The organism is Roseibium sp. JB4-4 (assembly GCF_055693425.1).
Window position 1 is genome coordinate 3,602,989 of record NZ_CM146333.1, and the last position, 111,455, is coordinate 3,714,443.

A 111,455-nucleotide genomic window follows, 5' to 3' on the forward strand; every position below is an offset into this window, starting at 1 on the left:
ACAAGATGGACTTCGATCAGTGGCGGGCAGTGCTCTCCACCAATCTGGACTCCATGTTCACGATGACCAAGCCGGTGATCAACGGCATGCGCGGACGCGGGTCGGGGCGCATCATCAACATTTCGTCCATCAACGGCCAGAAGGGCCAGATGGGCCAGACCAACTATTCCGCAGCAAAGGCGGGGGTGATCGGCTTCACCAAGGCGCTTGCGCAGGAAAATGCCTTCAAAGGCATCACTGTCAACTGTGTCTGCCCGGGTTACATCAACACCGATATGGTCGCCGCAATGCCGGAAAAGGTTCTTGAAAGCATCGTCGCCGGTATCCCGGTCGGGCGTCTTGGCCATCCGGAGGAAATCGCACAGACCGTTGTCTATCTGGCGTCGGATTCCGCGGCATTCATGACAGGTGCCGTCATGACCATCAATGGTGGCCAGTATATCGCCAACGGCTGATCAATCTGCCAATCAGAGTTCTAAGAAGGCGCCCTTGGCGCCTTTTTTATTGTTTCGGGGGTCACCCGGAAGAAGGAGTGGTAAGGATCATCTTGACGCGATGGTCTATGTCCTTGCGCATGGCGTCCGCTGTCCAGCCTGCGCGGCCCCGAAACATGTATCCCTGCCGAATGTCATACAGGAAACGCGCGCGCTCCAGGGACGGGAAATCCGGCGGCAACACGCCTTTTTCCTTTTCCAGGTCAAAGCGGGCTGCCAATCGTTTGTCCGTGTCGTCAATAGCTTTTTCAACTCGTTCTGAAACGCCCTCGACTTCACCAATGCTGGCTGAAACGCTTGATGCCAGAAAACAGCCTTTTGCGCCGCTTTCATGCGCGGTGGCGTAGATGATCACCTGTTCCAGGAACCCCTTGACGGCCTGCTCTATGTCCGGCTCGGCCTCAAAGGCAACAACCGGTGCGCAGCCATCGACATCGCCGTAAAGGTCAATGGTCTTCAGAAAAAGTTCCCGTTTGTCGCCAAAGGCGGCATACATGCTTGGTCCGCTGATCCCCATCGCACCTGTCAGGTCTTTCAGCGAAGCGCCGTCATAGCCCTTTGCCCAGAACACATTCATCGCCGCCATTAGCGCCTCGCGACTGTCAAAGGTGCGCGGGCGACCCATTTTTTTGTATCGTTCAATATATAATCCTTGACTTGCGTATATTTTGTATATTTATGTATCGATCATTATATATCTCAAGGAGCACCCGATGGCAAATCCAAAGCCTCTTGTAGGGGATACTTTCCCGCAAATCACGGTACCCAGACTGGGTGGCGGTGAGTTGACACTCGGCAAGCCCGGAACCGGCCGTGGTTGGCAACTGGTTGTGGTCTACCGCGGCAAGCACTGTCCTATCTGTACCCGCTATTTATCTGAGCTTAACGCCATTCTTCCCGACCTGAACAAGATCGGAGTAGATGTCGTTGCCGTTTCTGCAGACCCTGAAAACCGCGCGCAGGCCCAGATCGCCGAAGCCGGAGCTGATTTTCCTGTTGGCATCGAATTGACCGTCGACCAGATGCGCCAGCTCGGACTTTACGTTTCTGACCCTCGTTCTGCGGAAGAAACCGACCGGCCTTTTGCTGAGCCCGGGCTCTTTGTGATCAATGATGCAGGCAAGCTGCAGGTCACTGATATTTCCAATGCACCATTTGCCAGGCCTGCCCTTTCCTCACTGTTGATGGGGCTGAATTTCATCAAAAACCCGGAAAACAACTACCCGATCCGAGGAACACATCATGTCCAGAACTGACGACCAGGCAACGGCAGTGAGAGCGGTGATTGAGCGGCTGATCGAAAATGTTTCGGCGAACACGGCTTCGATCCTAAATGAAACCTATCATGACGACATGACCGTCATCATGCTGAGCCCGGAAGATAAAGCCATTGTCCTGGACAAGCAGCAAATGACCGAAACCGTCACGACGACGCTTGAACAGAACAACGGTGCAATAGGAACCTGGGCCAAGTTTCATCATGTCTCCGTCAATGGTGACACGGCACATGTTCTGCTTTCCAGACGCAACGAACTGACCGGGCCAGATCAGCAGATCACGCTCGGTATTGATTTGGTCAATCAGGACGACCGCTGGCAAATCACGCGCGAAGTGATTGTTACAAGGCCTGTTTCCTAGGCCAACAGGTTCGAAGGGGGCCCGGCTGCTCAGGGGTCGGGCATCTGCATTTCAAGAAAATCAGGACTAATCAGATGAGTTTCAAATCGAGAACTATAGGCCTTTTGATTGCTTTAGTGCTCTCCGTTGCACCATTAGCCGTGTCGGCGGATCAGGAGGGCGCAATCGCAGCGCTGAAAGACCTCAATGACCGTTTTAACGAGGCTGCCTCCAACCACGATGCAGCCGGTATCCTGTCGCTCTACGCGGACGACACAGTCTGGATTGCGCCCGGAAAACCTGCAGTCAAGGGATTGGAAGAACCCAGGAAGCTGTTCGAGTTCGTTACGTCGAACAAGGGTGACGTCAGTCATTCGATCGATACGCTTTTTGTGTCTGACGATGGAACGCTTGCGGTAATGATCGGATCGGTCGATGCCAAGATTGAAAGCGCGGGCATGGATGCGACGGGCACTTTCCTCTATGTCCTGCGACCCGGCGACGAAGGTTGGGAAGTGGCCGCTGACATGTGGCATCAGCATGAGGAACAGCGTTGAAATTCCGGTCCATGGCTCGTTGACCGGTAGCAGATGAACACCCTAATGACGAAAAAGGTGCTTTTATCGCGCCTTTTTCTTTGCCGCAGTTATTGATGCGGCGTCACTTTGCGTCCGGTGAAAAAATTCAAGAAACGGTTGCCCGACGATCTTTCTGGCCGATCCAGGTCGCGAATTTCGGAAACGTCCATGTCGAACGCGGCAATCATGTCCACCTGGCCATCCAGCAAGGTGATTTCCTGGCGTGTGGTTCGCAACGACAAACGGCCAACCAACTGCACGGGTTGATAGATTTCTTCGGCATTCAAGCCTTCCTCAATCTGATAGCGGATCATCTGATTGGGGTCGGGTGCAGGCATGTGGCTGCACATGCCGGCTTCCGGAACAAGATAGCCTCCGGTGACCGTTTTGGTTCCAGGTGCGAAAACCGGAATGGCATAGCCGGAAATGACAACCTCCTTGCCATCAAGATCAGGATTGCCGGCAAGAGCCGCCTTTGCACGCTTTTTTCCGATCTCGTGGCGTTGCGACAATAACCGGTCCGTGTGTACCCCGGATGCGGCAAGTTTGGCTTCCTCGCGCTGAAGTCTTTCTCTCGTCTGTGCAGCAGAATTTGCGGAAAGGGTCGTTTGTTCAAGCTCGCTGCGCAGCCGCAGTACAGTCCCTAGAGATCGAAGTTCCGCAATGCTCAAGGCCGCGAAGGGGTCTTCAAAAATGGTTGAGCCAGGGTCGGGCAGATCTGTCCAATTGACGGCAACCTTTGCCGCTGCCGCCGGGAAGGACAATAGCAAAAGGCACAAGATCAAAAACAGACGCATGTGCGGTTACCTGTGCGGTTGATCTCAGAATCACTTCCCAAGCGATAGCAGATGAGTGCATCCCAAGCACCTCAATTTGCTGCGAAGCCCACATGTGTCGCCCGGGGTCGGGGTCTGACTTGTCAGGATGGGTCCGGAATCTATCCCACACCTTGTGTCGTGAGTCTTGATGAATGCGAAGCGTTGGGTGCCTTTGTTTCAGGCTCGTTGACCTGAATAAGCTGGTCGTCGCCATGTGTCGATTACCCCACCCCGGCTCTGGTGAAGAGGATGTGCAGCTGGCGTTCTAAGCCATAAGTGAGGTGTTAATAGAGCGTCACGCTTGACCCTCCTGCCTTGCATCACATATGTCCGTGCGGGCAGTGCGACATGATAGGAAATGATTAGACAATGGAACTTGAACACGCTCCGAACGATCCGACGCGGAAGGAATTGTCGCCGCTTTTGAAGCTGGCACTGGAACTCGGCCCGCTCGGCGTGTTTTTCCTGTTCAACGCTCGAGGCGAACAACTGGCAGCTTCATTTCCTGTGCTTCAGGCGATTGGCGAGCCGATTTTTCTGGCGACAGCTGCCTTCATGGTTGCCATCTCGATTTCGCTGACAGTCTCGCTCTGGCTCACCAGGCGTTTGCCGATCATGCCACTGGTGTCGGGCGTTGTCGTGCTTGTGTTTGGAGCTCTGACCCTTTGGCTGCATGACGAGCTTTTCATCAAACTCAAGCCGACCATCGTCAATAGCCTGTTCGGTTCCGTTCTGCTTTTGGGGTTGGTATTCGGAAAAGCGCTGCTTGGATATGTCTTTGACAGTGCTTTCAAACTTACCGATGAAGGCTGGCGCAAGCTGACGCTGCGCTGGGGCATTTTCTTCTTTGTGCTGGCGGCGATCAATGAGATCGTTTGGCGCAATTTTTCAACCGACTTCTGGGTCAACTTCAAGGTGTTCGGCATTATGCCGATCACATTGCTTTTCACGCTCTCGCAGCTGCCCCTCATTCAAAAACATGCGATTGTCGAAGACGACGAGGACGATTGACGGCTTTGCCGGGATCACCCTGGCTGAGGCTGCCGGCCCAGTTCCTGTTCTTACTCGATCAGACTAAATTCGAGAGCGTGCCTTGGCACGCATTCATCAGTGCATGCCGTCATGACCGAACGAAACATCCCGGCGTGCACCGGTGATGGAGATCGAGAACCCTGCGATTACGTCAATCAGGGAGATCGCCATCAATATGAAGAACAGGGATGTTGCTGCTTGTTGCAGCACGAGAAATTCGACCAGATAAGCAACGAATACGAGCACTGAAAACATGTGGTCGAGCAGGGCCGTGGTGCCTATGCGCGTTGCCTTCAGAATTTCGATGAACAGGAAAAAGAGGCCAATCGTAATCAGGAGGTCGCTGGCGAGCAGCTGGAAGGTTGCGCCTGAAACCATGGCGATGGTGATGATCGGTTGCGACCAGAAGCCTGGATCCGCAGCTCCGACGGTGAAGGCAAAGCCGTTGTAAATCAGCAAACTGAACAAGGTGAAAGGAATGGCAGAAAACAGGCGCATTGATGCGACTCCCGGTAAGTCTGGCCCTGTCCGGGCGGAATGGACCCGACCTGACACCAACATCCCGGCGATTTCAAGCCAAAAGAAAAAGGCCGGCCTGTCGAAACAGTGCCAGCCTCAATCCTGGTTTGCCGAGCGGCGATCCGCCCTTAGAAAGACGCTGTTATGCGTCTTCTTTCGGGGTCATGATCTGACGGCCCCGGTACATGCCGGTCTTCAGGTCAACGTGATGCGGGCGGCGCAATTCGCCCGAATCTTTGTCCTCGACGTAAGTCGGCTGCTTGAGGGCGTCCGTGGAACGGCGAAAACCGCGCTTCATGCGCGAGGTTTTTCTCTTTGGAACGGCCATTTTATTTGTTTCTCCGTGGTCCATAACCGCGCGGCCCGGACCGGGTAAGCCCGGGGCGTGGCAGCACGCAGTGCATTGGAATGCGCGGCGTTATACAGGCAACTCCGGCATTTTGCCACCCCATAGACAAAAAATTCTTGGTTCGACCGGGACTTGCCTGTCGTTGGCTTCAACCAGACAGGATTATTTGTCCAGAACGCAGCCGAATATGGGGCCCGCAGACTTCACCCTGGCAAGGTTGGTCGACGCCAGACGGCGGTGCCCGGACGAGGGATTTGCCGGGTTGCGCGCAAGCGGATTTGGCAGAGCCGTTGCCAGTCTTGCCGCTTCTACCCTGGTCAGGCCCTTTGCAGGTTTGCCGAACCAGGCTTGCGCTGCCGCCTCAGCGCCGAAGACGCCTTCGCCCCATTCGGCGATATTGAGATAGATCTCCAGAACCCGCCTTTTGGTGAGGATCGCATCCAGCATCAGCGCCAGTGGCAGTTCAAGTGCTTTGCGTACATAAGACCGGTCCCCCCAGAGAAAGAGATTCTTCGCAGTCTGCATTGTGATCGTACTGGCGCCACGCGGCCGTTCGCCTTCGCTCAGTGCTTCGACCTGATCCTGCAGCGCATCCCATTCAACGCCGTCATTTTCGCAAAAGCCACTGTCCTCGGATGTGATGACCGATTTCACGAGGTTTGGCGAGATGCGCTCCAGAGGCACCCATTGCCGATCCACCCAGAGCAGCTGCGCATAGCGACCGATCATGAGCGTGCTCACCGGCGGCACGACAGAATAAATGACCGTCAGAAGCGGGGGCAGAACAATGGCAAGGAGAACGAGGCGAACCAACCATTTGCGCAGGAGCGCCCAGAAGGAACGCTTCTTCGTCGATGTTTTGCGCGCGCCCGGTCCACCTCCGGTCGCTCTTGTTCTAGCCATTCAAAGCCCGTTCATTGTCCACGATAAAGTCCCGGATAATCGGAACTGCGTCCCGCTCTTTCGACAGGAGAAGCTGAAAAACCATGTTTGACCCGTGAAGGAAACCGAGTTCAACAGCACAAAGGTAAAATTCCCACATACGGCAGAACGCGTCGTCGTAAAGGGCGGTGGCCGCGATACGCTGGGCTTCGAAGCGACGGCGCCAATCGCGAATGGTGTAGTAATAATGCAGACGCAGTATTTCTGCATCGCAGACCCAAAGCCCCAGCCTCTCTGTCGAAGCGAATACCTCCGACAGCGCGGGTACGTATCCGCCCGGGAAAATGTATTTGCGAATGAAGGGGCCCGTGGTGCCAGGTGGCGTCATGCGGCCAATGGAGTGGATCACAGCATAGCCCCGGTCCGTCAGACAGGACCTGATTTTGCCGAAATAGTCGTCAAGGTGGCCGATGCCGACATGTTCCATCATGCCGACTGAAATGACACGGTCGAACTGGCCTTCAAACTCACGATAGTCTTTGAGGACAAAGGTAACCCTGTCTTCCAAGCCGGCGGCACGAACGCGTTCTTCGGCTATCTTGACCTGTTCCGGCGAGACGTTCAGCGATGTAACGCGGGCCCCGGCTTCTGCCATGCGTATGGCAAGTGAACCCCATCCGCCACCGATCTCAAGCACTTCCATGTCCGGTTCAAGATCGAGTTTGGCAACCAGGTGGGTCAGTTTTGCAGCCTGTGCGCTTTCAAGACTTTCATCCGGACTTGTGTAATAGGCGCAGCTGTAGTTCAGCCCTTCATCCAGAAAGAGCCGGTAGAGCTCAGTGGAAAGATCATAGTGATGACGGGCCTGCGTCTTTGCCCGTTCAACGCTGTTTTGCTGATGGCGCCGCCGAAAGGCTTTCCAGCCCTTGCGCAACAGGCCTTGAACCGGGTGCGCACCAAGCGGCGCTCTGTTGATCGAAAACAGAAACATGAAATCGTAACAGGTCGAACCCTCTTCCATGGTGAGGGACCCGTCCATATAGGCCTCTCCAGCTGCCAGTTCGGGATTCAGAAAAAGGGATCTATGGAGCTTCTTGTCGTGCAGACGGATCGTGACCGTTGGTCCGTCATTACCCGATCCGAATTCATGCAGCGTTCCGCCAGCATCGAAGACACGCATACGCCCACGCTTGATAAAGGACCGCAACAGACCCGACAGCAATCTCATAAAACAGTCTCCCAACCCGGAACCAAAACAGACCGGCGATTAATACAGCTGCCAGTTTTTCAAATTCGCGCCTTGACGATACAGAGAATTGGTATCAGGGAAACCCGAACTTTTAAAAAGTTGTTCTGGAGTTGAATGTGACCTTTGACTTGAAGCAGCATCTGGCAGCGCAGGCTGGACGCGTGGAGACTGTTCTGGAGCGCATTCTGGACGGCGCGACGCTGGACGCCGAGACCATGCGGCCGCCACGGTTGCTGGCCGCAATGCGTCATGGTGCCTTGAACGGTGGCAAACGCTTGCGTCCCATCCTCGTCCTGGAAGTGGCCAGTCTGTTCGGCCGCTCGGACCAGGGTGTTGTGGAGGCAGCCTGCGCGCTGGAGCTGGTTCACTGTTATTCGCTCGTCCACGATGACCTTCCGGCGATGGATGATGATGACCTGCGCCGTGGACAGCCAACCGTGCACAAGGCTTTTGACGAAGCCGCTGCTATCCTTGCAGGCGATGCGCTGCTGACCCTGGCGTTTGACGTTATTGCAGGAGAAGGTGTTCACGACGATCCTTCCGTACTCCTGAGACTTTCGCGTGGGCTTGCAAGAGCTTCAGGTGTCGGCGGCATGGCGGGCGGTCAGATGATCGATCTTGAATCTGAGCATCTGGATCGAAGTGAGGCCGACATCCGGCAGCTGCAATCGATGAAAACCGGAGCTTTGCTGCGCTATGCATGTTGGGCGGGAGCGGTTCTCGCCAACGCAGAAGAAAGCGATCTGGACCGCCTTACCCGTTTTGGAGAAATCACAGGTCTCGCCTTTCAACTGGCAGATGATCTCCTGGATGTCGAAGCGAGCGCGGAAACCATGGGAAAGGCAACAGGCAAGGATGCCGAAGCCGGAAAGGCCACACTTGTCGGCCTCTGGGGTGTCGACAAGACCAAAGACGAACTGGACCGCCTCTCCAAAGATGCGGAAACACTGCTTGAACCTTATGGCGGACGGGCTGACGTTCTGACCGCTCTGGCGGACTACATCGTCAAACGTTCAAACTGATGCAGATCGCTCAATCGTCCTGACGCGTGTCCGCGACATGACGGCCGAAGTCCGGCACGTCTGTTTCCTGTCCGGCCTCGATGATGGAGCGCCGGATGCCACGCGTGCGCGTGAACAGGTCAAAGAGCGTGTCGCCGTCACCCCAGCGGATTGCGCGCTGCATGGCCGAAAGGTCTTCCGAAAAACGCGAAAGCATCTCCAGGATCGCTTCCTTGTTGTTCAGGCAGACGTCCCGCCACATCGTCGGATCCGAGGCGGCCAGGCGGGTAAAATCCCGAAAACCGGATGCGGAATATTTGATGACCTGGGACTTGGTCACCGTTTCCAGGTCATCGGCGGTGCCGACAATATTGTAAGCGATCAGATGGGGCAGATGCGAAACGATCGCTAACACCAGATCGTGATGTTTCGGATCCATCAGGTCGACGTTTGAACCACACTCCTGCCAGAATGCGGACAGCTTTTCCAAAGCGGTCTGATCCGTACCTGCAGGTGGCGTCAGGATGCACCAACGTTGATCGAAAAGGGTGGGGAAACCTGCGTCGGGACCGGATTGTTCTGTGCCTGCAATCGGATGGCCTGGGATGAAATGCACACCCTTGGGGACGTGCGGGCTTACCTGATCCACAACGGACTGCTTGGTGGAGCCGACATCGGTTAAAATGGCACCGGTCTTGAGCACAGGCGAAATCCACTTGGCTACCGCTTCGTTGGCACCAACGGGCACACACAAGATCACGAGATCAGCGCCGTCAACGGCCTGAGCGGCATCGACCGAATAGAAGTCGCCGAGCTCAAGCTCTTCCGCCCGTTGCAATGTGGCGGGCGAGCGAGTGGAAATCGCGATTTCCTTGACCAGGCCGCGTTGCCGTGCGGTCTGTGCGATCGACGACCCGATCAGGCCAATGCCGATCAGGGCCATGCGCTCAAAAAGGGGGCGCCAGTCATCGGGAGTTGTCTGCTTTCTGTCTGTCAGCGGTTTGTCAGGAAATCCCTGAGATGGGCCACAACCGTTCGGTTGGCTTCTTCTGAACCGATTGTCATGCGGATCGCGTTGGGCAGGCCGTAATTCCCGACCATGCGCAGGACACAGCCCCGCTCCAGCAAATAGGCGTCCGCGTCCCTGGCACGCTGGCCGTCCCGGTCGGGAAAGTGCACCAGTACGAAGTTGCCGACGCTTGGTGTTACTTTAAGGCCGATTTTTTCCAGTTCTTCAGTGACCCAAGGCAGCCATTTTTCGTTGTGCTCCACCGACTTGGCGACAAAATCCCGATCTCTAACGGCAGCAACACCTGCCGCGATCGCAACTCCGGACATGTTGAACGGGCCGCGGATCCTGTTCAGTGCATCGATGATATGTGCCGGGCCGAATCCCCATCCAACCCGCAGGTTTGCAAGGCCGTAGATCTTGGAAAAGGTTCGGGTCATGAAGACATTTTCTGAAGTGGCAGCCAGTTCAATGCCGCTCTCGTAGTCATTGCGCCGTACGTATTCGCCATAGGCCGCATCGAGTACCAGAAGCACGTGAGCAGGCAGGCTCTCATGCAGCCGTTTGACTTCCTCATATGGAAGATAGGTTCCAGTCGGGTTGTTGGGGTTGGCTATGAAGACCATTTTGGTCCTGTCCGTCACCCGTTCCAGGATCGCATCGACATCGGTCGAAAGCCCGGCCTCCGGCGCAACGACGGGTGTGGCGCCGGCGGCGCGGATGGCAATGTCGTAAACCAGAAATCCATGCTCGGAATAGATGGCCTCGTCACCCGGAGCGAGATAGGCATATGCCAGCATGCTCAGGACTTCGTCGGAGCCCGCGCCACAAATGATCCTGTCAGGATTGAGACCATAGATGTCTCCAATGGCGTCCCGCAGTTCGGTGGCCGCGCCATCCGGATAAAGCTCCAGATTCCGGATCACATGATCGACCGCCGGACTGACCGCTGCGCTGGTGCCAAGAGGGGTTTCGTTGGAAGAAAGCTTATGAACGGTCTTGCCATGACTGCCTTTGGATTTGCCCGGGACGTAGGCTGCAATATCCAAAACACCGGCTTTCGGCTGCGGACGGTTTCCGGCTTCGTTCACTTTGCTCATCTCGTTCATTCCTGAGGCTCCCTGTCCCCGGCTTCCAGTATTTATTCCGGTCCAAACGTTTCGTCTGCGTCGTCATCGCCGTCAATTGGCGCGGCATATCCGCCGACATGTCTCAATATGTCCGGTGCTGCACCCGCTGAGACGCAGGATTCCAGAACGTCTTCCTCCGACAATTCACCTGAAATGGCAATCAGGGCATCGACGCCGCTTGCGGAACGGAAGAAGCTGAGGACTTCAATACCCTGATCCATCAGTTTGCCGGGCAGGAGATCGGACCAGCGAGCGTCATAGACCGCTACATCCGTGTTGTCGACCAGACCGTCAGCGCGGGACAGCACAAGAGCAGGCAAATCGGCTGGCCGGTCTTCCAGAACCACAAAGGGAAGCCTGGATCGAACTTGTGCACCGGTATCGCTCAGGCCGCGCCACCAGGGCAGTTCGGCCCGGTCGTTCAGGGCTATGAGTCCAAGATCAGCCCTGGATGCGGCGACGGCGCCAACCACATCGGCAGCATCGCTTCCTGGGATCAATTCGGCGGCAAACCCGAAATAGAAGCGCGCCAGATCCAGCATGTCGATTAACTCAGCGCTGCCGTCCAGATGAATGGCGGTGTCTTCCCTGAGGTCGGTACAAGCACAGATGATATCTCGCCAGAAGTGCTCGACTGTTGCCAGTGGCAATTCACCCTGGTGGCGCTCCACCAGCTGGCGCATGAGATCCGCGTCCCGCTCCGGTGAGAAAACCGGTCTGCTTTCGCCCGAGACTGGAGTGGCCGAGTTAATTTCAGCTTCCGCCTGAGCGCGCTCCATCAGCGCATCATGGATGCGGGCATCGATATCGTCGATGCGCTTGCGCAAGTCGGCCAGCGACAATCCGCTATCCGGTAATTGAGACATTGAAGGCTCCGCCTTATTCAAGGGTCAGCGGCGCATAGTCATAGGCATGTGATCAGTCAAACGCAAAAGAAAACATTGACTCTGTAAGCTTCACGCGGCTAGGTCGCCAGTCTGACTGATGTCAGGCCACCTATGGCGGTGGCAATCAGGGAGCGGGTTCAGCGGGCCCCAAATCGCTGCAATCAGGTTCTAAATCAATCCGGACCGATATCAACACGCCGAACCGAGCCATGTCTGCCGATACACCCAGTCTAGAAACATCAGAAGACGTCAAGGCAAACGAGGCCATCGCCCCGTCAAGCATGCTCGCGCATTTTCCTGCAGATGAGCCCCTGGAGCTGGATTCTGGCGTCAAACTCGGGCCCTGGCAAATTGCTTATGAGACTTATGGCGAGCTGAACGCCGACAAATCCAACGCGATTGTGATCTGTCATGCGCTGACGGGTGATCAGTATGTCGCGTCTACCAATCCTGTAACCGGCAAACCGGGCTGGTGGGAATTGATGGTCGGTCCCGGCAAGCCGGTCGACACCGATCATTACTTCGTCATTTGCGCCAATGTTCTTGGCGGGTGCCTTGGAACGACCGGCCCTGCAACCGTGAACCCGCAAACCGGCGTGCCTTATGGTCTTGATCTTCCGGTAATCACCATTCGCGATATGGTTCGCGCTCAGGCTCGCTTGGTCGACTATCTGGGCATTGATACGCTCTTTGCCGTCATGGGTGGTTCCATGGGCGGGATGCAGGTTTTGCAATGGGCGGTCAGTTATCCGGAACGGGTGTTTGCGGCAGTCCCGATCGCGGCTGCTGCGCGTCACACATCCCAGAACATCGCGTTTCACGAAGTTGGCAGACAGGCAATCATGGCTGATCCCAACTGGCGGCAGGGCACCTATATCCAGGAAGGTGTCCGTCCGACGAAAGGTCTGGCGGTTGCACGCATGGCGGCACACGTCACCTATATGTCGGATGAATCGCTGCATCAGAAGTTCGGCAGGAACCTACAAGACAGAGATAATCTGACTTTCGGTTTTGACGCGGATTTCCAAATCGAAAGTTACCTGCGTCACCAGGGTATGACGTTTGTCGATCGGTTTGACGCCAATTCCTATCTCTATGTCACCCGCGCCATGGACTATTTTGACCTGGCAGACCAGTTCGACGGGGCATTGCCGCAGGCATTTGCGGGGACGAACACGCGGTTTTGCGTGATGTCATTCACGTCCGACTGGTTGTTTCCAACTTCAGAAAGCCGACAAGTTGTTAAGGCCTTGAATGCCGCGGCAGCCAATGTGTCCTTTGTCGAAATTGAGAGCGATCGCGGTCACGATTCTTTCCTGTTGGATGTGCCGGAGATGTTCGAAACCATTCGGGGCTTCCTGACGGGCGCTGCACGGGCGCGCGGCGTGCCCGCTCCAGGTGGGGAGGCTTGAAACAATGAACCTGGCCCCCAGACAGACCCGCCCCGGAGAAGTGCGCGGCGATCACAAGGTGGTTGCCTCGCTGGTGCCTGAAGGCGCACGCGTTCTAGACATCGGTTCGGAAGACGGAGCTCTGCTTGATCTTCTTGCCCGTGAGCGGCAGATCGACGGACGTGGCATCGAACTGTCTCAGGCTGGCGTGAACCGGTGCGTTGCGCGAGGCCTTTCCGTCATACAGGGTGATGCGGACAAGGATCTCTCCGATTATCCGGACCAGGCGTTTGATGTAGTCATTCTCAGTCAGACCCTGCAGGCGACGCGCGAGCCGAAAGAGGTGATGAGCGAGCTGCTGCGGATCGGCAAGCGGGTGATTGTGTCGATCCCGAATTTTGCCCATTGGCGCAACCGCATGCAGCTTCTCTTCCGTGGCCGCATGCCGGTAACGAAATATCTGCCGTATCAATGGTACGACACGCCAAACATTCACTTCTGTTCCCTGCGTGACTTTGTCGAGTTGTGCCATGAGCTGGACGCCGAAGTCGTCAAGGCTGTTGCCTTGAGCGCCCACGGCAACGAAATCCCGGTGAATGCACCATGGTGGGTCTGGAACATTGTGGCCGAACAGGCTGTCTTTTTGTTGCACCGTTAGCAGACCTTGGACCCGTGAGCGGCTTAGCTGTGCGCTGTGATGTTCAAAAATCGATTCGAAAAACTCAATACAAGCCATTTGCAGGCGATTTTGGACAAAAATGACAGAAAATGAGACCTGGAATATCACTTTTTCCAAAAATTCAACGATAAGTATAGTCACGTAGTTTTCTGAAGCTGACAGAATAAACTGATGTCAAAACAACAAAACAAAAAGCCGATGGGTGATTTTTGATAGTGCGAAATTAACCATAATTTTGGCGTACAAGAATTACTTCTTATTCTACTGAATAAGAATTGCTGCCTATCAAGCAATACGCATCTACTCTAAATATGATCTAATGTAGATTTCCAAAAAAACCAAATAATCGTAAAAGGTGTGAGGGAAATTTATCCATTCAACCATTGGTATGGTTGAAAATTTGAACGCTTTTTTCAAGTTATCGTCGATTATTTTTTTATTAATTGTTGGATTCAAGCATCGTCATGTTGGAAATTTGCTAGGAGATCTCCCGTGACAATTCAAAACAAGATCATATCCGGGGTCGTGCTTATGGCGATCCTTGCTGTTGTTTCAGGTGGAATCGGACTGTGGCAAGTCAAGAAGATCGAAATACAGATCAATGAGATTTCTGATGTTGTCACGCCAACTATCGAGACTGCTGACGACGTAGTCTACTATGCTACAGAGATACAGAAACTCATCCTTGAAATACTGGCTGATGAAGAGCCTGAAGACGTTGTTGAATTGCATAAGGAATTCAAAGCCGCTGTCGTGAGTTTCGACGACGCTATTTTGGAGCTTGATTCCATCATAGTCGATGAGAAACTCCAGCAAACGATCGATTCTTTGAACGACGAAAAGGCAGCTCTTCTTGCAGCAGCAGACGCAATGTATACGTCTCACTCAGATGAGCTCAGGTATGAAACTCTATCCGAAAGCCAGCAGGCGGAGATGGATGTTCTCGGCGACAAGATTGCCGATCGGTTGCTGAAGCTTTCAGAAAGCAATGAACAGGAAATGGCAGCTGCCGAAGAGCAGGGCGACACGTTATTGGCGTCCGGTCAGGCCACTGCTGCGAAGATGAACGATATTCTTGGTGACCTTTTCGAACGTGAATACCCGATGGTCGAGGCCGCTCTCAAACTTCGGTCTCTTGTGAACGCAATCGAAGCCTCTGTCGCTGAAGTGCTGGCAGAAGAGGACCCTGAAAAGGTCCCGGGACGACGTGAAGCCTACGCCGCAATTTCAGGTGAAGCGACGCAATGGCTAGACATTCTTGCGCAATATTCTGAAACCGATGCCGACCGGGCAGACATCAAGGATTTAACGGGTGACTTCACAAGCTGGGTTGCTATGGCCACGGAGAAAGATGCCGTCTTCGACAGCCACCAAAAGATGCTGACGAATGAAGCAATCGCAGACACGAAGGCAGAGGAAGTTGATCAGATTGGTGACGAGCTCGTTAAGCAGATCAACCAGATTATCGACGTTGCGGACGCACTAAGCGATGGTGCAGATGAAAAGGCAGCCGAGCTGGTCGCGACCGCTACGGCAATTCTTCTGGGGCTTGGGGTCATCACGCTGCTCATTGCAGGAGCTTTGGTCCTTGTTGTCATGCGAACAGCAATTCGGCCACTGATGAAACTCACTGACGTAATGGGAAAACTGGCTGAGGGTGAACATGAACTGCGTGTACCTTTCCAAGGCCGGAAAGACGAAGTCGGGATGATTGCCGACACAGTTGAAGTCTTCCGTCAGAGCGGTGTGGAACGCGTGCGCCTGGAAAACGAAGCCACCGAGGCCAATCAGATGCAGGTTAACCGCCAAAACAGGGTCGACCAGCTGATCAAAGAGTTCCGCGAAAGAATGCGGGCGATGCTTGAAATGATTACCCATGACAGCGGTGAGATGAAAGGGGCTGCGCTCACCTTGAATCAAATTGCGGAAACAACCGAGACAACCACTCAAAAGGCTTCTGACTCGTCAAATGTCGCAACGGCAAACGTTGAAACCGTTGCAAGTACAACTGAGGAATTGACAGCGTCCGTTCAAGAAATCAGTGGTCAATTGTCCCGCGGACTTAACCTCGTCAACAGCGCAACGGCCGATGCAGATAGTGTCAATGCAAAGGTCAAGTCATTGGCGGAAGCTGCGCAGCAGATTGGGCAGGTGATCGGGATGATCTCCGATATTGCCGAGCAGACCAATCTTCTGGCTCTTAATGCCACTATCGAAGCTGCCAGAGCCGGTGAAGCTGGAAAGGGCTTTGCGGTTGTCGCCTCGGAAGTCAAATCGCTGGCTGAGCAAACAGGCAAGGCAACAGAGCAAATCTCGCAGCAAATCACGACAATCCAGGCCTCAACAGAAGAAGCTGTCGTTGATATCGGAGGGATTGCTTCGTCAGTCGCTGAAATCGACACCTTTATGTCTTCGATCGCCTCGGCAATCGAGGAACAGTCGACGGCGACGCAGGAAATTGCACAGAATGTTCAGCAGGCGGCAGAAGGGAACAAGTCAGTCAGCAATGGTATGGAGCGTGTGAGTTCTGCTGTTACTGAAACAAAGAGCTCCGCTGACAGCGTTCTGACTTCTTCTGAAAATTTGGCCGAGCGGTCGGCTGAAATCAGCAATGAGGTGGACACATTTTTGCGCAATGTCGAAGCGGCGTAGCGTTTCGTCAGGAAGATTGAACAAAATGGTGCCGGCTTCGAGCCGGCACTGCTTCTTGTGCTTGAGCCCTTTTCACGGCTACTTCGACAGACAAGTCTATCGAGGTAGCCGGAACTGACTTGATCGTGTTGCCCGAACCGGCTTCAAACCCGTTGCGACACCTTCCGGTATGAAGACAGGACGAAAAACGCGCAGGCGGCTGCGTTTGCCGTCGGCGGGCAAACTCTGAAACACCAGTTTTTCCGCTTCCATGACGAGGACGCCACCGAATGCGGGCAGGATGCGGCGTCCGATCCCTTCCCATGTTCGTGCCGCGCGCAGGATCGCTCGTGCCTTTGTCGGCGGCATGAACAAGGCTTCCGTGTCGTCCAGAACGTTGAACTGGCAGCTTTTCATCAAATCCTTCAGCTGGCGGCCGGAATAGGGCCTGCCATATCCGAACGGGGAAAGCTCCGACTGCGCCCACAGACCACGTCGATTGGGCACCACTATGATCAGCCGACCGCCGGGCGCCAGCACCCGCCAGGCTTCCTTCAAGACGGCCGCCGGGTCCGAGCAATGGTCCAGGGCATGGACAAGCATGATCCTGTCGAAGGATAGATCGGGAAAGGGCAAAATCGCGTCTTCGACCAGTGTGCAAGATCCCGCCCGTTCCCGGGGCCAGGGTACGGCGCCTTGCGGGGCAGGCATTGCGGCAATCGCGCGTTCGGCCGACTCCAGATAGGGACGCATGAAAGGACCCGCATAGCCAATGCCAAGCAGACTTTGCCCTGACAGGTCAGGCCACATCTTGCGGATCGGCGCGCCGATCAGGCTTCGGAGCAACCGGCCGAGCGGTAAATCGTAAAAGGCGCGCAAATGAACGACGTCTAGATACATGCAGCCTGGCTCTGTGAGTTCGGGGTCCGTCCCCTTGACGCCGCGATTGAACATGGAACGGCAGTCCAGTGCAAGATCTCTTGCCTTGCTCTTGTTCCGGCACTTTGCCACTCTGCGTTTCAACAGACCTGCCCATCAACGGAGCTCTTCCATGGCATTGAGTGACACGACTGAAATCCGCCAGTTTTCCTGCCTCGACGACAATTTCGGCGTTCTCATTCATGATTCTGAGAGTGGAACGACCATCGCGTTCGACGTGCCGGATGCCGGAGCCTATGAAAGAGTGCTTGAGACCACTGGCTGGAAATTGACCCATATTCTGGTCACCCACCATCACTGGGACCACGTCCAGGGTTTGGGCGAATTGAAGGAGAAGACCGGAGCGAACGTGATCGGCCCGGAAAGATCGCGGCAGAAGATCGCTGAACTGGACCGGACCGTTGAAGATGGAGATGGCGTTCTGTGCGGTCCCTACGAGATCTGGGCCATATCGACGCCCGGGCACACACTTGACCAGATTTCCTGGCATATCGCATCAATCGGGGTTGCCCATACGGGCGATACGCTGTTCTCGCTCGGTTGCGGCCGCGTCTTTGAGGGCGACAAGGAGATGATGTGGTCATCGCTCGCGAAGCTGATGCAAAAGTTGCCCGATGACACCGTGATCTATTGCGGTCACGAGTATACCGAAGCAAACGCCCGTTTTGCCCTCACCATCGAACCGGAGAATGCTGATCTGAAAGCTCGTGCCGAGGAGGTTGCCGGGCTCCGCGCCAGAGGCGAGGCGACATTGCCGACAACAATGAAGCTTGAAAAGGCAACAAATCCGTTTTTACGGGCCGGAGAGGCTTCGGTTGCAGCTGCGCTTGGAATGGAAGGAAAGGCGGCTGTAGAAGTCTTTACCGAGATCCGGACGCGCAAGGACAACGCCTGACTATGTTGCGCGGGTGCTAAGGGCCCGGCAACAATTCCTGATTGTTTTCGCTGGAAGCTTTTCTGTTGTCCGGACTTAAAACAGATGGGAACTGTCCCCATATGCACGAGATCGTGATCTGTGAAGGGGCAGTTCCATGACACCTGCGAGTAGCAAAAACCATTCGAGCCGAACCGCTGAACAGCGGGCCAAGGATGTGGTTCATCGGATCGTCAATCAGGCGGAGGCCATTCCCATGCACCACGGCGGCGGGCACCGGCTGGACATGCAAGTACTTTACGAAGAAGTCGTTGCGGCGCTTCGTGAAACCATTGACGATATCGCCTTCTGTTCGGACACCAGCCAGTCCTGAGGGGCTGGCGGTGCCGCTGAGCTGGCATTCATTTTCGGAATTTTAGATGAGCCTTTCACCGAACTTGACGGCTGACGATGTCGTCAGCCTTTTGAAAATGCAGCCGCATCCTGAAGGCGGGTATTATGTCGAAACCTTTCGGGATGACATCACCGATGCGGCAGGACGGGCCGCCTCAACGCTCATTTACTTCCTGTTGCCGGAAGGGATGCTGTCACGCTGGCACAAGGTCGACGCGGTGGAGACCTGGCATTGGTATGGGGGCGCGCCGCTTGAACTGTCCGTCAGCCCGGATGGAGCGCGCAAAGAGGTGCTGACGCTCGGAATCGATCTCGCCGCAGGTCAGCGTCCGCAAGGAATTGTGCCTCGCGACGGGTGGCAGCAGGCGCGATCGCTAGGCAACTGGACGTTGGTTGGCTGCACTGTGGCGCCCGGCTTTCAGTTCGAAGGCTTTGAAATGGCTCCCGAGGGTTGGCAGCCTGGAGGATGAGTTGATCAAAGCCTCCCGATATTCTGAACGGATTCCTCACCAACCCTTGCTGGCTCTTCCCGCATAAGCTGTCGGGTTTGTGACGTCATGAATAGGTAGCGCGGCTGCTCCCAGTTCCGGCAGGTCATCGCGCGACGCACGAACGATGTTGGGCAAGGACCATTCATAGTCGTCGCCCAGGCCGTTTCCTTTCATCATGTAATCGATGAAGCCATCCAGGATATCGGGATGCATTGTTCCACCCACCACGATGGTTTCCGGATCGAAGGTTCTTGCTATCACAAGGCAGAGCCATTGAATTTGTTGTGCCGCGCGCTCGCGCCAGGCTTGAACGACCGGCAAGCCGAGGTGTTCCTGGCCGATGTCGCTTAGTTTCTCTATCGGGTTCCCGGCTGTGGCAAGGGTATCAAACAAGTCTTGTCCCGAGGGGCGAGGCTTTGTTTTGGGAAACAGTCCTCCCCACTCCGCCGCACCCTTCAGCCTTCCCAAATGTGGATTTCCACGGACGACGGCGCCGCCGCCAATACCGTAAGACAGCCAAATGTAGCAAAAGTCTTCAACGTCCGTGCAAACCCCGTGATAGAGCTCGGCCAAACAGGCGGCCTTCGCATCGTTCATGTGTTTGACGGGCATGTTGAAATACGGCTCCAGATCCCTTTCGATGCTAATGTTCGGCCAATCCTTGAACTGCTGGATTCTCCTTACCCGAGAAGGGTTCTCTGTGTACTGACCAGGATAGCTGACGCCGCAACCGGCGACACGGCTATTGTCCAGTCCACAGTCGCCAATCTGCTCTCTGACACGAGAACCAGCCGCGGTCATGATGGATTCGAAAGTCAGGTCGGCCGGCGCAATTTCGTCGTTCGTAATAATGTCGCCTGCAGCATTGATCACGCATGTCCGGATCTTGTCCGGGTCCAGGTAGACACCAGCTGAATAAAGGCCGGTCGGTTCAATCTTCAGAACCTTGGCAGGAAATCCTTTTTTCCTTCGCGGCCTGGATCAGATTCCTCGTACAGAATGCCACCTTCAACCATAGCCGTTGTAAGTCGGGTAACAGTTGCCGGGTTGACCCCGAGCCTGCGAGCAAGATCTGCACGAGATTGCGGTCCGGATGTTCTGACACACGCAATTATGCGCCGAGAATTGAACCCCAAATCCAGTCCCATCGTCATCGTCACCGCTCTTTCATTTTCGATTTTGACTGCTCAACCAGAGCATCGTTGTCTCAAACCTCCTTGACATTCCGCAAGATCAATTATTAGCTTGCATTATGCAATATAATAATTGCAGGTCCTGCCGATCCGAAAAAGCGGGCCAATCAGGCGCTACCAACACCTAATAGATGGAGGAGAATATGAAGAAATTTCTTTTGGCCACCATGCTGTCTTCAAGCATGGCTGTTGCAGCCTCTACTGCCTTCGCCGACGGCTCTGTAACCGTTTATACGGCGGTACCACAGAACTTCATTGACGCTCTCGTGCCTGTCTTTGAGGAGAAAACGGGAACCGAAGTTGAAATTATCAAGGCGGGCTCGGGAGAGCTTTTGAACCGTCTCACAGCAGAGGCGAGCAACCCCGTTGCTGATGTGCTTTGGAGCGTTGACGGAACGGTCGTCGACTTTAACCCGGCACTGTTTCAGGCCTATGACGCGGAAGGCACGGATGCGCTTGCTGAGGGCATGAAGCCGAGCGAACTCTGGAGCCCTTTCACGGCTGTCGTCATGGCTTTTATCGTGAATGAAGGCAAGCTTGGTGATTTGCCCGTTCCGACAAGCTGGGCCGAACTGGCAGACCCGAAATACGATGATGTCGTGTCGTCGGCCAAGGCGAATGCGTCCGGATCAGCCTATATCCAGCTCGCCACGGTCTTGCAGGCTTATGACACTGAAGAAGCCGGTTGGGAAACCTACAAGGGACTTCTCTCGAACTTCGTACTTTCTGATAGCTCGGGTGCAGTTCCCCGGTTTGTCAACGACGGCGAGCTGGCGGTCGGCGTAACACTGGAAGACGCTGCTCTGCGCTATGTCGAGGGTGGCGGACCTGTACAGATTGTCTACCCGTCGGAAGGCACTGCAATCGTCCCGGACGCAATGACGCTCGTTGCCGGAGCGCCAAATGCTGAGAACGGAAAGGCTTTCCTGGATTTTATGCTCTCGAAAGAAGCTCAGGAAGTGGTCGCCCAACAAGGAAGGCGCCCTGTTCGCGGGGACGTGGCCTCGAACCCCGCTCTGCAGCCCGTGAGCGAGTTGCCTTCCGTTGGTTATGACGGAGCCTGGGCAGCCGAGAACCGCAAGAAACTCGTTGCCCAATGGGAAGACCTTGTTCTGGACGTCCAATAACCAAGGTGCGGTGCTTGGCGGTATGGCATTGCCAAAGTCGCCAAGCACGTGCCGGTAATCCGAAATTCTAGGAAATTATCATGGCGTCAGTTGAGATATCCGGGCTTCGAAAACTGTATGGCAGCGTGGTCGCGCTTTCTGACATAAATGTTTCCATTCCAAGCGGCACTTTCTACACCCTCCTGGGCCCATCCGGCTGCGGCAAGACCACGCTGTTGCGCACAATTGCGGGATTTCACAGTCAGTCGTCGGGAGACATCTCGGTGGAAGGCCGGTCCATAGCGCATCTGCCAGCCCACCAAAGAGACGTGGCCATGGTGTTCCAGGATTATGCGGTTTTCCCTCATCTGAGCGTTCGCGACAACATTGCTTTCGGCCTCAAGCAACGACGCATCGAGGCAAACGAAATTCGGCAGAGAGTTGACCAAGTCATGGAGGTCGTTCAACTCGGAAAATTCGCCAACCGCATGCCTCATGAACTGTCTGGTGGCCAGCAGCAGAGGGTTGGCCTTGCACGCGCAATCGTTGTGCGGCCCAAAGTGCTTTTGATGGACGAACCTCTGTCTAATCTCGATGCAAAATTACGGGTCGATCTGCGTGCGGAGCTCCGGCGCATCCAGCAGGATCTTGGCGTCACAACCATCTATGTCACACATGATCAGGAAGAAGCTCTTGCGCTTTCAGACGTCGTTTGCGTCATGGAAGGCGGTGTCATTCAGCAGGCGGCTTCTCCGCTCGATGTGTATTTGCGGCCAGCCAATCGTTTTGTCGCGTCATTCGTCGGCTCCAACAATTTTCTTGATGTCGACTGCTCCGGCGCCGAGGCAGCTCTGAAATGCGGGGGCGAACAGGTTCTGCTCGATCTTCCAAATCAGCATTCCGGTGATGCCGTGTGCGCGATCCGTCCTGAAGACATAACCGTTGTCCCGGGTAAAGGCAGTTCAGCTTCCGATCGACCGGAAATTTCGATCCCGGTCCGTATCAAAGAAGTGAGCTTCATTGGCCGGGAGATGGAAGTCTTTGGAGTTACGGAGCATGGTGAGACCCTGAAGTCCGTAAGCCGATCAGATCCAAGCGTAATTGATCTGCCTCTCGACAGTGACGCGCAATTTTGCATTGAGCGCCACAACCTTTCTTTTTTGAGAAAGAACCTCTTGGGGGCCGGATCGGATGAACTTGTCACTATCGCGTCAAAGGCTCGACTTTTGGACAGTCGTCACGATCGCGATCATCGTGATGCTGTCGCTCCTCCTTGTTCTGCCGATTCTGCGTGTCCTTTTGCTGGGCTTCATCGACCCGGATACGGGAAATTTCACACTCGGCAATTTCATCGAGGTCTTCACACGGAACTACTACGTTAACGGCCTGAAAAATACGCTGTTTGTAGGGTTTCTTGGAACAGTTGGCGCATGTCTGATTGGCGTTCCCTTGGCGTTCTTTACCACAAGGTTCATTGTCAGAGGCAAGGCGTTGATCTCGACACTCGCTATTCTGGTCCTGGTGTCTCCGCCGTTCATTGGTGCTTACGCCTGGATCATGATCCTTGGATCCAACGGAGTCGTCACCAACTTTTTTGGCAATTTCGGACTGGATATTCCCACAATTTATGGGGCTCATGGCATCATTCTGGTCTTTTCTCTGAAGTTCTTTCCGTTCATTTTCCTGATGACCCAGACGGCGCTCAATGCCGTTAACAAGTCGCTTGAGGATGCTGCGGAAAATCTCGGCTGCAGCCCCTGGCAGCGGTTTTATAAGATCACGCTTCCGCTGGTGTTTCCGGCTGTTAGCACGGGAGCAATTATTTGCTTTGTCTTGGCCATCGCGGACTTTGGTACACCTGCCATTCTTGGGAGAGGTTTTAGAACCCTGTCGACCATTGCATTGTCGGCCTACCGGTCTGAACTCGGTGGCCCGCCGACCATGGCGGTGACCGTTTCAATTTTGATGATGGCGATATCAATGCTGGCCTTGCTGGCTCAACGCCGGATTCTGTCCAAACGGCGCTATGCAAGTTCCCTGACCAACTTGCCCGTTCCGGTGAGGCTCAAGGGCTGGAAGAACATGCTCGTACATGTCTTGAGCCATGGCATCGTCATACTTGCGATGATCCCATCCGCGGTTGTGGTCTATACATCGTTTCTCAAAACCAACGGCCCGGTCTTTGTCGGAGGCTTCGGTCTAGAGAGCTATCAACGCATCTGGCGAGACGCCCCTGAGGCGATAACGAATAGTTTTGTCTTCGCAATTTCAGCCGTGGTCTTCATTACGATCGCTTCCGGCCTGATTAGCTATGTCATCGTGCGACGGGAGACCAGGGCAGCTGCATCAATCGACTTCTTGATGATGGTTCCCTATCTCGTTCCAGGTGTCGTTATGGCAATTGGCTTCGTCACCGTCTTCCGCAACGGTTTTCCAGACGTATTTAGCGCTGCTGCCTTGCTGATCATGATCTATTTCATCCGCAGGCTGCCCTACGGGGTGCGGTCCACGACGTCCAGTTTGAGACAAATAAAGCCGTCTCTGGAAGAGGCGGCTGTCAACTTGGGCGCAACCCCGCTTGGGGCGTTCATGAAAGTGACCGTACCGCTTATCCTTCCAGGTATCATCGTCGGCTCGCTCATGAGTTTCATCACAGCTATCAACGAGCTTTCATCCACCCTGATCATCTACGATTCAGGGACGATTACGATGCCTGTTCAGGTCTATGTGGCTGTTCTTGACGGCGAATTCGGCATTGCAGCTGCTTTGTCCACCATCCTGCTGCTCAGCACCGGCGCCTGTGTCTACGCAGTCTTCCGGTTCACCGAAAACCGTGACTCCGCGTTTCTCTAAGGCTTTCCATGAATATTGAAGTATTTTCACGCTGCAAATACCGTGACAACAACCGCCCTGGAGACGACGTTCCGCTTGTGTTGCCCGGTGTCTGCCTGGGTGTCTTCGATGGTGCAACGGATGTACGCGGCAACGTCATCGCGGGAGTTCCCGCAGCCCGGTTGGCTGCACTTACCGCAGCAGAGGTTGTTTCTGAGCTGCTCTTGAATCGCAAGAACAGAGAGCTGCCTGCAAGACAACTGGTCGACCGCATTTGTGAAATGTATGCGGAAAAACTGAAGCCGTTCGACCTCCCTCAGTTGCCTGCGACGACGCTGTCGCTGGCGATTGATTGTGGTGATCAATGGAGGCTCTTTTGTCTTGGTGACAGTGGAATCCGTCTCAACGCAAATACAATCTTGAGGCACTCAAAACTGATTGACGATGTCGCCACACATGCGCGAGTAGCACTGTTCAAGCACTTGAGAGATGGTGGAGCCGATCCCGAAACAACGGAGTTGACTGCGCGTCGCGGAATTTTCCTGGGTCTGTCAGCAGCCGTAAAAGATGGCGTCCTGTCAGAAGCGGAAGCTGACGGGATTGTCCACGACACAATTCGCTCACTGGATCTTGCTGCGGAAGCCGATGCAGTTCGTGAGTTCTTGAGATCTGGAATCTGCAAACAAGGAGAGTTCGCGAATGTCGAAGGCAGCTCGCTCTGTTACGACGTACTGGCGAACGGGAGTCCGAAGCTTGGCGACTGGATAGACGAACGAATACCCAAATCTGAAATTCACACCATTGAAGTCTTTAGTGACGGCTACGCGACCCTGCCCGCCATTCCGACGATTGCCGCCTGGGAAGAGGAGTTTGAGCGGGCGGAAGAGCTGGACTTTCATCGAATATGTGATCTTGCGACTGTCAAAGGCGGCACGAAATCGGAATTTTTCGATGACAGAACTGTTGTTATTGCCGACTGCAATGTTGGCTGAGGCGCGCCCGATGAACAGTTCAATCTGGACCCGGATACGCGGGAGCCAGAGGGGATCTTCGGGTTATTTGAGACGGATTTTGAAGACTGCCTGACCTGCTTATTGTCGTTCAGCCTTTCTGATTTCATGTGCGGGTGTTCCTCCTGCAGGTATGCAGGGAAAAGCGTCAACAACACCATAGCAGATTGAAGTATTGGGCCGGGAGAAGCCTTGGCTCGTTCGAAAGGCGACGGTGACTAAGATGTTAACCGCCCGTTAAGCATTTTTAGACAAGACAGTGTAATTGCGAATTCCATGTTGACAGTTGAGCGAATTCAGCAAGTTCATCTTGTCATCTGGTCGCATGTATCGGCAAATATTCCTAGTCGTGTAAGCAGCAGATGAATCATACAATATCTGCTGCCACTAAGACTGGAGGAAGCAGCATGATGCGGCGTCCAATGAAGTCGACATGCAACGGGCCGACATTTTCACGCAAACTGCTTTTGGCGACAGCTACTTTCAGTTTGACGCTGGTTGGTGAGCCAAAAACAGTCCTGTCTCAAACCGTAGTGCCGCCAAGTTCCGGACCGTGTACCGTTTCAGGCACCAGCGCAACTTGTACCGGCGACGTTTCCAGCGGCATTGATGCCAATTCTCCTCTGACGTCTTTGACAGTTGAAAATGTCACCCAGGATATTGCGCCTGCTTCGGGTGTGGACGGCATCGAGTTTGAGAGTTCCGTTGCCCAAGACATCACAATCAACAGCGATACCGGATCGTTCTCAATTACGGCAACGGGCGGAGCGAACGGTATTGATGCCCGGCTCGGCACCTTCAGTGCCCGGGTCGATGGAGACATCAGCGTTACGTCCAATGGCAACGTTACCGGAGATCGGGATGGCATAAACACGGACCATTTCGGCGAGGGTACCCTCAGCGTTACGTCCACGGGCAACATCACGGCGGGCAGCGGGAACGGCATTGACGCCAGTCATGAAGGCGAGGGCGACAGCACCGTCACCTCGAAAGGCAACATTGATGCGGACAATGACGGCATCAACGCCTTCAACCGCAACAGTGGCAGTGTTTTTGTCACGTCCACCGGAAACATTAAGGCACGCACAGACATTGGCATTGATGCCTCGGCCGTTTCAGGCGATCAGGCAACGGTCACATCCAACGGAAACATTACGGCGGAAGACGAGGGCATCGAAGCCTCGGCAAGGCTTAATGTGACAGTGACCTCAACGGGGAACATTGTCTCAAACACGGAAGATGGTATCGAGGCTGAAACAAGTCAGCTTACGGGTACCACGGGGACAACCAGCGTGACCTCGGTCGGCAATATCACCGCTGAGGAAGATGGCATCACAGCGGAAGCTGAAAGGGGAACGGTCGTCGTCAATTCCACCGGCGACATTACGGCGTCGACGGGCCATGGGGTTCAGTCCATCATAGGTTCTTCGGGTTCGAGCACTGTCAACTTGAACAGTGGGACAGTTCAAGGGGGAACCGGTTCTGGCAGCGGGGTCTCGCTGGAAAGCGTGTCTGGTGTTTCAAGCACGCTCAACAACGCGGCGACACTTTCTGCGCAATCGGGCCTTGCCGTTTCCGGTCAGGATGGAGATGACACGGTCAACAATACCGGCACAATCACCGGCAATGTGACCCTTGGTGCGGGCACCAACAGCTTCAACAACCAGTCGGGAGGGACATTCAATTCCGGGTCGACAGTTACGCTGGGTTCGGGCAACACCCTGACCAATGCCGGTAACCTGTCGCCTGGTGGGGAATCGACCGTTGGTACGACCACTATCACCGGGAACCTTATTCAGACCAGCGCCGGTACCATGACAATAACAGTCGATACGACTGCAGGTTCTGCGGATCGTCTCAATGTGTCTGGCACGGCGACGCTCGATGGGTCGATTTCGCCGCATATCATAAACCAATCGAGAGACTCTGTTTCCGTGACGATACTGTCTGCGACCGGTGGAACAACCAATTCCGGCGTCAGTCTTGCCGAAGTCAGTCCGGCATATCAGGCAGGCCTTTCATTTCCGAACGCCAACGATGTCGTGCTGACCACTTCAATCGATTTTTCGGCTGGAGCCGGCAACGCAAATCAGCGCAGCATCGGAGACCGACTGAATGCTGCCTTCGATGCGGGACAAGGCGGCCTGCAACCTATCCTGAGTGCCCTTTTGGATAACGTCTCCAGTACCAGTGCTTATGAGGACGCGCTCGACCAGCTTTCGGCGGAAGTTTTTCTCAGCACCCAAACGGCTTCTCTTTTTGCTGCAAACAACTTTTCAAACCTCTTGTTTTCCTGCGACGTGGCAGGAGAGGGTTTGAGCGCCATCAACCAGGGCCAGTGCGTCTGGGTCCAGCCCCGGGGCCGATTGACCCGGCAAGGCAATGATGGCCAGTCAATCGGCTATGACGAATATGCGGGCGGCATTGCCGGTGGTGCCCAGGTGTCCTTTGCCCCAGGCTGGTTCGCAGGAGTTGGGCTTGGATACGAAAGTGCCTCACTGAGCACAGATTCCGATGCGGACAGCACCGGCAATCGCTTCAGCGCCGGTGTTTCGGTTAAGTACCAAAACGGACCGCTTCTGTTGTCGACCGCAATAAGCGGCGGAATTGACGATTATGATACGGATCGTGCGGTCAACTTTGGTGGGTTAAACCTGGTCGCAACGTCCGGGCACAGGGTTGCTCACGTCGCTGGTCGCGTACGAGCTGCCTATCTGTTTGAACGCGGTAACTGGTTCGCCAAGCCGCAGCTCGACATCAACGTTACTCATCTCAATCGTGGCAGTGTGACGGAAAGTGGTGGAGGTGCGGCCAACCTGAGTGTCTCCGGCAGTTCCGACACCTACTATTCCATCACGCCTTCCGTGGAGTTGGGGAATGAGATCAACCTATCTAATGGAGGCGTTCTAAGGCCCTTTGTACGTGCCGGTGTAAGCTTCTATCCAGATGATGACAGCAGCTTGTCTGCCGATTTTCTGAGTGCTCCGACGGGCGTTGGCTCTTTTACGAATTCGTCTGATTTCGGGAATGTCTTTGCCGACGTTTCCATAGGCGCCACAGCCCTGTTTGAAAACGGCGCTGCCTTGAAACTCTCCTATGAAGGCGCACTATCCTCGGACACACAGCAACACGGATTCTTGCTCAAGGGCAGCCTAGCTTTCTAGGTCTTCGTGCTCGAATACGACACCCTCCTGACCAAGGGGTCGTGCATGAACGCATTGGTTCTGGTTAGCCCTCACGTGCGAGGATTATGCCAGGCCTGCAATGGCGCTGGCGAAGTCCTTGGCGGAGAAGGGTTCCAGGTCGGCGACACCTTCGCCAACACCGATGAAATGAACAGGCATGCCGTATTTTGCCGCAATGGCTACTAGTATTCCGCCGCGTGCCGTTCCGTCGAGCTTGGTCATGACAAGGCCTGTCACTCCTGCCACCTTGCTGAAGATTTCCACTTGATTGAGCGCGTTCTGGCCGGTGGTGGCGTCCAGAGTGAGCAAAACCGTGTGTGGCGCGTCCGGATCGTGTTTCTTGATGACGCGGATGACCTTTTCAAGTTCATCCATCAGTTCCGCCTTGTTCTGGAGGCGTCCTGCGGTGTCGATCAAAAGAACGTCGGCCTGCTTGTCTTTCGCTTCCTTCATGGCGTCAAAGGCCAGACCTGCGGCATCAGCGCCAGTGTCGCGGGCCACGACTTCAGCCCCTGTGCGCTGACCCCAGATTCTCAGCTGTTCAACAGCGGCCGCACGGAACGTATCTCCTGCGGCCAGAATGACTTTTTTGCCGCCCGCTCTCAATTGCTGTGACAGTTTGCCGATCGTGGTTGTCTTGCCGGTGCCATTGACACCAACCATCAGCACTACGTGAGGCGACTTTCCGGTTTCAAGGTCAAGCGGTCTGGCGACGGGTTCCAGCACCTTCTCCACTTCTTCAGAGAGGATGGCCCTGACTTCCTCAGGCGAAATTTCCTTGTTGTAACGTCCATCAGACAACCGGTCGGTGATTGCCATTGCGGTATCGACGCCAAGGTCCGCCTGGATCAGAATGTCTTCAAGTTCCTCCAGCATGGAGGCGTCCAACTTGCGCTTGGTGAAGATGGACGCAATGCCTTCCGTCAGCGAAGAGGACGAACGTGAAAGACCGCTTTTGAGACGATGGAACCAGGATTGCTTCGGTTCTTCCAATGGCACAGGTGGCTCGATCTCGGGATCGGAATCGGCATCAAGCGAAACATCCGTTGGAAGGAAGTCATGTATCGGCGGGGTTGATGATGGGATGGAGGACATTGTCCGCCCAAGGTTTTGAGCAGCATCCAGGGGCATGGGTTGCGGCGGCACATTCAGGGCCGCGACCGGCTGCACTTCCATCTCGACGTCAACAGTGGGATCGTCTTCGCTTATTGCATCGGAGACGGGTTCTTCGGCGGGCGTTTCCACCCGGGTTTCAGCCTGATCTTCAGCAGGCTCCTTGCCGCCAAACAGCCGTCCAAGAAATCCGCGCTTTTTCTCGCTCATGAAACCGCCTTACAACTGCTGTCGCTGCTTATGCCGCTTTGGAAAGGGCCTCGCCCAGTAGATGTCGACCGGTATGACCGATTATTCTGGTTTCGACAATCTCTCCCGCCGCGCCACCTGCCAGTTCCACCTGAGTGAATTGCTCAGTACGGCCAAGCCCTTCCTTTTCAACAAGGACCGGCCTGGTCTTGCCGACCTCGGCAGCCAGATGAGCGATCAGGGCATCAGCGCCCTTGGCGCGCAAGCGCGCGCCTCTTTCCTTGACAATATTGCGTGGCAATTGCGGCATGCGGGCCGCAGGTGTTCCAGGGCGTGGCGAAAACGGGAATACGTGAAGATGCGTCAAGCCGCATTCGTCGACGATCTTCAGGGAGTTTTCGAACATTTCGTCGGTTTCCGTCGGAAACCCGGCAATGATGTCAGCGCCAAAAACCACATCCGGCCGCATGCGCCGGACATCCTCACAGAAACGGATGGTGTCGGCGCGAAGGTGGCGCCGTTTCATCCGTTTTAGGATCATGTCGTCGCCCGCCTGCAATGAAAGATGAAAATGCGGCATCAAGCGTTCGTCTTCACCGATCACCCGCATCAGATCTTCGTCGGCTTCAATGCTGTCAATCGATGACAAGCGCAGACGCTTAAGGTCCGGCACCATTTTCAGGATCTTGGCGGTCAGCGTCCCAAGCTTCGGAGCGCCCGGCAGATCTGCGCCATAAGATGTGATATCGACACCGGTGAGGACGATTTCATTGTAACCGTTCGAGACAAGTCGCTTGATCTGATCGATTACCACGCCCATCGGCACGGAGCGCGAATTGCCGCGGCCATAGGGAATTATGCAAAACGTGCAACGGTGGTCGCATCCGTTCTGGACCTGAACAAAGGCGCGGGCACGGCCCGCAAGGCCGTCGATCAGGTGTCCGGCGGTTTCTTCGACACTCATGATGTCGTTGACGCGTACCCGTTCAGAGCTCGAAATACCGAACGCGGCAACATCTTGATAGGATTTGCGTTCCAGCTTTTCCGTATTTCCGAGAACCAGATCCACTTCTTCCATTTCGGAGAAGGTTTCGGTTTCGGTCTGTGCAGCGCACCCGGTTACAATCACACGCGCGTCCGGGTTGTCGCGCTTGGCCTTGCGAACCGCCTGCCGCGCCTGCCGTACAGCTTCGTTGGTGACAGCGCATGTGTTGATCAGAATCGCGTCTTTGAGGCCGGCGGCCTCCGCCTCGCGCTTCATCACTTCCGACTCGTAGGAATTGAGGCGGCAGCCAAATGTAACGACGTCAATGCTCATGAGGCAGCTTCAGCCTCCGTCGAGGTGTCGCCGGCTCCGGTCTTGCGCCAGGAAAGTGTTTCAAAGTCGACTTCGCCTTCGAATTCCACTTCAGTGAGCCCGGTCATGAGAACGTGATCGTCGCTCTCCCGCCATTCAATGCCGATCGGTCCTCCGGGGAGGTGAATGGTGGTTTTGCGGCCGGTTTTGCTATCGCGGGCGGCAGCAACACCGACAGCGCAGGCTGCGGTGCCGCATGCGAGCGTCAAGCCGACACCGCGTTCCCAGACCTTTACCCGGATCTGATCCTCATCAAATATGTGAGCCAGCGAGATATTGGCGCCTTCGGGAAAAATCGGATGGAGTTCGAGCAATGGGCCGAACCGCTCCAACTCGTACCCTTCAACATCGTCGACCCAGAAGATCGCATGCGGGTTGCCCATGCTGACAGCAGCCGGTGTGTGCAGGACCGGATCGTCGATCGGTCCGATCTGCAACTCAATCGCCCGGGTATCGGCAAATTCCTCGGCAAGTGGGATCTGGTCCCACTCAAGGCTTGGTTTCCCCATGTCGACTGTAACGGTGTGCGGGCCCTCGGCATCAAAGGCGTGCAGCAATCCGGCCGCGGTCTCGATTGTTACCAGGTCCTTGCCGGCTTCTTCCATAAGAAGGCGGCCAATGCAGCGTGTGGCGTTACCGCAGGCGGACACCTCGCCGCCGTTCTGGTTATGAATGCGCATGAATGCATCAACGCCAAATGATGACCGCTCAACGGTGATCATCTGATCGAACCCAATGCCGGTTTCCCGGTCGCCAAGACGTGCGACGACTTCCGGGGACAGGCGCAAGGGATCTACCCGTGCGTCCCAGACCACGAAATCGTTGCCAAGGCCATTCATCTTCAAAAAGGGTCTGGTTTCAGACGCCATACCGAGTGCACTTCAATGGTTTGAGTGGGGTTGCGCCTGACCTTTTCGTCAGGCAGTTGCCCTTATATGGCTGAAAACACCGGAAATTACCAGTGGCAGGGCTCTGGAAGCAGCTATGCATTCAGCCAGGTATCCGTACTGTATGTGGTGTCAAAGCTTCCGGGCGCTGAAGGTGTCACAGGCTTCAAGCTGGCCGGACTGAAAGCCCTCGCGGAACCAGCGCGCACGCTGTGCGGAAGTTCCATGGTTGAAGCTTTCAGGAACCACATAGCCCTGGGCCTGCCGTTGCAGGGTGTCGTCGCCAATGCGGCTTGCTGCGTTCAGCGCTTCCTCGATGTCCCCTTCTTCCACAAAGCCGCGCTGTTTGGCGGCAAAATGAGCCCAGATACCCGCGTAGCAGTCGGCCTGAAGTTCTACCCTCACCGACAAGGCATTGCCTTCCGCCTTGCTCAGGGTTTTGCGAACCTTGTGAAACTCAGGCAAAACACCCAGTACGTTCTGGATATGATGGCCGACTTCATGGGCCAGGACGTAGGCCTGTGCAAAGTCTCCAGGCGCATTCAGCTGATTGGCCAAGCGTTCATAGAAGGAAAGGTCGATATAAAGTTTGTCGTCCGCGCTACAATAAAACGGTCCGGTTGCAGCGCTTGCATATCCGCAGGCCGATGACACCGAACCCGAGAAAAGAACCAGGGTCGGTTCAGGATAGTGGCCCCCATGACCTTCAAATATCCGCCCCCAGGTATCCTCTGTGTCGGCAAGCACGACTGAAACGAATTGTGCAGTTTCGCCGTCGGCAGGCCTGCTTGGTGCCTGCCCCTGGTAAGACTGCGTTTCAAAGCTGCCGCCGCCATCCAGCTGCGACAGTAATGTGAGTGGATTGACGCCCATCAACCAGGCAATTCCGACGACCACAAGAATGCCGGTGATCCCCAATCCACCGCCGGCTCGCATCCGGCGTCCGCCGGTCGCTCTCACCCGCCGTCGCCCGCTCCGGCCACGTCTGTCATCTATGTTGCTACTGCCGCGTCGGCCTTTCCATCGCATGGCACGTCACACCTTGTCTGATCATCCGATCCCGATATACCAGATCGATCCGCTTCGTTGTCATGCATTAGTCCGAATGACAGCTTTTTCGATGGCCGGAAAGATGATCCACTCTAAAGTGGCGGTCAGATCGTCAACGCCTGCAACAGATAAATGGAAGTTCAATGACCCGGTCGGAGCCGCTTGATGGAACATATGACTATATCATCATTGGTGCCGGGACAGCCGGGTGTGTGCTTGCCAACCGTCTGAGTGAAGACCCGTCAGTGCGGGTTCTGCTTCTGGAAGCCGGCGGATCGGACAATTACCATTGGGTCCAGATCCCGGTCGGGTATCTATATTGCATCGGTAATCCACGCACCGACTGGATGATGAAGACAGCCGCCGAGCCCGGGCTGAACGGCCGCAGCCTCGTTTATCCGCGCGGCAAGGTTCTTGGTGGCTGCTCCTCGGTTAACGGCATGATCTACATGCGGGGTCAGGCAGCCGACTATGACCACTGGCGGCAGCTCGGGAATGTCGGTTGGTCCTGGGAAGACGTTCTGCCCTATTTTCTGAAATCGGAGGATCATCATGCTGGCTCCACCGGGCTGCATGGGTCGGGCGGTGAATGGAAGGTTTCCAAACAGCGGGTCAGTTGGGACATTCTGCATGCCGTGCAAACAGGTGCTCGGGAATTTGGTATCGAACCACGCAGCGATTTCAACGACGGTAACAACGAGGGAAGTGGCTTCTTTGAAGTGAATCAGAAAAACGGCGTGCGGTGGAACACTGCGCGCGGGTTTTTGAAGCCGGCTTTGAAGCGACCCAACCTGAGGCTGATCACTCATGCCGAAACACAGAACCTTGTGCTTGATGGCAAGCGGGTCCGGGGTGTTCGGTTTCAGCACAAGGGACGTTCACTTACCGCTCTGGCGGAGCGCGAGGTTCTCCTTGCAGCCGGTGCGATCAACTCACCTAAAATCATGGAGCTTTCCGGAATCGGGTCCGGACAGATCTTGAAACACCAGGGGATTGATGTCCTTCACGAGCAGGCTGGCATTGGTGAAAACCTTCAGGATCACCTCCAGATCCGGACGGTCTACAAGGTCAAGAACGTCAAAACCTTGAATGCGCTTGCAAACAGCCTGTTCGGCAAGGCAAAAATCGCGTTGCAATACGCACTCACACAATCGGGGCCGATGTCCATGGCGCCCAGCCAGTTCGGCATGTTCACGAAGTCGGATCCGGCGCTGGAGACACCAGATCTTGAGTATCACGTGCAACCGCTTTCCACGGACAAACTGGGTGATCCCCTCCATCCTTTCCCGGCAATCACGATGTCGGTCTGCAATCTCAGACCTGAAAGCGTCGGCTCCGTGCATATCAGGAGCGGCGAGCTTACCGCCCAGCCTGACATCCGGCTCAACTATCTTTCGAGCGAAAGAGACAAGGACGTTGCCTTGAAATCAGTGCGTCAGGCGCGGCAGATTATGACTGCCAAGGCACTGGCGACCTACCAGCCTCAAGAAATTCTCCCCGGTCCGGAGGTTGCCGATGATGCAACGCTCCTTCAAAAGATAGGCGATATCGGGACGACAATTTTTCACCCGGTGGGAACCTGCCGGATGGGGGGTGACGAGGCGAGCGTGGTCGATCCTCAGCTGCGGGTGCGCGGGCTAGATGGATTGCGAGTCGTCGACGCGTCCATCATGCCGAAAATCGTCTCAGGCAATACTGCCTCGCCTGTGATCATGATCGCGGAAAAAGCGGCTGATATGATCCGTTCTAGAGACAATCGACACGCCTGAGCCTAAAGAGTGCCTAGAAGGTGGCTATCGTGGCTTGTCGTTCCCAGCAGTGTCCGAGGGAGCCATATACTTTTCTCGTTCAGATGCCATTGCTTTCTGCCAGTCTGCTTTCAGCAAATCCATACGCTGCGGGATCTTGTCCTGCAATACATTCGCGGCGCTGATCCTCTCTGTTCTGAAGTACCGGAATGCCGACCTGAGCTCGCACCAGGCGGCAATGATCCGGCCGGCGTCCCGATAACCGAGAAACAACGGCCAGATGGTACGTTCGGATGCTGTGCCCTTGTCATCGCGATAGGAGATCCAGATCTTGTTGCGATTGCGGATCGCCGCACGGATTCTGGACGAGTCCAGACCTTCTTGAGGTGGTTCGACGGGCGCGACATTCGTCGAGGGCATGTCAAAGAAAGTTTCGGAACCTGATGGCGCTATTGCTTCAAGTTTGGATATGAGATTGACCGCAGCATTTGCCAGTTCGGGCTCTCCCCGCGTTGCGACCCATTGAGCTCCCAGAACAGCGGCTTCAATCTCGTCCGGGGTCAGCATAAGAGGCGGCATGTGAAACCCGGGTTCGAGCACATAACCGATCCCGACTTCTCCACGGATCGGAACATTTTGCGCCATCAACGCAGCAATATCGCGGTAGACGGTTCTTTTCGAGACCTCGAGCTGTTCCCCGATGGCCTCTGCAGAGATGGGGTGCCGTGACCGCCTGAGCACTTCGATCAATTCGAACAAACGGTCCCCGCGCCTCATCGCGCCTTCCTCTCAGACAAATGCTTACATGCTGCCATGATGCTGACAATACGTTGGCAGCAGCGGGATGTTAAGCCTTGTCACCTCTTCCCCGTTACAAGGAAATCGCTATGGAAATCAAAGGAAGCTGTTGTTGTGGTGCTGTTCAGTTCGTCATTGATGACCGCCCGAGCATGATGGGCAAATGCCACTGCTCAAGGTGCCGCAAACTGGGGACTTCGACCATGGTGTTCGTAAAACGTGGGCAGTTCAGACTTGTCAGCGGCGAGGACGAAATTCAATCGGTCGAGCCGCAGCCGCCTTATAAGTACGTGCGGTCATATTGTCGTTCCTGCGGGACATCTTTGGGAGAGCCACTTTCCGCGGATGATACGTTTCCAATCAACGCGCATTGCCTTGAGGATGACCCGGGCATTCGCATTTCGTTTCACGAATTCGTTGCCGAAAAACCGGACTGGGCGCCGGGGCCTGAAGAAGAAAAAGCTTAGTGCCTCTTGCGCCGGCCCCTTGAAGGACCGGATTGCTTCCATCAGACAACCAGTTCGCCCCGATCCATGGCCGCGAGAGTGTGCTCAAGCCCATTTTCAATATGCTGTGTCAGCAGGGATTTTGCCTTTTCGGCATCCCGGGCAATCGCGGCTTCAAACATGTCGCGGTGTTCCTGAACTGCCGCTTCGCCGCGATTTGTCAGGACGATCATCTGATAACGCAGGTACTTGTCATAAAGTGTGGAATGCAGGGCAAGAAGGTTTTTGGAATTGCAGGCCTGGATCATGGCGAGGTGGAATTCCCAGTCGTATCTCTTCCAGATCTCTTTTTTCGAGGCGTCACCGCCAAGCATCTTCTGTTCCATGAGATTCAGCTTGTGATGGGCGGAGACCAGGTTGCCTTCCCAATCGGTATCGCCGTTTTCAAGCGATAATTCCAGGGCGTGGCATTCAAGCAATACACGCAGATGAGCGATTTCCTTCAGATCGATCACGGAGATCGGTTTCACCAGAAATCCGCGCTGAGGCGGGGCTTCGACGAAACCTTCGCTGGCAAGCCGGTTGAGCGTTTCGCGCAGAGTTGACAGACTTGTCTTGTAAACCGCCTTCAACGCATCGAGTTTGAGCTTCGCACCCGGCTTCAAAGCGCCGAAAATGATGTCTCGCTTGATACGCTGATACGTGGTTGATCCGACAGTGTTTGCCGTTTCACTCATCACATTTCACCCTGAACCTCCGAATTGTCAGGCATTTACCACTTGTTTCGCCTGTCTTCAATTTCAATTAAAATCATGCAAAAATAAAAATATCAGATATTATTGCCAAGTCGATAGCTTTTGTCATAAGCTTTGCCCCAAGCAAGCAGAGACCTTGCGCCGAATGCGGAATTGGGGAGGTAAAATGAACCGCAACGTCCGGTTGGCGATTGCAGGATTTGGACTGGTTGGTCGACGGCATTGTGACGCCATTGCAGCAACGTCGGGCGTTGACCTTGTCGCTGTGGTCGAACCGGGAGAAGTGGGTCAAAGGGCTGCCGCAGAACAGGGTCTACCCTGTTTCAACGACATAGAAGAGTTTTTTGCGCGCAGTCATGCTGATGGCATGATCCTGGCCACCCCCAACAGCCTGCATGTGCCCCTGGCCATGACCTGTATTGACTACGGTTGTCCCGTCCTTGTCGAAAAGCCGATCGCGACGACTTCAGATGATGCCCGCGTGCTTGTGCAACACGCGACCAAAAAACTGTTCCGCTCCTGGTGGGACATCACAGACGACACAATCCGCTAATCCAAAGAGCTAAAACAACAATAGAAACAGGTGATCTGGGCCAGATTCGCGCCGTTCAGGCGACGTGCTGGTTTTATAAGCCGGATCACTATTTCGAAACAGCGGAGTGGCGAAAGAAAAACGGTGCCGGCCCCATCGCCGTCAACCTCGTGCATGACATTGACCTCATCAGGTATCTGTGCGGCGAAATCCGCACAGTGCGTGCTGTCGCCAGTCCCTCTGCACGAGGTTTTGAAAATGAAGACGTCGCAAGTGCCTTGTTGGAACTTGAGAACGGCGCAATTGGCACTGTCTCGGTATCAGACGGTATCGTCGCGCCCTGGAGTTGGGAACTGACGTCCCGCGAATACCCGATTTACCCGCCGACCTCGGAAAGCAGTTACCTTATCGGCGGGTCCAGAGGGTCGTTGTCCATTCCCGACCTTCGGCTCTGGCATTACCCGGGAAGTGACCCCGATTGGTGGGCGCCGTTATCGGCAACAGCCTTAACCCGCGAAGCCACCGACCCCTTGGTGAACCAGATCAAGAACTTCGTGGACGTCATTGTGCACGATGCCGAGCCATTGGTTGCGGGAGAGGAAGGTTTGAAGTCTCTGCAAGTTATTGAAGCCATTCAATTCTCTGCAGAAAGAGATGAAACCGTGACGCTGAAAACCGATCGCGTGAGCGTCGACCTGGCAAGTTAAAAATATCAGATATTATTCAAAAAATATTGAATAATTTGGAAAACCAAGCAAGATCCTTGGTGCTGAAAGACGAAGCAATCGTCTCAGGGAGGAAGAGATGACTTTGAAATACACCAGACGAGCCGTTGTTGCGGCATCACTTGCCGTCGGACTGATGGCAGGAGCTATGGGAAGCAGTGCCGCGTCCGATCGCATTACGCTGCGCCTTGCGACAGCCGGTTCTGAAACCGACCAGCGGTCAGTGGCGATGGCAGAAGTCTTTGCACCGATGGTCAAGGACTTTGTAGACTACCAGCCGGGGTACAATGCGACCCTGTTCGCGCAAGGTACTGAACTGGAAGCGATCAGCCGCGGCAATCTTGAGATGTCGATTGCCTCCGCGCAGGAGCTGGCACAGTTTTTTCCGGAGTTCTCGATCTTCGCAACGGGGTATGTGCATCAGGATGCCGAACATCAGGTGCGTGTCTTCAACGACCCTCTGATGGATCCGTTCAAAAAGAAGGTCGAGGATGAACTTGGCGTCAAACTGCTCTCCGTGATGTATCTGGGCCGTCGGCACGTGAACCTGCGTCAGACCAAGGACGAGCTCACCGTCAAAACACCTGCCGACTTGGCCGGTGTGAACTTGCGTATGCCCGGTACGGATGCCTGGCAGTTCCTCGGATCGGCGCTTGGCGCGTCACCAACGCCCATGTCGTTCGCCGAAGTCTATACGGCTCTGTCAACAGGAGCTGTCGATGGTCAGGACAATCCGTTGCCGACCGTTGTGGATGCAAAGTTCTACGAAGTCACCAATCAGATAGTCCTGACTTCGCATCTGGTCGATTTGAATTATATCGCCTTCTCAAAGGCTGTCTGGGACAGCCTGACACCGGAACAGCAGGAAATGGTTCAAAAAGCAGCCGATGCAGCCGCGGAAAGCGGCCGCAAGAAGCAGCTTGAACTGGAAGACAGCCTGGCCAGTTTCATCACCGAGCAGGGAGTTGAAATCTATGAGCCGGACCTGGCTGCATTCCGCGACCATGTCCAGGCTCAGTATGTCGGTAGCGAGTTTGCCGCAAGTTGGCCGGAAGGTGTGCTGGAAAAAATCAACGCACTCGGAAACTGAGCGCAGAAGCGTTTGAACCAATTGGGGGACAGCGGTGCGGCAGTTAACCAGATTGTTCACCCATGGCACCGAGTTCATCGCCGCCACAATGCTGGCGGCGATGTTCCTGACTTTTCTTTTGCAGATCTTTTCCCGCTACGTGCTGCATGCACCCTTCGGATGGACCCTTGAACTCTGTCTAATTCTCTGGGTCTGGATTGTTTTTTTCGGGAACGCCTTTCTTGTTCGTGAACGAGATCACGTGACATTCGACATCTTGTACCTCGCGGCTCCGGCCAGGTTCAGGCGAATACTGGCCCTGATCTCCGCAGCCGCCATCGTTATCGGTCTTGCCTGGTCGTTCCTGCCGACCTGGGACTACATCGACTGGATGAAAATCCGAAAGACGACGACAGTCAGAAATCCGTTCACAGGGGACAAGATCCCGATGCGGACGATCTTCTCGATTTATGCGCTGTTCATGATCGTGGTCACGGCCAGATATGCCTGGCGGTTCGTCGATGTTCTTCGCTTTGGACCGCCGGACGACGATCACGAACTGCCGGGCCATGATCATGACCTTCCTGCGATACAGGAAGGGGATGAAGCCGTATGACGCTCGAACTTGCCCTTTGTCTCCTGACGCTGTTTTTTCTGGCGGGCATCGGGACACCGATCGGCTACGCGATCATTCTTGCTTCGACCGTTTATCTGACCGTTGGAGGGCTGGATATCGCTCTGACCGGTGAGAAGATAGTTCAAGGTCTTTACAAGAGTTTTGTGCTTCTCGCCGTGCCGCTGTTCATCGTCGCAGCCAACATCATGAATGCGGGCACGATTTCGGAGCGATTGCTGAATTTTTGCGTGGCCGCGGTCGGTCGCTTTCGCGGCGGGCTGGGGCATGTCAACGTCGTGGCCTCGCTTATTTTTTCCGGAATGTCGGGATCAGCCGTCGCAGACGCTGCGGGTATCGGAAAAATCATCATCGAGATGATGACCAAGGAAGGCCGCTACAGCCGGGGATACGCGGCCGCCATCACGGCAGCTTCCGCAACAATCGGGCCTATCATCCCGCCGTCCATCCCGATGGTGCTTTATGCGCTTGTCTCAAATGCGTCAATAGGCGCCCTGTTTCTGGCGGGCATATTGCCGGGCCTTGTGATGGGTGCCGTCCTGATGGGAATGAATTCCTACCTGTCGGCCAAAAGAGGTTTTGCACTTGAAAAGCCGGTTCCGTTGCGCGAATTGCCTCGCCGCACGGCCAACGCTTTTCCTGCGCTGCTCATGCCGGCCATATTGCTCTACGGTATCTATGGAGGCGTTACCACGCCAACTGAAGCTGCTGCTGTGGCGGCCTTTTATGCGCTTTTGCTGGCTGCTCTTTTTTACCGCGCGCTCACGGTGCACTCGCTCTACCGCATTTTTGTCGAGAGTGCGCGCTCCTCAGCGGCTGTCGGCATCGTCATCGGCGGGGCGCTGATCCTGAACTTCATCGTTGTTTCGGAAAACATTCCCGGCATGATGTCGGATTTTCTGACGGGCGTTGACGTTCATCCGCTTGTATTCCTGCTTTTGGTCAATCTGCTGGTGCTCTTGCTCGGATGCGTGCTGGATGCGACGACCATCATTCTCGTGATCGTTCCGCTGTTCATTCCGACTTGCAAGGCACTGGGCATAGATCTGGTGCATTTTGGCGTGTTGGTCGTTGTGAATTCCATGATCGGCCTGATCACGCCGCCTTACGGCATTCTGCTTTTTGTCATCAACGCAGTGACCGGTATTCCTCTTCGAGAAATCATCAGCGAAATCTGGCCGTTTCTCGGCGTTCTGGTGCTTGCGTTGCTGCTGCTGATCGTCTTCCCGGAGATTGTTTTATTCCTGCCGCGTTTGTTCGGGTACGTGGGATGAGAGCCGGGCTGGTCGGATCCGGTATCGGCCCGTCTTTGACCCCTGACCTGCATGAGAGCGAAGGGAAAGCGCAGAATATCGACTACCGTTATGAGCGGTTCGACACCTCGTCCGGCCGCTGGAACGGTGCGCCTTTGTCCGAGATCTTGGACTATGCCGAGAAACACGAGTTTGTCGGGCTGAACATTACCCATCCCTTTAAGGTTCATGTCTGCCAGTTGATCGACCGGCTTGAAGGGGCCGCCGCGCATATCGAAGCCGTCAACACAGTCGTGTTCCGGGATGGGCGCCGAATTGGCCATTCCACCGACTATTCCGGTTTCAGAGAGGCTGTCAGGCACAGTTCGCTTCCCTTGTCCGGTCAGAAGATTGCGCAATTTGGTGCAGGAGGAGCTGGAGCTGCAACCGCACTGGCCCTGGTCGATGAGAAAGTTTCGGCGCTTCTGCTCGTCGATACGGACAGAGAACGCGCCGACTATCTTGCCGCTCAATTGACAAGAGTGCGACCAGAAGCTGAAATTGGCGCTGCAACTCCGGAAGGTATTGATTTCAAAGATTTCGGCGGCGTCGTGAATGCGACGCCGTTTGGCATGCATACTTATCCCGGGCAGCCTTTCGACTTGCCTGCGTTCAATCCCTCAGCCTGGGTTGCCGACATCGTTTACCGCCCCTTGGAGACCGAACTTGTTTGCGCCGCGCGCGAGGCAGGGCCGTCAGGTCCTCAATGGAGGTGCAATGGCACTCAACCAGGCCATTCACGCCTTCAAGCTCCTGACGGACCGCCAACCGGACACTTCGAGAATGAAATCGGTATTTGCCTCATTGCTGGCCCAACAGGACTTGGAGGCAGACGCATGAGGGAACGCGGCGAAACCTGCAGCAATCTGTGCTCCGAGTGCGTTCTCGTGATTTCTGCGCGGCGGGTCGGGAGGTTCATTCCTTTCGGCGCCTGGCCTTCTTGATCGAAGATATTTTGACGCCGTCGAGGCTCTGTCGTCCGGGGGTTTTGAAATCTTGCCAATACCCGAAAACTATTATGCTGACCTCGCGGCAAGGTTCGATTTTCCAGAAGGCCTGTTGGACAAGCTGCAGGCAGCGAACATCCTCTATGACGAGGAAGACGGCGCATCGTTTTTTCAGTTCTATTCGCGCCAGACTGCCGGTGAACTGTTTATCGAAATCGTGCAACGTGATGCAGCCTATTCGGGTTTCGGCGCACCAAACGCACTGGCCCGCATTGCCGCCCAAAAACGGGCCGGGCTCGCCAAAGGCATACCTGCTGCATAGAATTTGCCGGTTGCAGGGCGCCCTTTAAAATCGCTCCTTGAGAGTCGCGACGGCGTCTGCAAGGAGCGCAAGGTCGACGCCGACGGCCGTGAATGCGGTGCCCTGTGACATGTAGTTTCCGGCAGCATCGGGATCGAGGGTCAAAATACCGTAAGGAACGCTCATTGCCTTAAGGCGCTCGAAAGCGTTTTTGATAGCGGATTGAACGTCGGGATGGTTCATCTGACCGGGAATGCCCATGCTTGCACTCAGATCGGCAGGGCCGATGAAGACAGCATCGACACCATCGGTCTCGGCAATGGCTTCCAGATTGTCCAGCGCAGTTTGCGTTTCGAGTTGCACGATCAGGCAAAGTTCTTCTTCTGCGATAGTATAGTAGTCATCCACTTTGCCGTAGCGTGTGGCGCGGGTCATGCCGGCCATGCCGCGAATGCCGCGCGGCGCATAACGCATTGCACTTACAGCTGCCGCGGCCTCTTCTGCTGTCTGCACATAAGGGACCATAAGTGTCTGCGCTCCGAAATCGAGCAGCCGTTTGAAGAGCACAGGATCGTTGGCGGCAGGTCGGACGACGGCGCTCGTGGTCGGGTCGCCGGCAATTGCCTGTAGGGCGGGCAGAACATCCAGCGTTTCAACGGGAGAATGCTCGCAATCGATCAGGACCCAGTCAAATCCCGCACCTCCGAGAAGTTCGGGAACTGCATTGCCGCCGATTGTATTCCAGATGCCAAGTTGGTGTTTCCTTGCGCGCAATGCGGCCTTGAAAAGGTTTTTCGGATTTTTCATTTCAATTCAACCTGTTGCGCATGAGGAAAAGAGATAAACTGTCTGAAGTTAAGCCCATATTTCACCGTCTGACCAGACATGTGTGGGGCGTTGACCATAGACAATTCTGGAGCAAGGTTTTTAATCCCGGCATGGCGTCTGCAAACATACTTGCTCTTGGCGAGCCCTTGATCGAGATGGTCCGACTGGCGGACCCGATTGATGGGTGCCCGGTCTATCGGCAGAGTGTTGGAGGAGATACGCTGAATGCTCTCGTGGCAGCCGCGCGTCAGGGAGGGTCGACCGGCTATCTTTCCGCGGTCGGCGGCGATCCCTTCGGCAAAGACATCCTGGCGCTCTGTGACCATGAAGGCATAAACAGATCCACCATCCTTGTGCGGCCTGAGGATCCAACCGGCGTCAACTTTATCCATCCCCACCCGGAAGGCCGGCGGTTCTTCTACGCAAGACGCGGTTCGGCTGCGAGCCACTATTCTGTTTCCGACTTGCCCCAGGCCGCTATCGCAGACGCAAAAATTCTCCATGTTTCGGCTGTTAGCCTTGCCATTAGCCAGGAGATGCGTCAGGCCGTCTTTCAGGCTGCCAAGCTGGCAAAGACCGCTGAAACGCTTGTGTCTTTTGATCTGAACCTGAGGCTCAATCTATGGGCTCTCGACACAGCCCGGCAGACAATCGAAGCGTTTCTGCCCCTGGCCGATATTGTCTTGCCGTCAGATGATGAGGCGAACAGTCTTCTGGGCCCTGGCGATCCAAGTTCTCACATTGCCCATTTTCAGCGTTACGGCGCAAGATACGTACTTTTCAAGCGTGGCCGTCGAGGGGCCGTTCTGGCGTCGCCAGCAGGCCGGACTGAGATCAGCGCGCCACAGGTGGACGCCGTCGATTCCACCGGGGCGGGCGACAGTTTTGCCGGAGCCTTTCTGGCTTATCTTCTGGAAACCGGAAACGAAACGGAAGCTGCGAGACGGGCCGCGATCGTCGCAGCCGGAACAGTGAGCGGCTATGGTGCGATTGAAGCTATTCCGGACCGGGAAACAGTTCTGAAGACCGTCAGTTGATTTATCGCGACAATCTTCACTTACCCGCAAGATCGAGAGATACGTTCAGCTTGTTTCCATCCAGATCCCGGACATAAGCCCCGTAATTGTCCGGGTGATAGTGGCGTGGTCCCGGTGCACCCTCATCCGTTCCGCCATTGTTGAGTGCGGCTGCATGGAACGCATTTACGCCTTGGGCATCCGGCGCATAAAACATGATCTGTGTTCCATTGCCGAAGGTCGCGGGCTGTCCGTTAAAGGGGCGAACGACAAATACTGTGGTCCGGCCATCGCTGCCGGCGTAACCCAGTTCATGCGGCTCATCCAGGACACGCCGCATGCCGAGTGTTGCCAGCACCTTGTCGTAAAACGTACCCGCGGCTTCGATGTCATTGGTTCCGATACAGACGCCAGAGAGCATTTTTTTGTATCCGGGATTTGGGTAAGTCGCGTTCTCAAGTCATGCTGCCTGACTGTGGTAAACACAATGAAGAAATGGACTTATGGAAAATTGGTGACCCCGACAGGATTCGAACCTGTGACCCTCAGATTAGGAATCTGATGCTCTATCCTGCTGAGCTACGGGGCCTTTAATAGGGTCGCTTAGCATGATTTTGGATGGTTGGCGAGAGCGTTGGACGTGCGGTATTTCAAGTCTGGTGTTTTGGACGATGTCAGTGCGGGTCTGGTCTCGTGTGGTCGCTTTTTGTCATGCCTGTCTTGGACTTGCCTTATTCGCCCCTTAGCAGGAACCGCAGTCGTGACCGCTTTCTCACTGTCTCCGGTCGTGCAGCCATGAGCAAATGCGAGTAGTGGCAAGGACGGGGGCAATCTGTTCGTTTTAGAGAAAGAGGTTCATTTCAGGTCGGAGGTGAGGGCGGTCTGTGTCCAGCTTTAGGGAAAGTGCCGCGTTTCTGAGGGAATGCCACCTTCGTGCCAGAGTTCGAGCCGGAATTTGGGCCGCTGTTGCAGCCTCTGCAATGTTGCTATCGTCCGCCGCTGCCTCTGCTGAGAACTCTTTGTATGAAAGACAGGCTGCGGCGCAGCCCTGTTTTGCCGGGTCGAGTTCTTCCATTCCTGTCAGATATGACGCTCAGGACGGGCATTTTCACGCCAAATCGGGTGTGCGCTTTTTTGCCAGTGAGCTTCGCTTTGGAAGCGGTATGTCCACTGCTGAAGACCGAGCCCCATTCGCCTCAATCGGGCAGCGCGAAGATTTGGAAGCGGTCCCGCTTGGCCCTGCCAATCGCTGGGGTCTGGTTCCGGCCTGGATCGTACGGTCCGGCGCGCACGGGGTCTCCCTTCTTCAAGCAGAATTGCTTGGTAAGGGTGACGCCTTTTTTGCGCCTCAGCACTCAAACGGCCTTTGTGCGGAAGCGCTGAGAGGATTGGAGCGCGACGCCCGCAGGTCGGAAGTCGGCCTTTGGCAGGCAAATGCTCCGCAGGTCGTGTTTTCAACCAAGGCACCAAAGACGTTCGAGGGCATGAGCGGACATTACGTAATTGCGCGCGGCCGTGTTGTTTCCCTTGGAAAAACCCGCACAACCCGCTATCTGAATTTCGGAAATTACTGGAAAACGGATTTCACAGCCACGTTGAAGGCCTCGGATGAGGAAGCCTTCAACGCAACGCTTGCCCAAACGGGCTGGGACGTGGAGGCGCTCAAAGGCCGTGTCGTTGAACTGCGCGGCACACTGCAGGAAAAGGACGGGCCGCATATTGCACTCCATCTCCCGGAGCAATTGGTGGTATTGGAGCCTGTCCCGCTCAATTGAACGGTGGCGTCGAGATTGGAAGATGAACGATTTGGCTTGTGCTGTTGCGGTTGAGGGCGTCTGTATGAGCCGGACAAAAAAGGTCAGTAAGTGACGGCCAGAATAGTGACAAGTATTGCACGCTCTGCATGGTTTGGAGCGAAGGCAAAGACCGGGCTCCGGTCTGACCGAGGTTGGCTGCGTGCCCTTCGGGCGGGGTGTCTTGCGCTCGTTGTCGCGTCTTGTCAGTTCCTTGGCGATGGTCCGAACGTCAGCACCGTTGCCCCTGGAACACTCAGGCCAAACCTGTCAGCCGATATCGGTGCCAAGGAACATCCGCGTGTCGTCGCGACCTATGGCGGTGTCTATAATGACGCAGGGGCCGAGCGTGCTGTGGCGAGCGTTGTTGGCCGACTTGTCGCCGCTTCGGATGATCCGTCCCAGAGCTACAAGATCACCATCCTGAATTCACCGGCGATCAACGCCTTTGCTCTTCCAGGCGGATACCTCTATGTGACGCGCGGCCTTCTGGCCCTAGCCAATGACACGTCTGAGGTCGCTGCGGTTCTTGCGCATGAAATGGCGCATGTGACAGCGAACCACGCCATCAAACGGCAGCAGAGAGCGGAGGCCAAACAGCTTGCCAACCGGATCCTGAACGACGTGGTGCAAGATTCAGAGGAAGCCCGCAAAGCGATCATTTCCTCTCAACTGTCGTTTGCCCGCTTCAGCCAGGTGCAGGAACTGGAAGCCGACGCAATCGGCGTCAAAACGCTCGCGAAAGCCGGTTTCGATCCCTATGCGGCGGCGCGTTTCCTGCGCTCAATGGCAGCCTTTGCCCGCTATCAATCCGCTGACAGGTCTGCGTCTTCCGCGCCCGATTTTCTGTCGTCTCACCCTTCAACACCTGAGCGGTTGCAGATTGCGGTGCGCGCGGCAAGGCAGATCGGTGCTCCGGGAATTGGCGAGCGTGACCGCGATCGGTATCTCGGCCAAATCAATGGCATGCTTTTCGGTGATGATCCTCTGGAAGGGTTCGTGCGCGGACGCTCATTCCTGCACAAGGCCCTCGGCATCGGTTTCACCGTACCGCAGGGCTATATTCTTGAAAATTCTCCCGAAGCCGTGTTGGCCAGCAACGGGTCGGGAACAGCGATCCGCTTCGACGGCGCGGATGTCAGCGGGTATTCCAGCCTGGTGGACTATATGAAGTCCGGTTGGATCAATGGGCTGCTTCCCGAAAGCGTTCGGGAGACCACGATCAACGGTCTGCCCGGTGTCACCGGCGCTGCAATTACGCAGGGCTGGTCTTTCCGGATAGCTGTTTTGCGTATCGGGCGTACGGGCTACCGGTTCATATTCGCCAGCAGATCGCCCAATCAGGCGTTTGATGAAGATTTCCGTGCCACTATCGACAGCTTCAAGCAACTGACACCAACAGAGCGGGCGCGTCTGCGTTCATTGCGGATCAAGGTTGTGAAGTCTCAACCCGGAGACACACCGCGCAAGCTTGCGATCGGCATGAGCGGGGTCGAGCCGTCCAGGCGGCTTGAGTTCTTCTCCATTTTGAACGATCTCAGCCCCAACAAAGCGATACCAGCCGGCACTGCCGTTAAGTTGGTGGTCGACTAAAGAAAGAGCCGGGCAGTGCAAGGCTCCCGGCTCAAGTTGTTTGAAGTGTCAAAATCTCGAATATCGTCGATTGGATGTCAGGCGCTGTAAACCGCCTGATCGGGCTGCTCTGCCAGAAGCGCTGATCTCAGCTTCTCCATTGCCCGGCTTTCGATCTGCCTGACGCGTTCCTTGGAAATGCCGAGCTTGGTGCCAAGCGATTCAAGGGTTGCTCCTTCTTCGGAGAGACGACGTTCGCGAACGATCTTGAGTTCGCGTTCGCTCAGTACCTTCAGCGCAGAACTCAACCATCTGCTTCGGCGCTCTGAATCGATGCTGCCAGTGACGATTTCATCCGGAAGGGGAGCGTCGGAGACAAGGAAGTCCTGCCTGTCGGCGCTGGACCCTTCAGTGTCCGTCACAGGGGCGTTCAAGGATGTGTCCGGGCCAGACAGGCGCGCATTCATGAGCGCCACGTCGGATTGTTTCACGCCGATTGCGTCTGCGATCTTCTGATGCAACTCGCTGTCGGTGAGCGGGGTCTGTTTGCCGGACAATTTGGCACGGAGCCTGCGCAGATTGAAGAACAGCGCTTTTTGCGTAGACGAGGTTCCGCCCCGGACAATTGACCAATTGCGCAGGATATAGTCCTGAATGGAGGCGCGGATCCACCATGTCGCGTAGGTCGAAAAGCGAACTTCCCGCTCAGGCTCGAAGCGAGCGGCTGCTTCAAGGAGGCCGACATGTCCTTCTTGAATCAGGTCGCCCAGGTTAAGGCCGAAGTTGCGGAACCTGGAGGCAACGGCAATCACGAGGCGCATGTGAGAAAGCGAGAGTTTTTCAAGCGCTTTTTCATCCCGATCGTCTCGCCATCGAAAAGCCAATTCGAGCTCTTCCTCACGTGTCAGGTAAGGTGCTTTCATTGCTGCTTGAACTAGCTGACGTTTTTCGCTCATGGACATCGCTGACGCTCCGACGCTGTTATCGGGGATACTACGTACATAAGTGCAGGTTAGATCACTTACGAATGTCACCGAGGCAGATTTTGTGCACTTCTCCGTGATAAGCCCGCGAGCAGGTGCTTCAAAAAGAAAAGGCCCGGACGAATCCGGGCCTTGCCAATTTCATTTTTTGAGGAGGATTGCTGCGGTTAGGCAGCTTCTTCCTTGTCTTCGTCATCATCCGAGCCGGCTTCAGCAGCAGCGGCGGCTTTAATCCGGCTCGGTGACTTTGCCAGGTTTTGCTCGATCTGCTTGATCGCCTCGGTTTCAGAGCATTTGTTCACGGCTGCGATCTCACGCGCCATACGGTCCAGCGCAGCTTCGTACAGCTGGCGCTCGGAGTAAGACTGTTCCGGCTGGTTTTCAGAGCGGAAAAGGTCGCGGACAACCTCGGAAATCGAGATCAGATCGCCGGAATTGATCTTTGCTTCATACTCCTGCGCACGACGGCTCCACATGGTGCGCTTTACGCGCGGGCGGCCCTGAACAGTCTCCAGAGCTTTCTTGACCGCTGCCGGATCACCCAGCTTGCGCATACCCACAGACGTGATCTTTGCGACCGGCACGCGCAGTGTCATCTTGTCCTGTTCAAAAAGGATAACGAGCAACTCCAAAGAGTGACCTGCCACGTTTTGCTCTTCAATTGCGGTAATCTGGCCGACGCCATGCGCCGGATAAACGATGTACTCGCCGGTCTTGAATCCTTGACGCTGCGCGGTCTTTTTGGTGTTCGTTGCCATACTTATATTTTCTCCTGCGCAGTTGATCGGCCCCATGGGCCGGTGATGGATCGCTGTGCGATCCTCTTTTTTATGCGACACGTACCCCGCCGAGCGATCCTTTGCGGAACGCCTGTTGATATGCGGCGTGTCAGGGCTGGTCAGTCGTCTATTTCCACTCTAGAACCTTATTCACACACATGAGCTGCCGGGATCTTGCTCTGTCCGGTGACTGTGAGCCGGAACAGATTGGGAAGACTCCGTTTTTGGGGTTGGTCTCGTGGTTGGCGACTATCCACTAAAGGTAACATACTTTTGTGGAAAATTAAAGCGTTGTGCTTTTTTGATGTGCAAATGACACATAGCACCTCACTGAAGCCATCAGTCAGGTGTTTGAATTTCTTATAAGAATCACAAATTAAGTAAGTATAGCTGACGCATGCGGCAGTGCGCCGCACGCATAAGTTTATCGAATCAAGACGGCGGGTTTGGCGAGAAAAACTTCTCGAATTTATTTTCTTTGCCGTCGTATTCAGCTGCGTCGGGCAGCGGTTCTTTCTTTTCGGTTATGTTTGGCCACTTCTCCGAATACTCGGCATTGACCTCAATCCACTTTTCCAATCCCGGTTCCGTATCAGGAAGAATGGCTTCCGCTGGGCACTCGGGCTCGCACACGCCGCAATCGATGCACTCGTCCGGATTAATGACGAGGAAGTTCTCACCCTCATAGAAGCAGTCCACCGGGCACACTTCAACACAGTCGGTGTATTTGCACTTGATGCAATTGTCTGTGACGACGTAGGTCATCGGTATCCTCATATAAGCCGGCAACCAAATCAGGACGTTCGGACAGCATCCCTCTTATGTCGCGGCGGTCATATGTGAAGCTCATCTATCAGGAGCCGCACATTAAATCTACTTCAGGGCGTTGGGTATCGTTTTTGGATGATGGGCGCAAGCGCCCACGATGACGCATTTTGGTGAAGAAGGAGAAAGATTTTTCGTTTTTTGGCGGTTGGGCGCATTCGGTGTCAGCTATCGCTGCGAAATGCATCCATCTTGCGGCGATCTCGTTTGGTCGGTCGGCCTGACCCGGCTTCCCTTTGGCCAGGTGGCTGTGCAGGAGGGTCAGTCTTTGGAGGTGGCGGAGGCGACAAGTCTTCGTAGAGCTTCCGCGCTTCCTCATAAGGGCCGCGCCGTTTGCCAAGTGCGACGATCTTGAGAACAAGTACTCTTCGTTCCTGCGCGATGGTCAGGACGTCCCCGGGCTTAACGGTCTTGCTTGCAGAAGCAATTTTGTCCTTATTGACCCGGATATGGCCGGAGGTCGCCAGTTTTTGTGCAAGAGACCGGGACTTCGTGACCCTGGCATACCAGAGCCACTTGTCGATGCGCAGGCTGCCCGAAGCAGAAAATTCACCGGTGTCCGGAATTACTTCTTGTCCTTGCTGTCCAGGTTTTCCTTCAAGGCCATCAGAGCTGCGAAGGGCGAATTTGGATCGATAGGCTTGTCTTTTGGCGTCTTGTCGCGCCGGTGGCCACCGTCATGGCCCTTGCCGCCATGTCCACCCTTGTTCCGGTTCGGTCCGCCTTTTCCGGCACCCTTGGCGTGGCGTTTGTCGCCGTGTCCGCCTTTCGGTCCGGGGGATTTGCGGTCTCCACCACGCCGTTGGTCGTTGCGGCCGCGAGGACGGCGATCATGCCGGCCTGGACGCCAGATTTCGATGGTGACGGTTTCCGTTTCCGGGTCACTTTCGGTCGCTTCACCGTCCGCTGCCGCCTCTGTCGACGCATCCGGTGTCTGGACAGTGTCAGACTGGGCGTTGCCTTCAGCTGCTTCCGCCTCCGCCGATTGCACTGCCGGTTCCGCAGTCAGACCTTCTGATTGCTCTTCACCGGCAGGTTCCGCCTCCGCAGCGGGGACATCAACAGCCTGTGTGTCTGCACTGCCGTCGGCAGCAGCAACCGGCGTTTCAGCCGCGACCGAAGCGTTGGCTTCATCTTGGTCTGCGGCGGGCTGCGCGGGCTCTTCCGGCGTTTCTGCGGAGGACGCGTCCTCGACGGTGCTCGGTACTGCCGTCGCTTCGGACCCGTCGACTGCTGCCTTTGCAGTGACCGGACGCTGCACTTCCTTTGTTTCAACACGGTAGCCGAGCGATTTCAGAACCGAGGAAAAGTCCTCACCAGCGCATCCGAGCAGAGACGTCATTGCAACAGTTACGGTGAAGCCTCTACCGGTTTCGATTGCCCCTTCCGGCGGCGCAACCTCCGCATCAAGCGGCTTCCAGGCGATCAATGGCCGGATCAGGTCTGCCAGGCGTTCCAGAATGTCGACACGCACGGCCCGAGGACCGCAGACCCTGAACCCGACAACCTTGTAGAGCGCCTTGTCGATGCTTTCATCAACCGGAATGGAAGTGCGGCCCGACGCGGACAACTGTGGCAACTCGGCCATGCCATTCATGTCAAGCGAGCCGTGCTTCAGCGCCCATAGCTGTGCCAGCAATTGGCTGGGGGCTGGTTTCAATAGTGCGGGTACGAAAACGGTGTACGCACCAAAACGAATGCCATGCTTGCGCAATGAGGCGCGCATGTCCTGATCGAGTTGCCTGATCTCGTCTGCCGCTTCCTGGCGTTCAAGAATGCCGAGACCCTCAACGATGCGGAAGGCAATGCCGCGCGCAAGACCTTCCAGATCTTCACCGTTTTTCAAGTCCACGAGCGGTTTCAGCAACGTGTCAATCTGCGCCTTGACCCAAAGGTCGATGCGGCTCTGGACAGCTTCCCTTGTCGGACCTGACAAATGGTCGTCCGCCAGCAGCAGTGCCGTCGGCGCAAGCAGGTCTTCATCGGCAACCAATTTGGCGACCGGTTCGCCCCGCCAGCGGATGGTGCCATCCGATGTCAGCACAAAATCGGTATTTTCCGACTTGCCGAGCTTTTCGGCGCGAGACTCGATCTCGGTCGTCAGTGCCTTCTGGGCGGCTGCGCGCACGGTCTTCCCATCCGGGCCCTCGGCCGCCGCGTCGGGAGCAAAGCGGAAGCCAAGCAGATTTCCGATGTGCTGACCTTCAACGAGCACATCGCCACTCGATGTAATTTCTGCTTCCAGCATTGCGTTCTCTCTCAAACGTCGCATCAATACACTTGTCCGCCGATCCACGAAACGCTGTGTCAGCCGCTCGTGAAGGGCGTCAGATAACTTGTCTTCTATGCCGCTTGCCACACCTTGCCAGTGAGCCGGATCGGCCAGCCAGTCAGGACGATTCGCGACATAAGTCCAGGTCCGGATGTGAGCAATCCGGTTTGCGAGTGTGTCGATATCACCATCTGCGCGGTCTGCGAAGGCCAATTGACGCGTGAACCAATCGTCAGCAATGACATCGTGCCGCATCAAATGGCTGTAAATGGTGTTCAAAAGGTCGGCGTGGTTCGCGGGTGCAATCTTGCGATAATCTGGGACCTGACACACATCCCATAACAATTCGACCGCTTTTTCACCCTTTGCCATGTCAGATATTGCGTTGTCGCGCAATAAATGTTCAAGCGCCGTGATGTCATCGCCGGTGGGTGCCCTGGCGAGACCCTCTTCTTTCGGCACTGCATCCAGGGTTTTCCGAAGCGAGCCGATGGAAGAAAAATCCAGAGAACTGTTGCGCCATTGCAGCACTTTCAGGCTTCCGAACTGATGACTTTCAATCTGTTCGACGAGTTCGTCAGGCAACGGGTCGACCCGACCGGTGACACCGAAGGTGCCGTCTTTGGTGTGCCTTCCGGCGCGCCCGGCGATCTGACCCATCTCAGAAGCCGTCAATTGCCGATACTGGTATCCGTCATATTTCCTGTTGCCCGCAAAGGCGATGTGGTGGACATCGAGGTTGAGGCCCATGCCGATGGCATCTGTGGCAACGAGGTGATCGACATCGCCATTCTGGAAAAGGTCAACTTGGGCATTCCGGGTTCTTGGGCTCAGTGAGCCAAGGACGACGGCAGCACCGCCACGTTGCCGGCGGATGAGTTCAGCGATCGAATAAACTTCGTCGGACGAAAATGCGACGATCGCGGACCGGGCCGGCAGACGGGACACCTTTTTGGAACCCGCATATTCCAGAATGGACATACGCGGCCGGGTCACGACATTGAGACCCGGCAGAAGCCTTTCCAGCAAAGGTCGCGCCGTCGCCGAACCCAGCAACAGGGTTTCCGACATGCCGCGCAAATTCAGGATGCGGTCGGTGAAAACGTGCCCCCGATCCAGATTTCCGGCGAGCTGCACCTCATCTATAGCGACAAACTCGGTTTTAAGATCCAGCGGCATCGCCTCGACCGTCGAGACCCAGAACCGCGGATTATCCGGAATGATCTTTTCTTCACCCGTGACCAGGGCAACGGCGTCTTTGCCCGCCCGGTCCGCCACGCGCCCATAGACCTCGCGCGCCAGAAGGCGCAATGGCAGGCCGATCAGACCTGAGGACTGCGCCAGCATGCGTTCTATTGCGAGGTGAGTCTTGCCGGTGTTCGTCGGTCCGAGCACGGCCGTGACAGTACGGGACCGGGCTTGCGGCGGCAGCGGCAGTGGTTGGGGGCGTGGCATGGAAGTGGTTTTGGTTGGCTTTCTTTGGCAAGGCGCTCTAAAGGACGCCATTGGAATGGGCCCTAAATATGGTGGAGCGTATCTAGCACGGCGCCGCGCGTTGTGTCCCTATCCAAATGGTCAAAAACGTCTCTTTTTTCAATTGAAAAATTCTTGTGGAGAACGACTCTGGAACAAACCGAAACCGAATCGCGGACTCTTGTTGATTCAGGATTTGTTCCCTACGAGATGTAGACTCTTTAGTGCTATTGGGTACAAAATCCTGAATCTGGTCAATAGTTTGAGTCAAAATCTATCAATGAGAGTGATTTGGAGCGAATCGCTGTCAAGAATTAAAATTCCGAAAATTGCCGGAATAACCTTGGAGGCTCGTCCGTTTACCTTTGGACACAGGGTGAACGAAGCCTGGACGAATCGCTGATTCAGAAAAGTTGCGGGTTTGTTCGTACCAGATTTGGTAGGTTAGCATGCGGCAGAACGGATTTTTGAACCGATATCCCGGGCGCCGACAAAAGGCAGTCAACCTGGTGTTCAGAACAGTGTCTCAATTTGGTTCAGAGTTGAAAAATGCGCTCAAAAATTTTGCAAGTGCAGGAAAATGGCTGACGTTTTGCTGCACTGCAAATAAATCGAAAACGGTAATCCGTCGGAGACTTAGGCCGGATTAGTGTTCATTTTCTATGAGTTAGCGGTGCAGGCGCAAAAATTTTCTCCGGCTTAAAAAAAGGACATACCTTCTGCCCCTTTTCAAGCGCCTCCTACCAAAGTAGAAATCTTGCCGAAAGTGGCTGAAATTTGGCTCAAAGTTAGGGGAGAGGGCGTTTGGCAATTGCAAAAATTCTCGTTGCGAACAGATCCGAGATTGCGATCCGGGTGTTTCGGGCGGCCAATGAGCTTGGTCTGAAAACCGTTGCGATCTATGCGGAACAGGACAAGTTGGCGCTGCACCGCTTCAAGGCCGACGAGGCCTACCAGGTCGGAAAAGGGCTTGGCCCCATCGAGGCCTACCTGTCCATCGACGAGATCATACGTGTTGCCAAGCTTTCCGGGGCGGATGCAATCCATCCAGGATATGGTCTCCTTTCCGAAAGCCCGGAATTCGTTGACGCCTGTGAAGCTGCGGGAATTACCTTTGTCGGACCCAGATCCGACACCATGCGCCGTCTGGGCAACAAGGTCGCTGCCCGTAATCTTGCGATTGAAGCTGGTGTTCCGGTCATGCCGGCGACTGATCCACTGCCAGATGAAATGGATGAAATCCGGCGCCAGGCAGAGAGCATCGGCTATCCCGTCATGTTGAAAGCCTCCTGGGGTGGCGGCGGACGCGGGATGCGGGTGATCCCCGACGAAGCGACGCTGGAAAAGGAAGTTCTGGCCGCAAAGCGCGAAGCAATGGCCGCCTTCGGCAAGGACGAGATCTATCTTGAAAAGCTGGTTCAGCGCGCCCGGCATGTGGAAGTGCAGATCCTCGGCGATGGCGAATCCGTTGTGCATCTGTTCGAGCGTGATTGTTCCATTCAGCGCCGGCATCAGAAAGTCGTCGAGCGGGCTCCGGCTCCATATCTCGACGAGGCCAAAAGGCAGGAACTTTGCGAATACGGTCTGAAGATAGGTCGCGCAGTCAACTATCGCGGTGCAGGTACGGTCGAATTCCTGATGGACGCCGATACGGGCGCCATCTATTTCATCGAAGTCAATCCGCGTGTCCAGGTTGAGCATACGGTGACGGAAGAAGTCACCGGCATCGACATCGTGCAGGCGCAGATCCACATTGCGGACGGTTACAAGATCGGTTCGCCGGAGAGCGGTGTCCCGCCGCAGGAAATGATCCGTCTCAACGGTCACGCATTGCAGTGCCGGATTACGACCGAAGATCCGGAACAGAATTTCATTCCGGACTACGGGCGCATCACGGCTTATCGAGGCGCCACCGGATTTGGCATTCGCCTGGATGGCGGGACAGCTTATTCCGGTGCGGTGATCACACGTTTCTATGATCCGCTGCTGGAAAAGGTTACGGCCTGGGCACCCACGGCCGAAGATGCGCGCAAACGCATGGACCGCGCGCTGCGCGAGTTCCGGATCCGCGGCGTTGCCACGAACCTGGTCTTCCTTGAAAACATCATCGGACACGATGATTTCAAGGCCAATGCCTATACAACGAGATTCATCGACGACACGCCTGCTCTCTTTGAGCAGACGAAACGGCAGGATCGGGCAACCAAACTCCTGACCTATATTGCCGACGTTTCCGTCAACGGGCATCCGGAAACCAAGAACCGCGAGAGGCCGCCCAAGGATGCGTCTGCGCCAATCGTTCCTGATTTTGGCGACGGCAAACCGGCTGGAACCCGGCAATTGCTCGATGAACTGGGTGCGAAGGGTTTCGCCGACTGGATGAAGGCGGAAAAGCGCGCGCTGATAACCGACACGACGATGCGCGACGGGCACCAGTCACTGCTGGCCACTCGCATGCGCAGCCACGATATCGTCAATGTGGCCGATGCCTACGCAACCGGTTTGCCAAACTTGTTCTCTCTGGAGTGCTGGGGTGGTGCGACTTTCGATGTTGCCATGCGCTTTCTCACCGAAAGCCCCTGGGAGCGTTTGCATCAGATCCGCGAAAGAGCGCCGAATATCCTGCTCCAGATGCTGCTGCGCGGTTCCAACGGGGTCGGCTACACAAATTATCCGGACAATGTGGTTCGCTACTTCGTCAAGCAGGCAGCCGAAAACGGCATCGATCTTTTCCGCGTCTTCGATTGCCTGAACTGGGTCGAAAACATGCGTGTCTCGATGGACGCGGTGCAGGAATCGGGAAAACTGTGTGAAGGCGTTCTTTGCTACACCGGCGACATGCTGGACAGCGCCCGTCCGAAATATGATCTCAAGTATTATGTCGGTCTTGCCAAGGAGCTGGAAGCAGCAGGAGCGCATATTCTTGGTATCAAGGACATGGCGGGCTTGTGCAAACCGGAAGCCGCAAAACTTCTGATCAGGACCTTAAAACAGGAAGTCGATCTGCCGATCCATTTCCACACGCATGATACATCGGGCATCGCCGCTGCGACGATACTGGCGGCGGTCGAAGCAGGCGCCGATGCGGTCGATGCAGCGATGGATGCCCTTTCAGGCCTGACGTCGCAGCCTTGTCTCGGTTCCATTGTCGAAGCACTGCGCGGTAGCGAGCGCGACACAGGGCTCGATGCCAAGACCATCCGCCAGATTTCATTCTACTGGGAAGCCGTCCGGACTCAGTACCGGGCCTTTGAAAGTGACCTGCGTTTCGGAGCCTCAGAAGTCTATCTTCACGAAATGCCGGGGGGCAGTTCACCAACCTGAAAGAGCAGGCACGGTCGCTCGGTCTTGAAACCCGCTGGCATGAAGTTGCACAGGCCTACGCCGATGCCAACCAGATGTTCGGTGATATTGTCAAGGTCACACCGTCCTCCAAGGTCGTCGGCGATATGGCATTGATGATGGTTAGCCAGAACCTTAGCGTGAAGGATGTCGAAGACTCTGGGAAGGATGTCGCCTTCCCGGACAGCGTTGTGAAGATGCTGCATGGGGATCTCGGACAGTCGCCAGGCGGCTGGCCGGAAGCCCTTCAGCAAAAGGTGCTGAAGGGTGAAACTCCGATCAAGGTGCGGCCCGGGTCTTTGCTGGCAGAAGCGGATCTGGATGCAGAGCGCCAGGCCGCCGCTGACAAGACAGGCCGCGACTTGGATGACACTGAGCTCGCGTCTTATCTGATGTATCCGAAGGTGTTCACTGACTTCGACAATGCCTTCCAGCAATATGGCCCGACTTCGGTATTGCCGACACCGGTCTATTTCTACGGGCTTGAAGCCGGTGACGAAGTTCTTGTCGACCTCGAGCCGGGCAAAACTCTGGTAGTGCGCTGTCAGGCGATCGGCGAGACGGACGAAAAGGGTGAGAAGAAAGTCTTCTTCGAACTCAATGGGCAACCGAGAAATGTCAAGGTTCCGGACCGGGCGCATGGTGCATCAGGTGCCGCTGCAATGCGCAAAGCTGAAGACGGCAATGCAGCGCACGTCGGAGCGCCGATGCCAGGCGTCATTTCAACCGTCGCCATTGCCGCGGGTCAGGACGTGAAGGCGGGCGACGTTCTGGTGTCTATCGAAGCCATGAAAATGGAAACGGCACTGCATGCCGAGCGTGATGGCAAAGTTGCCGAAATCCTGGTGTCGCCCGGCGCTCAAATCGACGCCAAGGACCTCCTGGTGGTGTTCGAAGGCTGATCGAGCAGACTTGAGCGGATCGCAAGTTCCTGCGATCCGCTTCATAACCAACTGTCATGTAAGCCGAAAAACTTCAGGCTCACGGCTTTTCACGTGCCGACACCGGTCATGTGAATTGTGCGTGCGCCTTTCTGGACCGGAAGCTTCTTTCCTTCAGCTCCACGCGGGGCTGGCGACAATGGGAGAGAGAAATGAAGAAGCTACCGATTTATCTGGGAGGAGTTTTTGCAACACTTTTGATTTCCGCGACAGCGCATGCTGCCTGCGATGTCGACAAACCTGGCTATGAACTCAGCGGCGACGAAGCAGAGAGCGTCTATGATTGTTTGAAAGCCGATCTGCAGGCGGGATATCAAGAAGGCCCGAAACGCTGGATCTCCGAAGACTTTGTCAAAGACTATCCGGGCTGGACAAAAGCAAGTGCCTTTCCCGCAGCACCCGGATTTCATGGGGGGCGGTTTCTTGTCACCTACGTGAATGCGATCGGTGCGGATGAATATCTGAAATACAAGCCGGAGGATGTTCAGGTTCCGGCTGGCACAAAGATCGCCAAGGAATCCTTTGCGATCGACGATGACGGCAAAGTCAGCAAGGGCCCTCTGTTTCTGATGGAAAAGGTAAGCGCGGGTACGTCACAGGAGACCGGTGACTGGTACTACATGATGGTTGCGCCGAATGGTGCCCCTCAAGCGGTCAATGTCATGACCGCATGCAGTGAATGTCACCTGGAAAACTTTGGCGAGCAAGGCGGTCTTGGTTATCCGGTCGAAGACGCGCGTATCAGGTAGCCTTTATGAGTTGACCCATCGGTGGAGCGATGACGCTCCACCGGCAAAATCACCAGCTTGATTCATTTTCTGTTTCGTCTTCCAGTTGTTCAAAGGCTGCCGAGTGCGATGCCTGTGTGACTTCCGGGAGGGAATGATGAAACGAACTGGTCTTTTGTTTGCCGCTTGTCTTTGTCTCGGTCAGCCGGGTTTGGCATCGGACAAAACCGTCAATCCACCGGGATACAATACGCCGATCCCTGAAGACATCTTGACGCCGGACGAAGTCGAGACCCGTTTCGGCACCCTCAAGTTCATCGACGGCAGGCCGACACCCGAGACCAGTACCCTTATGTTCGATGTTCTCGATTTCATGCGCGGTGCTGAAGTGTTTTTGAACTTCATTCCGGCAACCTCGATTGAGGGGATCCGCCGTGGTCTGCTTGAGATCGGGCTGGACGCATCCAACAAGATTGCCGTTTTTGAACAACTGATGGATTCAAATCCGTTGTTCCTGACTGGCAATACAGACACAGTTTATGGCACGGCGATCCTGGACCTTCAGCGCGACGGCCCTGTGGTTATCGAAGTGCCCAAGGGACAGGGTCCGACAACTGTAAACGATGCCTATTTTCGTTTTGTGACCGATATGGGTGTCCCCGGCCCCGACAAGGGGGAAGGTGGAAGGTATCTGATACTTCCGCCCGACTACGAAGGGGAACTCGATCCTCCGGTCGGTGGCTATGAAGCCGAGGTCGATGGTGAAACCTACTTCGTGTCAAAGTCGACCAGCTATATCAACTGGTTTATCGCCCGCGGATTTCTGGTCGACGGAAAAACGGATGTCGCGGTACAGTCCTATAGGGACGGGTTGAAGATCTACCCGTTGAAAGACAAGGCAACGCCGCCGGAAATGGTGTTTATCAATGCCTCCAAAAAGGTCTTCAACACAATCCACGCCAACACATTCGAATTTTACAATGAACTGCATGCAGTGATCGACCGGGAACCCATCTCCACCTTCGATCCGGAACTTCGGGGGCTTGCCGCCGCAATCGGTATCGAAAAAGGAAAGCCGTTCGATCCGGACCCACGGATGAAGCAACTGTTGATCGAGGCGGTTGCGGTCGGCAACGCAATGGCCAGGTCCATCTGGCTGAAGCCGCGCGACAAGAGCGCTTATCTTTATGACGATAGCGGATGGTACACCGCGTTTATTGGCGGCGACTGGCAGTGGCTTCGGGACAAGGGCAACGGGGGGCGGTATCTGGATGCCAGAACCATGTTCTTTTACATGGCAACAGTGAACACGCCCGCTATGGTGCTGAAACTGCCCGGCAAGGGCTCACAATATGCGCTCAACGTTACCGACGTATCGGGGGACTTTCTGGACGGCTCCAAGACCTACAAGCTTGATATTCCGTCTAATGTGCCGGCCAAGGATTTCTGGTCGGTGGTCGCCTACGACCCGCAAACGCGTTCAGAACTGCAAACAGGCCAGCCCTTTCCGAGCAAAAACAACAAGCGCGACAAGCTGCTTGCAAATGAGGATGGATCGGTAACGCTCTATTTTGGTCCACAAGCACCTTCTGGAAATGAACAGAACTGGATCGAGACGATCCCCGGAAAGGGCTGGTTCACGATCCTGCGGCTTTATGGGCCAGAGAAGGCCTGGTTTGAAAAAACGTGGCGGCCCGGCGAGATCGAGCCGCTTGAGTAAGCGATGCATTCCGTGTCTTGATGTACCGATCTGACTATCGGTTATGAAACGACTTCGTGGTCATTCGGCTGCTTTCAGTGCCGAGTGAACCTTCGGCATTGCAGCGGACCCGATCCATTGATCCAGGAAGCTGTCGAGCCATCTTTTTACTGCAGGGTCATAGACCAGTCGGCCTGCGAAGTGATCGCGGCGTTGTTGGGCTCCGGGGAGTTCCATGCGGGGAGCGCCTTTGGTGGTCCAGCGAACCATCATCTGATGCGTAAGCTCAGGATGAAACTGAATGCCATAGGCTGCCGGTCCGACACGGATTGCCTGGTTGGTATAGGTCGGGCTGGTTGCGAGCAATTCCGCTCCGCGCGGCAGGCTGAACCCCTCACGATGCCACTGATAGACCTTTCCTGGCCAGCTCATGAGTGCCTGGCCGGGCTCGGTCGCCCGTAGTGGGTAATATCCAATTTCGACCAGATCGTCGCGATGCCCGGACACGCTGCCGCCAAGATTTTTCACCATCATTTGCGCACCGAGACAAATGCCGAGGAATGGCTTTTGTTCAGCAAGCGGAACGCTGATCCAGTCAATCTCCTTATGGACAAACGCATCCGGGTCGTTGGCACTCATTGGCCCGCCAAATATGACCGCGCCCGCGTGCCCATCCATTGTGTCGGGCAAGCTGTCGCCAAACCTTGGCTTGCGGATGTCCAGCGCAAATCCCCGTTTCACCAATTCCTGACCGACCCGGCCTGGTGAAGAATGCTCCTGGTGCAGAATGATCAGAATTTTGGGGCGGCTGCCCTGACTTGACTGAAATTTCATGCCTTTAATATGAGGCAGGTGATCTCGGAAATCGAGTCCCGTAGGACGTCGCCTGTCAGTAATGAACAGCTGGCGTTGCTTCCAGCAAGGCGTCAGCTGGTTTCATCGGCTTCCGGCGCGGTTTGCGCAACCTTGTGGCGAAGCGTCATGCGATCACGGGTTGAGACGCCCAGAAGTTCCGCAACGCGCCAGATCGTGTTGTCTTCAAATTCATGGACGTGACCGTCCGCATAGACGATCTCCCACATCATCTCGACGATCGCGAGGCGCTCGTCTTCATCCGCAGTGCGTTTGAGAACCGATGTGAAGCCATAAAGGTCGACGGCTTCCTCATCCCGTTGCTTGGCTGCTGAAATGAGTTCAGTCGTTTCCTTGTCCGACAGTTCGTAGTGGTTCTGGAGTATCTGCCGAAGTTTCTGGCTTTCGCTCTCTTCAATAACGCCATCAATGTCGATCAGATGAAACAGGAGTGCGGCAGCTGCAAGTCGCTTGTCGTCTTCGGCGAAAGTCTTTTCACCGCTATCACCAAAGGTAAGTTCCCGTACAAAGCTTTTCAGTGCATTGAGCATCTTGTTTTCTTCCCGTTTTCCGGCGTCCGATCCGGTCTATTTTTATAGCTATACCATTCCCTCACTAGCATCAAAGGATTGATGTCTGATTTATGGCTTATATATGCGTAGTTAAACTTACACTTCCCAGTCAACTTTTTGGAATTGTTCTAAAGTATTGATTTTTTAGTATTTTTATCTTGACTTTTTGCCTCATAAAATGGTTTCCGTACGATCTGCACAGCACTCGCTGGCCGCCAAAATTTTCGGAATAGGCCTGCCACAAACTCTCTTTTCTGCAGGCCTGCAGACACCGGGATGGAACAATGAAATCTTTTAAGTTTGGCCTTTTGGCCGCAACAGCACTTATTGCCACGCCGGCATTGTCCGCAGCGCCGGGGGATGTTTTGTCGACCTATGGCGACATTGCCCAGCAGAAATACGCTGACTCACTTGAAACCGCCAAGACGTTGAAAAGCGCAATCGATCAATTGATTGCAGAGCCGACCGAAGCAAATCTGGAAGCTGCCCGTACTGCGTGGATCGAGGCCCGCAATCCGTATCAGCAGACCGAAGCCTATCGGTTTGGCAACGCCATCGTCGACGATTGGGAAGGCAAGGTAAACGCCTGGCCATTGGATGAAGGCCTGATCGACTACGTCGATGCGTCCTATGGTGATGAGTCTGAAGAGAATGATTTTTACGCCGCGAATGTCATCGCAAATCCGACCCTGAAAGTCGGTGGTGAAACTGTCGATGCGACTGAGATCACTGCCGATCTTTTGGCCAACACACTCCAGGAAGCTGGTGAAGTGGAGGCCAATGTTGCCACCGGATATCACGCGATCGAATTCCTGCTTTGGGGCCAGGACCTGAACGGAACCGACGCTGGAGCGGGCAGCCGGCCGGCAACCGATTTCGATACAGCAAACTGCACCGGCGACAATTGCGAGCGCCGTGTTCAGTATCTCAAGGCTGTCACCGATCTGTTGATCTCCGATTTGGAAGAAATGACAGCTGCTTGGGCTCCAGGTGGTGCCGCGCGCGAGGAGCTTGGCGGCAAGGGCGAAACTGGCGGACTGGCAACGATTTTGACCGGTATGGGGTCGCTTTCCTATGGCGAACTGGCCGGTGAACGGATGAAGCTTGGCTTGATGCTTCATGACCCGGAAGAAGAGCATGATTGTTTTTCCGACAACACGCACATGTCGCACTACAATGATGTGGTCGGGATCCGAAATGTCTATTTTGGTGAATACGCAAGCCCACTCGGCAACAATGTCTCCGGTGCTTCTCTGGCCGAACTTGTTGCGGAAAAAGACCCTGCGCTTGCGGAAGAAATGAAAACCAAGCTTGATGCAACGCTGGCCGCATTTGAGGCCATGAAGACCCGTGCTGAAGGCGGTGAAGCCTACGATCAGATGATCGGTGAGGGCAACGAGGAAGGCAACGCTGTCGTGCAGGCAGCTGTTGATGCGCTTGTTGACCAGACAACGTCCATCGAACGCGTGGTGAAGGTGCTTGAGCTTGATGAGATCGCCTTTGAAGGCTCAGACAGCCTGGACAATCCAGGCGCTGTCTTCGAATAAGTCTTAAGGTGTGCCAGGCGGTCGTTGAGCCGCCTGGTGCCGGCACCCGCGAATTGGGGCTCGCGGGCACAATCAGGATGCGAATAATGGGACTGGTCCCCAAACTGAGCGCCGCATTGGGCGCTGCTTCTGTTTTCTTGGTCATTGCATACCCGGCCTATGGCACCGGCGTCCTCACTTATCGAGACGACCTTACCGAAGCCGACCGGCAAAAGGCAGCACGCGTGCTTGGTCTGGCTACGGACTTCGAAAAAGCCGAATCCTTCGAACAGATGCAGGGAGGCGCGGGTACGTCGAAACGGCGACCGAGCAGAGATGCCTTCTCTCACTCCAACTCAAATCTCACATTTGACGAGCAGCATCTGTTCAAGGTCGGAAACGGGCTTTTCAAGAAACTTTGGGCTTCTTCGCCAGCCTCTACTCAGGCTTCCGACGGTTTGGGACCTCTCTATAATGCCAGATCGTGCCAGGGCTGCCACCTGAAGGACGGGCGCGGCCGTCCGCCTCGTCCGGGAGATGAGGCCGTATCGCTGTTTTTGAGATTGTCGATACCTCCGCAAGATGATGAACAGCGTCAGGCACTCACTGAGAAATTGCTTCTCTCCATTCCGGAGCCAACATATGGCGGACAGTTTCAGGCTTTCGCCGTGCCCGGTTTGTCCGGTGAAGGTAAGTTCGATATTGAATTTGAAGACATAGAGATATCACTGAATGGTGGTGAAACGGCCGTGCTGCAAAGGCCGATCTACAGGATCCGCGACCTCGGCTATGGCGACATGCATCCCGATACATTGATTTCGCCCAGGGTTGCTCCGCCGATGATTGGGCTCGGATTGTTGCAGGCGATCCACCCCGGAGCTATTGAAGCGCTTGCCGACCCGACTGATGAGGACGGAGACGGAATATCAGGAAAACTCAGTCAGGTGAGGGATCCGCAATCTGGTGAGTTGACCCTCGGCCGGTTCGGCTGGAAAGCCTCCAATCCGACAATTCGTGCCCAGACTGCCGGGGCGTTTGCCGGTGATATTGGCATCAGTACACCCGACAAGCCCGACAATTTCGGGGATTGTACCAAGGCTCAGACTTCGTGCAGGTCCATGCCGCATGGTGAACAGGCTCAGCTTGGTCCATCGGAAGCGCCGGACCCGGTTATGGAGCTCGTGACCTTCTATTCCGAAAACCTCGCAGTACCGGTAAGGCGGGATGTCGAGGATCCGGAAGTCCTCAAGGGCAAGGAAGTTTTTTATGCATCCGGGTGCACTGCTTGCCACCAGCCTAAATATGTCACCAGTCGACTTGCGGAAAATCCTGCTCACCGCTTTCAGCTGATCTGGCCATACACCGACCTGTTGCTTCATGACATGGGCCCAGACCTTGCCGATCACCGGCCCGTTGGAGACGCGACCGGCCGGGAGTGGCGCACGCCGCCGCTTTGGGGTATCGGTTTGACTGAAACGGTGAACAAACACACCCGGTTTTTGCATGACGGTCGCGCGCGCAATCTGCTTGAGGCGGTGTTGTGGCATGGTGGTGAGGCTGAGCAAGCGCGAAACAACGTTATCAACCTGTCGCCGGATGATCGCCGATATCTGATCAGGTTTTTGGAGTCCCTGTAATGCGCCTGATTGTAGCGATGGCCATCGTCCTGACTGCTTCGGCTTCGGCACTGGCGCAGGTCTATAAGCCAAATCTTGAAAATATGATCACCGGCTACATTCAGCCGGCTTTTCAAGAATTTGTCTCCTCTACCGAGAAACTGCCTGAGGCGGTCGAAACTGTCTGTCTCGATCCAAACGAAGTTGCTGGCCGCGAGTTCCAACAGGTGTTTTCCGAAACTGTTCATGACTTCGGGCGCATTCAATTCCTGCGCTTCGGGCCACTTCTTGATCAGGACAGGCTAAGCCGCCTGGCGTTTATTCCTGATCCTCGCGGCATCGGATCACGACAGCTTCGCAAGCTTTATGCGCAAAAGGACGAGGACGCTCTTGATGCCATTGGCCTTGCGAAGAAGAGTGTCGCGGTTCAGGGCCTGACAGCGCTGGAGCTGATCGCTTTTGACAAGTCTGGCAAGGTGCGACTGGGTAAACCGGACGATGACGCGGAATTTACGTGCGGCTATGCTCTCGCAATAGCAAAGAACACACACGCCATCGCAGTTGCCCTTGACGCGAGTTGGGCAAATCCGGACGGCTACACTGAAGCTTTGCTGACACCAGGTGGCAGCGATGCGCGGTTCAAGACTTCCAAAGAGGCTATGGAGTCCGTTTTCAATGCGTTGGTCACCGGTCTGATTGTTGTGCGCGATCAGGATCTTTTGCCTGCGCTCGGAACTTCTGAAGAGAAGGCCAAACCCCGGCGCTTTCCTTTTTCGCGTTCGGGCAATGGCGTCACGTTCTTGTCCAGTGAGTTGCAGGGGATTGAGCAGTCGATATCAAGCCTGAACTTGAAAAAACTGACGCCGCAGGATTTCACGTGGATTTTCGACACGCTGAACTTTGAGTTCGGAAATGCTCAGAAGATCCTGACGCAGCTGGACCCCCTTTGCGCTATTCGTTCAAAAAGGGGGACAGCTACAGGCTGGTCAGCGTCCTCGCCATAACTGTCAAGTCAATCAGGGACACCGTCGCTCTTGAGCTTGCCGGAGCGTTGGATCTTGCTGGAGGCTTCAATGCGCTTGACGGCGACTAGGCCGACGGCATTTTCCCGACGCCAGTTTTTGGCCGGACTTGGAAGCCTCGCCGCAACGCCGGTTTTTGCAAAATCAACGCTGGCAGAAAGCCTGATCAGTCGTCAGGCCAATGAGGGCGTCCCGCTCTTTGCCAGTGCCTTCCGAAAGTCTAACGGAACCTACGGAATTGGTATTCTGGATGACCTTGGTCAGGTACTGGCTGAAGTCTCCCTGCCGGGCAGAGGGCACGGGGTAGCAATTTCCCCGGACAAGTCCTGCTGGGTTGCATTTGCAAGACGACCCGGTGCATTTGCGGTCGTCATTCATCCTTTCGATCGTGTGGAACCTTATGTCCTGACCGCCTCCAAAGGCCGGCACTTTTATGGGCACGGGTGTTTTTCGGCCGACGGACGGTTGCTTTATTCGGTTGAGAACGACTTTGATGCGGCTCGGGGTGTTGTCGGTGTTTACGATATGAGTGCTGCCGAGCCAAAACGTATCGGAGAGCTCGATACGTTCGGGGTTGGCCCTCACGATATTCTGATGAGCGCCGATGGACGCGTGCTTATCGTCGCAAATGGTGGCATCGAAACCCATCCGGACAGGGCGCGCGAGAAGCTGAATCTCGATAGCATGGCGCCGTCGATCGTTTTTCTTGATGCTGAGACCGGCGATCTTCTGTCCTCGCAGACGCTTCCGCGCTCCCTGCACCAGGTTTCATTGCGTCATATGGCGATGGACGCTGCCGGAAGAGTGTGGGTTGGCGGCCAGTTCGAAGGGCCGGAAAGTGAAACGCCGCCGCTGGTCGTTGTTGTTGAACGGGACCAGCCGCCTCGCCCAACGGCAATCCCGACACCCGTTGCTGCCGGGCTTGAAAACTACATCGGTTCGGTGACCGCCAACAACGATGGCAGTGTGATCGCAACGTCTGCCCCGCGTGGTGATCAAACGCTTTTCTGGGACACGTCAACTTCAGCTTTCCTGGGGGCAAAACCCATTCCCGACGGGTGCGGTGTCGCACCGATCGATCAGGCCGGATTCCTGATTTCAGACGGCAATGGTGCGCTTTCTTATGTTGGTGAGCTTGACGCTCCAGCCGAAATAATCGCGCGGCCGCCAGGTTACTCCTGGGACAATCACATGTCTTCTATTTCCTAAATTCGCACCGAAATCAGGCCAATCGGCCTTGAAACCGCGACAATTCCTGCTTTTGTCAAATTCATCAGGCATGTTTGTTGCCGTATTGGTCTACATTGAGGCCGATTCGAGGAGATGAAAGGCACTTTAATGCGACGGCTTTTGATCGGACTGGGCAGCCTGGTATTCATGCTGGTGACCATCATATTGGTCGTACCACTGTTCCTGCCCAAGGATGAGATCAAGCGCCAGGTGGTTGAACAGGTGGACCAACGCCTTGGCTGGCGGGTTAGGCTGGATGGTCCTGTTTCCCTGTCGCTGTTCCCTGGGTTTTCGCTGGTTGCGGAGCAAATCGGCCTCTCCGGAGAAGCCGGTGCAGACGGCATTGAATTTGCCAAAGCCGAGCGTATGGAATTTGGCTTGGCCTGGGGCGGACTGCTGTCCGGCAACATACAGGTGACAGGCATTTCGCTGAATCAACCGGATATTTATCTCGAAATCGGACCAAACGGCACGACCAGCTGGGAACCGCGTCGCGCGTTGGCAGTTGAAGCTGATTCCGACAATCAGCAAGCCGCACCAAGAGTGGTTGAAGCGCCTGCGCAGACGGACGCAACCGCAGAGGCTGACGGCGGTGGTTCAGCACCTTCGGAGGGATATCTGAAAAGTATTGGTGTCGACAGCCTTGAGATCACCGGCGGGACGGTAACCTATAAAGATCTGTCCACGCCTGAGCCCATCAAGGTTACCGACCTGAACCTTTCTCTCAATGCTCCGGACCTGTCCGGTGTCGTTGACCTGAATTCCAGTTTTGTCTTCAACGAGATTCCGCTTGGGGTCGAAGGTTCCCTGACAAATCCGCTCGGACTGGTTTCAGGTGATCAGGTCCCGGTCAACCTCATTGTATCTTCCGCTGATAACAAGATCACGGTCGGAGGCGAGGCGGGTATCGAACCTGCACGCGCCGAGTTGGCGATTGAAGGGTCCGGACCTTCGCTCAAGGCCCTTGCCGCGCTCGTTGGTCAGGATCTGGCGACGGATCCCGGTGCCTTCAATATGGACGCCAAGGTTTCAGGCACAGAAGCTGCGGTTTCGTTGGCTGATCTGCACATTACGCTCGGTCAATTGTCGCTTGGAGGTGCCGCAGACGCGGACTTTTCCGGCCTTGTGCCGGAACTTTCCGGTCGGCTTGTGCTCAAGGATGGTTCGATTGCGGATCTTCTGTTGCTTTCCGGACAGGATTTGCCGGCAAGTGGAAAATTGAGTGCTGATCTTGCGTTTGACACGGTCGGTCTTACCGGCGAGGAGTTGGTGGCAGGGCTCGACATAAACGGATCGGTTTCGATTTCGGAGGGTGAAATCGGCGGTCTCGGCCTCGCGTCTGCCGTCGGCGGTGACCCGGAAGCAGATCGACTGACCAACCTTGCCATGGATGTTGAGATGCAGGGCCTGGAAAAGCCGATATCCCTCAGCGGTGCAATGACCTGGCGTGGTGAAGGCTTTACGCTTACCGGCAATGCTAATACGGCCAAACTTCTGGCCGGAGGCGAAGCGCCGGTCTCGGTGACGATAAAAGGCAATCGCGTTGGCGCGGGCTTTGACGGATGGGTTGCGCGTACGGGCGCAGTTGACGGCGCTGTTCGTCTGGACACTGCGGATCTGCGCGGCCTTATGGCCTGGATGGGACAGCCGATTGGTGCGGGAGGGGGCTCAAAACCTTCAAGGCATCCGGCATTTTCGGTGTTCAGGGCGAAACAATCACATTTGAGGAAACCCGTTTTACACTGGACAGCACTTCTGGCGAGGCAAATGGACGTATTGAACTTGCCGGCAAGCCGAAGGTGACTGCCCGCCTCGCATTAGGGGCGCTGGTTCTTGACCCATATCTCGGCGGCAGCGCGCAATCGGGCGGAAAGGCTTCTTCTTCCGGATCCTCAGGCGGCAACGGTGGCGGCAATAGCGGTGGTAACACTGGCAAAAATGGTGGGTGGAGCAACGAGCCGATCGATTTTTCCGGGTTGAGGGCTGTCGATGCGGACTTCAAGGTAACAACGCAGGAAATCCGATGGGACAAGATCAAGATCGATCAGTCTGCACTTTCCGCGACCATAGAGAACGGTCTCCTGACGGCAAACCTGGAAAATCTGTCGCTTTACAATGGCAAGGGAACCGGAACGGTCAAGCTCAACGGGTCTTCTGACACGCCTGATATCGCGGCGAAATTCGCACTGACCAGCCTCGATTCCTACCCCTTGTTGCGTGATGCGGCTGATTTCAGCTGGATTGAAGGCAAGGCGACCATCAATATGGATGTCACTTCCAAAGGGGCGAGTGAGCAGGCGCTTGTTCGAGGCCTGAACGGAACCGCGAGCTATCAATTCATGGATGGTGCGATCCGGGGGATCAACATTCCCAAAATGGTGCGTGGTCTTTCGATTGAAACCTTGCTGGGCTGGCAGGACAACGCGTCGGAAAAGACCGACTTCAGCTCACTCGGTGCAACCTTCCAGATCAACAATGGTGTTGCCAAGACCGAAGATCTGGCGATGGTGGGCCCGCTTTTGCGTATGACGGGCAAAGGCACAACCGATATGCCGAAACAAAGCCTTTCCTGGCGCGTTGAGCCGAAGATTGTCCCGACGCTGGAAGGACAAGCTCCTCAACCGCGCCGAAAGGGCGAAGACAAGAAAATGGCCGGCCTTGGCGTGCCCATCGTAATCGAAGGATCCTGGAACGATCCGCGGATCTATCCGGACATCAAAGGCATTCTGGAAAATCCGGAAGCTGCCTATAAGCAACTGCAGAAAACCGGTGGCGAGTTGATTTCCATCTTGCAAGGCAACAAGGAACCCTCGCAGGAACTGGTCGATGCAGCGAACAAGGTTATAGAACGGGCAACCGGCGGAAACACGCAAATCAATGTTCAAAAAGTCATTGAGGGTGATGTTGACGACGAAGAGGTTCTGAAAGCGGTAGAAGAAGGTTTCGGACTGCCTGCGGGCCTTCTTGGCAATGTTTTCGGCAAGCAGAAGAAAAACAACTAGTTTCCTGCTTGCCGGACTATTTGTCTCTTTTGGACGTGTCGTATTGCTCTGACACTTCGTAGTAAGTGTTGAAGCCGATGCGTTCTCTCAGATCTGCGAAACTCATGAGATCCGGTGAGCGATCCTGATCAAGTTTCAGGCGTTCCAATGTGCCGACCATTGCCTTCATCGCGCTGGCCATCAGCGTCAGCGGATAGGCGGCGATGGCATACCCGATTTCCTTCAAATCCTTGTGTGACAGGTCCGGCGTTTCGCCGCCTTCCACGATGTTGGCCATTTTGGGTCCCGGCAGCTCCCGGCAAATGGTTTCCATCTCCGAAACGGTTTTGGGTGCCTCGACGAAGAGAATGTCAGCTCCAAGTTCCTTGAACATGCGGGCTCTTTCAATGGCCTCACCAAGTTCATGTTCGTGGCGCGCGTCGGTGCGGGCCAGGATGAGAATGTCGGCTCCGTCCGCGCGGGCGTCGACGGCGGCCCGAATGCGATCATAAGCTTCCTGCCGCGATACAACGGCCTTTCCCGGCGTGTGGCCGCATCGCTTTGGCGCAAACTGATCCTCGATCATGACGGCTGCCGCGCCAGCCTTTGCAAAGCCGGTGACTGTCCGGCGAACATTCATGGCGTTTCCGTATCCTTCATCTCCGTCGGCTATCACCGGAATGGAAACGGCATCGGTAATATTTCGGGCCTGATCAAGTACTTCCGAATAAGACATCAAGCCGAGATCGGGTTGGCCGATCCGACTTGCAGAGGCGGCAAATCCCGACATGAATGTCAGATCGAAATCAGCCTGTTCGATCAGTTTCGCCGATAGTGCATCATAGCAGCAGGGCATCACGTGCAGCTTGTCCTGCGCCAGAAGCGTACGGAGGGTGTCGGCCGGAGATGGCATGGTTCGAACCTCAGAAATTAAAGGGTATATAAAGGGCCAGAGCCGGCCAGAAATAAAGGATGGCAACGCTGAACAGCATCAATCCCAGGAACGGCAGCACGCCGCGGGCGACCTCTGACAATTTGGATTTGGCGACCGACTGGATCACATAAAGATTGAGGCCGACAGGCGGCGTGATCAATGCGCACTCAACCATCACCACCATGTAGACGCCGAACCATATCGGGTCAAAACCAAGGATCAGTGCTGCCGGCAAGAGGACCGGTGTCATGATCAGAACCATGGACAGGGCTTCAAACACCAGACCCATGATCAGCAGGACAACCGAGACGACCAGGATAAAGGTCAGAGGGGTGTCGAAATTCTGGCTGATGAACATCGAAATGTCCTGGGGTATCCGATAGAGCGTGATCGCCTTGCCGAAGACTTTTGCGCCAGCCACGATCATCAGGATAGCCACGGTCGTTATCATGCTGTCGAAAATGGCTTCACGGAACGACAACCATGTTAAGCGCCGCATCGCGAGTGTAATCACAAGCGCACCGGCAAGGCCGATCGCCGCCGCTTCGGTCGGGGTTGCAGCGCCGATATAGATCACTCTGATCACATAAGCAGCCAACAGGACCGAGGGGAGTGCGCGCAGTGACGCCCAGAATCTCGTTTCCCAACCTGCCGCTGGGACCGCTTCAAATCCGCCGAACCAGCGCGCATAAATCATGGAGAAAACGATGAACAGCGTGAGCAGAAGAAGGCCCGGGCCTATCCCGGCGAGAAACAGCGAAATGACGGATTGCTCCGTGACGAAGCCATAAACGATCATCGGAATGGAAGGCGGGATGAGAATGCCAAGCGTGCCGCCGGCGGCCAACAATCCATAGACAAATCGTTTCTGATATCCGCGTTCGATCATTTCAGGGATGGCAACCGTGCCAATCGTCGCCGCGGTCGCCACGGACGAACCGGATATCGCGGCGAAGATGCCACAAGATATGATGGTCGCCACTGCCAGACCGCCCGGCCAATGTCCAACCCAGGCATGAACCGCTGCAAAGAGGTCCTTGCCGACCCCACCTTTCAACAGAATGTTGGACATCAACAGGAAAAGCGGTACGGCCAAAAGAATGAAGCCATCCAGCGTGGAGAGAATGGCTTGCGGAGCCATAAGCGGTGAAAAGTCGCCAAACAGAAGCAGAGCCAGTCCCAGCCCGCCGAGGGCAAAGGCAACCGGAACGCGGATCAGAAGAAGGCTGAAGAGAGCCGCAAGAATCAAAATCGTGGTCATGAAGGCGCATCCGCCCCAGGCATTGTGCCGCGCATCGCTTTCAAGACTTCCAACAAGGCTTGAACAAAAAGGAGGGCGAAGCCAACCGGGATTGCCAGTTCGGCAACCCATGTCGGCAAATCGAGCATGGACCCCGTGGTTCTGCCACGTTCAAAGGAATCCCAGAAAATGTCGCTACCGAACCAAGTGACAATTCCACTGAAAAGACCGACGGCCAACATCGACAAGCCGTAGCAAAGCCGTTTCCCGAAGGGTCCAAGGCGCTCCGTAATCGCATCAACAGCGATGTGACGACCGGATTGAAGCAGCCAGGGCATTGCCAGCATTGTTCCCCAGATCAGGCAAAGCTGCGAAAGCTCAGCAGCCCAGATCGTTGGCGCGATGAAGAGATATCGGGCGGCCACTTCATAGGTCAGCATCCCTCCGGCACAAAAGAACAAAAGTGCGGCGATCCACGCCAGGGCGCGCAGCAATGAAGAAAAGGCGGTCATGAAACCCTCAGGATGGGCGGCGGTCAGGCGCTGATCCGCGAAATCGGTTCTGGCGGATGGCAGTCACATGGAAGAACGAGCATGTGCGATGACCGGCGTAAAGCCGATCATCGCTTGAAACAGTCTCGTTTTGGCAAGGTCAGAGTTTTTTCGCAGCATCCATGACCTTTTGACCCAGATCACCGGTTTTCTCGATATAGGCCTCATAGACGGGTTCACTGACGGTTTTCCAGGCGGCAATTTCGTCCGCAGTGGGACGATAAACCGTCATGCCGTTTTCTTCGGCTGCCTTATAGGCGTCCGCCTCGATCTGAGACATGCGATCACGAACATCGTTTTCTGCCGTTAGCGCCGCAGCTTCCACAATCGCCTTGTGCTCATCCGACAGCCCGTTCCAGAAATCCGTGTTGACGACGACAATGAACTCAATGTCCGCATTGTTGGTGACGGTTATCGTGTCCATCACATCCCAGAGCTTTCTGGATTTCACACCGGAAACACCGGTCATGCCGATATCAACGGTGCCCCGCTGGTACGCAAGATATTGCTCTGAACCTGAGATCAGTGTCGGTGCTCCACCTGCAGCCTTGACGAAGTCGCCGAGGGTCTTGCCGAAAACGCGAACCTTTTTGCCCTTCATGTCTTCAGGTGTTTTGATCGGTGTTTCCTTGGACAGCATGATCGCGCCGCCATAGGCCTGCCACCACAGAACGGTCGACCCGGTGTCTTGAATAGCCTCATCCAATGGTCCACGAACAGCCGATCCGGGGGCGACAGCCGCGCGAACCTTGTCTTCAGTGTCGAACAGGAACGGCTGATAGAAGATGTCGACCGCCGGAACGTCTCCGACATACCGGGTGAGTGAGGCGACGCCCATCTCGATTGCACCGGATCCAACTGCCGCCGGGACTTCCTTGTCCTTGTAAAGCTGGGCGGAATCATAAATCTCGACCGCGATGTCGCCGTTTGAATTCTTTTCCACTTCCTCCTTGAAGAGGAGCAGGTTCTGGCCGAGATGGCTGGTGAGCGGCAACTGCAGTGAAATCCGCAATGTCGTGTCGGCTGCCAAAGCGGAGCCAGCAGAAAGACCAAGCGCAATTGCGGCGCCGAGCGCCCAATTCAATGTTTTCATGATTTCCTCCCAAATACGCCGGCCAGTCTGGCAAAGCTGCAATTTGGGGTCAATGAAATCTGTTCCGAACAATCGTTACGATAACTCAACAAACACTTGAGCCATTCAGTCAGTTCGGAAAACGGCGATGGTTTGGCCAAACACAAAAAACCACCGCCGGCGTGACCTCCGGCGATGGTCTTGATCGGGCGGCTGCGCCGCGCTGGCGGAGTTATGGGGGTAACCGCCCGAAACCGTTGTTACGGCTGAACTGTTGCGAACTCGTCAGGATCCAGCATGCTGTCCTGGTTGGCGTCCGCAGCTTTGAAAAGATCTTCCGACATAGCCGGATTTGCAGCCGTAATTTCTTCAAAAGTCACGAAACCGTCCTGGTTGCTATCGACTGCCTCAAAGGACATGCCCTGTGCAAGAGCCGCAGAAGAAACGGTGAAAGCACCTACGAGGATCGCGGCAGTAAGACGTTTGGACATGATATGACCTCCAACTGTTTGGTTTTGGTCTTGGTGTTCCGTCCATCCGTCAGGTCCCTGCGACCCGTCGAACCGGAACAGGGAGGACTTTGCTGTGGGATCGCGACGGGCAAAGGGCCGCTTGAGGAAAAAGTCGCGGCATTGTTGTGGCCGACATAACGATTCAGTCACTGGTTGGTCAAATTCCTGTCAATTTTGACAGTTTCAGGCAGCTTCGCGACTGAGAAAGGCTTTCTTGCCGTGTTTGTCGTCACCTGACGCCACTTAACGGTAATCACGCGCTCCGAAAATCGCCGAACCGACCCGAACATGAGTCGCGCCGAAGCCAACCGCGGTCTTGTAGTCCGAAGACATGCCCATGGAGAGACCTTTGATCGCGTTGCGGGCAGCGATCTTCTCCAGAAGGGCAAAATGCTCACCGGGAGCTTCATCAATGGGTGGAATGCACATGAGACCGACGATGTTCAATCCGACACCGTCGCGGCAAGCGCGTACGAATGTGTCAACGTCCTGAGGCGCAATTCCCGCCTTCTGCGGTTCCTCGCCAGTGTTGACCTGAATGAAGCACGGCAGCTGGCGATCTTGCCTGTCCATCTCCGATTTCAGCGCTTTCGCAATCTTCAGACGGTCCACAGTGTGGATCACGTCGAATGTTGCAACCGCTTCTTTAGCCTTGTTGGACTGCAAGGGGCCGATCAGATGCAATTCGATCCCATCAAAATCTTCGCGCAGTCCGGGCCATTTCTGCATCGCTTCCTGAACCCGGTTCTCGCCAAAGACACGTTGGCCGGCGTCCAGGACCGGACGAATTGATGCGCTGTCGAATGTTTTGGAAACAGCAATCAATGTGACCGATCCTGAGGCCCGGCTGAATTCGGACTCAGCCTTGCTGATGTCGGTCAGGGTCGCGGCGAGGCGCTCAGCGGCATCGGTCATCAATTTCTCCATGAGAAAACGGTCTGACGAAAGAGACACTCCGGTCTCTGACATTGGCTCCATGCGGTCTGTCATAACCATGTTTGAAATCAGCTTCAAATGGCATCTTAAATCCTCAGTGCCGAAGGCCCGGTCTGCGAGCGGTATCACTTCCTGCAAAACAACTTCATGTGCGCTTTTGGCCGGAAAAGGTCCCTGATCCACTCCTCCAAACGCTTTACGGATGCGGCTTTGCGCAATAAACAGGCTTCAGCAGGCACAAACGCCTGACACATGTTGACCGCGGGCAGGATTTCTGGTGACAGTCCGGCAGTCAATCATTCACAAATTCCGCCAGATCCGGCGGCAAGAACAAACGGCATAATTGATGGCAACGGAACGGTACAACGCGCGCGAAGTCGAAGCGCGCTGGCAAAAGGTCTGGAACGACAAGGATGTGTTCGTCACGCATAACGACGACCCGCGCGACAAATATTATGTCCTAGAAATGTTCCCCTATCCGTCCGGCCGCATTCACATGGGCCATGTGCGCAATTACGCAATGGGAGACGTCGTCGCCCGCTACAAGCGTGCGAAAGGCTTTAATGTTCTGCACCCGATGGGATGGGACGCCTTTGGCATGCCTGCAGAAAACGCAGCCATGCAGAACAAGGTTCATCCAAAAGACTGGACCTACGAAAATATTGCCACGATGCGCGACCAGCTCAAGATTATGGGTCTTTCGCTCGACTGGAGCCGAGAATTTGCGACCTGTGATGTGGCGTATTACACGCAGCAGCAGCGCTTGTTCCTGAGGTTCCTGGAAGCAGGTCTCGTTTACCGCAAGAACGCCAAGGTCAACTGGGATCCCGTCGATATGACGGTTCTGGCGAACGAGCAGGTGATCGATGGCCGCGGCTGGAGATCGGGTGCGCTGGTTGAGCAGCGGGAGCTGACCCAATGGTTCTTCAAGATCTCTGATTTTTCGGAAGATCTGTTGGAGGCGATCGACACGCTTGACCGCTGGCCGGACAAGGTTCGCCTGATGCAGAAGAACTGGATCGGCCGTTCGGAAGGCCTTCGTGTGCGCTTTGAATTCACCGAAGCAGCGCCAACAGGCGACAAGACGCTGGAGATTTTCACCACACGGCCTGACACCTTGTATGGGGCGTCGTTCATGGGGCTTTCGCCCGATCATCCGATCTCGTTGAAGGTGGCCGAAGGCAATCCGGAGCTGCAGGCATTCATCGAGGAATGCCGCAGGGTCGGAACTTCGGAAGAAGCCATTGAAAAAGCGGAGAAGAAGGGGATTGATACCGGCCTTCGGGTCAAGCATCCCCTGGACGCGTCTTTGGAGTTGCCGGTCTATGTCGCCAACTTCATTTTGATGGACTACGGAACCGGCGCCATTTTTGCCTGCCCGGCACACGATCAACGCGATCTGGATTTTGCGCGCAAATATGAGCTGCCGGTCAAACCGGTCGTCTTGCCGAAGGATGCAGACCCGGCAAGTTTTGATGTCGGCAACGAGGCCTTCACCGATGAGGGTACGATCTTCAATTCGGACTTTCTGAACGGTCTTTCAATTGCGGACGCCAAGGAAGCGGTTGCGAAACGACTGGAGACGGACATCGTTGACGGATCGCCTCAGGCAGAGCGTCAGGTCAACTTCCGCCTGCGCGACTGGGGCATTTCACGCCAGCGGTATTGGGGGTGTCCGATCCCGGTCATCCACTGTGACGACTGCGGTGTCGTACCGGAAAAGAATGAAAACCTGCCTGTCCAGTTGCCGGACGACATCAATTTCGACAAGCCGGGCAATCCACTGGATCGACATGCGACCTGGCGCGATACCTCCTGTCCGAAATGCGGGAAACCGGCAAAGCGTGAAACCGACACGATGGACACTTTCGTCGACAGCTCCTGGTACTTCGCGCGGTTCATGGCGCCAGATTGCAGTGAGCCAACCGACCCTGCTGCGGCGACTGGATGGTTGCCGGTCGATCAGTATATCGGCGGCATCGAACACGCGATTCTGCATTTGCTTTATTCGCGTTTCTTTACCCGTGCGATGCAAAAAGTTGGTGCGCTCGATCTGAAAGAGCCATTCAAGGGTCTCTTTACGCAAGGCATGGTCACGCACGAAACCTATCGTCTCGGTGAAGGTGCCAACGGACGCTGGATCGCTCCTGCGGAAATCAAGATCGAGGAAGTCGACGGTTCACGCCGGGCGACCCTGCTTGATACAGGAGACGAGGTTGTCATCGGCTCGATTGAAAAAATGTCGAAGTCCAAACGGAACACCGTCGATCCGACAGACATCATTGACACATACGGCGCGGATACGGCCCGTTGGTTCATGCTGTCTGACAGTCCTCCGGAGCGTGATGTCATCTGGACAGAAGACGGAGTTCAGGGTGCATGGCGCTTTGTCCAGCGTGTCTGGCGTCTTATCGGCGAAATCTCGGAAAAGATCGAGCCTCGCGGCGGAACCGCGCCCGACGTGAGCGGAAAGGCGCTTGAGCTGCGCCGGACCAGTCACAAGACACTGGCTGCCGTTTCGAACGACCTGGAAGGCCTCGGCTTCAACCGGGCGGTTGCCCGTCTCTATGAGCTGGTCAACACGATCAGCAAAACCTTCAACGACGGTGATGCCGATGGAGGAGCGCGTTACGCAATCCGGGAAGCTGCCGATTTCCTGGTCCAGATGATGGCGCCCATGATGCCGCATCTGGCGGAAGAGTGCTGGTCTGCGCTTGGCCATGACAACCTGATTTCCGAGGCCAAATGGCCGGAACCGGAGAGTGAGCTGTTGGTTGAAGACAGTGTCACATATCCGATCCAGGTGAATGGCAAACGGCGTGGCGAACTGACGATTGCAAAAGACGCTTCCAAAGAAGAGGTCGAAGCGGCTACTCTGGCGCTTGAGTTCGTTCGCAAGGCTTTGGACGGAAATTCGCCGAAGAAGCTCATTGTTGTGCCGCAAAGGATCGTAAATGTCGTTGTTTGACAACATCTTCGAGAAGAAAGCCGTTTGGCGGCGCGGTGCACTTTGCGTTGGATTTGCAGCAGTGGTCCTGGTGAGCGGGTGTCAGGTGCGCCCGCTTTACGGCACAAGCACCGGAGAATTCGGGTCGGTTTCGTCACCGGTCGCATCTGAAATGGCGGCCATCGATCTGGCTTCGATCGATGCGCAATTTGCCAACAACGATGCCTCGCGCGTTCTTTACAACGAGCTGACCTACAGGTTTGAGCGCGGCGGCGACGCGCCGGCGAAGAAATACAGGCTGAAGGTGCTGATCGACGTCAGCAATTCTGAAGTAGGTGTGGAACGTTTTGCGGATGTTCCGTCCGCCTATAACACCACGATGAATTCGACCTTCGTCCTGAGCGACCTGGCGACAGATGAAACGCTGATGTCGGGCCGGGCCTTCAAGACCGCTTCTTACGACTTTTCGGATCAACGGTTTGCCAACACGCGAGCCTACCGGGATGCCCAGGAACGGGTTGCCAAGTCGGTTGCCGATGACATAACAGCCCGTGTTGCAGGCTATTTTGCAAGCCAGCAATAGTTTTCTGGCAGAGGTGCTCCGACCGTGACCGTTCTGAAAGCTGCGGAAATCGATCGGTTTGTTGCCAATCCACCTGACGCGGGCGGGGTCGTGCTCGTGTTCGGGCCTGACACCGGACTGGTCTCCGAGCGGGCAACGCGGCTTGTCAACAAAGCCTCTGAGGGGGATAGCGATCCTTTTAATCTGATCAAGATAGACGCCGCGGACATCAGTGCAGACCCCAATCGGCTCATTGATGAAGTGCTGACGGTCCCGCTTTTCGGCGGTCGCCGGATCGTCTGGGTCAAGGACGCCAGCGGCAAAAACCTCAATCCGGCTGTTGAGCCGGTTCTCAAACTGGATGATTGGCAGACCCTTGTTGTCCTCGAAGCCGGAGACATCAAGAAAGGGGCGGGGCTCAGGAAACTTGTCGAGACACACAAGCGTGCTATCGCCTTGCCGTGCTATGCGGACAGCGATCGTGGCATCGATCATTTGATCGACGAGGAAACCCGCGAAGCCGGTCTCTCCATCACGCGGGAAGCGCGCGCCTCTCTGCATAGTCTGCTGGGGGGCGACCGGATGGCAAGCCGGGGGAGCTAAAGAAGCTCTGCCTATATGCACTCCTCAAAGGCCGCATCGACAGTGAAGACATTGAGGCCATTATCGGTGATGCCTCCGCGTTCGAAACATCAGAACTGATCGATGCTGCCGCTGCCGGCGATCTTGCCTTGCTGGATCATGGTCTTGAGCGTTTGGCCGAGGCAGGATCGAAAGCGTCCGTCATTGCCAATCAGGCACTCAAGCATTTTCAGCAATTGCACCGTATGCGTATCGATGTGGACCAGGGCAAAAGTGCACAGGCCGTCATTGATGGCCAGCGCCCCCTATTTTTTTCAGTCGCAAGCCGAAATTTTCGCAACAATTGCGGATCTGGGCGCTGAAGGACCTTGAAAAAGCGATGGACATTCTGAGCGAAGCGACACGGATCTCCAGGCTGAACGATCCACTTGGTGTGCCGGTTCTGTCCGAAGCGCTCTTGAAACTCGGGCGCGCGGCAAGGGCCAGAAACCAACGGCGTTGAACGGGCGCTTTTTTGGATGCGTCTGTGCATTGGTTGAGTGCAGAGACCGGCTTGGCACATCGTCGTACTTGCTAGTGTGCGCTGCAATAGGGTTTATTCCCGTGCAGAACACAGAAATCGGGAGGCGCAGGTGAGCAAAACCAATCGCGGCAATTTTTTCGAAGATTTTAAGGTCGGACAAGTGATCCGCCACGCAACGCCGCGCACTGTTACCAGTGGTGATCAGACGCTCTATACAGCGCTTTACGGCTCCCGGTTCGCAGTCCAGTCTTCCGATGCCTTTGCCAAGTCGCTAGGCTATGCGCAGGCGCCGGTCGATGATTTCCTGACATTCCACATTGTCTTTGGCAAAACCGTTCCGGACATCTCGCTCAATGCAGTTGCCAATCTGGGTTATGCGGGCGGACGTTTTCTGGCTCCTGTTTATCCGGGAGACACAATCTCAACCATTTCGGAAGTCATCGGGAAGAAAGAAAATTCCAACCGGAAAACGGGCGTCGTTTATGTGCGGTCCACCGGGTACACTTCCACTGGAACAGAGGTTCTGGACTACGTTCGCTGGGTGATGGTCAACAAGCGGGATGCAGGCAGTCCCGCACCCGAGGCCGTCGTGCCCGAATTGCCTGCAGTGTTGGATCCGCAGTCGCTTGGAACCGCTGTGCCGCTGCTTGATGCAGCTAACTGGGACAACGATCTATCGGGGTCGGGCTTCCGCTTTGACGACTATGAAGTCGGCGAAAAAATCGATCATGTCGATGGAATGACCGTTGAGGAAGCCGAGCATCAGATGGCAACTCGGCTTTACCAGAACACGGCCAAGGTGCATTTCAACCTGCATACGGAAGCCCACAACAGGTTCGGTCACAGGCTGGTCTACGGAGGGCACGTGATTTCGATCGCTCGAGCACTGTCCTTCAATGGCCTTGCCAATGCATTCCACATCAGTGGCATCAATGGCGGTCGTCATGTCGGGCCGCTTGGGGCAGGTGACACGGTCTATGCCTGGTCCGAAGTACTGGATAAGTCGGATATCGACGGACGGACTGATGTTGGTGCCTTGCGCCTTCGCCTTGTTGCAACCAAAAACCGGTCTTGTGAAGACTTTCCCGACAAGACCGCTGACGGCAAATATCTGGATGAAGTGATCCTCGACTTCGACTACTGGGCCATGATGCCCAAATAAGGTCTGCCACTATGGTCTCCGGTCGTTTTGGAGATTGCCTGCGCCGGATTTGCCCTGGACAAGATGAGTTTCGATTGCCCACACTCCTGTGAAGACTATGGAGACGCATCAACCATGAAAACCGTATCGTTCACGCAGATGAAAGACGGCACGAAGCAGGACTATGACCTGCTGTCCGAGGCAGAAAAACCGTATCATGGCTTGACCGCTGACCGGATCTTCGCCGAACTTCGACGCCAGGGCGAAGACACGCTTTCAGGCTACAAGATCACGCGGCTTGAACATGGGCTCCAGTCCGCGACTCGGGCGCGTCGGGAAGGTGCTGATATCGACTGGATTGCCGGCGCTTTGTTGCATGATGTTGGCGATGGATTGGCACCGCAGAACCACGATCGGTTTTCAGCCGAAGTCATCCGTCCATTTGTTCGTGACGAAGTGGCCTGGGTGGTCGAGCATCATGGGATCTTTCAAATGATCTATTATGCCCGTCACTATGGCTGGGATGAAAACGCGCGGGATCGTTTCAAGGACCACATGCATTTTCAAGCCTGTGCTGATTTCTGCGAACGCTGGGATCAGTGTTCATTCGACCCGGACTATGAATACGATCCACTAGAGAGTTTTGAACCTCTGGTTCGAGACGTGTTTGCACGCAAGGCCTATGACCCGTCTGTCATTCAGATGGGCGTGTCGAAAGGATTGCCGCCTCTCAGTTGATCAGAGGTGACAATCCAAGGGTAGTGACGTCAGGGTTTGGAAGCTGGAACGACTTCCGTGCTGATTGCACCGACGCTGGCACCTTCATTCGAGGCTTTGGAGCCGAAGGGAACCCAACGCTTGAAGAAGCCGCCAACAGAACTGCCGCGACTGTTTTCCTGCGGAGCAAAGGCGGTTTCAACGGTAGATCCTGATGGAGCATCGGTCACCGGGGCCGCGGTGGCTGGTGCACTTGTGGATGCCGTTTGCTGCGCCGCTGTTGCGTCCGCATTTGCACCAGCTTCCGTTGCTGCGGTCTGCGTGGCTTCGTCGCCTCCCAGGACTTCCGCCAAGCGGTTGGAACGGTCTTCCCAACGCTTCTGACGCTCTTCACGTGCATCGTAGCGCGCTGCGAGTTGCTGGAATTTGGTGTTGTCTTTTTTCTGCTTAGAGGCAACCGCCGAGGCTATGCGCGGGCTCACCTGGTACTCGGGGCATTTGGCCGAAGCGCGGAAAGGTACGCCCTCAACAAGCGTGGTCGCATCGAAGACGTATTTCTTTTCACAGACAGAAACTTGCGGCGGCACGTTGGCAACTTCGAAATGGTCGTACCCGGTCTTCAGCATTTTCCAGAAATCCAAATGCTCGCTGTCCCGGTGACGCGCCATGTTTTCCGGTGTCATGCGGAATGGATATGCCTGGACCTGGAACGAGCGCTGTCCACCTTTAAAGCTGTCGCGGGCGAGAGAATAGATATCCTGTACCTGCTCGTCGGTCATGGCGTAGCAGCCACGGGAGGAGCAGGCTCCATGCACCATGAGGTGCGATCCCGTGCGTCCGTGAGACTGGTCATACCGGTTTGGGTAGCCAAGATTGAAGGCCAGGTGATAACTGGAATTCGGGTTCATCAGCGCAGGCGTGATTTCGTAGAAGCCTTCTGGTGCCTGGCGGTCACCTTCTTTGAATTTCGGACCGAGTTTGCCCGACCACTTGCAGATTTCGAAGTCTTCAAGAAGTTTGTATTTGCCTGACTTTGTCTGCTTCCAGACCTCGAGCTGAGACTCTTCCTTGAAGATCCGGATCATGATCGGTGATGTCGAACTCATGTTGAGATCGTTCATCTTGCGCTTGAGTGAAGCGCTGACCGGCAGATTAGCCTTGTTGGGACCGGCGCTGAATTCATCTGCCTGGCAAGCTGCGAGAAAACCTGCTGCGAGTATGACAGCCCCGAGCCTGACGGCCTTGCGACCCTTTCGGCGTTGCTCTGTCTGCAGCAGGGCTGCTGGCGATTTTAAAATACGCCGAAACACCATTATTACTATCCCAAACTTGTTGGAAAGCGTTCCAAACCTAGCGAAAGCCCTACGCGGTCAGGTCGCATTTCCTGCGTCTCGCCCCCGCGCAAAGGCTAGGGAATGATGGTTGACGATAGGTTACTGGACCGGAATTGCCTTCGCGATGCAAATTCCGGTGATCAGAACAACTTTTTCTCCAAATGAAAAACGTGCCCAACTTGGCCTGAATGAGGGTAAATTCTGGCCATAGCAAGGCGAAAGCGGCCGAAAGCCGCTTTAAACCGAGTAAAATACTCACAATTTCAATGGAATGCCTGACGGCCTGTCAACCGAGTGTTCGGCCAATGGAGATGAATTTCTCGCGGCGCTGCTTGCGTAATTCTTCAGCGGAAAGTTCCGCCATGCTTTTCAAAGCAGTCTCGATTGCCTTGCCGGTGTTGTCGATCACAATTTCGCGTGCTCTGTGCGCACCGCCGACAGGTTCGCCGATAATTTCGTCAATCACGCCCAATTGCCTGAGATCCTGAGCCGTGATTTTCAACGCTGTTGCAGCGTCCTGTGCCTTGGCGCTGTCGCGCCAGAGGATCGAAGCTGCACCTTCCGGCGAAATCACGGAGTAAATTGCATGTTCGAGCATCAGCACCCGGCTTGACGTTGCAATCGCTATTGCACCGCCCGATCCGCCTTCCCCAACAACAACGGCAACGGAAGGGGTGCTGAGGCCAAGACCCTTGTCCGTCGATCTGGCTATGGCCTCAGACTGACCGCGTTCTTCCGCGCCCCGGCCAGGATACGCACCGGACGTATCGACGAAACTCACCAGCGGCAAGCCGAAGCGTTCCGCCATTTCCATGACCCTTACGGCCTTGCGGTAACCTTCCGGGCGAACCATGCCGAAATTGTGCTTCAGGCGGGATTCCGTATCGTGGCCTTTTTCCTGCGCGAGCACCGCAACGGACTGGCCGCGGAAACGACCGATCCCGGCAATCAGCGCGTGGTCTTCCGCGAATTTCCTATCTCCGGCGAGCGGAGTGAAATCCTCAATCAATCCGGCGATGTAGTCGACGGCGTGCGGGCGGTCCGGGTGCCTGGCAACAAGTGTTTTCTGCCAGGGGGTCAGCTTGGTGTAGAGGTCCTGCAGCGTCTGCGACGATTTGGTTTTCAGCCGTTCGATTTCACTGTCGACATTGACTTCTTCACCGTCTTCAGCTGCGAGAGCCTTCAGTTCCTGGATCTTGCCTTCAATGTCTGCAACGGGCTTTTCGAATTCCAAATAGCTGTGCATTTACTCGGTTACCTGAACAAGCCGGCACCGCCTTAAAAATCGGTCGATCCGGAAATAATTGACGGGTCACGGCATTCGCCATGTTGTCATAACGTGGAGGGCTGTAACAAGAGACGCAAGGGGGCGCAAGCCTAGGCTGTTGTTCCGGGCTCCGAATAGACCCTATTTCAAGAAGAAGCCTTGAATTGAACCGATTTGGCCTGCGATTCCGAACCGGATCAGCGGCGCGCGGCCTGTTCCCTGCCAGCGCCGTCAACGCTCAGCTTTGTCGCTTCAACCACGAGCCGCCCGTTTTTAGTGTCCATGGAAATGCGATACGGGATCAAAACGTTGTCCCGCCCAAGCGGAGCGATCCAGATTTCCATGTTGGCGCGAGCCATGCGCTTGACCGATTCCTTCGAAGGACGGTGGCCTGCGATGGGAACCCAGCGGGCCTTGCAGACAACAACCGGCCCGTCATAGCCGCGTCCGGAAACTTCCTTTGTTCCCTGGTAGCTCAGCTTGATGTCGAAACGGGTCCAGCCATCGAAAATCGGCAGCTTCCTGCTGCACGCTTTCGGGCCCAGACTGTCTTTTGCGCGTCCGACCGGCATCAGTGCCGCGCTCAGAGGGTCAATCGCATTGCGTTTATGGCGCCGGGTGACCTTGATGCGCTCGGCGTTCGGTTTGAATTGCGGCGCAACGTCAGAGGAACGAATATGGCCTGAACCCTGGTTAAGCTTGACGTAGAAGTCGATGTTGGAAGCGTGGGAAGCCATACGGTACTTGGAGGGAACAACCTTCGAGCCGACCAGCCATCCCGACGCTTCAGCGCCTCCTTTGCCGGTGGAGAACAGAGTTCCGATCCCGGCGGGTGCAAGGCTGACTTTGGCGGAATAGGCGTTGCCTTTCATGGCCAGCGAGAGCGTGCCCTTGCCGATCTTGAAGCCGGCAATCGAAATTGCATAAAGGCCGCCGATATTCGTTTTCTTGGCTTCTGCAGGTGTGACCAGCAGTGCACCAACAACCATCGGCAGGGCGACCAGCCGCCCGAGAGACGTCAAACCAAACACTTTAAAACCTCCGGCCTGCCAAAACGGCAGCAAATTGCGCCCCCGCGCCTTGAAGTGTTCCGCGACGGTAACCATAGCATGAAATCAGCGTGCAGAACGAAATCAATCATTCTAAATTATGGTAACTCACTGGTTAACGCTTGGCACTTCTGCGAATTAAGTCAGAGAAATTCCGCATTAGGCCTCAGATCTCTTGACCTGCGCGCGCGCTGCCATTATAGCGGAGCAACTTTTTCCGAGAAATGCCGGAGACGATGTCGCCGGACCTAAGGTCCGCGCCGGTTCCGGTTTGGACTTGCTGGGTTCCAAGTAACGGCCCAGCCACGAAAACAAAAGGTGATATCATGGCACGCCGTTGCGAACTCTCCGGCAAAGATGTGATGACGGGCAACAACGTCTCTCACGCGAACAACAAGTCCCGCCGCCGGTTCCTGCCGAACCTGTGCAATGTCTCGCTGCTGAGCGACACGCTTGGCGAAAGCTTCAAGCTGAAGGTCAGTGCGCATGCACTGCGTTCTGTTGAGCATCGTGGTGGTCTTGACGCCTATCTTCTGAAAGCCAGCGATGCTGAGCTTTCAACAGCTGCTCGCAAGATCAAAACCAGCATCAAGCGCAAGCAGGCCGAAGCCGTAGCCGCTTAATTCCCGTTAGGGCATAAAAATGACAGACACCCGGAGCTTCTCCGTGGGCCATTACGCTATCGCGATCCTCGCGATGGCGCTCGTTGTTGTGGCCTCCAACTACCTCGTTCAGTTTCCCGTGCAGCAAATCGTCGGTGGTATCAATCTGGCCGATACGCTGACCTGGGGCGCGTTCACCTACCCAATTGCGTTTTTGGTGACGGACCTGACCAATCGCCGTTTCGGACCAACAGCCGCACGCAGAGTGGTTATTTCCGGCTTTGTTCTGGCAATCGTCATTCCGCTGCTTTTCTGGACAGCCGATGAAGCCTTCACCACGCCGCGCATCCTGATTGCGTCCGGTACAGCCTTCCTGGTGGCTCAGTTGCTCGACGTGACGATCTTTGACCGCCTGCGCCGGATGGCCTGGTGGAAAGCGCCGATCACTTCGTCGCTGATCGGCTCGATGATCGATACCATCCTGTTCTTTGGTATCGCCTTCGCCGCTAGCTTTGCTTTCATTGACGGGTTCTTCGGCATGGACAACGGTTCTTTGGCATTCCCGGTTCCGTTCCTCGGGATCAGCGAAGGAACACAGACACTGTTGTGGGTGTCGCTGGCAGCCGGAGACTTCCTCGTGAAGATGCTGGTAGCAGTTGCCTTGCTTGCGCCTTACCGGATTGTCCTTGGTCTATTCCAGCCGGTTCCCAACGGATCTGCTGCCTGAGGCGACCAGGACACTGTTACTTCTTAAATGGCGCTCAATCGGGCGCCATTTCTTGTTTCAGGCTGACTTGCGATCCGCCTTGAATGCTGTGGTGTTGCCGCAATTGCTTTCCTGGCTGAAACACAGCAGGTTTAAACATTTCCTGACCAGGTCCAATGTATGCAAAGCATGAAGAAGTTTGAGGGCGGTTGTCTGTGCGGCAAAGTGCGTTTTGTCGCGTCTGGGAAGCCCTATCGCGTCGGTCTGTGTCACTGCATGGACTGCCGCAAGCAGCATGGCGCGCTCTTTCATGCTTCCGCGGTCTTTCCGGAAGATGCAGTGATCATCGAGGGAGACGTGAAAGAATTTGCTGGGCGTTACTTTTGCCCGGAATGCGGCTCGTCCGTTTACTCCCGCACATTGGACGAGATCGAGGTCAATCTGGGTGCACTGGACGCACCGGATCAGCTCACGCCAACCTATGAACTCTGGACCATTCGCCGGGAAAACTGGTTGCCTGAGTTTCCGCTCAAGACGATGTATGACCGGGATCGCACGTTGAAGGATCGCTCAGAAGATTGAGGTGAATGCGGCCATCCTGGCGCATGCAAGGAACTCATTTCTGTATTCATACAAGGGTCAGATGGAAGGAAACAAACAGGTTAGTCATCCAGTCGAAACCGCAAGAACACCGTTCTTTGCAGTAAGGAGCGGTTGTTGTCGGAAAGAAGCGTCAGAATAGTTTCACCCTTGTCGTTCTGGTGAATGCTGAGTGCTTCCATGTTGTCGATCTGATAGCCGTAGTCTGCTTCCAACAGGATTTCACCTTCGAGTTTCGCGCCCGGTAAAATCGAAGCGGCTTCAAACCGCCGCAATCGCAGACCGATCAGGTCTCGCAGATTAAAGCGGCGCTCCATCAGCACCAGATCACCATTTGGTAAAAACGCTGCGTCCGTTGCATCGAAACGATCCTCGCGATTGATGCTGAAACGTTCCGTACCATCGGGGCCGACAATGTAGCCCTTGAGGTCCTGAAAATCGCTCGGAGAAGATTCCGCAATGGCAATCAGCTTTCCGGCCAGGGGGCTGTCGGCAGGCGGTGCTGCCAGTGATTCCAGACCCGCATTGCGCGGCAGTCCCCTGATTTCGTCGACAAGGGCAACCTCGCCGATCATATGTTCCTTGCCGGTGGCAAGCGGCCAGGGATAGTGATATATGGCATTGCGCGTTTCAGCGGTCACATAAAGACCAGTCTCTGAAAGTGTCAGGGCTTCCGTATCGTGGCCCCAGCGCGCGGTCAGTGTTTTGCCGTCATGGCCGAGCAGTTGGGCGTAAGAGACATCTTTGATATCGAGTGGGCGTCCGTCCGGAGCCTGTTCGATGGAGCCTGTGACCCAATGACCATTGTCGGTCACCGCCAGAAAGCGATCACCGCCATCCAGACTGATCAGGCCGGAGAGGCCGCCGATCTTCCGATCCGACGCCAGAAGCTCCAGTCCGCCAAGAAATGTCAGCTTCCCGAACTCGGTGTCTTGATGACCGATCCGGAATGTCTCGATGTCCTTTGTGCGAACCTTTACCTGTTCGCCCTGCGACAGCAATTGCTGTGCGAGTGGAGGATCTTGCCAGGTGACCAAGGTGCACAGGAATATCACGGCCGCGACTAGGCATCCTCTGATGTTGCGACGTTTTCCCGGTGCCTGCGTCATTTGCTCAAGTGTTATCGCCGCCCAGCTCGGCGCCGGCCGCGGGTCTGCAGTGAGGTGTCGACTTCGTCGTCAAACAGATCAGCAAGCTGATCAGTCATCGCCCCGGCAAGTTCTTCGGCATCGACAATGGTGACGGCCCTTCGGTAATAGCGGGTTACATCGTGCCCGATCCCGATGGCAATCAGCTCCACCGGAGATCTGGTTTCAATGTCTTCGATCACATAGCGCAGATGCCGCTCGAGATAGTTGCCCGGATTGACCGACAGCGTTGTGTCGTCTACCGGCGCGCCATCCGAAATCATCATGAGGATCCGGCGCTGTTCCGGGCGGGCCAGAAGCCGGTCATGGGCCCAGAGAAGCGCTTCGCCGTCAATGTTCTCCTTCAGCAGGCCTTCGCGCATCATCAGGCCCAGGTTTCGCCTTGCACGGCGCCAGGGAGCGTCAGCGGATTTGTAGATGATATGGCGCAGATCGTTGAGGCGCCCGGGTGTCGGTGGTTTTCCGGCTCCAATCCAGCTTTCCCGCGACTGTCCACCTTTCCAGGCCTTGGTGGTAAAGCCCAGGATTTCCACCTTCACGCCGCAGCGCTCCAAGGTGCGCGCGAGAATATCGGCGCATGTGGCAGCTACTGTTATGGGTCGTCCGCGCATGGATCCCGAATTGTCCAGAAGCAGCGTTACCACCGTGTCGCGGAAATTGGTGTCGCGTTCCTGTTTGAACGCAAGCGGAGCCATCGGATCCGTGACCGCGCGTGTCAGGCGTGCGGTATCCAGAAGACCCTCTTCCAGGTCAAAGTCCCAGGCACGGCTCTGCTGGGCCATCAGTTTGCGTTGCAGACGGTTGGCAAGTCGGGCCACGGCTCCTTGTAAGTGCGTCAGCTGTTTGTCGAGAAAGCCTCGAAGTCGATCAAGCTCAGCGCTATCACACAGCTCTTCCGCCGTTACCGTTTCGTCGAACTGGAAGGTAAAGACACGATAGTCAGTCTCGGGACGGTTGGAAAACGGGCTCTCGGACCGCTCGCTTTCTCCAGGCTCCTCGGAGTCCTCGATCATATCCTGCTCGGCGAAGTCGTCCATGTCGGCTTCGGCAGCTTCCGTATCGCCGCTGTCCTGCTCTTCGCTGGACATGTCCATGTCCTGAGGTGAGGATTCCTGTTCGCCGGTGTTTTCCTCGCTGTCGTCTCCCGTTTCGGCTTCGTCGTTGTTGCCGTCATCCTCGTTTTGGTCAGGGTCCATTTCATCGTCGGTATCGCCAATCTCGTCGGCCATATCGAGCGATTTCAAAACGTCCCGCAAACGAGCGGCAAAGAGAGACTGATCTTCGACTTCCGCTTCCAGGCGATCCAAGTTCCCGCCTGCTTTGTCTTCAACCCATCCGCGCCACATATCGACGAGTTTTTCCGCGCTCTCCGGCGGCTTGGCACCGGTCAGCCTTTCGCGAACGATGAGAGACAGAGCGTCTTGAAGCGGCGCATCTTCCCGGCTGGCAACATCCGCGGCTCCTGATTTGCGGAACCGGTCATCCAGCATCACTGCCAGGTTGTCGGCAACACCCTGCATCCGGCGCGCACCAACAGCCTCACAGCGTGCTTGCTCAACGGCTTCGAAGATGGCCCGGGCTTCCGGTCCCTGCGGCATGTTCTTGGCGTGAACGGCCTTGTCATGGCAGGCAATGCGCAATGCCATGGAATCCGACAGGCCTCGCGTTACTGCCACTTCGTGGGCATTGACCTTTCGAGAGGGTTCCGGCAACCGGGCGGACATGCCGGACAGTCCCGGACGGTCACCGGAAAAAACGACTTCCAGCTCCGACTCACCGGAAATGGCCCGCATGGTGCCGCTGACCGATTGCTTGAACGGTTCGGTACTTGGTGCGGGCTTGTTTCCCGGAAGTGTGTTGTGTCCTGGCCTCGGCGCCATACTACCCTCAGCTCATGACGACATTTACAGAAGATTCCGGCAGATCTTCGCCGAAACAGCGTTGATAGAACTCCGCGACCAGCGATTGTTCCATGTCGTCGCATTTGTTGAGGAAGGTCAGTCTGAAGGCAAACCCGACATCGCCGAAAATTTCGGCATTTTCCGCCCAGGTGATGACAGTTCTCGGGCTCATTACCGTGGACAGATCGCCATTGATGAATGCGTTTCTGGTCATGTCCGCCAAACGCACCATTTTGGAGACAATGGTGCGGCCTTCGTCTGTCTGGAAATGCTTTGCCTTCGACAGAACGATGTCAACTTCATTGTCATGCGGAAGGTAGTTCAGCGTTGTGACAATGGACCACCGGTCCATCTGAGCCTGGTTGATCTGCTGGGTGCCGTGATAAAGGCCGGAGGTGTCACCGAGACCCACAGTATTTGCAGTTGCAAACAGACGGAAGGCAGCGTGCGGGCGGATAACCCGGCTTTGATCGAGCAAGGTCAAGCGGCCCGACGATTCCAGAATTCGCTGAATCACAAACATCACGTCAGGACGGCCGGCATCATATTCGTCGAACACAAGCGCGACATTATGCTGGTAAGCCCAGGGCAGAATGCCGTCCTTGAACTCGGTGACCTGCAGACCGTCCTTGATGACAATCGCATCCTTGCCGACAAGGTCGATACGCGAGATGTGGCTGTCCAGGTTGACGCGGATACAGGGCCAGTTGAGACGGGCTGCAACTTGCTCGATATGGGTTGACTTGCCCGTGCCGTGATAGCCGGTCACCATGACGCGCCGATTGTGTGCAAAGCCTGCCAGAATGGCCAAAGTGGTGGCCCGGTCGAACAGGTAGTCCTCATCGCGCTCAGGCACATGCTCGGATGCAGCGGAAAACGCCGGTACCTTGAGGTTCGACTTGAAGCCGAAAACTTCACTTACGGAAACTTCAGTATCCGGCATGGCCATAGCCGCGGTCGTCGTCTCAGTCATCAGTCCTCCGCTGTCCCGAATGTCGGGAAGGGTCATTTGGGGAAAGCCTGCAGGACCCTGCGGGCTTAAAGGAAACCGGCTTTTTTCAGGACGTTATAGGCCTGAATGATCTCCCGCAGGCGGTCTTCGGAAGACCTGTCACCGCCATTGGCATCCGGATGGTTCAACTTAACAAGCTCTTTATAGCGCGCTTTGATTTCATCGCCACGGGCTGTGTATGGCAGATTGAGCACATCCAGGGAGCGTTTTTCAAGCGTTAGTAATTTTCTTTGGCGCGGACGGCGTATGGATTCTGCACGGCGTTGCGCGTTGGAGCGCATGCCTTCCCTCGGGTCGAACCCGTCCGGCCCATCTGCTGCCTGCCGATTCACACCCATTTTCCAGGTCGGGCGATGTCCCGTCAGACTATCCTTTTGATAGCTCCGGACATCGTCGTCACCCATGCCGTTGAAATAATTGTAGGACTTGTTGTACTCGCGGACATGGTCGACACAGAAATTAAAGTACTGTCCCTCCCGATTGCGGCCCTTGGGTGCCCGGTGCGTGCCGGGGCGCTTGCAGCCGGGGTGGTCGCACGCCGGATGGTGATCCTGTTGCGCCCGCTCCTTGTCCGGCTTGACCCGGATACCGTCGAAAATTTTTGAATCCAGTTTCATGGTGCGAAATATTGAAGCCTGAGCGTTGGCGGGCAACCCGCCGGTCGTTTCATTGATCCGGTATCCAAAGCTATTTTCCCTGCATTGGTTCCCGGATGTCGAGCAGCCCGAAACCATATCAGGCCCGGTCGAACCAGCAAAGACTTGAACTTCGAATTCGCATACGTCACATAAATGCATATGAGTACAAAACAGATCATCGCCGACAAGCTTCAGGCAGCCTTTTCCCCCTCATTTCTGAATGTCATTGACGAGTCAGACAAGCACAAGGGCCATGGCGGGTGGCGTGAAGGCGGAGAAACCCACTTCAGGGTTCAGATTGCCTCGGCCGCCTTCGAAGGCATGAACCGTGTTGCGCGCCACAGGGCATTAAATGACCTTTTGGCAGATGAACTGGCGAGCGGCGTGCATGCTCTGGCTTTGGAGATCCGTTCCGACAGCGAACCTGATCCGCGTGCGGCAAGAGTGGCTGGCTAGCCGCTCAGCCCAGTCATAGCCGCCTGCCCATGGGGCGGCAATTCGACTGCGAAAATCATGTCCTATCTATTATGCCTCGATCCGCACCGTTGGTGCGGAAACAGGTGCCTTGATACCAGGTATCTGGCCAAGCGGCATGATGCGAAGGCGTGTGATCCGGTTTTTCTCACGGCGCAGGACCGTGAACCTGAAACCGTGGAACGTGAAAATCTGACGTTCTTCCGGAATCATGCGCGCTTCATGAATGACGAGTCCGGCGATCGTGGTCGCCTCATCGTCAGGCAGGCTCCAGTCAGCCGCACGGTTGAGGTCACGGATCGGCACTGATCCGTCGACAATTACCGAGCCGTCAGCTTGAGGCCTCAAGCCTTCCAGTTCCACATCGTGTTCGTCCGCGATTTCCCCAACGATTTCTTCCAGAATGTCTTCCAGGGTCACAAGGCCCATCACCTCGCCATACTCGTCCACGACGAGAGAGAAGTGCGACTTGTGCCGCAGGAAAGCGTTCAACTGATCCTGAAGGCTGGTCGTGTCGGGCACGAACCATACAGGTGCGGCAATATCAAGAATGTTGATGCCGTCGGTTCCGCTATCGGTGGCGTGCAATGCGCGCAGCAAGTCCTTTGCATGAAGAACGCCTACAAAATTATCACTTTCACCGCGCCAGATAGGCAGCCGCGTATAGGGCGAAGCTAGGGCGGCTTCGACAAGCTTTGCAGGGTCCTCGTCAGCATTCAGGGCGGCCATGTTGGTCCTGTGAACCATGACGTCGGACACTTCCAGTTCGGCTAGGTCCAAGAGACCGCCCAACCGGTCGCGTTCGCCCTTTTCCAGGCCGCCTTCGATGTGCTGAAGATCAACGGCGCCACGCAGTTCTTCATGCGCGGACAAGATGAAGGTGTCAGCTCCGACATTGATGCCGACAACCCGCAAGATCATCCTGACGATCACCTCGACGCCAGCAACAACAGGTCCGAAGACGGCAACCACCACCCGCACAATGGGTGAAACCATCACGGCAAATCGTTCCGGATTGGAGATGGCCCATGTTTTCGGAAGAACCTCTGCAAATACAAGGACCAGCGCCGTCATGACCAGGGTCGCCAAAGCGACGCCCGCTTCGCCGAAAAGCGAGAGGAAGACACTTGTCGCGAGCGCGGACGCCAGAATATTGACCAGGTTGTTGCCAAGCAGCAGCGCACCGATCAGCCTTTCCCTGTTCGCAATCAGCCGGCTGGCCACTCGGGCCCGCCAGTCACCGTTCTTTTCGATCTGGTGCATGCGCGCCCGCGAAGCCGCAGTCAGCGCCGTTTCGGAGCCGGAGAAGAAACCGGACAGGAACAGAAGCACCAGAATGGCGCCGACCGCCAGCCAGAGAGACGTTTCCATCATGTTTCAAGTTTCTCCTTGAGAAAATCCGATACCAGTGCCGGATCGACGCCTTTTTCAACAAAGGCTTCACCGACACCGCGGGTCAGAATGAACGTGAGTGCGCCGCGGCTGACTTTTTTGTCCTGAGCGATGATGTCCATGAATGTTTCCGCAGGTGGCAGCTGGCCTGGAACATCTTTCAACGTTACCGGAAGCCCAACATCGGTCAGGTGTTTTTCGACACGTGCAACAGTGGCCTCGCCAATCAGCTGCAGCCTCTGTGAAAACTCGTGCGCCAGCATCATGCCGATCGAGACGCCTTCTCCGTGAACGACACGCTCGGTTTCATACGAAACGGCGGCTTCCAGAGCGTGGCCGAAAGTGTGGCCGAGATTGAGCAACGCACGCCGCCCTGCTTCCAGTTCATCAGCAGCCACGACATCGGCTTTGGCCTGGCAAGACCGGGCGACGGCTTCGTCGCGTTCGGGACCCCCGCAAAAACCGCCTTCCAATTGGCTTCGAGCCAGCAAAAGAAAGGTTCGTCTCCGAGAAGGCCATATTTGGCGACTTCCGCATAACCTGCACGAAAGTCGCGGATCGGCAATGTGTCCAGAATAGCCGTGTCGGCAAGCACCAACGCGGGTTGATGGAATGCGCCAATCAGGTTTTTGCCATGGCGGGCGTTTATGCCGGTTTTGCCGCCGACAGAGCTGTCTACCTGAGCCAGCAGCGTCGTGGGTACCTGGATGAAAGTCATGCCGCGACGGACAGCAGACGCAACAAAGCCCGTCAGGTCGCCAACGACACCGCCGCCGAGCGCGACAATACCATCGCCGCGTTCCAGACGTGCCGCCAGGACCTCGTCACACAGGCGTTCGAATTCCCGAAAGCACTTGCTGCTTTCACCGCTGGGCACGGTCAGCACGGTGTGCTCAAGGCCTGCGGCCTTGAGGCTTTCGGAAAACGCTGGCTGATGCAGTTTCGCGACGGTCTCGTCAACAATCACCGCGAGGCGAGCTCCGGGCAAGACGGCAGCGATTTCAGAGCCGGCCGCATCCAACAGGCCGCGACCGATCTTGATGTCGTAGCTTCGGGCGCCAAGATCGACTTTGACCTGAGTTCGCTCTGCTTCCGCTGCTTCAGCCACGTTTGCTTCCATTGTCATTTTGTCTTTGAATTTCTGTGTTTCAGGACATTGCCGAGGCATTTTGTGCGTCGCCGACATCAAGATAGTCTGCCAAAGTGATGACGATCTGGTCGACCACCGTTTCGTGCGGAACTTCCTTGGATGTGACTGTCAGCGCCGCGCGCGCATAAACCGGTTCGCGCTTCGCCAAAAGGTCTCTCATGGTGCCTTCAGGGTCGGGATTTTGCAGCAGCGGTCTCGTTGAGCGGCGCCGAACGCGCGCCATGACCGTCTCAAAGTCTACCTTCAGCCAGATCGAAACCCCGTGTTCGGAAATTTCCTGGCGGGTGGCATCGCTCATGAAGGCACCGCCACCGGTGGCAAGAACCTGGGGACCTTCTCGCAAAATCCGCGCGATGACCCTTTCTTCGCCACTGCGGAAATAAGGTTCGCCATGTTCTGCAAAAATTTCTGAGACCGTCATGTTTGCTGCACGCTCTATTTCGGAATCAGCATCGATGAATTCAAGGCCAAGGCGCTGGGCAAGACGCTTGCCGACTGTGGATTTGCCACAGCCCATTATTCCAACCAAAACAATAGAGCGGTGCCCGAGCTTTTGAAGGAGCCCGGCCAAATCGATGTCTTTGGCGTTTATCCACTCAGGGCCCGTTTCCGGGTCCTGCGTCTCGTCATTCTTCGTCATGGCGGCGTTGTACCATATTCACCAAAAAAGACACGGGCTGATCTCATTTCGGATACCTTGGCGTCATCACTTGCGCTCAACCATGTCTTCTTGAAACAATCCGGTGACCGATTCGTCTATGGCATTCACGTTTTTTGCTCGGGAGTCCGCTTGTGCCAACCCTGACCCGCCTGCTGCTGGTGTTGTTGTTGCTGGGTGCACTCGGCTATGGCGCGGTGTTTGCGCTGGCGAATTTCGTTGACCCGCGTGAGCGGGAAATCACCGTTCGCGTCAAGAAGGACGGCTTTGGCCGTTAGGATCTGATTTGGCAACCGGTTTCGATCTCGAAACGTTTCTGGAAATGCTGGCAGCCGAGCGTGGCGCGGCCGAAAACACGCTTGAAAGCTATCGCCGCGACCTTGAAGACTTCTCTGGTTTTCTCGGCCGCACGAAGCTTGCCGACGCAGGCACAGACAAGATTTCAGCCTATCTTGGGGACCTGAACCGCCGAGGGTTTGCCGAGACATCACAGGCGCGGAGACTGTCCGCCCTCAAGCAGTTTTACAAGTTTCTCTATTCTGAAGGTGTTCGTGAGGACGATCCGACCCGCACGTTGTCAGCACCCAAGCGACGGTCAACCCTTCCCAAAGTGTTGTCTGTCGATGATGTCGACCGGTTGATCGAAACTGCCGAACTGGGAGCTGCAAAGCCTCAGAAAAGTTCGGCCGCCCGCCTGCGTGCACAGCGCCTCTATACGCTCATTGAAGTTCTTTACGCGACTGGTTTGCGTGTGTCTGAACTTGTTTCGCTTCCGGTAACAGCAGCTCTTCGCGATGCGCGGCTCATCGAAATCACCGGCAAAGGCGGCAAAGAGCGTCTGGTACCCTTGTCCCATGCCGCACAGGCCGCCATGAAAGACTATGTGGTCTTGAGGTCGGCAGAAGGCGCTTACGAGAAAAGTCCCTGGCTGTTTCCCTCCCACGGTGACAGCGGTCACCTGACACGTCAGCATTTCGCGAGGGAACTCAAAGACCTCGCGGTTGCTGCCGGTCTCCCGGCGGCAAAGGTTTCCCCGCATGTCCTGCGTCATGCCTTTGCTTCACATCTTCTGCAGAACGGTGCAGATCTGCGCGTTGTACAACAGCTTCTCGGTCATGCCGATATCTCAACGACGCAGATTTATACCCACGTCCTCGATGAGCGCCTGCGGGAACTCGTAGAGAGCGCACACCCGTTGGCGCGCCGTTGAAATTCGCTCTATTGCGCTGCAGCATTCATCGCCTTACACTCCGCTGCCTAAAAAAATAGCACCGGAAAACATGCATGCTGGAACCTGCCGGCGACTACGAAACGCTGAACGCCCGTTTTCAATGGTCTTTGCCCGCAACCTACAACATGGCTGCCGCCATCAGCGACGCATGGGCCATGAGAGATCCGGAGCGTCTGGCCATTCGCCAAGTGCTTGCAGACGGTGATGTTCGGGACTGGAGCCACCAGCGTCTCAATCAGGCCGCCAACCGGTTTGCCAATGCTCTTGTCGCCAAGGGTATCGGGCATGGCGACAGGGTGGCGTTGCTATTGCCCCAGGTTCCTGAAACAGCAGTCGCTCATCTTGCTGCCTACAAGATCGGCGCAATTGCCGTTCCGCTTGCAGCACTTTTCGGTTTGGAAGCCTTGCGATACCGCTTGTCGGACGCCGGGGCAAAGGCGCTTGTGACCGATGCCGCAGGGCTCGAAAAACTATCCCAAATCCGTGAAGATCTTCCCGAGCTTGACCTTGTCGTTTCCACTGACGGACCACAATCAGGGGTCTGTTGTTTCGACGATCTGCAGGCCAGGGCATCGGATCGCTACGAAACTGTTGCCTCAACACCAAATGATCCCGCACTGATGATCTATACGTCGGGAACAACCGGCCAGCCCAAAGGTGTGTTGCATGGGCATCGGGTCCTGTTCGGGCACATGCCAGGGATTGAGCTGTCACAGAATTTCCTGGGACGCGAGGGCGATCTGCTTTGGACACCGGCGGATTGGGCCTGGGCCGGTGGCTTGCTGAATGCGCTGTTTCCAGCACTAACACTCGGCGTTCCTGTGCTGTCTCATGCCAGCAGGAAATTCGACCCCGAATTTGCGTTTAAGCTGCTTGAACGAGAAGGCGTTCGCAATGCTTTCATTCCGCCAACAGCACTGAAAATGCTGCGTGCCGTTGACAGTCCACAACGTCGCTTCAACCTCGCCTGGCGAAGCGTTGGTTCTGCGGGCGAGTCTCTTGGTCGCGAAACGTATGACTGGTTTCAGGAAGAATTCGGGTTTGCGGTCAACGAGTTTTATGGACAAACCGAATGCAATGCGGTTCTGGGCTCTGTCGCAGAACTCGGTGTCAGCCGTTCCGGCGCCATCGGCAAGGCGATCCCCGGGCACGCTGTTGCCATTATCGACGACAAAGGCATGCAGTTGCCGCCTGAATCGCTTGGGCAAATTGCCGTCAAACGTCCTGATCCGGTGATGTTTCTCGAATATTGGAATAAGCCCGAGGCGACCCGGGACAAGTTCATAGATGACTGGATGATTACCGGTGACCAGGGTGTGATGGATGGGGATGGGTATGTTCATTTTGTCGGGCGAGACGATGACATCATCACCTCGGCAAGCTACCGGATCGGCCCGGGGGAAATTGAGGATTGTTTGATCAAGCACCCTTCGATCGCGCTGGCGGCAGCTATTGGCAAGCCCGATCCGCTGCGCACCGAGATCGTCAAAGCCTATGTCGTTTTGAAACCGGACGCAGCAGGCGGTGAGGAGCTTGAAGACGACATACGCGGATTTGTTCGCGAAAGGTTGTCTGCGCACGAATACCCGCGTGAGATCGAATTTGTGGAAGAACTTCCGATGACCACCACCGGAAAGGTCATACGCCGGAAATTACGTCAGCAGGCACGCGACGAGATATCGGTCAGGACTTCACGCGTTTCTTAAGTTGCCTCATCAGGCGTCGAAGCCGCTGTTCCAGTTCCAGATCCGCCTGACAGAGCGCGCAAAGCTGTGCGCTGAATGCACCGCCTGAAAAAAGCAAAGTGCAGGTTTCAAGCCGCCCTCTCCAAAGCGGCTCAATCATGGTGTGTCCTGGAATGGCAAGGGAATCTGCACCTTTGAATCCAGTCAATCTCAGGTTTTCCCGAAACGCATGTACCGCAATCTGAGCACCTGGAGAATACCTGCCAAACTCCTCGTCAAAAGCAATCTTCCAGGAAAAAACAGCGCCGCCTTCCGCAAAGAGGACAAGCGCGGCAACAAGTGTATTGCCCGCCCACAGCTGATCGATGCGAACGCCATTTACTGCCGCGCGGTTCGCAATTGCCGCTCGCGCGAATGCTGCGGTTTCAGGTATGCTCAAAAGTGCGGTTCCCGCCCGACCTTTCCAGCCCTTGGATTCAAGATGCAGAAAAGACTCAAATCCCTGAACGGCTTCGTGACCTGACAAACTGGAAAAACGTGTCGTGCCGAAGTCGTCAAGCCTGCGCAAGAGGCGGCGCATTTCCTTGCGCCGTTTGCCGCTATAAGCTGCTTCAAGCTGTTGCTTACCGGTTTCGCCGGGTGCGTGAGCTGCTCTGGTCGCGCATGCTGTCGAGCGATAGCGTTCTGCCATTGCCGATTTCAGCCTGTCGGCTGATGCAGAGCGGGACGGGAGATAGGGGAAGGCGAGGACGCCGTTTGAGCCGTTCATGGCGTGTAAAAAGGCCACAATTACGTCTTGCGGGGCATCTGGGTGCAAGAGCGGTGTTCCGAGCGGAGAATATTCGGTGGCCCATGTCGAAGTGACGGGAAAGGCGATGCCAAGTCTGCGGCGCCCGACTGGTGCAGCTGCCAGCCAGTGTTGATTTTGTTTCTCCCTGACGACGACAAGGCGAACTGACCTGTTGTCCGTGTACTCCAGAAATGGCTTTAGGAATTCAGGCCCGAAAAACGGGTTGGGATCGATTGAAAGTCCAGCAAGTTGCCGCCAATCCGCTACCGGAACTGTTGCGTTCAGCGGATCGAACTCCAGGATCTCGTACTGCTGTGCGGCTGTTTGATCACTGATCAACCTGGCGGTCCTTGGGCGGAAAAAGCAATGGAAGAACAAATGTCGTGATATTCAGCTTACGTTTTGCAACCAATGCAAGCGCTGATGCTTCAAAAAGAATTGCGCAACTTGTTGCGACAGCAGCGCCGGCGAGGCCAAGAAGCGGGATGAGGGCGAGGTTTAAAAGAACATTGAGCAGAAATGTTGCCGCATAAATACCGGCGCAATTCTTCTGATGCCCGGTCATGGTCAAAAGCGCGTCGGCAGGACCTACGGATGCACGTGCGAGCACGCCGATCATCAAGATGGCAATCAGCTGATAGCCGCTTTCATAGCCGCTGCCGAACAGGGCCAGCAGCAGCGGGGCGATGAGCAGAAGCCCTGCACCAGCCAAAAGCGAAGGCCAGAACGTCCAATGCGTGGCTTTGCGAACATAGTCTTCAAGGCCCTTCTGGTCTTGCCTGTGCGTATAATCGGAGAACCTGTGTGCCGACGCGGCACGGACGGCGAAATAGACAAAATGCACCAGGGCCAGGGTTCTTGAGGCTGCGAAATATATGGCGACTTCGTCAGGGTCCTGGAAGAAGCTGACCATGATGACATCGGCACTGGTGATCAGCTGCAGAAATCCGTCCACCATCAACATTGGCAACGAGATCAGGATCCAGTTCTTCAGCTCAACCCTGCGCGGGCCGGACGGCACCTGAAGGGAAAGCCGGCGGCTGAGCTGCATATATTGGTAGAGGGCAATCAGCATGGCTGCGCAAATTGCGACGGATGCCATTGTCAGAGCATCTGCTTTCAGTCCGGCGAATATCGCCACAAAAAGCAATATCAGGATGGTGAGTGGCCGCCAGATATAGGTCGGCAACATCGACAAGGACGACCAGTCGTAGCTTCGTGCAATGCCATCCTGGACCAATCCAAACGCAAAGAATGGCAGAGCGAGCAAGACAACCGCGATGGGTTGAACGTAGTAGGGCTCAATGATCGGGCTGATCAGTAACACTATGCCTATTCCAAGGATAGCTGTTACGGCGCCTATCAAGAATGCCGAGACCCGGCTTGCAAAGAGGAAACCGCGCAGGCCATCCAGGTCACCGGCCTGACGATATTGAGGCAGGAACCTGTTGGCGGATGCCGAGAACCCGCCGCAGGACATGACACCGAGAACGATCACCAAAGTCCAGGCAACAGAATAGATACCGTAGTCGTGCGCACCGAGCGCGCGCGCGAAAACTATCTGGGAAAGATACGCGAGTGCTGCTCCGCCTATCCGGATGGCGAAAGTGGACACTGCCATGCGGCCCGCAGCATGATTGTCGCTGCCCGTGCCATTCAAGACAGCTCTAATCTGTTCGCCTCCTTTGCCCAAAACCTGAGGCCAGGAGGCGCTGTGAAGACGCTTTGTCCAGGAGTTGGAAGTGAAACGCAACGACGGGTCCTTTGCAGCAAATATTCCGTATTTGTGACATGAGGGACTTAATTTTCTCTAGCGAACTGAACAACTGGACGGCTTCGTTTTCACAGATGCGTGATGAAATCGGGTTTTGAAACGCAAAACCGGTCAAACGAGGGTGAAACAATCCGCTTGACTTTCAATAGCAGAATAGAACAAATAGTGAACATGCTGACGCCGAGTCGTCAGAACTCCTTCGACGGCATCACCCTTGGCCTGAATGAGTGAAACCTGATTTTGCATTGCGGATGATGAGGGCTGCCTCCCCTTCGATCCGCAGTTTAGTCCGGCCCCTGCTCCCGCCGCCAATCGCAGGGGCCGGACAGTTTTTGACGGCAAAATCGAGAACGCGCCCGGTCGCATCCGGCCTTCCCAGTTTTTGATCGAATATGGCAGCCAGTCAGGCCCGGTCACATGAGTGTTATCTACCAATTGATAGATAGGTGTTGACTTGATGGGCCTGAGGGTCAATACATCGAAATGTACCTACCAACTAGTAGATAAAGTGGAGATGAAGCAGTGGCCCAGAATTTCGCAATCATTCAAGGCGGTTCCTCCGGCATGGGACTGGCGACAGCCAAAAGGCTTGCCGCTCGTGGCGTGACGCCTGTTCTGGTCGGACGGAAGGCTGAAAAACTTTTGGCCGCGAAGGCCGACATCGAAGCGGAACATTCCGTTGACGTGATAACTTGGCAGGCCGACGTCACTAACCCGGACGACGTGCAGTCTCTCGTCGGCAAAGTCGAAGCCTTTGAGGGCAGCATTCGCCATCTGGTAAATGCGGCGGGTTACTTCAGTCCGAAACCCTATCTCGATCACACGGCACAGGATTACGACCTCTATCACGACTATAATAGAGGTACCTTCCTGCTCACCCAGGCTGTTGTCCGCAAAATGACCGAGTCCGGATCGGGATCAATCGTCAATATCGGGTCCATGTGGGCGCATCAGGCAATCAAGGCAACACCATCCTCAGCATACTCAATGGCCAAGGCCGGTCTGCATTCCATGACACAGCACCTGGCAATGGAACTCGGCGAAAGAGGCATTCGCGTAAATGCCGTGGCGCCAGCGGTGGTGGAAACACCCATCTACGGCGCGTTTATTCCGGAAGACCAGATCTCACAGACACTCAAAGGATTTGATGCATTCCATCCAGTTGGCCGCATCGGTACAGCCGAAGATGTGGCCGCAACCGTCGATTTTCTTCTTTCAGACGAAGCAAGCTGGGTTACTGGCGCGATCTGGGACGTGGATGGCGGCGTGATGTCAGGGCGAAACTAGGCCAGCCGACTTCTTACATCCGCACCGTCGAAACGTCGACGGTGCGGTCGCACTCAGATTGCTTCGACGTAGTACCAGCGTCCCGCCTTCTTGCGGAACCGGCTTAGTTCTCGATGAGTGTTCAGTTTACCGGCAGAAAGGTACTTGGCTTCGAAAAGAACCGTGCCGTCGCGGTCTGTTTTGCGGCCCTTTTCCGTCTTCAGAACGTTCAAACCCGTCCAATGGTTTTCTGCCGCCCATCGTGCCGTACCAACGTCATCGAATTCTGCCTGATATTTCGGCCAGTATGTCGTTTTCAGGTAGGCAATGTTCCCCTTCACATAGGCAGAATAACGAGAACGCATCAGCGCCTCGGCTGTTTCGGGCAGGGCATTTCCGTCAACAAAAGGACCGCAGCATGCATCGTAACTGCTGTTACTGCCGCAGGGACAGATGTCATCGCTCATGCAGGCCTCCGAATTCACCTCTCGGTGCTCTCTACCACCGGCAGCCGCTCATCGCTATGGTTTCAGACGACTGACCTGGAAACCCGGATGCGTTCATGAGACTTGCGACATTCAATCTGGAATCATTTGGATCGGACAAATTCGATCCCGAAATTCTGGCGCCACGGCTGAGAGCACTCAAGCCGAAAATTCTTGAATTGGACGCTGATATTCTCTGCTTGCAAGAGGTGAATGCGCAAAAGGTGAAGGGCAACAAGAAACGTCATTTCCTCGCTCTCGATCTGTTGCTGGAGGGAACACCGTATGAGGCTTACCATCGGGCAACGAGTGACCGCCCCTCCGGTAAGGGGCCCGGAGACAGGCATAATCTGGTTATCCTCTCCAGATATCCTGTTCAGAGGTATTCAAGTCTCTATCAATCCCATGCCCATCCAGCCCTCTGGCAGCCCAAAACCGCTGAGCCGCCCTACGAGAGTCCGCAGACGGTGCTGTTTGAGCGGCCTGTTCTTCAGGCGGAAATTGACATTGGAGCAGCAACGCCTCTGCACCTATTCGCCGTCCATCTGCGCGCGCCGATTGCCGCCATGATCCGCGGCGCGAAGAGAGCTGATCGATCATGGAAAAACATTGCGGCCTGGGCGGAAGGATACCAACTATCTGTTTTCAAGCAGACCGCTCAAGCACTCGAACTGCGCCTGGCTGTGGAGCAGTTGCTCGATGACAACGCAGAAGCCCGGATTGTGCTGGCAGGGGACTTCAACGCGACAGGGGATACCGGCACTTTGAGGTTGCTTCGCGCCGACCCTGACGACACAGGGTCACCCGATCTGGAAAAAAGACGATTGTTCCAACTCGACCGCGCTCTCCCTCCCGAACGTCGTCAAACGGTCATTCACAGAGGGCGAGGACAAGCGCTTGACCATATTCTGGCGAGCGCGGCCATGACCGACTGCACAGTCGATTTCAAGGTGTTCAACTACGAGCTGCTCGATGAGGTTTTCGATGCAGATGGCAGTGATTATGCAGGGTCCTATCATGCGGCCATGCTGGCGGAATTTGCGCTCTGAGACGCCTCATGGCTGCAATGAGCTGATGTAGCGGGCTAGGTCGGCGATTTCCCGTGTCTGCAAAGACATGTTCGGCATTTTCGGGTGCGGATCGGCAAGGAATGTCGTGAGGGTTTCTTCCGTCCAGCCCGGGTCCCCGGCCATGTCGTAAAAGCTGGGAAGAGATACGCTCGAGACGGTCTTCTGATCTTCTGCGACGAGATGACAGGACGAGCACCATTGCAGCGCCAAGGTCTTTCCTGCAGCCGCGTCGGCTGCCTGCGCTGTTGTGGATGAAGCTGAAAGTCCCAAAACAGCTGCTGCGACAACAGGTAGAGCAAGACATGCATTTCGATATGCGGTTGCCAGGTTACGAACTGAATTGCCGGTCATGCATCCTCCTTGTTTTCGCCAGTCATCGTCATAGCTTCCTACTGACAGACTGAAGATGACCTCCAAACAGTCCATACGCCTTGCGGTGGATCAATCCCTCAACCACAGCGCGTTTTTGAATTGCTACTCGCGTTATCCTCAGCCACAGTGGGTGTTGGTTATTTGTTCCGGAGACGACTATGCCTATGAGTTTCAAGTCAGTCCTGTCAGTGTTTGGCGTTGCGTCCGCACTCGTCGCCTTGCCCGTGCAGCACATTGCGGCACAAGAGACGCCGATTTATTCACTCACTGACCGGTTTCATTCGGTAACGGCGCAAAGCGGAATGGTTGCCAGCCAGGAAGCCGTTGCGACGCAGGTCGGTGTCGATATCCTGAAACAGGGCGGAAATGCTGTCGATGCGGCAATTGCGACAGGTTTTGCCCTTGCGGTGACGTTGCCACGCGCGGGAAATCTGGGTGGCGGCGGATTCATGATGATCCATATGTCTGCCAGCGATGAGACCAAGGCACTGGACTATCGGGAAAAAGCGCCGGCCGCGGCATTCAAGGATATGTTTCTTGGCGACGACGGTGAGCCGGACAAGGACAAGTCAAGATATTCCGGTCTCGCGGTTGGTGTGCCGGGGACCGTCGCCGGATTTGCCGAAGCTTTTGACAAACATGGCAGCGGAAACCTCAGTTGGGCCGATCTTGTCGCGCCGGCCATCAAGCTTGCAGATGAAGGCATCACTGTAACTCCGGGCCTGTCGGGTGCTCTTGCGGCAAGAGTTGAGCGGCTAACGAAAGATCCGGCAACGGCTGAGATTTTCTACAAGGACGGAGGAGTGCCCTATCTGCCGGGTGAAACTCTGGTCCAGAGCGATCTGGCGAACACTTTGCGGATGATTGCCGACAAGGGCGCGGTAGGATTCTACCAAGGGCAAACCGCTGAACGGATTGCAGCAAAGGTCCAACAGGCTGGCGGTGGCATGACCGTTGAAGATCTTGCCGGCTACGAACCGGTCTGGCGCGATGCAGTCACCGGCACCTATCGCGGATATGAAATTGCGTCCATGCCGCCGCCATCTTCCGGCGGTGTTCATATTGTCGAGATTCTCAATATGCTCGAAGCCTTCCCGATTGCGGAGTTCGGTCCGAATTCTGCAGATACGATCCACGTCATGGCGGAAGCCATGCGGCGGGCCTATGCCGACAGGTCGAAGTATCTGGGCGATCCCGATTATGTGGATGTTCCGGTCAAGGGCCTGACGTCACCGGCTTATGCAGCAGAGCTTGTCAAAACAATCGATCTGGAAGTGGCAACACCGTCCGAGCAAATCAAACCGGCTGACCCACTTCCCTATGAGAGCAACGAGACCACGCATTTTTCAGTTGTCGACAAGGACGGGAATGCGGTTTCCAACACCTATACGCTCAACTTTTCCTACGGCGTGGGGATGACGGCCGATGGGACAGGTGTGCTGCTTAACAACGAGCTCGATGACTTTTCGGCAAAACCGGGTGTTCCAAATGCCTATGGATTGATTGGCGGTACCGCCAACGCCGTTGAGGGCGGCAAGCGTCCCTTGTCGTCGATGAGCCCGACACTTGTCTTCAAGGATGGGACGTTTTTTCTGGCGACGGGCTCACCCGGAGGGAGCCGTATCATTACAACCACTCTTCAGATCATCATGAACATTGTTGACCACAAGATGAGCATTGCTGAAGCCACTGCTGCCCCACGTATTCACAATCAATGGCTGCCGGACGAAATCAGGATCGAAGAAGGCTTGTCGCCTGATACGATCAAGCTTCTTGAAGCCAGGGGGCACAAAGTCGCGGTCAAGAATGCGATGGGTTCGACCCAGTCGATCATGAAAGTGGGCGATGTTCTCGCCGGAGCCTCTGACCCGAGACGTCCGGGCGCCTTGACGGCCGGCTATTGAGCCTTTGGCGGAAAGTGACGGTTGATCGTGCTCGGGCTGTCCAGGTCACGCAGATGCCGGAAGAAACTTTCCGCCGACACGGCCAGGAACGACATCAGGAGAACACCGATATAGGTCGAGTGCTCAAGCAGTTCGGCCCGGTCACCAACCACGACGTCGAAGATGGTGAAGCCAAGGAACACAACAATTGAGACCGTGATGGCAACGTCTGTGCGGTAAGCAACGCCGGGCTTGTCCTGAACCAGTCTGACCCCGGCCACCACAAAAAATGCCGCGGCAGCAAATTCTACCACGCCAGCAAAGACAAGCGTCGCCTGGATAAAGGCAGGGTCGAGCGAAAGCCTGTCAAAATACATGGTGAACTTTTCGACCCGGTGGTTTCCCCACCAGCGCAGCAAGCCGATGTCCTGACGGGCAAAGAACTTGTCGAGCCCGTTCAGCAACCAAAAACTGAACCAGAAAATGATTACAACGGCGGTGATGGGCTGACGGAGCGCGTGCAATTTGGTCACCTGGCATCTCGATTTGTAGATGCGGATTGCTTAGCGCCAGGTCCTTGCCATTCAGTTACATTCGGTGGGTGGGGGGCGTTTCAGTTTCGAAGCTGGTTAATCAATGGTGAAACGCGACTTCACTCTTTCGTGTTCTTGCCGTCCGCATATTCGTTCGTGACAAGCTTTGCGAATTTGCGGTCAAGTGCCATGCGATCCTGAGCCGGCATGTCGGGCCAGATGATTTGTGCGCCGACAAAGGCCGCATACTCAATCTGAGCGATCTGCATTGCTTCTTCTGCAGGCAGGCCGCGGTCACAATAGAGGCCAGCAACGAAATCGGTTCTCAGCTTGTCGACATCCTCCAGCACCTCGCGTGACGCTTTGTTCGACTGTGCGAACTGACGAACTTTTCGTTCCAGATCATGATCCAGATGATTGGCCAGATGGGACAGTTTCTGACGCCTGTCCTTGACCGCCGGGCCGAGTGTTTGGTCTGCGACATCCAGCGTGTTTTGTTGCTTCCAAGCCTGCATCATTTCCAGGATGAAGGTGCCATGGTCCTGGAAGTGGTGATAAAACGAACCGCGCGTGCGCTCGGCAGCGCTGCAAAGCGCCTCCACGGTCAGTCCGGCAGGGCCATCTGATTTCAACTGGGAAAGCCCCAGTGACAACCAGTCGGACTTCCCGAAACGCTTGCGTTTAGTCATCCTGTCCGGCTGCTCTTTTCATTTGTCTTCAACCCTGCCAGAGCTCCGATCCGGAGCATTCGGTCTTGCCACGCGATGGCTTTTCAGATGTGACGCTGTGCCCGGCTTCCCGAGACCCTGGCCTAAAGTCCGACCGAGCCCAGTAAGCCAAGTATGAGTATCGGCAGGAACAGCCAGCCTTGCGGCATGTCCTTGTATTTCTGCTTCTTAATCGGTGGAACTGCAAGGCCGAGAAGACAGAATGAAGCTGTAAGGGCTGTTGCCACCCAGGCTAGCTCCAGGCTTTGGGGCCGGAAACCGGCAATAACAAACAAAACCGCAAGCATGGCAAGAACGATCGTGACGATGTGCCAGCAGAAATAGGTCACGTATTTCGGAACCGGATGCAGATCCTGAGCCTTTAAAAGTGGAACGGCAATAGCGCGTCCGCCGGCAAATGTGTGAAGCAGACAGACCAGAAACGAAAGAAAGCTGGCGAAAAGTAGAAGAGAATTCATAGGATCATCCTTACAAACCATAACATATGGTATGTTATTTTGATTTCAGAACCGTTGCCAATGTGGCGTGCGGTCACAGGCGGGGGGATGCACTTTTTTTGCCTAGAGCGATTGTCTGTTTGACACCTGCAAAAGCCAGTGATAGCCCTATCCAAAGCGCTTTGGAGTTTGGTGATTGCCGAAGTCCGCTCATCCACAAAACCGCACAAACCGGGAGGGCAAGATGCCGATCAGAACCGTGGTCTGGGGCGAAAACGTCCACGAACAGCACAATAAAATCGTTGCGGACACCTACCCGAAAGGGATGCATGAGTGCATTGCGGAAGCTTTGAACGAAGCCCCCGAAATCAGCGCCACAACGGCAACACTTCAGGAACCCGAGCATGGTCTGACTGAGGAACGGTTGCGTGAAACCGATGTTCTGTTGTGGTGGGGCCATGCCGCCCATGGCGACGTTTCCGACGTGGTTGTCGATCGGGTCTGTGAAGCTGTCTGGTCAGGCATGGGCATGTTGTTTCTCCATTCCGCTCATTTCGCCAAACCGTTCAAGCGGCTTATGGGTGGGCCTTGCAATCTGACCTGGCGCGAGGCCGGTGAACGCGAAAGGCTTTGGGTAACCAGCCGCAATCACCCGATAACCAAAGATCTGCCGGATAGTTTCGAGCTGGAAATGGAAGAGATGTATGGGGAGCCGTTCGGTGTGCCGGAGCCTCTGGAAACGGTTTTCATCAGCTGGTTCCAGGGCGGCGAGGTGTTCCGGTCGGGTCTGACCTACAAGCGCGGCGCAGGCAGCATCTTTTATTTTAGGCCGGGGCACGAAACCTACCCGACCTACTACAACGACCACGTTCGTCAGGTGTTGAAGAACGGCGTCAAGTGGGCCTTCAACCCGATGGCCCGGCTGACCGACCCGAATGCAGCTCCGAATGTGCCGGTTGATGCGGCACCGGAGAAAATCGAGGAACGCGGCCCGAAACTTCACGCCGAAGGCGAAGAAGGGTATCGCTAGTATTCATTCCTTTTCAAAACCGCAGGTGTGGCCGTGTGTTCGGCATTCCTGCGGATGGAGAAATTCATGACGACTTCTGAAAAACCGGTCCGGATTCTTGTCCTGGGGACGGGAAATATGGCACGCGTTCATACCGAAGCTTTCCAGAAGATAACTGGCGTCGAGGTTGTTGCCGGCGTCGACAAGCGAGCGGAAGTTCTGGCTGAATTTTGCGATGGATTTGCAATTCCTCACCGGTTTTCGGATCTGGATGAAGCGATTTCCTGGGGCGAATTCGATGCTGTGACCAATGTGACGCCTGACGGCGCGCACCACCCCACAACGATGTCCTTGCTTAAGGCGGGTAAACACGTTCTTTGCGAAAAGCCGTTGGCCACCAACGCCCGGCATGCCGACGAAATGGCAGCGCTCGCCCGCACCGCAGGGCTGGTGGGTATGGTCAACCTGTCCTATCGCAATGTGGCCGTCCTTCAGGAGGCGGCCAAGCTGGTCGCAGAGGGTGCAATTGGCTCTCCCCGGCATTTCGAGGCGTCCTACCTGCAGAGTTGGCTGACGCAACCTGCATGGGGCGAGTGGCGCACGGAAAGCCAGTGGCTTTGGCGCCTTTCAACCGAACATGGTTCGAAAGGTGTGCTCGGCGACGTCGGAATTCACATCATCGATTTCGTGACTTTTGCCGCCGGAAGCCAGGTTCGCGATCTCTCATGCCGCCTGAAGACCTTCGACAAGGCGGAAGGTGGACGTATCGGCGACTATACCCTTGATGCAAACGACAGTTTCACATTACAGGCCGAGCTAGAGAACGGAGCGCTCGGAACCATCAGCGCGACCCGCTTCGCATCGGGCCATCTGAACGATCTTCGCCTGCGTCTTTATGGAGACAAGGGAGGGTTGGAAGTTCTTTTCGAACAGCGTTCCGAAAGTCTGCGCATCTGCCGCGAACCCGATCTTCAAACTGCCGAATGGCACGAGATTACAGTTCCTCCGGTGACTACAATCTACGAGCGGTTCGTTTCAGCTATCAGAGGTGAAGGCAAGGCCGAGCCGGACTTCGACCATGGTGCGCGGTTGCAACACGCGCTCGACGCTGCCGAGCGTTCTCATGCCGAGGGCAGCTGCTTCCTGAGGCTCTTCGACTAGACGTTCCATAAGAGCTGCAGCGGAGCTTTTGAAATGAGAAGCTCCGCTGCAGAAGTGGGTACTAGAGGCAGGGCAACAACGCGGGATCGATCGCCACAGCGACAGGCTTTTCCGGAAATTGCATTTTCTCTTTTAAAGGTCAGGCCCTGATACTTCGTTCAGAGCCAGCGACAGGTTTTTCTCAATTTTTAGACGAAACGGGTTTTATCCGGCAAAACCGGCGAAAACTCGGGGCAAAACGCACAAAAACTCAGAAGCAAAAAAATAGCGTTCTTCAGAAAAACAGGTGCTTGAGTCCTCCGCCTGGAAGCGGACCGGACAAAGTTGCTGGTTGTTGGTCCAGGAACGGCTCAGCAGTTACTGCGCAGAGTGTGAAGGCCGCTGAATGTCGAAACCAGGCACGAAAAAAGCCGCCAGATGGCGGCTTTTTCAACTCACTGGGGTAAGTGAGGAAAATTTGGAGCGGGCGATGGGATTCGAACCCACGACCCCAACCTTGGCAAGGTTGTGCTCTACCCCTGAGCTACACCCGCATAATGTTCCGGCACCCGGCGAAGTCCGCCCCGGCATCGGTGGCGCAGTATATGGACTAAGCTGAAGCGGAATGCAACACCGAATTTGCAGAAATTTTATTGGCTGTCGTTCTGTGGAGTTTGTGCGGCTTCTTCGTTTCAAACTCGCAGAATTCCGCCGCTTTTTTGCATTCTTTTTTCTTGTCGCCACCTTCCGAATTGCGTTAGACAGCGCTGAAAGCGATAATTTCAGGAAAAAACATGCCCGCATCCCGTGACGACCTCATGACCTTCTTCAAGGATCTGGAAATCGAGGTTACGACGACTGACCACGACCCGGTGTTCACAGTGGCCGAATCCGGCGATCTGCACGACAGGATCCCGGGCGGACACACCAAAAACCTGTTCGTCAAGGACAAGAAGGGCCGTCTGTTTCTGATCGTGCTGCTTCATGATGCTGAGGTCGATCTCAAGAAGGTTCACCAGATCATTGGCGGACAGGGGCGTGTCTCCTTTGGCAACGCGGACCTGCTGATGGAGGTGCTGGGCGTCGAACCGGGCTCGGTTACACCTTTCTCTCTTATCAACGACCGGGAGAGCCAGCGGGTCACGCCCGTTTTCGATGCGGCCATGATGCAGCATGAAGTGCTGAATTATCATCCGCTTAAAAATGATGCGACAACGTCGAT

At 55.5% G+C, this 111,455-nt stretch carries 105 protein-coding genes, 2 tRNA genes and 3 pseudogenes (2 of these 110 only partly in view); 57 read left to right on the top strand and 53 right to left on the bottom strand.

Features of this window, described 5'->3' with window-relative positions; genetic code table 11:
* Nucleotides 1-455, top strand: the 3' portion of a protein-coding gene (phbB, locus tag ACZ1HV_RS16960; RefSeq protein WP_298817026.1) for an acetoacetyl-CoA reductase. 274 nt of this gene lie to the left of the window's left edge; the window shows 455 of its 729 coding nt (coding positions 275-729); its start codon lies beyond the left edge, outside the window; its stop codon occupies nucleotides 453-455.
* Between the two features lie 61 nt (nucleotides 456-516).
* On the opposite strand, the gene ACZ1HV_RS16965 is transcribed toward phbB, so the two are convergent.
* Nucleotides 517-1,080 carry a TetR/AcrR family transcriptional regulator gene (locus tag ACZ1HV_RS16965; RefSeq protein WP_472715804.1) on the bottom strand — a complete coding sequence of 188 codons (564 nt, stop codon included), beginning with the start codon at nucleotides 1,078-1,080 and terminating at the stop codon, nucleotides 517-519.
* A 127-nt stretch (nucleotides 1,081-1,207) separates the two neighbouring features.
* On the opposite strand from ACZ1HV_RS16965, the gene ACZ1HV_RS16970 reads away from it, so the two are divergent.
* The 3 genes from ACZ1HV_RS16970 (at nucleotide 1,208) to ACZ1HV_RS16980 (ending at nucleotide 2,668) form a co-directional block, all read left to right on the top strand.
* Nucleotides 1,208-1,750: a redoxin domain-containing protein gene (locus tag ACZ1HV_RS16970; RefSeq protein ID WP_298817030.1), complete on the top strand. Its 543-nt coding sequence runs from the start codon at nucleotides 1,208-1,210 to the stop codon at nucleotides 1,748-1,750.
* A complete protein-coding gene (locus ACZ1HV_RS16975) occupies nucleotides 1,737-2,132 on the top strand; it encodes a hypothetical protein (RefSeq protein ID WP_298817032.1) in 396 nt (131 codons plus the stop codon). The genes ACZ1HV_RS16970 and ACZ1HV_RS16975 overlap by 14 nt, the downstream gene beginning before the upstream one ends.
* Nucleotides 2,133-2,206: 74 nt before the next feature.
* Complete coding sequence (locus tag ACZ1HV_RS16980) at nucleotides 2,207-2,668, top strand: YybH family protein (protein ID WP_472715805.1); 462 nt, start codon at nucleotides 2,207-2,209, stop codon at nucleotides 2,666-2,668.
* A gap of 89 nt (nucleotides 2,669-2,757) precedes the next feature.
* Here the strand turns inward: ACZ1HV_RS16980 and ACZ1HV_RS16985 are convergent, their stop codons facing one another.
* Complete coding sequence (locus tag ACZ1HV_RS16985) at nucleotides 2,758-3,486, bottom strand: DUF3299 domain-containing protein (RefSeq protein ID WP_298817036.1); 729 nt, start codon at nucleotides 3,484-3,486, stop codon at nucleotides 2,758-2,760.
* Nucleotides 3,487-3,876: 390 nt separating this feature from the next.
* Here ACZ1HV_RS16985 and ACZ1HV_RS16990 point away from each other — a divergent pair, with 390 nt between their 5' ends.
* Complete coding sequence (locus ACZ1HV_RS16990; protein ID WP_298817040.1) at nucleotides 3,877-4,518, top strand: septation protein A; 642 nt, start codon at nucleotides 3,877-3,879, stop codon at nucleotides 4,516-4,518.
* A gap of 96 nt (nucleotides 4,519-4,614) precedes the next feature.
* On the opposite strand, the gene ACZ1HV_RS16995 is transcribed toward ACZ1HV_RS16990, so the two are convergent.
* The 4 genes from ACZ1HV_RS16995 to ACZ1HV_RS17010 all read right to left on the bottom strand — a co-directional run bounded on the left by ACZ1HV_RS16995 (nucleotide 4,615) and on the right by ACZ1HV_RS17010 (nucleotide 7,517).
* Nucleotides 4,615-5,037, bottom strand: coding sequence for a hypothetical protein (locus tag ACZ1HV_RS16995; protein WP_152499347.1), 423 nt, complete (start codon nucleotides 5,035-5,037; stop codon nucleotides 4,615-4,617).
* Between the two features lie 163 nt (nucleotides 5,038-5,200).
* Nucleotides 5,201-5,386 (bottom strand): 50S ribosomal protein L32, encoded by a 186-nt coding sequence (rpmF, locus tag ACZ1HV_RS17000; protein ID WP_152499348.1) that lies wholly within the window; start codon nucleotides 5,384-5,386, stop codon nucleotides 5,201-5,203.
* Nucleotides 5,387-5,569: 183 nt separating this feature from the next.
* Nucleotides 5,570-6,310, bottom strand: a complete 741-nt coding sequence (mtgA, locus tag ACZ1HV_RS17005; protein ID WP_472715806.1) for a monofunctional biosynthetic peptidoglycan transglycosylase — start codon at nucleotides 6,308-6,310, stop codon at nucleotides 5,570-5,572.
* On the bottom strand, nucleotides 6,303-7,517 hold the full coding sequence (locus ACZ1HV_RS17010) for a class I SAM-dependent methyltransferase (RefSeq protein WP_472715807.1): 1,215 nt from the start codon (nucleotides 7,515-7,517) through the stop codon (nucleotides 6,303-6,305). Before ACZ1HV_RS17010 ends, mtgA begins: the two co-directional genes overlap by 8 nt.
* Before the next feature lie 137 nt (nucleotides 7,518-7,654).
* On the opposite strand from ACZ1HV_RS17010, the gene ACZ1HV_RS17015 reads away from it, so the two are divergent.
* The gene (locus tag ACZ1HV_RS17015; protein WP_472715808.1) at nucleotides 7,655-8,560 is read left to right on the top strand and encodes a polyprenyl synthetase family protein; all 906 of its coding nucleotides are present in this window, start codon (nucleotides 7,655-7,657) and stop codon (nucleotides 8,558-8,560) included.
* Between the two features lie 10 nt (nucleotides 8,561-8,570).
* On the opposite strand, the gene ACZ1HV_RS17020 is transcribed toward ACZ1HV_RS17015, so the two are convergent.
* From ACZ1HV_RS17020 to ACZ1HV_RS17030, 3 genes are read right to left on the bottom strand one after another with little or no spacing between them, the layout of a single operon-like run.
* Nucleotides 8,571-9,536 (bottom strand): prephenate/arogenate dehydrogenase family protein, encoded by a 966-nt coding sequence (locus ACZ1HV_RS17020; RefSeq protein ID WP_472718462.1) that lies wholly within the window; start codon nucleotides 9,534-9,536, stop codon nucleotides 8,571-8,573.
* Nucleotides 9,533-10,657 carry a histidinol-phosphate transaminase gene (hisC, locus tag ACZ1HV_RS17025; RefSeq protein ID WP_472715809.1) on the bottom strand — a complete coding sequence of 375 codons (1,125 nt, stop codon included), beginning with the start codon at nucleotides 10,655-10,657 and terminating at the stop codon, nucleotides 9,533-9,535. Before hisC ends, ACZ1HV_RS17020 begins: the two co-directional genes overlap by 4 nt.
* Before the next feature lie 32 nt (nucleotides 10,658-10,689).
* The gene (locus ACZ1HV_RS17030) at nucleotides 10,690-11,544 is read right to left on the bottom strand and encodes a chorismate mutase (RefSeq protein ID WP_472715810.1); all 855 of its coding nucleotides are present in this window, start codon (nucleotides 11,542-11,544) and stop codon (nucleotides 10,690-10,692) included.
* A gap of 230 nt (nucleotides 11,545-11,774) precedes the next feature.
* On the opposite strand from ACZ1HV_RS17030, the gene metX reads away from it, so the two are divergent.
* The 3 genes from metX to ACZ1HV_RS17045 all read left to right on the top strand — a co-directional run bounded on the left by metX (nucleotide 11,775) and on the right by ACZ1HV_RS17045 (nucleotide 16,287).
* Nucleotides 11,775-12,977, top strand: a complete 1,203-nt coding sequence (gene metX, locus ACZ1HV_RS17035; protein WP_472715811.1) for a homoserine O-acetyltransferase MetX — start codon at nucleotides 11,775-11,777, stop codon at nucleotides 12,975-12,977.
* Between the two features lie 4 nt (nucleotides 12,978-12,981).
* Entirely contained in the window at nucleotides 12,982-13,614 is a 633-nt protein-coding gene (gene metW, locus ACZ1HV_RS17040) for a methionine biosynthesis protein MetW (protein ID WP_298817059.1), read from the top strand.
* 513 nt (nucleotides 13,615-14,127) lie between these two features.
* Nucleotides 14,128-16,287, top strand: coding sequence for a HAMP domain-containing methyl-accepting chemotaxis protein (locus ACZ1HV_RS17045; protein ID WP_472715812.1), 2,160 nt, complete (start codon nucleotides 14,128-14,130; stop codon nucleotides 16,285-16,287).
* A gap of 96 nt (nucleotides 16,288-16,383) precedes the next feature.
* On the opposite strand, the gene ACZ1HV_RS17050 is transcribed toward ACZ1HV_RS17045, so the two are convergent.
* Complete coding sequence (locus ACZ1HV_RS17050; protein WP_298822744.1) at nucleotides 16,384-17,166, bottom strand: class I SAM-dependent methyltransferase; 783 nt, start codon at nucleotides 17,164-17,166, stop codon at nucleotides 16,384-16,386.
* 151 nt (nucleotides 17,167-17,317) lie between these two features.
* Here ACZ1HV_RS17050 and gloB point away from each other — a divergent pair, with 151 nt between their 5' ends.
* The 3 genes from gloB to ACZ1HV_RS17065 all read left to right on the top strand — a co-directional run bounded on the left by gloB (nucleotide 17,318) and on the right by ACZ1HV_RS17065 (nucleotide 18,942).
* The gene (gene gloB / locus ACZ1HV_RS17055; protein WP_298822741.1) at nucleotides 17,318-18,100 is read left to right on the top strand and encodes a hydroxyacylglutathione hydrolase; all 783 of its coding nucleotides are present in this window, start codon (nucleotides 17,318-17,320) and stop codon (nucleotides 18,098-18,100) included.
* 136 nt (nucleotides 18,101-18,236) lie between these two features.
* Nucleotides 18,237-18,452: a hypothetical protein gene (locus ACZ1HV_RS17060; protein ID WP_298822740.1), complete on the top strand. Its 216-nt coding sequence runs from the start codon at nucleotides 18,237-18,239 to the stop codon at nucleotides 18,450-18,452.
* A gap of 46 nt (nucleotides 18,453-18,498) precedes the next feature.
* Nucleotides 18,499-18,942 carry a cupin domain-containing protein gene (locus tag ACZ1HV_RS17065; protein WP_298963906.1) on the top strand — a complete coding sequence of 148 codons (444 nt, stop codon included), beginning with the start codon at nucleotides 18,499-18,501 and terminating at the stop codon, nucleotides 18,940-18,942.
* Between the two features lie 36 nt (nucleotides 18,943-18,978).
* Here ACZ1HV_RS17065 and ACZ1HV_RS17070 read toward each other — a convergent pair whose 3' ends face one another.
* Together ACZ1HV_RS17070 and ACZ1HV_RS17075 are read right to left on the bottom strand one after the other, a co-directional pair.
* Nucleotides 18,979-19,905 carry an ROK family protein gene (locus ACZ1HV_RS17070; protein WP_472718463.1) on the bottom strand — a complete coding sequence of 309 codons (927 nt, stop codon included), beginning with the start codon at nucleotides 19,903-19,905 and terminating at the stop codon, nucleotides 18,979-18,981.
* On the bottom strand, nucleotides 19,902-20,117 hold the full coding sequence (locus tag ACZ1HV_RS17075) for a MarR family transcriptional regulator (RefSeq protein WP_472715813.1): 216 nt from the start codon (nucleotides 20,115-20,117) through the stop codon (nucleotides 19,902-19,904). The genes ACZ1HV_RS17070 and ACZ1HV_RS17075 overlap by 4 nt, the downstream gene beginning before the upstream one ends.
* A 182-nt stretch (nucleotides 20,118-20,299) precedes the next feature.
* Here ACZ1HV_RS17075 and ACZ1HV_RS17080 point away from each other — a divergent pair, with 182 nt between their 5' ends.
* From ACZ1HV_RS17080 to ACZ1HV_RS17100, 5 genes and pseudogenes are all read left to right on the top strand, one after another.
* Nucleotides 20,300-21,283, top strand: a complete 984-nt coding sequence (locus tag ACZ1HV_RS17080; RefSeq protein WP_298822737.1) for an extracellular solute-binding protein — start codon at nucleotides 20,300-20,302, stop codon at nucleotides 21,281-21,283.
* An 80-nt stretch (nucleotides 21,284-21,363) separates the two neighbouring features.
* A pseudogene (locus tag ACZ1HV_RS17085) lies at nucleotides 21,364-21,834 on the top strand (ABC transporter ATP-binding protein); the annotation flags it as partial.
* Nucleotides 21,835-22,453: 619 nt separating this feature from the next.
* A complete protein-coding gene (locus ACZ1HV_RS17090; RefSeq protein WP_472715814.1) occupies nucleotides 22,454-24,115 on the top strand; it encodes an ABC transporter permease in 1,662 nt (553 codons plus the stop codon).
* 8 nt (nucleotides 24,116-24,123) lie between these two features.
* Nucleotides 24,124-25,086 (top strand): hypothetical protein, encoded by a 963-nt coding sequence (locus ACZ1HV_RS17095; RefSeq protein ID WP_472715815.1) that lies wholly within the window; start codon nucleotides 24,124-24,126, stop codon nucleotides 25,084-25,086.
* A 425-nt stretch (nucleotides 25,087-25,511) separates the two neighbouring features.
* Nucleotides 25,512-28,268 carry an autotransporter outer membrane beta-barrel domain-containing protein gene (locus tag ACZ1HV_RS17100; protein ID WP_472715816.1) on the top strand — a complete coding sequence of 919 codons (2,757 nt, stop codon included), beginning with the start codon at nucleotides 25,512-25,514 and terminating at the stop codon, nucleotides 28,266-28,268.
* Between the two features lie 84 nt (nucleotides 28,269-28,352).
* On the opposite strand, the gene ftsY is transcribed toward ACZ1HV_RS17100, so the two are convergent.
* The 4 genes from ftsY to ypfJ form a co-directional block, all read right to left on the bottom strand.
* The gene (ftsY, locus tag ACZ1HV_RS17105) at nucleotides 28,353-29,612 is read right to left on the bottom strand and encodes a signal recognition particle-docking protein FtsY (protein WP_472715817.1); all 1,260 of its coding nucleotides are present in this window, start codon (nucleotides 29,610-29,612) and stop codon (nucleotides 28,353-28,355) included.
* A 28-nt stretch (nucleotides 29,613-29,640) separates the two neighbouring features.
* Nucleotides 29,641-30,909 (bottom strand): tRNA (N(6)-L-threonylcarbamoyladenosine(37)-C(2))-methylthiotransferase MtaB, encoded by a 1,269-nt coding sequence (gene mtaB, locus ACZ1HV_RS17110; RefSeq protein ID WP_298985214.1) that lies wholly within the window; start codon nucleotides 30,907-30,909, stop codon nucleotides 29,641-29,643.
* Nucleotides 30,906-31,817, bottom strand: a complete 912-nt coding sequence (gene dapF / locus ACZ1HV_RS17115) for a diaminopimelate epimerase (protein WP_298985215.1) — start codon at nucleotides 31,815-31,817, stop codon at nucleotides 30,906-30,908. The genes mtaB and dapF overlap by 4 nt, the downstream gene beginning before the upstream one ends.
* 150 nt (nucleotides 31,818-31,967) lie before the next feature.
* Entirely contained in the window at nucleotides 31,968-32,864 is an 897-nt protein-coding gene (gene ypfJ / locus ACZ1HV_RS17120; protein ID WP_298822729.1) for a KPN_02809 family neutral zinc metallopeptidase, read from the bottom strand.
* 164 nt (nucleotides 32,865-33,028) lie between these two features.
* Here ypfJ and ACZ1HV_RS17125 point away from each other — a divergent pair, with 164 nt between their 5' ends.
* Nucleotides 33,029-34,654, top strand: a complete 1,626-nt coding sequence (locus ACZ1HV_RS17125) for a GMC family oxidoreductase (protein WP_472715818.1) — start codon at nucleotides 33,029-33,031, stop codon at nucleotides 34,652-34,654.
* Between the two features lie 24 nt (nucleotides 34,655-34,678).
* On the opposite strand, the gene ACZ1HV_RS17130 is transcribed toward ACZ1HV_RS17125, so the two are convergent.
* Complete coding sequence (locus ACZ1HV_RS17130; protein ID WP_472715819.1) at nucleotides 34,679-35,410, bottom strand: helix-turn-helix transcriptional regulator; 732 nt, start codon at nucleotides 35,408-35,410, stop codon at nucleotides 34,679-34,681.
* 110 nt (nucleotides 35,411-35,520) lie between these two features.
* Between ACZ1HV_RS17130 and ACZ1HV_RS17135 the strand changes: the two genes are divergently transcribed.
* A complete protein-coding gene (locus ACZ1HV_RS17135; RefSeq protein WP_472715820.1) occupies nucleotides 35,521-35,898 on the top strand; it encodes a GFA family protein in 378 nt (125 codons plus the stop codon).
* A 41-nt stretch (nucleotides 35,899-35,939) separates the two neighbouring features.
* Here the strand turns inward: ACZ1HV_RS17135 and ACZ1HV_RS17140 are convergent, their stop codons facing one another.
* The gene (locus tag ACZ1HV_RS17140) at nucleotides 35,940-36,614 is read right to left on the bottom strand and encodes a GntR family transcriptional regulator (protein WP_298985221.1); all 675 of its coding nucleotides are present in this window, start codon (nucleotides 36,612-36,614) and stop codon (nucleotides 35,940-35,942) included.
* 184 nt (nucleotides 36,615-36,798) lie between these two features.
* Here ACZ1HV_RS17140 and ACZ1HV_RS17145 point away from each other — a divergent pair, with 184 nt between their 5' ends.
* From ACZ1HV_RS17145 to ACZ1HV_RS17175, 7 genes are all read left to right on the top strand, one after another.
* Entirely contained in the window at nucleotides 36,799-37,185 is a 387-nt protein-coding gene (locus ACZ1HV_RS17145) for a Gfo/Idh/MocA family protein (RefSeq protein ID WP_472715821.1), read from the top strand.
* Entirely contained in the window at nucleotides 37,155-37,871 is a 717-nt protein-coding gene (locus ACZ1HV_RS17150; protein WP_472715822.1) for a Gfo/Idh/MocA family protein, read from the top strand. The genes ACZ1HV_RS17145 and ACZ1HV_RS17150 overlap by 31 nt, the downstream gene beginning before the upstream one ends.
* A 97-nt stretch (nucleotides 37,872-37,968) precedes the next feature.
* Nucleotides 37,969-38,979, top strand: a complete 1,011-nt coding sequence (locus ACZ1HV_RS17155; protein ID WP_472715823.1) for a sialic acid TRAP transporter substrate-binding protein SiaP — start codon at nucleotides 37,969-37,971, stop codon at nucleotides 38,977-38,979.
* A gap of 34 nt (nucleotides 38,980-39,013) precedes the next feature.
* Nucleotides 39,014-39,574: a TRAP transporter small permease gene (locus ACZ1HV_RS17160; RefSeq protein WP_298822722.1), complete on the top strand. Its 561-nt coding sequence runs from the start codon at nucleotides 39,014-39,016 to the stop codon at nucleotides 39,572-39,574.
* Nucleotides 39,571-40,866 carry a TRAP transporter large permease gene (locus tag ACZ1HV_RS17165; protein ID WP_298963892.1) on the top strand — a complete coding sequence of 432 codons (1,296 nt, stop codon included), beginning with the start codon at nucleotides 39,571-39,573 and terminating at the stop codon, nucleotides 40,864-40,866. Before ACZ1HV_RS17160 ends, ACZ1HV_RS17165 begins: the two co-directional genes overlap by 4 nt.
* Nucleotides 40,863-41,828 (top strand): shikimate dehydrogenase, encoded by a 966-nt coding sequence (locus ACZ1HV_RS17170; protein ID WP_472715824.1) that lies wholly within the window; start codon nucleotides 40,863-40,865, stop codon nucleotides 41,826-41,828. Before ACZ1HV_RS17165 ends, ACZ1HV_RS17170 begins: the two co-directional genes overlap by 4 nt.
* Nucleotides 41,829-41,880: 52 nt before the next feature.
* A complete protein-coding gene (locus tag ACZ1HV_RS17175; RefSeq protein ID WP_472715825.1) occupies nucleotides 41,881-42,153 on the top strand; it encodes a hypothetical protein in 273 nt (90 codons plus the stop codon).
* A 24-nt stretch (nucleotides 42,154-42,177) separates the two neighbouring features.
* Here ACZ1HV_RS17175 and ACZ1HV_RS17180 read toward each other — a convergent pair whose 3' ends face one another.
* Complete coding sequence (locus ACZ1HV_RS17180) at nucleotides 42,178-42,939, bottom strand: HpcH/HpaI aldolase family protein (protein WP_472715826.1); 762 nt, start codon at nucleotides 42,937-42,939, stop codon at nucleotides 42,178-42,180.
* Nucleotides 42,940-43,070: 131 nt separating this feature from the next.
* Here ACZ1HV_RS17180 and ACZ1HV_RS17185 point away from each other — a divergent pair, with 131 nt between their 5' ends.
* Entirely contained in the window at nucleotides 43,071-43,997 is a 927-nt protein-coding gene (locus tag ACZ1HV_RS17185) for a sugar kinase (protein WP_472715827.1), read from the top strand.
* A gap of 16 nt (nucleotides 43,998-44,013) precedes the next feature.
* Here the strand turns inward: ACZ1HV_RS17185 and ACZ1HV_RS17190 are convergent, their stop codons facing one another.
* Entirely contained in the window at nucleotides 44,014-44,397 is a 384-nt protein-coding gene (locus ACZ1HV_RS17190) for a VOC family protein (RefSeq protein ID WP_472715828.1), read from the bottom strand.
* 91 nt (nucleotides 44,398-44,488) lie between these two features.
* Nucleotides 44,489-44,565, bottom strand: a tRNA-Arg gene (locus ACZ1HV_RS17195).
* Nucleotides 44,566-45,139: 574 nt separating this feature from the next.
* Between ACZ1HV_RS17195 and ACZ1HV_RS17200 the strand changes: the two genes are divergently transcribed.
* Nucleotides 45,140-45,751 carry a hypothetical protein gene (locus ACZ1HV_RS17200; protein ID WP_472715829.1) on the top strand — a complete coding sequence of 204 codons (612 nt, stop codon included), beginning with the start codon at nucleotides 45,140-45,142 and terminating at the stop codon, nucleotides 45,749-45,751.
* 105 nt (nucleotides 45,752-45,856) lie between these two features.
* Nucleotides 45,857-47,362, top strand: a complete 1,506-nt coding sequence (locus ACZ1HV_RS17205) for a M48 family metalloprotease (RefSeq protein ID WP_298817506.1) — start codon at nucleotides 45,857-45,859, stop codon at nucleotides 47,360-47,362.
* Nucleotides 47,363-47,439: 77 nt separating this feature from the next.
* On the opposite strand, the gene ACZ1HV_RS17210 is transcribed toward ACZ1HV_RS17205, so the two are convergent.
* The 5 genes from ACZ1HV_RS17210 to ACZ1HV_RS17230 form a co-directional block, all read right to left on the bottom strand.
* Nucleotides 47,440-48,303 carry an RNA polymerase factor sigma-32 gene (locus ACZ1HV_RS17210; protein ID WP_472715830.1) on the bottom strand — a complete coding sequence of 288 codons (864 nt, stop codon included), beginning with the start codon at nucleotides 48,301-48,303 and terminating at the stop codon, nucleotides 47,440-47,442.
* Between the two features lie 188 nt (nucleotides 48,304-48,491).
* Nucleotides 48,492-49,082 (bottom strand): CarD family transcriptional regulator, encoded by a 591-nt coding sequence (locus ACZ1HV_RS17215; protein ID WP_298817504.1) that lies wholly within the window; start codon nucleotides 49,080-49,082, stop codon nucleotides 48,492-48,494.
* Nucleotides 49,083-49,535: 453 nt separating this feature from the next.
* On the bottom strand, nucleotides 49,536-49,868 hold the full coding sequence (fdxA, locus tag ACZ1HV_RS17220) for a ferredoxin FdxA (RefSeq protein WP_152499537.1): 333 nt from the start codon (nucleotides 49,866-49,868) through the stop codon (nucleotides 49,536-49,538).
* Between the two features lie 224 nt (nucleotides 49,869-50,092).
* Nucleotides 50,093-50,458 (bottom strand): RNA-binding S4 domain-containing protein, encoded by a 366-nt coding sequence (locus tag ACZ1HV_RS17225; RefSeq protein WP_298985398.1) that lies wholly within the window; start codon nucleotides 50,456-50,458, stop codon nucleotides 50,093-50,095.
* A 35-nt stretch (nucleotides 50,459-50,493) separates the two neighbouring features.
* On the bottom strand, nucleotides 50,494-53,655 hold the full coding sequence (locus ACZ1HV_RS17230) for a helicase-related protein (RefSeq protein ID WP_472715831.1): 3,162 nt from the start codon (nucleotides 53,653-53,655) through the stop codon (nucleotides 50,494-50,496).
* 822 nt (nucleotides 53,656-54,477) lie between these two features.
* On the opposite strand from ACZ1HV_RS17230, the pseudogene pyc reads away from it, so the two are divergent.
* The 3 genes and pseudogenes from pyc to ACZ1HV_RS17245 all read left to right on the top strand — a co-directional run bounded on the left by pyc (nucleotide 54,478) and on the right by ACZ1HV_RS17245 (nucleotide 60,404).
* Nucleotides 54,478-57,917: pseudogene (gene pyc, locus ACZ1HV_RS17235) on the top strand (pyruvate carboxylase).
* A 191-nt stretch (nucleotides 57,918-58,108) separates the two neighbouring features.
* Nucleotides 58,109-58,705, top strand: coding sequence for a cytochrome P460 family protein (locus ACZ1HV_RS17240; RefSeq protein ID WP_472715832.1), 597 nt, complete (start codon nucleotides 58,109-58,111; stop codon nucleotides 58,703-58,705).
* A gap of 136 nt (nucleotides 58,706-58,841) precedes the next feature.
* Nucleotides 58,842-60,404: a DUF1254 domain-containing protein gene (locus ACZ1HV_RS17245; protein WP_298817494.1), complete on the top strand. Its 1,563-nt coding sequence runs from the start codon at nucleotides 58,842-58,844 to the stop codon at nucleotides 60,402-60,404.
* 60 nt (nucleotides 60,405-60,464) lie between these two features.
* On the opposite strand, the gene ACZ1HV_RS17250 is transcribed toward ACZ1HV_RS17245, so the two are convergent.
* Both ACZ1HV_RS17250 and ACZ1HV_RS17255 read right to left on the bottom strand, forming a co-directional pair.
* Nucleotides 60,465-61,217, bottom strand: coding sequence for a glutamine amidotransferase (locus tag ACZ1HV_RS17250; protein ID WP_298817491.1), 753 nt, complete (start codon nucleotides 61,215-61,217; stop codon nucleotides 60,465-60,467).
* A gap of 92 nt (nucleotides 61,218-61,309) precedes the next feature.
* Nucleotides 61,310-61,786 (bottom strand): tellurite resistance TerB family protein, encoded by a 477-nt coding sequence (locus tag ACZ1HV_RS17255; RefSeq protein WP_152499544.1) that lies wholly within the window; start codon nucleotides 61,784-61,786, stop codon nucleotides 61,310-61,312.
* Nucleotides 61,787-62,091: 305 nt separating this feature from the next.
* On the opposite strand from ACZ1HV_RS17255, the gene ACZ1HV_RS17260 reads away from it, so the two are divergent.
* The 6 genes from ACZ1HV_RS17260 to ACZ1HV_RS17285 all read left to right on the top strand — a co-directional run bounded on the left by ACZ1HV_RS17260 (nucleotide 62,092) and on the right by ACZ1HV_RS17285 (nucleotide 70,203).
* A complete protein-coding gene (locus tag ACZ1HV_RS17260; protein WP_298817485.1) occupies nucleotides 62,092-63,354 on the top strand; it encodes an imelysin family protein in 1,263 nt (420 codons plus the stop codon).
* An 86-nt stretch (nucleotides 63,355-63,440) separates the two neighbouring features.
* Entirely contained in the window at nucleotides 63,441-64,970 is a 1,530-nt protein-coding gene (locus ACZ1HV_RS17265) for a di-heme oxidoreductase family protein (protein ID WP_472715833.1), read from the top strand.
* Nucleotides 64,970-65,953, top strand: coding sequence for an imelysin family protein (locus ACZ1HV_RS17270; RefSeq protein ID WP_472715834.1), 984 nt, complete (start codon nucleotides 64,970-64,972; stop codon nucleotides 65,951-65,953). The genes ACZ1HV_RS17265 and ACZ1HV_RS17270 overlap by 1 nt, the downstream gene beginning before the upstream one ends.
* 69 nt (nucleotides 65,954-66,022) lie before the next feature.
* Complete coding sequence (locus tag ACZ1HV_RS17275) at nucleotides 66,023-67,180, top strand: DUF1513 domain-containing protein (protein ID WP_472715835.1); 1,158 nt, start codon at nucleotides 66,023-66,025, stop codon at nucleotides 67,178-67,180.
* Between the two features lie 129 nt (nucleotides 67,181-67,309).
* Nucleotides 67,310-69,004: an AsmA family protein gene (locus tag ACZ1HV_RS17280; protein WP_472715836.1), complete on the top strand. Its 1,695-nt coding sequence runs from the start codon at nucleotides 67,310-67,312 to the stop codon at nucleotides 69,002-69,004.
* Nucleotides 69,001-70,203 carry an AsmA family protein gene (locus tag ACZ1HV_RS17285; protein WP_472715837.1) on the top strand — a complete coding sequence of 401 codons (1,203 nt, stop codon included), beginning with the start codon at nucleotides 69,001-69,003 and terminating at the stop codon, nucleotides 70,201-70,203. The genes ACZ1HV_RS17280 and ACZ1HV_RS17285 overlap by 4 nt, the downstream gene beginning before the upstream one ends.
* Before the next feature lie 16 nt (nucleotides 70,204-70,219).
* Here ACZ1HV_RS17285 and ACZ1HV_RS17290 read toward each other — a convergent pair whose 3' ends face one another.
* From ACZ1HV_RS17290 to ACZ1HV_RS17315, 6 genes are all read right to left on the bottom strand, one after another.
* Nucleotides 70,220-71,095, bottom strand: coding sequence for an isocitrate lyase/PEP mutase family protein (locus ACZ1HV_RS17290; protein ID WP_472715838.1), 876 nt, complete (start codon nucleotides 71,093-71,095; stop codon nucleotides 70,220-70,222).
* A 10-nt stretch (nucleotides 71,096-71,105) separates the two neighbouring features.
* Nucleotides 71,106-72,377 (bottom strand): TRAP transporter large permease, encoded by a 1,272-nt coding sequence (locus tag ACZ1HV_RS17295; protein ID WP_472715839.1) that lies wholly within the window; start codon nucleotides 72,375-72,377, stop codon nucleotides 71,106-71,108.
* Nucleotides 72,374-72,868 carry a TRAP transporter small permease gene (locus ACZ1HV_RS17300; RefSeq protein WP_472715840.1) on the bottom strand — a complete coding sequence of 165 codons (495 nt, stop codon included), beginning with the start codon at nucleotides 72,866-72,868 and terminating at the stop codon, nucleotides 72,374-72,376. The genes ACZ1HV_RS17295 and ACZ1HV_RS17300 overlap by 4 nt, the downstream gene beginning before the upstream one ends.
* Nucleotides 72,869-73,007: 139 nt before the next feature.
* A complete protein-coding gene (locus ACZ1HV_RS17305; RefSeq protein WP_472715841.1) occupies nucleotides 73,008-74,000 on the bottom strand; it encodes a TRAP transporter substrate-binding protein in 993 nt (330 codons plus the stop codon).
* A 239-nt stretch (nucleotides 74,001-74,239) separates the two neighbouring features.
* Complete coding sequence (locus ACZ1HV_RS17310; protein ID WP_298965883.1) at nucleotides 74,240-74,470, bottom strand: PLC family EF-hand domain-containing protein; 231 nt, start codon at nucleotides 74,468-74,470, stop codon at nucleotides 74,240-74,242.
* 264 nt (nucleotides 74,471-74,734) lie between these two features.
* Nucleotides 74,735-75,406 (bottom strand): YggS family pyridoxal phosphate-dependent enzyme, encoded by a 672-nt coding sequence (locus ACZ1HV_RS17315; RefSeq protein WP_298965887.1) that lies wholly within the window; start codon nucleotides 75,404-75,406, stop codon nucleotides 74,735-74,737.
* A 367-nt stretch (nucleotides 75,407-75,773) separates the two neighbouring features.
* Between ACZ1HV_RS17315 and leuS the strand changes: the two genes are divergently transcribed.
* The 3 genes from leuS to holA are packed head-to-tail and all read left to right on the top strand — an operon-like array spanning nucleotide 75,774 to nucleotide 79,539.
* Nucleotides 75,774-78,395: a leucine--tRNA ligase gene (gene leuS, locus ACZ1HV_RS17320; RefSeq protein WP_472715842.1), complete on the top strand. Its 2,622-nt coding sequence runs from the start codon at nucleotides 75,774-75,776 to the stop codon at nucleotides 78,393-78,395.
* Nucleotides 78,382-78,957, top strand: coding sequence for a hypothetical protein (locus tag ACZ1HV_RS17325; RefSeq protein ID WP_298817461.1), 576 nt, complete (start codon nucleotides 78,382-78,384; stop codon nucleotides 78,955-78,957). The genes leuS and ACZ1HV_RS17325 overlap by 14 nt, the downstream gene beginning before the upstream one ends.
* A gap of 24 nt (nucleotides 78,958-78,981) precedes the next feature.
* Nucleotides 78,982-79,539 (top strand): DNA polymerase III subunit delta, encoded by a 558-nt coding sequence (gene holA / locus ACZ1HV_RS17330; protein WP_472715843.1) that lies wholly within the window; start codon nucleotides 78,982-78,984, stop codon nucleotides 79,537-79,539.
* An 89-nt stretch (nucleotides 79,540-79,628) separates the two neighbouring features.
* On the opposite strand, the gene ACZ1HV_RS17335 is transcribed toward holA, so the two are convergent.
* Entirely contained in the window at nucleotides 79,629-79,760 is a 132-nt protein-coding gene (locus tag ACZ1HV_RS17335; protein ID WP_472715844.1) for a hypothetical protein, read from the bottom strand.
* 137 nt (nucleotides 79,761-79,897) lie between these two features.
* On the opposite strand from ACZ1HV_RS17335, the gene ACZ1HV_RS17340 reads away from it, so the two are divergent.
* The 3 genes from ACZ1HV_RS17340 to ACZ1HV_RS17350 all read left to right on the top strand — a co-directional run bounded on the left by ACZ1HV_RS17340 (nucleotide 79,898) and on the right by ACZ1HV_RS17350 (nucleotide 81,920).
* Nucleotides 79,898-80,020, top strand: a complete 123-nt coding sequence (locus tag ACZ1HV_RS17340; protein ID WP_472715845.1) for a hypothetical protein — start codon at nucleotides 79,898-79,900, stop codon at nucleotides 80,018-80,020.
* Between the two features lie 130 nt (nucleotides 80,021-80,150).
* The gene (locus tag ACZ1HV_RS17345) at nucleotides 80,151-81,203 is read left to right on the top strand and encodes a MaoC family dehydratase (RefSeq protein WP_298985270.1); all 1,053 of its coding nucleotides are present in this window, start codon (nucleotides 80,151-80,153) and stop codon (nucleotides 81,201-81,203) included.
* Between the two features lie 114 nt (nucleotides 81,204-81,317).
* Complete coding sequence (locus tag ACZ1HV_RS17350) at nucleotides 81,318-81,920, top strand: HD domain-containing protein (protein WP_298965900.1); 603 nt, start codon at nucleotides 81,318-81,320, stop codon at nucleotides 81,918-81,920.
* 29 nt (nucleotides 81,921-81,949) lie between these two features.
* On the opposite strand, the gene ACZ1HV_RS17355 is transcribed toward ACZ1HV_RS17350, so the two are convergent.
* The 3 genes from ACZ1HV_RS17355 to ACZ1HV_RS17365 form a co-directional block, all read right to left on the bottom strand.
* Nucleotides 81,950-83,212 carry a L,D-transpeptidase family protein gene (locus ACZ1HV_RS17355; RefSeq protein ID WP_298817455.1) on the bottom strand — a complete coding sequence of 421 codons (1,263 nt, stop codon included), beginning with the start codon at nucleotides 83,210-83,212 and terminating at the stop codon, nucleotides 81,950-81,952.
* 307 nt (nucleotides 83,213-83,519) lie between these two features.
* Nucleotides 83,520-84,479, bottom strand: coding sequence for an acetyl-CoA carboxylase carboxyltransferase subunit alpha (locus ACZ1HV_RS17360; protein WP_298817453.1), 960 nt, complete (start codon nucleotides 84,477-84,479; stop codon nucleotides 83,520-83,522).
* Nucleotides 84,480-84,697: 218 nt separating this feature from the next.
* Nucleotides 84,698-85,531: a DUF3108 domain-containing protein gene (locus ACZ1HV_RS17365; protein ID WP_298965906.1), complete on the bottom strand. Its 834-nt coding sequence runs from the start codon at nucleotides 85,529-85,531 to the stop codon at nucleotides 84,698-84,700.
* A gap of 344 nt (nucleotides 85,532-85,875) precedes the next feature.
* Between ACZ1HV_RS17365 and rpmB the strand changes: the two genes are divergently transcribed.
* The 3 genes from rpmB to ACZ1HV_RS17380 all read left to right on the top strand — a co-directional run bounded on the left by rpmB (nucleotide 85,876) and on the right by ACZ1HV_RS17380 (nucleotide 87,439).
* Nucleotides 85,876-86,172, top strand: a complete 297-nt coding sequence (rpmB, locus tag ACZ1HV_RS17370; protein ID WP_298817449.1) for a 50S ribosomal protein L28 — start codon at nucleotides 85,876-85,878, stop codon at nucleotides 86,170-86,172.
* Nucleotides 86,173-86,191: 19 nt separating this feature from the next.
* Nucleotides 86,192-86,878, top strand: a complete 687-nt coding sequence (locus tag ACZ1HV_RS17375; protein WP_298965908.1) for a queuosine precursor transporter — start codon at nucleotides 86,192-86,194, stop codon at nucleotides 86,876-86,878.
* Between the two features lie 168 nt (nucleotides 86,879-87,046).
* Nucleotides 87,047-87,439 carry a GFA family protein gene (locus tag ACZ1HV_RS17380; protein WP_472718464.1) on the top strand — a complete coding sequence of 131 codons (393 nt, stop codon included), beginning with the start codon at nucleotides 87,047-87,049 and terminating at the stop codon, nucleotides 87,437-87,439.
* An 80-nt stretch (nucleotides 87,440-87,519) separates the two neighbouring features.
* On the opposite strand, the gene ACZ1HV_RS17385 is transcribed toward ACZ1HV_RS17380, so the two are convergent.
* The 4 genes from ACZ1HV_RS17385 to ACZ1HV_RS17400 form a co-directional block, all read right to left on the bottom strand.
* The gene (locus ACZ1HV_RS17385; RefSeq protein ID WP_472715846.1) at nucleotides 87,520-88,566 is read right to left on the bottom strand and encodes an esterase-like activity of phytase family protein; all 1,047 of its coding nucleotides are present in this window, start codon (nucleotides 88,564-88,566) and stop codon (nucleotides 87,520-87,522) included.
* An 11-nt stretch (nucleotides 88,567-88,577) separates the two neighbouring features.
* A complete protein-coding gene (cobT, locus tag ACZ1HV_RS17390) occupies nucleotides 88,578-90,485 on the bottom strand; it encodes a cobaltochelatase subunit CobT (protein WP_472715847.1) in 1,908 nt (635 codons plus the stop codon).
* Nucleotides 90,486-90,492: 7 nt separating this feature from the next.
* The gene (gene cobS, locus ACZ1HV_RS17395; RefSeq protein ID WP_298817440.1) at nucleotides 90,493-91,479 is read right to left on the bottom strand and encodes a cobaltochelatase subunit CobS; all 987 of its coding nucleotides are present in this window, start codon (nucleotides 91,477-91,479) and stop codon (nucleotides 90,493-90,495) included.
* A gap of 65 nt (nucleotides 91,480-91,544) precedes the next feature.
* The gene (locus ACZ1HV_RS17400) at nucleotides 91,545-92,135 is read right to left on the bottom strand and encodes a DnaJ domain-containing protein (RefSeq protein WP_298817438.1); all 591 of its coding nucleotides are present in this window, start codon (nucleotides 92,133-92,135) and stop codon (nucleotides 91,545-91,547) included.
* 174 nt (nucleotides 92,136-92,309) lie between these two features.
* Between ACZ1HV_RS17400 and ACZ1HV_RS17405 the strand changes: the two genes are divergently transcribed.
* Complete coding sequence (locus ACZ1HV_RS17405; RefSeq protein WP_472715848.1) at nucleotides 92,310-92,612, top strand: BolA family protein; 303 nt, start codon at nucleotides 92,310-92,312, stop codon at nucleotides 92,610-92,612.
* 69 nt (nucleotides 92,613-92,681) lie between these two features.
* On the opposite strand, the gene ACZ1HV_RS17410 is transcribed toward ACZ1HV_RS17405, so the two are convergent.
* From ACZ1HV_RS17410 to ACZ1HV_RS17420, 3 genes and pseudogenes are all read right to left on the bottom strand, one after another.
* Nucleotides 92,682-94,004 (bottom strand): HlyC/CorC family transporter, encoded by a 1,323-nt coding sequence (locus ACZ1HV_RS17410; RefSeq protein ID WP_298817436.1) that lies wholly within the window; start codon nucleotides 94,002-94,004, stop codon nucleotides 92,682-92,684.
* Nucleotides 94,001-95,142, bottom strand: a pseudogene (gene aroB / locus ACZ1HV_RS17415) (3-dehydroquinate synthase). Before aroB ends, ACZ1HV_RS17410 begins: the two are co-directional and overlap by 4 nt.
* Nucleotides 95,143-95,170: 28 nt before the next feature.
* Nucleotides 95,171-95,812 carry a shikimate kinase gene (locus tag ACZ1HV_RS17420; RefSeq protein WP_298817434.1) on the bottom strand — a complete coding sequence of 214 codons (642 nt, stop codon included), beginning with the start codon at nucleotides 95,810-95,812 and terminating at the stop codon, nucleotides 95,171-95,173.
* 152 nt (nucleotides 95,813-95,964) lie between these two features.
* On the opposite strand from ACZ1HV_RS17420, the gene ACZ1HV_RS17425 reads away from it, so the two are divergent.
* The 3 genes from ACZ1HV_RS17425 to ACZ1HV_RS17435 all read left to right on the top strand — a co-directional run bounded on the left by ACZ1HV_RS17425 (nucleotide 95,965) and on the right by ACZ1HV_RS17435 (nucleotide 98,767).
* Entirely contained in the window at nucleotides 95,965-96,108 is a 144-nt protein-coding gene (locus ACZ1HV_RS17425) for a hypothetical protein (RefSeq protein ID WP_173005876.1), read from the top strand.
* 8 nt (nucleotides 96,109-96,116) lie between these two features.
* On the top strand, nucleotides 96,117-97,040 hold the full coding sequence (xerD, locus tag ACZ1HV_RS17430) for a site-specific tyrosine recombinase XerD (RefSeq protein ID WP_472715849.1): 924 nt from the start codon (nucleotides 96,117-96,119) through the stop codon (nucleotides 97,038-97,040).
* 74 nt (nucleotides 97,041-97,114) lie between these two features.
* The gene (locus tag ACZ1HV_RS17435) at nucleotides 97,115-98,767 is read left to right on the top strand and encodes an AMP-binding protein (RefSeq protein WP_472715850.1); all 1,653 of its coding nucleotides are present in this window, start codon (nucleotides 97,115-97,117) and stop codon (nucleotides 98,765-98,767) included.
* On the opposite strand, the gene ACZ1HV_RS17440 is transcribed toward ACZ1HV_RS17435, so the two are convergent.
* Together ACZ1HV_RS17440 and ACZ1HV_RS17445 are read right to left on the bottom strand one after the other, a co-directional pair.
* Nucleotides 98,745-99,875 carry a GNAT family N-acetyltransferase gene (locus tag ACZ1HV_RS17440; RefSeq protein ID WP_472715851.1) on the bottom strand — a complete coding sequence of 377 codons (1,131 nt, stop codon included), beginning with the start codon at nucleotides 99,873-99,875 and terminating at the stop codon, nucleotides 98,745-98,747. The two genes, ACZ1HV_RS17435 and ACZ1HV_RS17440, sit on opposite strands and share 23 nt — an antisense overlap.
* Nucleotides 99,865-101,289, bottom strand: coding sequence for a lipopolysaccharide biosynthesis protein (locus tag ACZ1HV_RS17445; protein WP_472715852.1), 1,425 nt, complete (start codon nucleotides 101,287-101,289; stop codon nucleotides 99,865-99,867). Before ACZ1HV_RS17445 ends, ACZ1HV_RS17440 begins: the two co-directional genes overlap by 11 nt.
* A gap of 543 nt (nucleotides 101,290-101,832) precedes the next feature.
* On the opposite strand from ACZ1HV_RS17445, the gene ACZ1HV_RS17450 reads away from it, so the two are divergent.
* A complete protein-coding gene (locus ACZ1HV_RS17450) occupies nucleotides 101,833-102,597 on the top strand; it encodes an SDR family NAD(P)-dependent oxidoreductase (RefSeq protein WP_298817424.1) in 765 nt (254 codons plus the stop codon).
* Between the two features lie 53 nt (nucleotides 102,598-102,650).
* Here ACZ1HV_RS17450 and ACZ1HV_RS17455 read toward each other — a convergent pair whose 3' ends face one another.
* On the bottom strand, nucleotides 102,651-103,043 hold the full coding sequence (locus tag ACZ1HV_RS17455) for a YchJ family protein (protein ID WP_472715853.1): 393 nt from the start codon (nucleotides 103,041-103,043) through the stop codon (nucleotides 102,651-102,653).
* A 95-nt stretch (nucleotides 103,044-103,138) separates the two neighbouring features.
* Between ACZ1HV_RS17455 and ACZ1HV_RS17460 the strand changes: the two genes are divergently transcribed.
* Nucleotides 103,139-104,110, top strand: coding sequence for an endonuclease/exonuclease/phosphatase family protein (locus ACZ1HV_RS17460; RefSeq protein ID WP_472715854.1), 972 nt, complete (start codon nucleotides 103,139-103,141; stop codon nucleotides 104,108-104,110).
* Nucleotides 104,111-104,116: 6 nt separating this feature from the next.
* Here ACZ1HV_RS17460 and ACZ1HV_RS17465 read toward each other — a convergent pair whose 3' ends face one another.
* Nucleotides 104,117-104,482: a c-type cytochrome gene (locus ACZ1HV_RS17465; RefSeq protein WP_472715855.1), complete on the bottom strand. Its 366-nt coding sequence runs from the start codon at nucleotides 104,480-104,482 to the stop codon at nucleotides 104,117-104,119.
* Between the two features lie 179 nt (nucleotides 104,483-104,661).
* Here ACZ1HV_RS17465 and ggt point away from each other — a divergent pair, with 179 nt between their 5' ends.
* Entirely contained in the window at nucleotides 104,662-106,407 is a 1,746-nt protein-coding gene (ggt, locus tag ACZ1HV_RS17470) for a gamma-glutamyltransferase (RefSeq protein ID WP_472715856.1), read from the top strand.
* On the opposite strand, the gene ACZ1HV_RS17475 is transcribed toward ggt, so the two are convergent.
* The 3 genes from ACZ1HV_RS17475 to ACZ1HV_RS17485 form a co-directional block, all read right to left on the bottom strand.
* Nucleotides 106,401-106,919: a hypothetical protein gene (locus ACZ1HV_RS17475; RefSeq protein WP_472715857.1), complete on the bottom strand. Its 519-nt coding sequence runs from the start codon at nucleotides 106,917-106,919 to the stop codon at nucleotides 106,401-106,403. The genes ggt and ACZ1HV_RS17475 overlap by 7 nt on opposite strands.
* Before the next feature lie 119 nt (nucleotides 106,920-107,038).
* On the bottom strand, nucleotides 107,039-107,608 hold the full coding sequence (locus ACZ1HV_RS17480) for a TetR/AcrR family transcriptional regulator (RefSeq protein ID WP_472715858.1): 570 nt from the start codon (nucleotides 107,606-107,608) through the stop codon (nucleotides 107,039-107,041).
* Between the two features lie 122 nt (nucleotides 107,609-107,730).
* Nucleotides 107,731-108,105, bottom strand: a complete 375-nt coding sequence (locus ACZ1HV_RS17485) for a hypothetical protein (RefSeq protein ID WP_472715859.1) — start codon at nucleotides 108,103-108,105, stop codon at nucleotides 107,731-107,733.
* 223 nt (nucleotides 108,106-108,328) lie between these two features.
* Here ACZ1HV_RS17485 and ACZ1HV_RS17490 point away from each other — a divergent pair, with 223 nt between their 5' ends.
* Entirely contained in the window at nucleotides 108,329-109,114 is a 786-nt protein-coding gene (locus ACZ1HV_RS17490) for a ThuA domain-containing protein (RefSeq protein ID WP_472715860.1), read from the top strand.
* Nucleotides 109,115-109,180: 66 nt separating this feature from the next.
* The gene (locus ACZ1HV_RS17495) at nucleotides 109,181-110,254 is read left to right on the top strand and encodes a Gfo/Idh/MocA family protein (protein ID WP_298817405.1); all 1,074 of its coding nucleotides are present in this window, start codon (nucleotides 109,181-109,183) and stop codon (nucleotides 110,252-110,254) included.
* Between the two features lie 458 nt (nucleotides 110,255-110,712).
* On the opposite strand, the gene ACZ1HV_RS17500 is transcribed toward ACZ1HV_RS17495, so the two are convergent.
* Nucleotides 110,713-110,787: transfer RNA gene (locus ACZ1HV_RS17500), tRNA-Gly, on the bottom strand.
* Nucleotides 110,788-111,027: 240 nt separating this feature from the next.
* Here ACZ1HV_RS17500 and ACZ1HV_RS17505 point away from each other — a divergent pair.
* A protein-coding gene (locus ACZ1HV_RS17505; protein ID WP_472715861.1) for a prolyl-tRNA synthetase associated domain-containing protein crosses the window boundary here: on the top strand, nucleotides 111,028-111,455 show its 5' portion. The gene runs 94 nt beyond the window's last position; 428 of the gene's 522 nt are visible here — the first part of the coding sequence; it begins with the start codon at nucleotides 111,028-111,030; its stop codon lies beyond the right edge, outside the window.

What these genes read in the sequence shown, in the direction of transcription:
- ACZ1HV_RS17465 (WP_472715855.1), bottom strand. Translation starts at nt 104,482, where the DNA reads ATGACCGGCAATTCAGTTCGTAACCTGGCAACCGCATATCGAAATGCA.
- fdxA (WP_152499537.1), bottom strand. Translation starts at nt 49,868, where the DNA reads ATGACCTACGTCGTCACAGACAATTGCATCAAGTGCAAATACACCGAC.
- ACZ1HV_RS17300 (WP_472715840.1), bottom strand. Translation starts at nt 72,868, where the DNA reads ATGACCGCCTTTTCTTCATTGCTGCGCGCCCTGGCGTGGATCGCCGCA.
- ACZ1HV_RS16990 (WP_298817040.1), top strand. Translation starts at nt 3,877, where the DNA reads ATGGAACTTGAACACGCTCCGAACGATCCGACGCGGAAGGAATTGTCG.
- dapF (WP_298985215.1), bottom strand. Translation starts at nt 31,817, where the DNA reads ATGGCGTCTGAAACCAGACCCTTTTTGAAGATGAATGGCCTTGGCAAC.
- metX (WP_472715811.1), top strand. Translation starts at nt 11,775, where the DNA reads ATGTCTGCCGATACACCCAGTCTAGAAACATCAGAAGACGTCAAGGCA.
- ACZ1HV_RS17485 (WP_472715859.1), bottom strand. Translation starts at nt 108,105, where the DNA reads ATGAATTCTCTTCTACTTTTCGCCAGCTTTCTTTCGTTTCTGGTCTGT.
- ACZ1HV_RS17155 (WP_472715823.1), top strand. Translation starts at nt 37,969, where the DNA reads ATGACTTTGAAATACACCAGACGAGCCGTTGTTGCGGCATCACTTGCC.
- ACZ1HV_RS17145 (WP_472715821.1), top strand. Translation starts at nt 36,799, where the DNA reads ATGAACCGCAACGTCCGGTTGGCGATTGCAGGATTTGGACTGGTTGGT.
- leuS (WP_472715842.1), top strand. Translation starts at nt 75,774, where the DNA reads ATGGCAACGGAACGGTACAACGCGCGCGAAGTCGAAGCGCGCTGGCAA.
- rpmF (WP_152499348.1), bottom strand. Translation starts at nt 5,386, where the DNA reads ATGGCCGTTCCAAAGAGAAAAACCTCGCGCATGAAGCGCGGTTTTCGC.
- ACZ1HV_RS17190 (WP_472715828.1), bottom strand. Translation starts at nt 44,397, where the DNA reads ATGCTCTCTGGCGTCTGTATCGGAACCAATGACATCGAAGCCGCGGGT.
- ACZ1HV_RS17135 (WP_472715820.1), top strand. Translation starts at nt 35,521, where the DNA reads ATGGAAATCAAAGGAAGCTGTTGTTGTGGTGCTGTTCAGTTCGTCATT.
- ACZ1HV_RS17230 (WP_472715831.1), bottom strand. Translation starts at nt 53,655, where the DNA reads ATGCCACGCCCCCAACCACTGCCGCTGCCGCCGCAAGCCCGGTCCCGT.
- ACZ1HV_RS17270 (WP_472715834.1), top strand. Translation starts at nt 64,970, where the DNA reads ATGCGCCTGATTGTAGCGATGGCCATCGTCCTGACTGCTTCGGCTTCG.
- ACZ1HV_RS17380 (WP_472718464.1), top strand. Translation starts at nt 87,047, where the DNA reads ATGAAGAAGTTTGAGGGCGGTTGTCTGTGCGGCAAAGTGCGTTTTGTC.
- cobS (WP_298817440.1), bottom strand. Translation starts at nt 91,479, where the DNA reads ATGACTGAGACGACGACCGCGGCTATGGCCATGCCGGATACTGAAGTT.
- ACZ1HV_RS17185 (WP_472715827.1), top strand. Translation starts at nt 43,071, where the DNA reads ATGGCGTCTGCAAACATACTTGCTCTTGGCGAGCCCTTGATCGAGATG.
- mtgA (WP_472715806.1), bottom strand. Translation starts at nt 6,310, where the DNA reads ATGGCTAGAACAAGAGCGACCGGAGGTGGACCGGGCGCGCGCAAAACA.
- ACZ1HV_RS17275 (WP_472715835.1), top strand. Translation starts at nt 66,023, where the DNA reads ATGCGCTTGACGGCGACTAGGCCGACGGCATTTTCCCGACGCCAGTTT.
- cobT (WP_472715847.1), bottom strand. Translation starts at nt 90,485, where the DNA reads ATGGCGCCGAGGCCAGGACACAACACACTTCCGGGAAACAAGCCCGCA.
- ACZ1HV_RS17130 (WP_472715819.1), bottom strand. Translation starts at nt 35,410, where the DNA reads ATGAGGCGCGGGGACCGTTTGTTCGAATTGATCGAAGTGCTCAGGCGG.
- ACZ1HV_RS16985 (WP_298817036.1), bottom strand. Translation starts at nt 3,486, where the DNA reads ATGCGTCTGTTTTTGATCTTGTGCCTTTTGCTATTGTCCTTCCCGGCG.
- ACZ1HV_RS17385 (WP_472715846.1), bottom strand. Translation starts at nt 88,566, where the DNA reads ATGACGCAGGCACCGGGAAAACGTCGCAACATCAGAGGATGCCTAGTC.
- ftsY (WP_472715817.1), bottom strand. Translation starts at nt 29,612, where the DNA reads ATGAGCGAGAAAAAGCGCGGATTTCTTGGACGGCTGTTTGGCGGCAAG.
- ypfJ (WP_298822729.1), bottom strand. Translation starts at nt 32,864, where the DNA reads ATGCGATGGAAAGGCCGACGCGGCAGTAGCAACATAGATGACAGACGT.
- ACZ1HV_RS17200 (WP_472715829.1), top strand. Translation starts at nt 45,140, where the DNA reads ATGTCCACTGCTGAAGACCGAGCCCCATTCGCCTCAATCGGGCAGCGC.
- ACZ1HV_RS17355 (WP_298817455.1), bottom strand. Translation starts at nt 83,212, where the DNA reads ATGGTGTTTCGGCGTATTTTAAAATCGCCAGCAGCCCTGCTGCAGACA.
- ACZ1HV_RS17455 (WP_472715853.1), bottom strand. Translation starts at nt 103,043, where the DNA reads ATGAGCGATGACATCTGTCCCTGCGGCAGTAACAGCAGTTACGATGCA.
- ACZ1HV_RS17165 (WP_298963892.1), top strand. Translation starts at nt 39,571, where the DNA reads ATGACGCTCGAACTTGCCCTTTGTCTCCTGACGCTGTTTTTTCTGGCG.
- ACZ1HV_RS17180 (WP_472715826.1), bottom strand. Translation starts at nt 42,939, where the DNA reads ATGAAAAATCCGAAAAACCTTTTCAAGGCCGCATTGCGCGCAAGGAAA.
- ACZ1HV_RS17435 (WP_472715850.1), top strand. Translation starts at nt 97,115, where the DNA reads ATGCTGGAACCTGCCGGCGACTACGAAACGCTGAACGCCCGTTTTCAA.
- ACZ1HV_RS17290 (WP_472715838.1), bottom strand. Translation starts at nt 71,095, where the DNA reads ATGCCATCTCCGGCCGACACCCTCCGTACGCTTCTGGCGCAGGACAAG.
- ACZ1HV_RS16980 (WP_472715805.1), top strand. Translation starts at nt 2,207, where the DNA reads ATGAGTTTCAAATCGAGAACTATAGGCCTTTTGATTGCTTTAGTGCTC.
- mtaB (WP_298985214.1), bottom strand. Translation starts at nt 30,909, where the DNA reads ATGAGCATTGACGTCGTTACATTTGGCTGCCGCCTCAATTCCTACGAG.
- ACZ1HV_RS17125 (WP_472715818.1), top strand. Translation starts at nt 33,029, where the DNA reads ATGACCCGGTCGGAGCCGCTTGATGGAACATATGACTATATCATCATT.
- ACZ1HV_RS17170 (WP_472715824.1), top strand. Translation starts at nt 40,863, where the DNA reads ATGAGAGCCGGGCTGGTCGGATCCGGTATCGGCCCGTCTTTGACCCCT.
- hisC (WP_472715809.1), bottom strand. Translation starts at nt 10,657, where the DNA reads ATGAACGAGATGAGCAAAGTGAACGAAGCCGGAAACCGTCCGCAGCCG.
- ACZ1HV_RS17245 (WP_298817494.1), top strand. Translation starts at nt 58,842, where the DNA reads ATGAAACGAACTGGTCTTTTGTTTGCCGCTTGTCTTTGTCTCGGTCAG.
- ACZ1HV_RS17140 (WP_298985221.1), bottom strand. Translation starts at nt 36,614, where the DNA reads ATGAGTGAAACGGCAAACACTGTCGGATCAACCACGTATCAGCGTATC.
- ACZ1HV_RS17260 (WP_298817485.1), top strand. Translation starts at nt 62,092, where the DNA reads ATGAAATCTTTTAAGTTTGGCCTTTTGGCCGCAACAGCACTTATTGCC.
- ACZ1HV_RS17010 (WP_472715807.1), bottom strand. Translation starts at nt 7,517, where the DNA reads ATGAGATTGCTGTCGGGTCTGTTGCGGTCCTTTATCAAGCGTGGGCGT.
- ACZ1HV_RS17240 (WP_472715832.1), top strand. Translation starts at nt 58,109, where the DNA reads ATGAAGAAGCTACCGATTTATCTGGGAGGAGTTTTTGCAACACTTTTG.
- ACZ1HV_RS17030 (WP_472715810.1), bottom strand. Translation starts at nt 11,544, where the DNA reads ATGTCTCAATTACCGGATAGCGGATTGTCGCTGGCCGACTTGCGCAAG.
- ACZ1HV_RS17060 (WP_298822740.1), top strand. Translation starts at nt 18,237, where the DNA reads ATGACACCTGCGAGTAGCAAAAACCATTCGAGCCGAACCGCTGAACAG.
- ACZ1HV_RS17255 (WP_152499544.1), bottom strand. Translation starts at nt 61,786, where the DNA reads ATGCTCAATGCACTGAAAAGCTTTGTACGGGAACTTACCTTTGGTGAT.
- ACZ1HV_RS17325 (WP_298817461.1), top strand. Translation starts at nt 78,382, where the DNA reads ATGTCGTTGTTTGACAACATCTTCGAGAAGAAAGCCGTTTGGCGGCGC.
- ACZ1HV_RS17265 (WP_472715833.1), top strand. Translation starts at nt 63,441, where the DNA reads ATGGGACTGGTCCCCAAACTGAGCGCCGCATTGGGCGCTGCTTCTGTT.
- rpmB (WP_298817449.1), top strand. Translation starts at nt 85,876, where the DNA reads ATGGCACGCCGTTGCGAACTCTCCGGCAAAGATGTGATGACGGGCAAC.
- ACZ1HV_RS17340 (WP_472715845.1), top strand. Translation starts at nt 79,898, where the DNA reads ATGGACATTCTGAGCGAAGCGACACGGATCTCCAGGCTGAACGATCCA.
- ACZ1HV_RS17090 (WP_472715814.1), top strand. Translation starts at nt 22,454, where the DNA reads ATGAACTTGTCACTATCGCGTCAAAGGCTCGACTTTTGGACAGTCGTC.
- ACZ1HV_RS17360 (WP_298817453.1), bottom strand. Translation starts at nt 84,479, where the DNA reads ATGCACAGCTATTTGGAATTCGAAAAGCCCGTTGCAGACATTGAAGGC.
- ACZ1HV_RS17310 (WP_298965883.1), bottom strand. Translation starts at nt 74,470, where the DNA reads ATGTCCAAACGTCTTACTGCCGCGATCCTCGTAGGTGCTTTCACCGTT.
- ACZ1HV_RS17080 (WP_298822737.1), top strand. Translation starts at nt 20,300, where the DNA reads ATGAAGAAATTTCTTTTGGCCACCATGCTGTCTTCAAGCATGGCTGTT.
- ACZ1HV_RS17100 (WP_472715816.1), top strand. Translation starts at nt 25,512, where the DNA reads ATGATGCGGCGTCCAATGAAGTCGACATGCAACGGGCCGACATTTTCA.
- ACZ1HV_RS17495 (WP_298817405.1), top strand. Translation starts at nt 109,181, where the DNA reads ATGACGACTTCTGAAAAACCGGTCCGGATTCTTGTCCTGGGGACGGGA.
- ACZ1HV_RS17065 (WP_298963906.1), top strand. Translation starts at nt 18,499, where the DNA reads ATGAGCCTTTCACCGAACTTGACGGCTGACGATGTCGTCAGCCTTTTG.
- ACZ1HV_RS16970 (WP_298817030.1), top strand. Translation starts at nt 1,208, where the DNA reads ATGGCAAATCCAAAGCCTCTTGTAGGGGATACTTTCCCGCAAATCACG.
- ACZ1HV_RS17375 (WP_298965908.1), top strand. Translation starts at nt 86,192, where the DNA reads ATGACAGACACCCGGAGCTTCTCCGTGGGCCATTACGCTATCGCGATC.
- ACZ1HV_RS17095 (WP_472715815.1), top strand. Translation starts at nt 24,124, where the DNA reads ATGAATATTGAAGTATTTTCACGCTGCAAATACCGTGACAACAACCGC.
- ACZ1HV_RS17210 (WP_472715830.1), bottom strand. Translation starts at nt 48,303, where the DNA reads ATGTCCATGAGCGAAAAACGTCAGCTAGTTCAAGCAGCAATGAAAGCA.
- ACZ1HV_RS17400 (WP_298817438.1), bottom strand. Translation starts at nt 92,135, where the DNA reads ATGAAACTGGATTCAAAAATTTTCGACGGTATCCGGGTCAAGCCGGAC.
- ACZ1HV_RS16995 (WP_152499347.1), bottom strand. Translation starts at nt 5,037, where the DNA reads ATGCGCCTGTTTTCTGCCATTCCTTTCACCTTGTTCAGTTTGCTGATT.
- gloB (WP_298822741.1), top strand. Translation starts at nt 17,318, where the DNA reads ATGGCATTGAGTGACACGACTGAAATCCGCCAGTTTTCCTGCCTCGAC.
- ACZ1HV_RS17280 (WP_472715836.1), top strand. Translation starts at nt 67,310, where the DNA reads ATGCGACGGCTTTTGATCGGACTGGGCAGCCTGGTATTCATGCTGGTG.
- ACZ1HV_RS17405 (WP_472715848.1), top strand. Translation starts at nt 92,310, where the DNA reads ATGCATATGAGTACAAAACAGATCATCGCCGACAAGCTTCAGGCAGCC.
- ACZ1HV_RS17410 (WP_298817436.1), bottom strand. Translation starts at nt 94,004, where the DNA reads ATGATGGAAACGTCTCTCTGGCTGGCGGTCGGCGCCATTCTGGTGCTT.
- ACZ1HV_RS17350 (WP_298965900.1), top strand. Translation starts at nt 81,318, where the DNA reads ATGAAAACCGTATCGTTCACGCAGATGAAAGACGGCACGAAGCAGGAC.
- ACZ1HV_RS17420 (WP_298817434.1), bottom strand. Translation starts at nt 95,812, where the DNA reads ATGACGAAGAATGACGAGACGCAGGACCCGGAAACGGGCCCTGAGTGG.
- ACZ1HV_RS17075 (WP_472715813.1), bottom strand. Translation starts at nt 20,117, where the DNA reads ATGACGATGGGACTGGATTTGGGGTTCAATTCTCGGCGCATAATTGCG.
- ACZ1HV_RS16975 (WP_298817032.1), top strand. Translation starts at nt 1,737, where the DNA reads ATGTCCAGAACTGACGACCAGGCAACGGCAGTGAGAGCGGTGATTGAG.
- ACZ1HV_RS17480 (WP_472715858.1), bottom strand. Translation starts at nt 107,608, where the DNA reads ATGACTAAACGCAAGCGTTTCGGGAAGTCCGACTGGTTGTCACTGGGG.
- ACZ1HV_RS17315 (WP_298965887.1), bottom strand. Translation starts at nt 75,406, where the DNA reads ATGACCGATGCCGCTGAGCGCCTCGCCGCGACCCTGACCGACATCAGC.
- ACZ1HV_RS17215 (WP_298817504.1), bottom strand. Translation starts at nt 49,082, where the DNA reads ATGGCAACGAACACCAAAAAGACCGCGCAGCGTCAAGGATTCAAGACC.
- ACZ1HV_RS17460 (WP_472715854.1), top strand. Translation starts at nt 103,139, where the DNA reads ATGAGACTTGCGACATTCAATCTGGAATCATTTGGATCGGACAAATTC.
- ACZ1HV_RS17490 (WP_472715860.1), top strand. Translation starts at nt 108,329, where the DNA reads ATGCCGATCAGAACCGTGGTCTGGGGCGAAAACGTCCACGAACAGCAC.
- ACZ1HV_RS17250 (WP_298817491.1), bottom strand. Translation starts at nt 61,217, where the DNA reads ATGAAATTTCAGTCAAGTCAGGGCAGCCGCCCCAAAATTCTGATCATT.
- metW (WP_298817059.1), top strand. Translation starts at nt 12,982, where the DNA reads ATGAACCTGGCCCCCAGACAGACCCGCCCCGGAGAAGTGCGCGGCGAT.
- ACZ1HV_RS17050 (WP_298822744.1), bottom strand. Translation starts at nt 17,166, where the DNA reads ATGTATCTAGACGTCGTTCATTTGCGCGCCTTTTACGATTTACCGCTC.
- ACZ1HV_RS17305 (WP_472715841.1), bottom strand. Translation starts at nt 74,000, where the DNA reads ATGAAAACATTGAATTGGGCGCTCGGCGCCGCAATTGCGCTTGGTCTT.
- ggt (WP_472715856.1), top strand. Translation starts at nt 104,662, where the DNA reads ATGCCTATGAGTTTCAAGTCAGTCCTGTCAGTGTTTGGCGTTGCGTCC.
- ACZ1HV_RS16965 (WP_472715804.1), bottom strand. Translation starts at nt 1,080, where the DNA reads ATGGCGGCGATGAATGTGTTCTGGGCAAAGGGCTATGACGGCGCTTCG.
- ACZ1HV_RS17295 (WP_472715839.1), bottom strand. Translation starts at nt 72,377, where the DNA reads ATGACCACGATTTTGATTCTTGCGGCTCTCTTCAGCCTTCTTCTGATC.